Annotated in this window: 102 protein-coding genes and 3 tRNA genes (2 of these 105 only partly in view); 71 read left to right on the top strand and 34 right to left on the bottom strand. The window is 64.3% G+C overall.

Annotation, left to right across the window (positions count from 1 at the left end; genetic code table 11):
- Positions 1-1,917, top strand: partial view of a bifunctional [glutamine synthetase] adenylyltransferase/[glutamine synthetase]-adenylyl-L-tyrosine phosphorylase gene (locus tag OSH05_RS01085; RefSeq protein WP_104218805.1) — the 3' portion only. 1,071 nt of this gene lie to the left of the window's left edge; the window shows 1,917 of its 2,988 coding nt (coding positions 1,072-2,988); its start codon lies beyond the left edge, outside the window; the stop codon is at positions 1,915-1,917.
- Here the strand turns inward: OSH05_RS01085 and OSH05_RS01080 are convergent.
- Both OSH05_RS01080 and pepN read right to left on the bottom strand, forming a co-directional pair.
- Positions 1,883-4,285, bottom strand: coding sequence for an ATP-binding protein (locus tag OSH05_RS01080; protein ID WP_165801540.1), 2,403 nt, complete (start codon positions 4,283-4,285; stop codon positions 1,883-1,885). The genes OSH05_RS01085 and OSH05_RS01080 overlap by 35 nt on opposite strands.
- Positions 4,286-4,440: 155 nt before the next feature.
- Positions 4,441-7,083, bottom strand: coding sequence for an aminopeptidase N (gene pepN, locus OSH05_RS01075; protein ID WP_104218432.1), 2,643 nt, complete (start codon positions 7,081-7,083; stop codon positions 4,441-4,443).
- A gap of 217 nt (positions 7,084-7,300) precedes the next feature.
- Here pepN and OSH05_RS01070 point away from each other — a divergent pair, with 217 nt between their 5' ends.
- From OSH05_RS01070 to dhaK, 15 genes are all read left to right on the top strand, one after another.
- Positions 7,301-8,356 carry a LacI family DNA-binding transcriptional regulator gene (locus OSH05_RS01070; RefSeq protein WP_104218431.1) on the top strand — a complete coding sequence of 352 codons (1,056 nt, stop codon included), beginning with the start codon at positions 7,301-7,303 and terminating at the stop codon, positions 8,354-8,356.
- Between the two features lie 68 nt (positions 8,357-8,424).
- On the top strand, positions 8,425-9,480 hold the full coding sequence (locus OSH05_RS01065) for a sugar phosphate isomerase/epimerase family protein (RefSeq protein WP_104218430.1): 1,056 nt from the start codon (positions 8,425-8,427) through the stop codon (positions 9,478-9,480).
- 17 nt (positions 9,481-9,497) lie between these two features.
- On the top strand, positions 9,498-10,670 hold the full coding sequence (locus tag OSH05_RS01060; protein ID WP_104218429.1) for a Gfo/Idh/MocA family protein: 1,173 nt from the start codon (positions 9,498-9,500) through the stop codon (positions 10,668-10,670).
- A gap of 303 nt (positions 10,671-10,973) precedes the next feature.
- Positions 10,974-12,305, top strand: coding sequence for an ABC transporter substrate-binding protein (locus OSH05_RS01055; RefSeq protein WP_104218428.1), 1,332 nt, complete (start codon positions 10,974-10,976; stop codon positions 12,303-12,305).
- A 138-nt stretch (positions 12,306-12,443) separates the two neighbouring features.
- Positions 12,444-13,406 (top strand): carbohydrate ABC transporter permease, encoded by a 963-nt coding sequence (locus tag OSH05_RS01050; RefSeq protein ID WP_104218427.1) that lies wholly within the window; start codon positions 12,444-12,446, stop codon positions 13,404-13,406.
- A complete protein-coding gene (locus OSH05_RS01045; RefSeq protein WP_104218426.1) occupies positions 13,403-14,356 on the top strand; it encodes a carbohydrate ABC transporter permease in 954 nt (317 codons plus the stop codon). The genes OSH05_RS01050 and OSH05_RS01045 overlap by 4 nt, the downstream gene beginning before the upstream one ends.
- Positions 14,353-14,568 (top strand): hypothetical protein, encoded by a 216-nt coding sequence (locus OSH05_RS01040; protein ID WP_104218425.1) that lies wholly within the window; start codon positions 14,353-14,355, stop codon positions 14,566-14,568. The genes OSH05_RS01045 and OSH05_RS01040 overlap by 4 nt, the downstream gene beginning before the upstream one ends.
- Before the next feature lie 3 nt (positions 14,569-14,571).
- Positions 14,572-15,669: an ABC transporter ATP-binding protein gene (locus OSH05_RS01035; RefSeq protein WP_104218424.1), complete on the top strand. Its 1,098-nt coding sequence runs from the start codon at positions 14,572-14,574 to the stop codon at positions 15,667-15,669.
- Positions 15,662-16,687, top strand: coding sequence for an ABC transporter ATP-binding protein (locus tag OSH05_RS01030; RefSeq protein WP_104218423.1), 1,026 nt, complete (start codon positions 15,662-15,664; stop codon positions 16,685-16,687). Before OSH05_RS01035 ends, OSH05_RS01030 begins: the two co-directional genes overlap by 8 nt.
- The gene (gene dhaL / locus OSH05_RS01025; RefSeq protein ID WP_104218804.1) at positions 16,687-17,280 is read left to right on the top strand and encodes a dihydroxyacetone kinase subunit DhaL; all 594 of its coding nucleotides are present in this window, start codon (positions 16,687-16,689) and stop codon (positions 17,278-17,280) included. The genes OSH05_RS01030 and dhaL overlap by 1 nt, the downstream gene beginning before the upstream one ends.
- Entirely contained in the window at positions 17,277-17,693 is a 417-nt protein-coding gene (gene dhaM, locus OSH05_RS01020) for a dihydroxyacetone kinase phosphoryl donor subunit DhaM (RefSeq protein WP_104218422.1), read from the top strand. The genes dhaL and dhaM overlap by 4 nt, the downstream gene beginning before the upstream one ends.
- Before the next feature lie 53 nt (positions 17,694-17,746).
- Positions 17,747-18,070, top strand: a complete 324-nt coding sequence (locus OSH05_RS01015) for an HPr family phosphocarrier protein (protein ID WP_104218803.1) — start codon at positions 17,747-17,749, stop codon at positions 18,068-18,070.
- On the top strand, positions 18,063-19,661 hold the full coding sequence (locus OSH05_RS01010; RefSeq protein WP_104218421.1) for a phosphoenolpyruvate--protein phosphotransferase: 1,599 nt from the start codon (positions 18,063-18,065) through the stop codon (positions 19,659-19,661). Before OSH05_RS01015 ends, OSH05_RS01010 begins: the two co-directional genes overlap by 8 nt.
- Positions 19,658-20,077: a hypothetical protein gene (locus tag OSH05_RS01005; RefSeq protein WP_104218420.1), complete on the top strand. Its 420-nt coding sequence runs from the start codon at positions 19,658-19,660 to the stop codon at positions 20,075-20,077. The genes OSH05_RS01010 and OSH05_RS01005 overlap by 4 nt, the downstream gene beginning before the upstream one ends.
- Positions 20,078-20,246: 169 nt before the next feature.
- The gene (gene dhaK, locus OSH05_RS01000) at positions 20,247-21,230 is read left to right on the top strand and encodes a dihydroxyacetone kinase subunit DhaK (RefSeq protein ID WP_104218419.1); all 984 of its coding nucleotides are present in this window, start codon (positions 20,247-20,249) and stop codon (positions 21,228-21,230) included.
- A 5-nt stretch (positions 21,231-21,235) separates the two neighbouring features.
- On the opposite strand, the gene OSH05_RS00995 is transcribed toward dhaK, so the two are convergent.
- Positions 21,236-21,715, bottom strand: a complete 480-nt coding sequence (locus OSH05_RS00995; RefSeq protein ID WP_104218418.1) for a pilus assembly protein TadG-related protein — start codon at positions 21,713-21,715, stop codon at positions 21,236-21,238.
- 279 nt (positions 21,716-21,994) lie between these two features.
- On the opposite strand from OSH05_RS00995, the gene OSH05_RS00990 reads away from it, so the two are divergent.
- Complete coding sequence (locus OSH05_RS00990; RefSeq protein ID WP_104218417.1) at positions 21,995-23,941, top strand: potassium transporter Kup; 1,947 nt, start codon at positions 21,995-21,997, stop codon at positions 23,939-23,941.
- A 7-nt stretch (positions 23,942-23,948) separates the two neighbouring features.
- Here the strand turns inward: OSH05_RS00990 and OSH05_RS00985 are convergent, their stop codons facing one another.
- On the bottom strand, positions 23,949-25,172 hold the full coding sequence (locus OSH05_RS00985; protein ID WP_266352323.1) for an MFS transporter: 1,224 nt from the start codon (positions 25,170-25,172) through the stop codon (positions 23,949-23,951).
- Positions 25,173-25,177: 5 nt separating this feature from the next.
- Entirely contained in the window at positions 25,178-26,137 is a 960-nt protein-coding gene (locus OSH05_RS00980; RefSeq protein WP_123058902.1) for a hypothetical protein, read from the bottom strand.
- A gap of 279 nt (positions 26,138-26,416) precedes the next feature.
- Between OSH05_RS00980 and OSH05_RS00975 the strand changes: the two genes are divergently transcribed.
- From OSH05_RS00975 to OSH05_RS00940, 8 genes are all read left to right on the top strand, one after another.
- Positions 26,417-28,615 (top strand): putative bifunctional diguanylate cyclase/phosphodiesterase, encoded by a 2,199-nt coding sequence (locus OSH05_RS00975; RefSeq protein ID WP_165801538.1) that lies wholly within the window; start codon positions 26,417-26,419, stop codon positions 28,613-28,615.
- A 4-nt stretch (positions 28,616-28,619) separates the two neighbouring features.
- Positions 28,620-29,870, top strand: coding sequence for a winged helix-turn-helix domain-containing protein (locus tag OSH05_RS00970; protein WP_104218414.1), 1,251 nt, complete (start codon positions 28,620-28,622; stop codon positions 29,868-29,870).
- Positions 29,871-29,934: 64 nt separating this feature from the next.
- A complete protein-coding gene (locus OSH05_RS00965; RefSeq protein ID WP_133163074.1) occupies positions 29,935-32,109 on the top strand; it encodes a putative bifunctional diguanylate cyclase/phosphodiesterase in 2,175 nt (724 codons plus the stop codon).
- A gap of 67 nt (positions 32,110-32,176) precedes the next feature.
- Positions 32,177-32,761: a nitroreductase family protein gene (locus tag OSH05_RS00960; RefSeq protein WP_104218412.1), complete on the top strand. Its 585-nt coding sequence runs from the start codon at positions 32,177-32,179 to the stop codon at positions 32,759-32,761.
- A 437-nt stretch (positions 32,762-33,198) separates the two neighbouring features.
- A complete protein-coding gene (locus OSH05_RS00955; protein ID WP_104218411.1) occupies positions 33,199-34,515 on the top strand; it encodes an ABC transporter substrate-binding protein in 1,317 nt (438 codons plus the stop codon).
- Positions 34,516-34,613: 98 nt separating this feature from the next.
- Positions 34,614-35,543, top strand: a complete 930-nt coding sequence (locus tag OSH05_RS00950) for a carbohydrate ABC transporter permease (RefSeq protein ID WP_104218410.1) — start codon at positions 34,614-34,616, stop codon at positions 35,541-35,543.
- 83 nt (positions 35,544-35,626) lie between these two features.
- Positions 35,627-36,406 carry a carbohydrate ABC transporter permease gene (locus tag OSH05_RS00945; protein WP_266352321.1) on the top strand — a complete coding sequence of 260 codons (780 nt, stop codon included), beginning with the start codon at positions 35,627-35,629 and terminating at the stop codon, positions 36,404-36,406.
- Positions 36,407-36,501: 95 nt separating this feature from the next.
- The gene (locus OSH05_RS00940) at positions 36,502-38,514 is read left to right on the top strand and encodes an aldo/keto reductase (RefSeq protein ID WP_104218408.1); all 2,013 of its coding nucleotides are present in this window, start codon (positions 36,502-36,504) and stop codon (positions 38,512-38,514) included.
- 10 nt (positions 38,515-38,524) lie between these two features.
- Here the strand turns inward: OSH05_RS00940 and OSH05_RS00935 are convergent, their stop codons facing one another.
- On the bottom strand, positions 38,525-38,695 hold the full coding sequence (locus tag OSH05_RS00935) for a hypothetical protein (RefSeq protein ID WP_165801537.1): 171 nt from the start codon (positions 38,693-38,695) through the stop codon (positions 38,525-38,527).
- Positions 38,696-38,727: 32 nt separating this feature from the next.
- Entirely contained in the window at positions 38,728-38,910 is a 183-nt protein-coding gene (locus tag OSH05_RS00930; protein WP_104218407.1) for a hypothetical protein, read from the bottom strand.
- 91 nt (positions 38,911-39,001) lie between these two features.
- On the opposite strand from OSH05_RS00930, the gene OSH05_RS00925 reads away from it, so the two are divergent.
- Entirely contained in the window at positions 39,002-39,883 is an 882-nt protein-coding gene (locus OSH05_RS00925; protein ID WP_104218406.1) for a LysR substrate-binding domain-containing protein, read from the top strand.
- A 7-nt stretch (positions 39,884-39,890) separates the two neighbouring features.
- Here OSH05_RS00925 and OSH05_RS00920 read toward each other — a convergent pair whose 3' ends face one another.
- Positions 39,891-40,532 carry a ThuA domain-containing protein gene (locus OSH05_RS00920; protein WP_104218405.1) on the bottom strand — a complete coding sequence of 214 codons (642 nt, stop codon included), beginning with the start codon at positions 40,530-40,532 and terminating at the stop codon, positions 39,891-39,893.
- A 142-nt stretch (positions 40,533-40,674) separates the two neighbouring features.
- Here OSH05_RS00920 and OSH05_RS00915 point away from each other — a divergent pair, with 142 nt between their 5' ends.
- Positions 40,675-41,265: an NUDIX domain-containing protein gene (locus tag OSH05_RS00915; protein WP_104218404.1), complete on the top strand. Its 591-nt coding sequence runs from the start codon at positions 40,675-40,677 to the stop codon at positions 41,263-41,265.
- A 131-nt stretch (positions 41,266-41,396) separates the two neighbouring features.
- Positions 41,397-41,801: a hypothetical protein gene (locus OSH05_RS00910; RefSeq protein ID WP_104218403.1), complete on the top strand. Its 405-nt coding sequence runs from the start codon at positions 41,397-41,399 to the stop codon at positions 41,799-41,801.
- A 36-nt stretch (positions 41,802-41,837) separates the two neighbouring features.
- Here the strand turns inward: OSH05_RS00910 and OSH05_RS00905 are convergent, their stop codons facing one another.
- On the bottom strand, positions 41,838-42,275 hold the full coding sequence (locus OSH05_RS00905; RefSeq protein ID WP_104218402.1) for a winged helix-turn-helix transcriptional regulator: 438 nt from the start codon (positions 42,273-42,275) through the stop codon (positions 41,838-41,840).
- Between the two features lie 194 nt (positions 42,276-42,469).
- On the opposite strand from OSH05_RS00905, the gene OSH05_RS00900 reads away from it, so the two are divergent.
- A complete protein-coding gene (locus OSH05_RS00900; protein WP_266352005.1) occupies positions 42,470-43,363 on the top strand; it encodes an SDR family oxidoreductase in 894 nt (297 codons plus the stop codon).
- A 5-nt stretch (positions 43,364-43,368) separates the two neighbouring features.
- Here the strand turns inward: OSH05_RS00900 and apbC are convergent, their stop codons facing one another.
- Complete coding sequence (gene apbC, locus OSH05_RS00895; RefSeq protein ID WP_104218401.1) at positions 43,369-44,502, bottom strand: iron-sulfur cluster carrier protein ApbC; 1,134 nt, start codon at positions 44,500-44,502, stop codon at positions 43,369-43,371.
- Positions 44,503-44,881: 379 nt separating this feature from the next.
- Between apbC and OSH05_RS00890 the strand changes: the two genes are divergently transcribed.
- Together OSH05_RS00890 and recO are read left to right on the top strand one after the other, a co-directional pair.
- A complete protein-coding gene (locus tag OSH05_RS00890) occupies positions 44,882-46,189 on the top strand; it encodes a porin (protein ID WP_104218399.1) in 1,308 nt (435 codons plus the stop codon).
- A 329-nt stretch (positions 46,190-46,518) separates the two neighbouring features.
- Positions 46,519-47,301 carry a DNA repair protein RecO gene (recO, locus tag OSH05_RS00885; RefSeq protein ID WP_104218801.1) on the top strand — a complete coding sequence of 261 codons (783 nt, stop codon included), beginning with the start codon at positions 46,519-46,521 and terminating at the stop codon, positions 47,299-47,301.
- 100 nt (positions 47,302-47,401) lie between these two features.
- Here the strand turns inward: recO and OSH05_RS00880 are convergent, their stop codons facing one another.
- Both OSH05_RS00880 and OSH05_RS00875 read right to left on the bottom strand, forming a co-directional pair.
- Complete coding sequence (locus tag OSH05_RS00880; protein WP_104218398.1) at positions 47,402-47,734, bottom strand: hypothetical protein; 333 nt, start codon at positions 47,732-47,734, stop codon at positions 47,402-47,404.
- A gap of 247 nt (positions 47,735-47,981) precedes the next feature.
- Entirely contained in the window at positions 47,982-48,278 is a 297-nt protein-coding gene (locus tag OSH05_RS00875) for a hypothetical protein (RefSeq protein ID WP_104218397.1), read from the bottom strand.
- Positions 48,279-48,477: 199 nt separating this feature from the next.
- Here OSH05_RS00875 and OSH05_RS00870 point away from each other — a divergent pair, with 199 nt between their 5' ends.
- Entirely contained in the window at positions 48,478-49,170 is a 693-nt protein-coding gene (locus tag OSH05_RS00870; RefSeq protein WP_266352004.1) for a DUF1045 domain-containing protein, read from the top strand.
- 137 nt (positions 49,171-49,307) lie between these two features.
- On the top strand, positions 49,308-49,931 hold the full coding sequence (locus OSH05_RS00865) for a hypothetical protein (protein ID WP_104218396.1): 624 nt from the start codon (positions 49,308-49,310) through the stop codon (positions 49,929-49,931).
- 6 nt (positions 49,932-49,937) lie between these two features.
- Here OSH05_RS00865 and OSH05_RS00860 read toward each other — a convergent pair whose 3' ends face one another.
- The 6 genes from OSH05_RS00860 to OSH05_RS00835 all read right to left on the bottom strand — a co-directional run bounded on the left by OSH05_RS00860 (position 49,938) and on the right by OSH05_RS00835 (position 55,389).
- Positions 49,938-50,282, bottom strand: coding sequence for an acyl-CoA thioesterase (locus OSH05_RS00860; RefSeq protein WP_104218799.1), 345 nt, complete (start codon positions 50,280-50,282; stop codon positions 49,938-49,940).
- A gap of 173 nt (positions 50,283-50,455) precedes the next feature.
- Positions 50,456-51,202, bottom strand: coding sequence for a 5-formyltetrahydrofolate cyclo-ligase (locus OSH05_RS00855; RefSeq protein ID WP_104218395.1), 747 nt, complete (start codon positions 51,200-51,202; stop codon positions 50,456-50,458).
- Positions 51,203-51,251: 49 nt separating this feature from the next.
- Positions 51,252-52,799, bottom strand: coding sequence for an ABC transporter permease (locus OSH05_RS00850; RefSeq protein WP_104218394.1), 1,548 nt, complete (start codon positions 52,797-52,799; stop codon positions 51,252-51,254).
- Complete coding sequence (locus tag OSH05_RS00845) at positions 52,796-53,572, bottom strand: ABC transporter ATP-binding protein (RefSeq protein WP_104218393.1); 777 nt, start codon at positions 53,570-53,572, stop codon at positions 52,796-52,798. The genes OSH05_RS00850 and OSH05_RS00845 overlap by 4 nt, the downstream gene beginning before the upstream one ends.
- A gap of 70 nt (positions 53,573-53,642) precedes the next feature.
- Positions 53,643-54,623, bottom strand: a complete 981-nt coding sequence (locus tag OSH05_RS00840) for an ABC transporter substrate-binding protein (protein ID WP_104218392.1) — start codon at positions 54,621-54,623, stop codon at positions 53,643-53,645.
- Between the two features lie 25 nt (positions 54,624-54,648).
- Positions 54,649-55,389, bottom strand: a complete 741-nt coding sequence (locus tag OSH05_RS00835; protein ID WP_104218391.1) for a 5-formyltetrahydrofolate cyclo-ligase — start codon at positions 55,387-55,389, stop codon at positions 54,649-54,651.
- A gap of 180 nt (positions 55,390-55,569) precedes the next feature.
- On the opposite strand from OSH05_RS00835, the gene OSH05_RS00830 reads away from it, so the two are divergent.
- Positions 55,570-56,418, top strand: coding sequence for a MurR/RpiR family transcriptional regulator (locus tag OSH05_RS00830; protein ID WP_104218798.1), 849 nt, complete (start codon positions 55,570-55,572; stop codon positions 56,416-56,418).
- Positions 56,419-56,482: 64 nt separating this feature from the next.
- On the opposite strand, the gene OSH05_RS00825 is transcribed toward OSH05_RS00830, so the two are convergent.
- Positions 56,483-57,517, bottom strand: a complete 1,035-nt coding sequence (locus OSH05_RS00825; protein WP_104218390.1) for a glutamine synthetase beta-grasp domain-containing protein — start codon at positions 57,515-57,517, stop codon at positions 56,483-56,485.
- Between the two features lie 437 nt (positions 57,518-57,954).
- Between OSH05_RS00825 and OSH05_RS00820 the strand changes: the two genes are divergently transcribed.
- Positions 57,955-58,125: a DUF2735 domain-containing protein gene (locus tag OSH05_RS00820; protein WP_104218797.1), complete on the top strand. Its 171-nt coding sequence runs from the start codon at positions 57,955-57,957 to the stop codon at positions 58,123-58,125.
- A gap of 124 nt (positions 58,126-58,249) precedes the next feature.
- Here the strand turns inward: OSH05_RS00820 and OSH05_RS00815 are convergent, their stop codons facing one another.
- From OSH05_RS00815 to OSH05_RS00805, 3 genes are all read right to left on the bottom strand, one after another.
- Positions 58,250-59,296: a Gfo/Idh/MocA family protein gene (locus OSH05_RS00815; protein ID WP_104218389.1), complete on the bottom strand. Its 1,047-nt coding sequence runs from the start codon at positions 59,294-59,296 to the stop codon at positions 58,250-58,252.
- 92 nt (positions 59,297-59,388) lie between these two features.
- Complete coding sequence (gene glnA, locus OSH05_RS00810; protein WP_104218388.1) at positions 59,389-60,798, bottom strand: type I glutamate--ammonia ligase; 1,410 nt, start codon at positions 60,796-60,798, stop codon at positions 59,389-59,391.
- 119 nt (positions 60,799-60,917) lie between these two features.
- Positions 60,918-61,256, bottom strand: coding sequence for a P-II family nitrogen regulator (locus OSH05_RS00805; RefSeq protein ID WP_073051175.1), 339 nt, complete (start codon positions 61,254-61,256; stop codon positions 60,918-60,920).
- 285 nt (positions 61,257-61,541) lie between these two features.
- Between OSH05_RS00805 and OSH05_RS00800 the strand changes: the two genes are divergently transcribed.
- From OSH05_RS00800 to clpX, 5 genes are all read left to right on the top strand, one after another.
- Positions 61,542-63,011, top strand: coding sequence for an NAD(P)H-hydrate dehydratase (locus tag OSH05_RS00800; RefSeq protein ID WP_104218387.1), 1,470 nt, complete (start codon positions 61,542-61,544; stop codon positions 63,009-63,011).
- Between the two features lie 78 nt (positions 63,012-63,089).
- Positions 63,090-63,174 (top strand) — tRNA-Leu (locus OSH05_RS00795).
- Positions 63,175-63,251: 77 nt separating this feature from the next.
- The gene (gene tig, locus OSH05_RS00790; protein ID WP_104218386.1) at positions 63,252-64,604 is read left to right on the top strand and encodes a trigger factor; all 1,353 of its coding nucleotides are present in this window, start codon (positions 63,252-63,254) and stop codon (positions 64,602-64,604) included.
- A gap of 264 nt (positions 64,605-64,868) precedes the next feature.
- Positions 64,869-65,504, top strand: coding sequence for an ATP-dependent Clp protease proteolytic subunit (locus tag OSH05_RS00785; protein ID WP_104218385.1), 636 nt, complete (start codon positions 64,869-64,871; stop codon positions 65,502-65,504).
- A 234-nt stretch (positions 65,505-65,738) separates the two neighbouring features.
- Positions 65,739-67,001: an ATP-dependent Clp protease ATP-binding subunit ClpX gene (gene clpX, locus OSH05_RS00780; RefSeq protein ID WP_104218384.1), complete on the top strand. Its 1,263-nt coding sequence runs from the start codon at positions 65,739-65,741 to the stop codon at positions 66,999-67,001.
- A gap of 59 nt (positions 67,002-67,060) precedes the next feature.
- On the opposite strand, the gene OSH05_RS00775 is transcribed toward clpX, so the two are convergent.
- A complete protein-coding gene (locus tag OSH05_RS00775; RefSeq protein WP_104218383.1) occupies positions 67,061-67,999 on the bottom strand; it encodes an SDR family oxidoreductase in 939 nt (312 codons plus the stop codon).
- Between the two features lie 367 nt (positions 68,000-68,366).
- Entirely contained in the window at positions 68,367-69,461 is a 1,095-nt protein-coding gene (locus OSH05_RS00770) for a linear amide C-N hydrolase (protein WP_104218382.1), read from the bottom strand.
- Between the two features lie 304 nt (positions 69,462-69,765).
- On the opposite strand from OSH05_RS00770, the gene lon reads away from it, so the two are divergent.
- From lon to OSH05_RS00750, 4 genes are all read left to right on the top strand, one after another.
- Complete coding sequence (lon, locus tag OSH05_RS00765; RefSeq protein WP_104218381.1) at positions 69,766-72,207, top strand: endopeptidase La; 2,442 nt, start codon at positions 69,766-69,768, stop codon at positions 72,205-72,207.
- Between the two features lie 196 nt (positions 72,208-72,403).
- On the top strand, positions 72,404-72,676 hold the full coding sequence (locus OSH05_RS00760) for an HU family DNA-binding protein (RefSeq protein WP_104218380.1): 273 nt from the start codon (positions 72,404-72,406) through the stop codon (positions 72,674-72,676).
- 168 nt (positions 72,677-72,844) lie between these two features.
- A tRNA-Val gene (locus OSH05_RS00755) sits at positions 72,845-72,920 on the top strand.
- A 128-nt stretch (positions 72,921-73,048) separates the two neighbouring features.
- A tRNA-Asp gene (locus OSH05_RS00750) sits at positions 73,049-73,125 on the top strand.
- 527 nt (positions 73,126-73,652) lie between these two features.
- On the opposite strand, the gene OSH05_RS00745 is transcribed toward OSH05_RS00750, so the two are convergent.
- Complete coding sequence (locus OSH05_RS00745; RefSeq protein WP_104218378.1) at positions 73,653-74,732, bottom strand: aldo/keto reductase; 1,080 nt, start codon at positions 74,730-74,732, stop codon at positions 73,653-73,655.
- 434 nt (positions 74,733-75,166) lie between these two features.
- Between OSH05_RS00745 and OSH05_RS00740 the strand changes: the two genes are divergently transcribed.
- Both OSH05_RS00740 and OSH05_RS00735 read left to right on the top strand, forming a co-directional pair.
- Positions 75,167-77,353 (top strand): EAL domain-containing response regulator, encoded by a 2,187-nt coding sequence (locus tag OSH05_RS00740; RefSeq protein WP_266352003.1) that lies wholly within the window; start codon positions 75,167-75,169, stop codon positions 77,351-77,353.
- Positions 77,337-79,841, top strand: a complete 2,505-nt coding sequence (locus tag OSH05_RS00735) for a sensor histidine kinase (RefSeq protein ID WP_165801535.1) — start codon at positions 77,337-77,339, stop codon at positions 79,839-79,841. The genes OSH05_RS00740 and OSH05_RS00735 overlap by 17 nt, the downstream gene beginning before the upstream one ends.
- Positions 79,842-79,884: 43 nt before the next feature.
- Here OSH05_RS00735 and OSH05_RS00730 read toward each other — a convergent pair whose 3' ends face one another.
- From OSH05_RS00730 to OSH05_RS00720, 3 genes are all read right to left on the bottom strand, one after another.
- A complete protein-coding gene (locus tag OSH05_RS00730; RefSeq protein ID WP_104218376.1) occupies positions 79,885-80,838 on the bottom strand; it encodes a crotonase/enoyl-CoA hydratase family protein in 954 nt (317 codons plus the stop codon).
- 417 nt (positions 80,839-81,255) lie between these two features.
- Positions 81,256-81,891 carry a phosphoribosylanthranilate isomerase gene (locus tag OSH05_RS00725; protein WP_104218375.1) on the bottom strand — a complete coding sequence of 212 codons (636 nt, stop codon included), beginning with the start codon at positions 81,889-81,891 and terminating at the stop codon, positions 81,256-81,258.
- On the bottom strand, positions 81,872-82,963 hold the full coding sequence (locus OSH05_RS00720) for an FUSC family protein (protein WP_104218374.1): 1,092 nt from the start codon (positions 82,961-82,963) through the stop codon (positions 81,872-81,874). Before OSH05_RS00720 ends, OSH05_RS00725 begins: the two co-directional genes overlap by 20 nt.
- Before the next feature lie 584 nt (positions 82,964-83,547).
- Between OSH05_RS00720 and OSH05_RS00715 the strand changes: the two genes are divergently transcribed.
- Genes OSH05_RS00715 through OSH05_RS00625 form a run of 19 tightly spaced genes read left to right on the top strand, consistent with a single transcriptional unit; the run spans position 83,548 to position 101,750 of the window.
- Positions 83,548-83,913: an NADH-quinone oxidoreductase subunit A gene (locus OSH05_RS00715; RefSeq protein WP_104218373.1), complete on the top strand. Its 366-nt coding sequence runs from the start codon at positions 83,548-83,550 to the stop codon at positions 83,911-83,913.
- Positions 83,904-84,497: a NuoB/complex I 20 kDa subunit family protein gene (locus OSH05_RS00710; RefSeq protein ID WP_104218372.1), complete on the top strand. Its 594-nt coding sequence runs from the start codon at positions 83,904-83,906 to the stop codon at positions 84,495-84,497. Before OSH05_RS00715 ends, OSH05_RS00710 begins: the two co-directional genes overlap by 10 nt.
- 10 nt (positions 84,498-84,507) lie before the next feature.
- Positions 84,508-85,122 (top strand): NADH-quinone oxidoreductase subunit C, encoded by a 615-nt coding sequence (locus tag OSH05_RS00705; protein WP_104218795.1) that lies wholly within the window; start codon positions 84,508-84,510, stop codon positions 85,120-85,122.
- Positions 85,123-85,130: 8 nt separating this feature from the next.
- Positions 85,131-86,321, top strand: coding sequence for an NADH-quinone oxidoreductase subunit D (locus OSH05_RS00700; protein ID WP_104218371.1), 1,191 nt, complete (start codon positions 85,131-85,133; stop codon positions 86,319-86,321).
- Positions 86,321-87,238: an NADH-quinone oxidoreductase subunit NuoE gene (nuoE, locus tag OSH05_RS00695; RefSeq protein ID WP_104218370.1), complete on the top strand. Its 918-nt coding sequence runs from the start codon at positions 86,321-86,323 to the stop codon at positions 87,236-87,238. Before OSH05_RS00700 ends, nuoE begins: the two co-directional genes overlap by 1 nt.
- Positions 87,239-87,247: 9 nt before the next feature.
- Positions 87,248-88,555 (top strand): NADH-quinone oxidoreductase subunit NuoF, encoded by a 1,308-nt coding sequence (gene nuoF, locus OSH05_RS00690; protein WP_104218369.1) that lies wholly within the window; start codon positions 87,248-87,250, stop codon positions 88,553-88,555.
- 2 nt (positions 88,556-88,557) lie between these two features.
- A complete protein-coding gene (locus OSH05_RS00685) occupies positions 88,558-88,896 on the top strand; it encodes a pentapeptide repeat-containing protein (protein WP_266352002.1) in 339 nt (112 codons plus the stop codon).
- Positions 88,896-90,989: an NADH-quinone oxidoreductase subunit NuoG gene (gene nuoG / locus OSH05_RS00680; RefSeq protein WP_104218368.1), complete on the top strand. Its 2,094-nt coding sequence runs from the start codon at positions 88,896-88,898 to the stop codon at positions 90,987-90,989. The genes OSH05_RS00685 and nuoG overlap by 1 nt, the downstream gene beginning before the upstream one ends.
- A gap of 7 nt (positions 90,990-90,996) precedes the next feature.
- Complete coding sequence (gene nuoH, locus OSH05_RS00675) at positions 90,997-92,040, top strand: NADH-quinone oxidoreductase subunit NuoH (protein WP_104218367.1); 1,044 nt, start codon at positions 90,997-90,999, stop codon at positions 92,038-92,040.
- Positions 92,040-92,528: an NADH-quinone oxidoreductase subunit NuoI gene (nuoI, locus tag OSH05_RS00670; protein WP_104218366.1), complete on the top strand. Its 489-nt coding sequence runs from the start codon at positions 92,040-92,042 to the stop codon at positions 92,526-92,528. Before nuoH ends, nuoI begins: the two co-directional genes overlap by 1 nt.
- A 6-nt stretch (positions 92,529-92,534) precedes the next feature.
- Complete coding sequence (locus OSH05_RS00665) at positions 92,535-93,140, top strand: NADH-quinone oxidoreductase subunit J (protein WP_104218365.1); 606 nt, start codon at positions 92,535-92,537, stop codon at positions 93,138-93,140.
- Positions 93,141-93,161: 21 nt separating this feature from the next.
- Positions 93,162-93,470 (top strand): NADH-quinone oxidoreductase subunit NuoK, encoded by a 309-nt coding sequence (gene nuoK, locus OSH05_RS00660; protein ID WP_104218364.1) that lies wholly within the window; start codon positions 93,162-93,164, stop codon positions 93,468-93,470.
- Positions 93,471-93,478: 8 nt separating this feature from the next.
- Positions 93,479-95,566, top strand: coding sequence for an NADH-quinone oxidoreductase subunit L (nuoL, locus tag OSH05_RS00655; RefSeq protein WP_104218363.1), 2,088 nt, complete (start codon positions 93,479-93,481; stop codon positions 95,564-95,566).
- A gap of 11 nt (positions 95,567-95,577) precedes the next feature.
- On the top strand, positions 95,578-97,089 hold the full coding sequence (locus OSH05_RS00650) for an NADH-quinone oxidoreductase subunit M (protein WP_104218362.1): 1,512 nt from the start codon (positions 95,578-95,580) through the stop codon (positions 97,087-97,089).
- Positions 97,090-97,105: 16 nt separating this feature from the next.
- Positions 97,106-98,542 (top strand): NADH-quinone oxidoreductase subunit NuoN, encoded by a 1,437-nt coding sequence (nuoN, locus tag OSH05_RS00645; protein WP_104218361.1) that lies wholly within the window; start codon positions 97,106-97,108, stop codon positions 98,540-98,542.
- Between the two features lie 2 nt (positions 98,543-98,544).
- Complete coding sequence (locus tag OSH05_RS00640; RefSeq protein WP_104218360.1) at positions 98,545-99,381, top strand: biotin--[acetyl-CoA-carboxylase] ligase; 837 nt, start codon at positions 98,545-98,547, stop codon at positions 99,379-99,381.
- Positions 99,378-101,057, top strand: a complete 1,680-nt coding sequence (locus OSH05_RS00635; RefSeq protein ID WP_104218359.1) for a ribonuclease J — start codon at positions 99,378-99,380, stop codon at positions 101,055-101,057. The genes OSH05_RS00640 and OSH05_RS00635 overlap by 4 nt, the downstream gene beginning before the upstream one ends.
- A 27-nt stretch (positions 101,058-101,084) precedes the next feature.
- On the top strand, positions 101,085-101,489 hold the full coding sequence (gene mce, locus OSH05_RS00630; RefSeq protein WP_104218358.1) for a methylmalonyl-CoA epimerase: 405 nt from the start codon (positions 101,085-101,087) through the stop codon (positions 101,487-101,489).
- Positions 101,490-101,492: 3 nt separating this feature from the next.
- The gene (locus tag OSH05_RS00625) at positions 101,493-101,750 is read left to right on the top strand and encodes a DUF1467 family protein (RefSeq protein ID WP_104218357.1); all 258 of its coding nucleotides are present in this window, start codon (positions 101,493-101,495) and stop codon (positions 101,748-101,750) included.
- On the opposite strand, the gene OSH05_RS00620 is transcribed toward OSH05_RS00625, so the two are convergent.
- Positions 101,710-103,236 carry a glycosyltransferase gene (locus OSH05_RS00620; protein ID WP_104218356.1) on the bottom strand — a complete coding sequence of 509 codons (1,527 nt, stop codon included), beginning with the start codon at positions 103,234-103,236 and terminating at the stop codon, positions 101,710-101,712. The genes OSH05_RS00625 and OSH05_RS00620 overlap by 41 nt on opposite strands.
- A gap of 228 nt (positions 103,237-103,464) precedes the next feature.
- Between OSH05_RS00620 and OSH05_RS00615 the strand changes: the two genes are divergently transcribed.
- Together OSH05_RS00615 and OSH05_RS00610 are read left to right on the top strand one after the other, a co-directional pair.
- Complete coding sequence (locus tag OSH05_RS00615; protein WP_266352318.1) at positions 103,465-104,352, top strand: DUF6502 family protein; 888 nt, start codon at positions 103,465-103,467, stop codon at positions 104,350-104,352.
- Positions 104,349-105,614, top strand: coding sequence for a hypothetical protein (locus tag OSH05_RS00610; protein ID WP_104218355.1), 1,266 nt, complete (start codon positions 104,349-104,351; stop codon positions 105,612-105,614). The genes OSH05_RS00615 and OSH05_RS00610 overlap by 4 nt, the downstream gene beginning before the upstream one ends.
- A 76-nt stretch (positions 105,615-105,690) precedes the next feature.
- On the opposite strand, the gene OSH05_RS00605 is transcribed toward OSH05_RS00610, so the two are convergent.
- Positions 105,691-106,155 (bottom strand): L,D-transpeptidase, encoded by a 465-nt coding sequence (locus OSH05_RS00605; protein WP_104218354.1) that lies wholly within the window; start codon positions 106,153-106,155, stop codon positions 105,691-105,693.
- Positions 106,156-106,281: 126 nt separating this feature from the next.
- Positions 106,282-106,722: a L,D-transpeptidase gene (locus OSH05_RS00600; RefSeq protein ID WP_104218353.1), complete on the bottom strand. Its 441-nt coding sequence runs from the start codon at positions 106,720-106,722 to the stop codon at positions 106,282-106,284.
- Positions 106,723-106,975: 253 nt separating this feature from the next.
- Between OSH05_RS00600 and panB the strand changes: the two genes are divergently transcribed.
- The 4 genes from panB to OSH05_RS00580 all read left to right on the top strand — a co-directional run bounded on the left by panB (position 106,976) and on the right by OSH05_RS00580 (position 111,637).
- A complete protein-coding gene (panB, locus tag OSH05_RS00595) occupies positions 106,976-107,794 on the top strand; it encodes a 3-methyl-2-oxobutanoate hydroxymethyltransferase (RefSeq protein WP_104218352.1) in 819 nt (272 codons plus the stop codon).
- An 88-nt stretch (positions 107,795-107,882) separates the two neighbouring features.
- The gene (locus OSH05_RS00590; protein ID WP_104218351.1) at positions 107,883-108,560 is read left to right on the top strand and encodes a tetratricopeptide repeat protein; all 678 of its coding nucleotides are present in this window, start codon (positions 107,883-107,885) and stop codon (positions 108,558-108,560) included.
- Between the two features lie 135 nt (positions 108,561-108,695).
- Complete coding sequence (der, locus tag OSH05_RS00585) at positions 108,696-110,102, top strand: ribosome biogenesis GTPase Der (protein WP_104218350.1); 1,407 nt, start codon at positions 108,696-108,698, stop codon at positions 110,100-110,102.
- Positions 110,103-110,281: 179 nt separating this feature from the next.
- Entirely contained in the window at positions 110,282-111,637 is a 1,356-nt protein-coding gene (locus OSH05_RS00580; protein ID WP_104218349.1) for a glycoside hydrolase domain-containing protein, read from the top strand.
- Positions 111,638-111,666: 29 nt separating this feature from the next.
- On the opposite strand, the gene OSH05_RS00575 is transcribed toward OSH05_RS00580, so the two are convergent.
- The 3 genes in view from OSH05_RS00575 to OSH05_RS00565 are tightly spaced (at most 39 nt apart) and all read right to left on the bottom strand, a layout consistent with a single transcriptional unit that may run on beyond the window.
- On the bottom strand, positions 111,667-112,407 hold the full coding sequence (locus OSH05_RS00575) for an SDR family NAD(P)-dependent oxidoreductase (RefSeq protein WP_104218348.1): 741 nt from the start codon (positions 112,405-112,407) through the stop codon (positions 111,667-111,669).
- Between the two features lie 29 nt (positions 112,408-112,436).
- On the bottom strand, positions 112,437-113,903 hold the full coding sequence (gene purF / locus OSH05_RS00570; protein WP_104218347.1) for an amidophosphoribosyltransferase: 1,467 nt from the start codon (positions 113,901-113,903) through the stop codon (positions 112,437-112,439).
- A 39-nt stretch (positions 113,904-113,942) separates the two neighbouring features.
- Positions 113,943-114,444 carry the 3' portion of a CvpA family protein gene (locus OSH05_RS00565; protein WP_104218346.1) on the bottom strand. Its footprint extends 218 nt past the window's final position, so 502 of the gene's 720 nt are visible here — the last part of the coding sequence; its start codon lies off the right edge, out of view — the gene reads right to left on this strand; its stop codon occupies positions 113,943-113,945.

The raw sequence follows: 114,444 nt of genomic DNA, 5'->3' as shown, positions 1-114,444 counted from the left end.
ATCCGTGAGATCGAATTTTTCGTGCAGACACAGCAACTGATCGCCGGGGGGCGGGATACTGAACTTCGCGGCCGGCGCACGCTCGATATGCTGGACGCGCTTGCCGGCAAGGGCTGGATCGAGCCTGGCGCGGCTGCGGATCTTGCGGAGGCCTATCGGGCGCTGCGGCGGGTCGAACATCGCCTCCAGATGATCCGCGACGAGCAGACCCATTCGTTGCCAGAGACCGATCAGGATCTCGATGACATCGCCAGGCTCTCCGGCTTTCGCACGGTTGCGGCGTTCGCCAAGGCGCTAACGGCGACGATGGAGCAGGTGCGCGACCATTATGTCCACCTGTTCGAATCCGCGCCGTCGCTTTCCTCGTCGATTGGCAGCCTGGTCTTCACCGGCGACGACGAGGACCCCGAAACCGTGTCGACGCTGGCGGGGATTGGCTACGTCAACCCGCGCGAAGTCAGCCGGACCATTCGCGGCTGGCATTTCGGTCGCTATCCCGCGATGCGCTCTGCGGCCGCGCGCGAGCGTTTGACCGAAATCACGCCGGTCCTGCTCGAAGCTCTCGCCACCACCGACAATGCCGATGCGGCGTTCAACGCCTTTGATCGATTTCTCGCTCGTCTTCCCGCCGGTGTGCAGCTCTTCTCGCTGCTCAGCTCCAATCCCGGCCTCCTGCGATTGCTGGCCGTGATCATGGGCACGGCGCCACATCTGGCCGAAGTGGTGACCGCCCGTCCCCATGTGCTCGATGCGGTGCTCGACCCTGCCTTCTTCGGCCGCCTTCCCGATCGCAAGACCCTCACAGCCCGTCTCGATGCGACGCTCGCCGAGGCCGGCGCGATCGAGGAGGCGCTCGACCGCGTCCGCATCTTCGGCAAGGAACAAGCATTCCTGATCGGCGTCCGCGTCATCGCAGGCACGATCGGGGCGCGGGCCGCCGGCTTTGCTTATGCCGAGCTTGCCGAGATCGTCGTCGCCCGGCTTCTGGCGGAGGTGCGCCAGACATTCGAGGCGGTGCACGGCAAGATGCAGGGCGGCCGCGTCGCGCTTCTCGCCATGGGCAAGCTCGGCGGCCGTGAGATGACCGCCGCGTCCGATCTCGACCTGCTGATGCTCTATGATTTTTCCGACGATGTGGTTGGCTCCGACGGCGTTCGGCCGCTTTCGGGCAGCCAATATTACGCGCGGCTGACACAAAGGCTGATCGCGGCGATTTCGGCGCCAACGGCCGAAGGATCGCTATACGCGGTCGATTTCCGCCTTCGCCCCTCCGGCAATGCCGGGCCGCTCGCCAGCCGTCTCGATGCGTTCACAGCCTATCAGGCCAAGGATGCCTGGACATGGGAGCACATGGCGTTGACGCGGGCACGAGCGATCGCCGGTGATCGCAGCCTGATCGTCGAGGTCGAAGCCGTCATTCGGTCGGTACTCTCGGCGCCGCGCGACCCGAAAAAAATAGCGCGCGATGTCCTCGACATGCGTGCGCTTCTGCAGACGGAAAAGCCTGCCGAGGGTCCGTGGGATCTCAAACATGCGCCGGGGGGCCTCGTGGATATCGAGTTCGTGGCGCAATATCTGCAGCTCGTTCACGGTGCCGAGCATCCGGAAGTGCTGGGCGTCGAGACGGAAGCCGTTCTCGCCGCCGCCTCTCGCGCCGGGCTGCTTCCCGCGAGCGAGGCGGCGGTCCTCCTGCCGGGGCTTAGCCTTTACCAGCGGCTCACCCAGATCATCCGGCTTTGCGTCGGCGGAAGTTTCAACGTCGCCGACGCGCCGCGCGGCTTGCCGGCCTTGCTGGCGCGGGCCGGCGAGCTTCCGGACTTCGCGACGCTCGACGCCCATCTGCGTATGACGCAGGAGGAGGTGCGCGCTGCCTTCGAGCGGATTATCGGGAAGGTTCCGCCGAAGCCCCGAGCCTGAGTGCGGCCCCGGCCGAAGCGCCGGTTGGCCTCGGTTCGACGTCATGCGGCGTCAATGGCAGGCGCACCGATACGATCGTTCCCTTGCCTTCCTGGCTGCGGATGCGCATCGCGCCACCGTGCAACTGGGCGAGCGAGCGCGTGATGGCGAGCCCCAGCCCCGAGCCCTTGTGGCTCTTGGTGAACTGGTTCTGCACCTGCTCGAACGGCCGCCCGAGCTTCTTGAGCGCATCGCGCGGGATGCCGACACCATTGTCCTCGATCGTGATCGTCACGGCGCCGCCGATCCGGCGCGCGCGCACATGCACCCGGCCACCTTCCGGCGTGAACTTCACCGCGTTGGACAGCAGGTTCAGAACCATCTGCTTGACCGCGCGGCGGTCGGCGGGCAGGCGCAGCTCGGGTTCCAGATCGGTTGCGATCGCCACCTTGCGGCCATCTGCTTCGGGACCCATGACGCGGGCTGCTTCGTCGATGATTTCGTTCAACTGCAGAGGTTCAAAATCGAGGGCGAGCCTCCCGGCTTCTATCCGAGCCATGTCGAGGACATCGTTGATGACGTTCAGCAGGAAGTTGCCGCTCTGGTGGATGTCCTGGCAATATTCCCGGTATTTCGGCGAGCCCAGTGGTCCGAACAGGCCGGACTGCATGATCTCCGAAAAGCCGATAATGGCGTTGAGCGGCGTGCGCAGCTCGTGGCTGATATTGGCCAGGAATTCCGACTTCGCACGGCTGGCGTCCTCGGCGCGGTCCTTTTCCTCGGCATATTTCTGAGCCAGCTCGACATTCTCGCGAGCCTGCTGCTCGAGCTTCTGCCGCGACAGGCGAAGATCGGCGATGGTCGCCATCAGCCTCCGCTCGCCGTCGATTAGCTTCTCCTCATGCCGCTTGATCGTGGTGATGTCGGTGCCGACCGACACGAAGCCACCATCCTTCGTACGGCGCTCGTTGATCTGCAGCCAACGCCCGTCATTGAGCTGCGCCTCGAACGAGCGGGCGCCTGCTTCGGGCCCGCCATCGCCTGGAACCTGCGAGCGGACGATCGGCTGGTTTCCAGCACCGACAACCTCGGAGTAGGGCGTGCCGACTGTCAGGACCGCGTCCGGAACGCCGTGCAGCTGTTGGTATTTGGAGTTGCACATGACCAGCCGGTTCTCGGCGTCCCAGAGGACGAAGGCTTCCGAGATCGTCTCGATCGCATCATGCAGGCGCAGATCCGCGGTTCGCGAATGCTCCGCCAGCTTCATCTGCTCCGTGACGTCGACCGCGATGCCGATGAGATGCGGCTCGGACGTGTCGGCATCGACAAGCTCGACGCGAACGCGCAGCCAGACATAACCCCCGCCAGCCTTGCGCATGCGGAACATGCGGTCGACCGTCGTCTCATTGGCCTCATAGAGCGCCTCGACCAGATCCATGAGGTCGCCATCCTCAGGATGGACCAGCGCGTTCACCTCGCCAAAGCCGAGCAGCGCGTCTCTCGGCGGCATGGCGACCAGCTCGAACATCGATTTGGACCAGAACAGCCGGCCGCGTGCGAGGTCCCAGTCCCAGAGACCGCAGCGTCCCCGGCGCAGGGCCGTATCGAACCGGTCATAGGTTTCGAGATAGATCCGGTCGGCCTGCTGAGCGCGTGCCGATTGCGCGAAATAGCCATAGAGGATCACCAGCAGGATCGCGGTAATTCCGACGAAGGCGGTGACGTTGACGGAAACTTCCGATCGCCAGCCAAGGAAGACCTCGGAGAGGGGAGCGACGACCGCCAGATAGCCGGAGCGTCCCTCGAGATGGCGCACGGTGGCCAGTGCGGCGGTGCCATCCTCCAGCGTCACCGTCATCACGCCGGCCCGGTCGCCGAAGATCACCATCGGCTGCGCGCCATCGACGATGTCGTTGAAGTCGCGGCCGGCTTCGGAGGACGATCGCGGCGCGTCGGCGATGATCCGCCCGGTCGGGTCGGTGATGAAGATGCGGCGGCCGTCGTCGAGCGCGCCCTCGGGAAGCGCGTCATCCAGCATATTCTGCAACGCCGTGGCATAGCGCGCGTCAGGCAGCCCGGCTTCGGCGTCGGTAAGCGTCCTCGAGAGGAGGGCCGCCACCAGCCCCATCGTTTCGCGCGCCTGATTCTCTCGATCGATGCGGGCTTCGTAGAGATGCGATCCACGCGAGATGGCGATGACGACAAGAAACAGGATGATGATGACGGGAATGCATCGACGCAGGATCGGCTCGGCGGCGAGGAGCTTTTCGTAGGTCGGCTGTGCGATCAGGCGCGCGTGGCCGCGGATCGGATCTTTATGACGAAAGAAGATCCTGCCAATCGACAAACGTTCACTGTCGGACGCACCGGCTGTTTCTGCCCGCGCCATTCCGGCCCCCTGATGTGTGCTGTGATCGGGGATACGCCCACGCCCGAATCACCCTCATTTGAATCGACGCGAATCGCGTTGTCTAGGGCGAATTAGGGTTTCGTTAATCATATTCGTTAACGAACGGCCGGGGCCTCCGCTGATGCGGCGCGCGCTCAGGCGAGCGTGCGCGTAACGATGTCCTGCGTGTCCGGCGAGAGGCGATCGGAAGCCGCGATCCGCCGCAACTGGGCCTCGGCTAGGCCCCGTCTGACGGGTTCCAGCGCCCGCCAGGACCGGAAGGCGATCAGCAATCGCGCGGCCGTCTGTGGGTTGCGGCGATCCAGATCGAGCACGAAATCGGCCAGGAAATCGAAGCCTGCGCCGTCCGCGCGGTTGAACTGCGTCGGATTGGAGCTGGAGAAGCCCCCTACCAGAGCCCGCACCCGATTGGGGTTCGAAAGGGCAAAGGCTGGATGGACGAGCAGCGTCTTCACGCGGTCGAGCGTCTCCAGCGCCGGGACGGTCGCTTCGAGCATCAACCATTTGTCGAGCACGAGAGCGTCGCCCTGGTAGCGCTCATAGAACGCCTCCAGCATGTGGCGGCGCTCGGCCAGAGCCGAGGCGGAAACGGCCGAGAGCGCAGCGAGGCGGTCGGTCATGTTGTCCGCCGTTTCGAATTGGTGCCTCGCCGCTGCGATGGCATCGGCTGCGCCCGAAGCCACCATGAGGTCGAGCAGGACATTGCGGAGCGCCCGGCGTCCGGCGTCGGCTGCGTCGGGGCTGTAGAGGCGGTGATCGTCAAAGGCGCGATATCGGTCGGCGAGACGTGCACCAAGGCCTCTCGTCACGCCGAGCCGAAGCTGGCGGCGGGCGGTTGCGATGGCATCGGGATCGACATCCTGGCCGATCTCCCGGGCGATGTCCGATTCACCTGGAATCTGCAGCACCTGTGCGCGGAAGGCCGGCTCGAGCGTCTCGTCTTCAAGTATCTCGGCGAGCGCGGAGACGAGGGTCGGGTCGACCTGGACATGACGCCCCTGTGCCGCGTCCGATGTGCCGGCGACAAGGGCGCGCATCGCCAATGTCTGCGCCGCCTGCCATCGATTGAAGGGATCCTTGTCGGCGCGGACCTGGAACAGGAGATCGTCGGACGACAGGTCTATGGCCAGTCGCACCGGCGCCGAGAACGCCCGCATGAGCGAGGGAACCGGCCGCGCCGCCACCTCGTGGAAGACGAAGGTCTGGGCCGGTTCCGTCATGTGGATGACATCGCCCTCGACCTTGCCGCCGGAGACGGTGCTGAAGTCGAGATCCTCACCATTGGGGCCGATCAGCCCGAAGCGCACTGGAATGTGCATCGACTTCTTGACGGGCTGGCCAGGGGTCGGCGGTACGTTCTGGGCGAGCGTCAGCCGATAGGATCGCGACGCCTCGTCATAATGCCCCTTGGCGACGATCTGCGGTGTGCCGGCCTGGGAATACCAGAGCTTGAACTGCGCGAGATCCGAGCCGGTCGTTTCGGAGAAGCAGGCCAGAAAATCCTCGATCGTCGCCGCGTCGCCGTCATGGCGCTCGAAATAGAGATCCATGCCGCGACGGAAGCCCTCCGCCCCGAGGATCGTTCTCAGCATGCGGACGACCTCCGCACCCTTCTCATAAACGGTCGGCGTGTAGAAGTTGCTGATTTCGTGATAGATTTCAGGCCGAACCGGATGGGCGAGGGGGCCTCCATCCTCGGGAAACTGGCGCGCCTGCAGCGTGCGGACATCGGCGATGCGCTTCACCGGACGGGAGCGCATGTCGGATGAGAATTCCTGGTCGCGAAAGACCGTCAGGCCTTCCTTGAGGCAGAGCTGAAACCAGTCGCGGCAGGTGATCCGATTGCCGGTCCAGTTGTGGAAATATTCGTGCGCGATCACGCCCTCGACATTGGCGTAGTCGATGTCGCTCGCCGTATCGGGGTCAGCAAGGACGTATTTGTCGTTGAAAATGTTGAGACCCTTGTTCTCCATCGCCCCCATGTTGAAATCCGACACGGCGACGATGATGAAGATGTCGAGGTCGTATTCGAGTCCGAAGACGTCTTCATCCCACTTCATGGAGCGCTTCAGCGCGTCCATGGCATAGGTGCAGCGGGCCTCCTTGCCGTGCTCGCAATAAATGCGCAATTCGACTGGCTTGCCGGAACGGGTCGTAAATCTGTCGGTGAGGACGCCAAGATCGCCGGCGACGAGGGCGAAGAGGTAGGACGGTTTGGGAAACGGATCGTGCCAGATTGCATAGTGGCGGGTCGTGCCGGGAATGTCGCCGCTCTCGCCGGGATTGCCGTTGCCAAGCAGGATCGGCGCATCGGCCTTCTCGGCTTCGATGCGCGTCGTATAAACGGCGAGCACATCCGGTCGGTCGAGGAAATAGGTGATCCGTCGGAAGCCTTCCGCCTCGCACTGCGTGCAATAGTTGCCGTTGGTCCGATACAGGCCCATCAGCTTGGTGTTGGCGGAAGGGTCGATCTCGGTCTCGATCTCCAACTCGAATGGAGTGTTCGGAACGTCGCGAACAGAGAGCGATGACGGCAGCGCCGTGAACCGCGAAGCGGGCAGGGGGAGGCCGTCCAGCTTCAGGCCCTTGAGCAGGATTTCGTCGCCCACGAGTTCGAGCCGGCCGGAAGCCGCATCGGCCGTATTCGGACGGATCGACAGCCGTGCCGTGACCCGGGTTGCCGAAGGCGAAAGGCGGAAATCGAGGTCGACACGGTCGATCGTGAACGCGGGCGGGCGGTAGTCCTCCAGCCGGAACGGCGCGGATTCGCTCTTCATGGGCGGTCTCCCGGTAGCTCCGGCATTGGTTTGCCGGTTCGTTCTGTTCCTATCTATCTTCTATTGGCTCCCCCTGCCTACCGCTACTAGCGGACGACTATAGCCACAGTTCAGAATTCGTCCGGGAGAACGTCGATCGACAATCCGTCTTCCGGAGCCCGTGCTCCATGGCGGACGCCGTTCCGGCTCCCGCTTGCGTTGCCTACCTCATTTTCTGATGCTATTGCATCACGCGGGAGGAACTCTCGTGGCCAAGACGACGCTGCAAGACGTCGCGCGAGAGGCTGGCGTGAGCCTCGCGACCGTGGATCGCGTGCTGAATGGCAGGACGGGCGTTCATGTCCGTACCATCGAGCGCGTTCAAGCTGCGATCGAAAGGCTCAACTACCAGCCGGATCGCCTCGCTTCGCGGCTGGCCCGCGGGCGGGACTATCGATTCGAAATCGTTCTGCCGACCGGCGCCAACGAATTCATGCGCATGCTCGAGGCCGAATTCCGCTCGACTGCCGATCGCTATGTGCAGGAGCGCGTGCGTCTCGCCGTCACTCATGTCGACGTCTTTGACGGGGAGGCGCTGGCTGCGGCGCTCGAGCGCCTGCCGGCGGATATTGACGGCGTCGCCGTCGTCGCGCTGGATCACCCCGCCGTCAGCGAGGCGGTCAACGGGATCGTCGAGCGTGGCGTCCCTGTCGTCACGTTGGTGTCCGACCTTCCCGGAACCAAGCGCGCCCATTTCGTCGGCATCGACAATTACGCCGCCGGACGCACCGCAGCGACGCTGCTCGGCCGCTTCCTCGGCCATCGCAGCGGCAAGGTCGGCCTGATCGCCGGCTCGTTGTCGCTGCGCGACCATATCGAGCGCCAATATGGCTTCGAGCAGGTGATCGCGCGCGAATATCCCGACCTCATGCTGCTCCCTTTGCGGGAAGGGCGGGACGATGACGCGCAGGTGCACGATGTTGGGCGCGCCCTTCTCGCCGAGCATGGCGATCTCGTCGGCATTTACAATGTTGGGGCCGGAACGCCGGGCATCGTGGCGGCGCTGGAGGAATCCGGCCGGGCGCGGGAGATCGTGTTCATCGCGCATGAACTGACCCCGTTCAATCGCCGCCATCTCGTCCGCGGGACGATCGACGCGATTCTCAACCAGGACCCTGGGCATATGGCGCGCAGCGCCGCGCGCACCCTGCTTGCCCTTCGAGAGGCGGTGCCGATCGTGCCCGGCCAGGAGCGCATCCGCATCGATATCTTCGTCCGGGACAATGTCCCGTGACGACCAGGAGACACGCCGCAGAATTGCCGGCGACAAACACAAGCCATTGTTCTTGAAGGAGGAAATACATGAAGACGATCAAAGGTCCCGCCATCTTCCTCGCCCAGTTCGCGGGCGACGCGGCGCCGTTCAATTCCTTTGACGCGATCTGCGGCTGGGCCGCTTCGCTCGGCTATAAGGGCGTCCAGATTCCGACCTGGGACAGCCGCCTGATCGATCTGAACAAGGCGTCAGACTCCAAGGATTACTGCGACGAACTCGCCGGCACGGCCGCGAGCCATGGACTGGCGATCACCGAGCTTTCCTCGCATATCATCGGCCAGCTGGTCGCCGTTCATCCGGTCTATGACGAGCTGATGGACGGCTTCGCGGTGCCGGCGGTGCGCGGCAATCCGACGGCCCGCCAGGAATGGGCGGTCGACCATCTGAAGCGCTGCGCCCGGGCATCGAAGAATCTCGGCCTCAAGGCGCATCCGACCTTCTCCGGCGCGCTCGCCTGGCCATTCCTCTATCCGTTCCCGCAGCGTCCGGCCGGCCTGGTCGAGGAGGCGTTCGCTGAACTCGGCCGCCGCTGGACGCCGATCCTGGATGTGTTTGAGGAGAACGGCGTCGATGTCGCCTATGAGATCCATCCGAGCGAGGATCTCCATGACGGCATCACCTTCGAGATGTTCCTCGCCGAGGTGAAGAACCATCCGCGCGCCAATCTGCTCTACGATCCCTCGCACTTCGTGCTGCAGCAGCTCGACTATCTCGACTACATCGACATTTATCACGAGCGCATCAAGGCGTTTCATGTGAAGGACGCCGAGTTCAACCCCACCGGCCGCCAGGGCGTCTATGGCGGCTATCAGAGCTGGGTCAACCGCGCCGGCCGCTTCCGTTCGCTCGGCGACGGTCAGGTCGATTTCGGCGCGATCTTCTCCAAGCTCACCGCCTATGACTATGGCAGCTGGGCCGTGCTCGAATGGGAATGCGCGCTGAAGCATCCCGAAGATGGCGCGCGCGAGGGCGCCGAGTTCATCGCGGCGCATATCATCCGCGTCACCGAGCGGGCTTTCGACGATTTCGCCGACGCAGGCACCGACGCGGCGGCCAACCGCCGTATCCTCGGTATTGCGTGAAGAAAGGAACAGAACCGATGGCTATCGAAGGCAGCAAGGAAGAGGCGGCTGCTGGGCGGATTCGCCTCGGCATGGTCGGCGGCGGGCGGGGGGCCTTTATCGGCGCCGTCCACCGGATCGCGTCGCGCATCGACGATCAATATGAACTGGTGGCCGGCGCGCTCTCGGCCGAGCCGGAAAAGGCAAAGGCCTCGGCGGCCGATATCGGTATTGCGCCGGACCGCTCCTATGGCTCCTTCGCCGAAATGGCGAAGGCCGAGGCGGCGCGCTCCGACGGCATCGAGGCGGTGGCGATCGTGACGCCGAATCATATGCATGCCCCGGCGGCGAAGGCGTTTCTCGAAGCCGGCATCCACGTCATCTGCGACAAGCCGCTGACGACAACCGTCGCCGAGGCCGAGGAACTCGTGTCGCTGGTGAAGAAGTCCGGCAAAGTCTTTGCCGTGACTCACAATTACACCGGTTATCCGATGATCCGGCAGGCGCGGGCCATGGTCGAGGCGGGAGAGTTGGGCGAGATCCGTCTCGTCCAGGCCGAGTATCCGCAGGACTGGCTGACGGAAAAGGCCGAGGCGTCCGGCTCCAAGCAGGCCGAGTGGCGGACCGACCCGAAGCGTTCGGGCGCCGGCGGCTGCATCGGCGATATCGGCACGCACGCCTACAACCTCGCCTGCTTCGTATCGGGGCTCGAACTCGACCAGCTTCTCGCCCAGCTCACGACCTTCGTTCCCGGGCGCTTGCTCGACGATGACGTGCAGATCCTGCTGCGCTGGAAGGGCGGCGCTCGCGGGATGATTTGGGCGAGCCAGGTCGCGGTCGGCAACGAGAACGGCCTGAAGCTGCGTGTCTATGGCACCAAGGGCGGGCTGGAATGGACGCAGGCCGACCCGAACTATCTCTGGTTCACCAAATTCGGCGAACCGAAGCAGTTGCTGACCCGCGGCGGTGCCGGCGCCTGGCCGGAGGCGGCCCGCGTCACGCGGGTTCCGGGCGGTCACCCGGAGGGCTATCTCGAAGGCTTCGCCAACATCTACACGGAAGCGGCACGAGCGATCGTCGCCGCCCGTTCCGGCAAGGCCGTGGATGCCGACGTGATTTTCCCGACGGTCGAGGACGGGCTCAAGGGCATGCGGTTCATCGATGCCGCGGTGAAATCCTCCGAGGGGGGGAACGTCTGGACCAAGGCCTGAACATAGGCGTCTGCCGATGCCGAAAGGCTTTGCCAAAAGGAAAGGGGCGCTTCGGCGCCCTTTTTGCTGCGCACAAAATTTAGTGAAATGACCATCGCACTGCAGCACAAAATGGCAGAAATAGGCCATTGCTTTGTTTAGTAAAATGGCTATCACTAAACATAATCACTAAACAGACGCCGGAATGAACCGGCGCCGGAGGGATTTTCCATTCACCTGCCCAGGATTGCCGGAGGAGGCGATTCACGCGGACGCGCGGTCCTTTGCGCGATGTCTCGGCATGGGCATTTCCGGGAGGGACTCATGAGGAAGCTTCTGACGATCGCCGCCGCGCTCGGCGCCGCAGCTATTGCGGCCGGAGCGCCGGTTGGCGCCGCCCATGCGGCGGACAAGTCGCTCACACTTTGCTGGGCGGCCTGGGATCCGGCCAATGCATTGGTTGAGCTGTCGAAGGATTTCACCAAGGAATCCGGCATCGACATGAAGTTCGAGTTCGTCCCGTGGACGAGCTATGCGGACCGCTTCCTCAACGAGCTCAACTCGAAGGGCAAACTGTGCGATCTGATCATCGGCGACAGCCAGTGGATCGGCGGCGCGGCGGAGAATGGTCACTACGTCAAGCTGAACGACTTCTTCGAGAAGAACAACATCTCGATGGATGACTTCCTGCCGGCCACCGTGGTCGGCTATGCCGAATGGCCGAAGAACACGCCGAATTACTGGGCGCTGCCGGCGATGGGCGATGTCGTCGGCTGGACCTATCGCAAGGACTGGTTCTCGAAGCCGGAACTGCAGAAGGAATTCAAGGAGAAATACGGCTGGGATCTCGACGCGCCCAAGACCTACGACCAGCTGAAGCAGATTGCCGAGTTCTTCCAGGGCCGCGAGATCGACGGCAAGAAGGTTTACGGCGCCGCCATCTATACCGAGCGCGGCTCGGAAGGCATCACGATGGGCGTCACCAACGTCCTCTATGACTGGGGCTTCGAATACCAGAACCCCGACAAGCCCTACGACATGCAGGGCTTCGTGAATTCGCCCGAGGCAGCGAAAGGTCTGGAGTTCTACAAGAGCCTCTATAATTGCTGCACGCCTCCCGGCGCCTCGAACTGGTACATGGCCGAGGATGCCGACGCCTTCAAGTCGGGCCAGGTGGCGATGCAGATGAACTTCGCCTTTACCTGGCCGGGGCTCTACAAGGACCCGAATGTCGGTGGCGACAAGATCGGCTTCTTTACCAATCCGGCCGAGAAGAAGCACTTCGCCCAGCTCGGCGGCCAGGGTATCTCCGTCGTGTCCTATTCGGACAAGCGGGACGACGCGCTCTCCTACATCAAGTGGTTCGTGAAACCCGAGGTGCAGGCGAAATGGTGGTCGCTTGGCGGCTATTCCTGCGCCAAGTCCGTGCTGGAAGCGCCAGACTTCGTGAAGAGCGCGCCCTATGCATCGACCTTCCTCGAATCCATGGCCATCGTGAAGGATTTCTGGGCGGAGCCGGTCTACGCCCAGCTGCTCCAGGCCATGCAGAAGCGCGTCTCCGACTACGTCATCGCCGATCAGGGCACGGCTCAGGAGGCGCTCGACAAGCTCGTCGCCGACTGGACGCAGGTCTTCGAGGACGAAGGCAAACTGTAGAAGCCGGCGCGACTGGCGCCATGCTCCGGGGGGCTTGCCTCCCGGAGACTTCGGAAGAGGGGGCCTCCCCCAGGCGGCATGGTCCGCTAGGACGGCCCCGCCTGCAGCCGCGGACTGACGATGCCGGATCCCCATTCGATGAGCGAAGCCTCGACCTCTCTGAAGCTGGCCGACCGGGCCGCGCGAGTGACGCCGGATGGCGTGGCGAAGCCGATCCGGGGCCTGTCGGATCGGGCCATCGCCTGGTTCTTCATCGGACCGACCATCCTGCTGCTCCTCGCCATCAATATCTTCCCGCTGATCTGGACGATCTACCTTTCCTTCACGAACTACCGCGCCAACAAGCCGAATGCGGACGTGAAGATGGTCGGTCTGCAATGGTATCAAAAGATACTGACGGACAGCGACGTCTGGCTCGCGATGCAGACGACAGCCCATTTCGTCGTCTGGACGATCGTCGTCGAAACGGTGCTCGGCTTCGGCCTGGCCTGGCTCATCGACAAGAAGTTCCGCGGCCATGGAATCTGGACGACGGTGATCCTGATCCCGATGATGCTGTCGCCCGCCGTCATCGGCAATTTCTGGACGTTTCTCTACCAGCCGCAGAGTGGCCTGTTCAATTACGGCGTCTCGTTCCTGACCGGCATTGATCCGTCGTCCTTCCAGATGCTCGGCTCCGTCACGCTGTCGCCCTGGGCGATCGTGATCGTCGATGCCTGGATGTGGACGCCCTACGTCATGCTGATCTGCCTCGCCGGGCTGCGCTCGATCCCCGATTACATCTACGAGGCAGCCGAGGTCGACCGCGCCTCGCCCTGGCGCCAGTTCTGGTCGATCACGGTGCCGATGGCGCTGCCCTTCATCATGCTCGCCGTGCTCTTTCGCGGCATCGAGAACTTCAAGATGTTCGACATGGTCAATCTCCTGACCGGCGGCGGACCCGGCTCGACCACCGAGGTCGTGTCGATCACGCTGAAGCGACAGGCCTTCGAAAGCTGGCGCACCGGCTATTCCTCGGCGCTCGCCATCATCCTCTTCGTGACCGTCTTCGGCCTCGCCAACATCTATGTGAAGGCGCTCAACCGGGTGAAACAGAGATGAGCGACCTGGCCCAAGCCCATTCCGTCGTCGCGCCCTCCACGACGACGCGCCGCATCGCCGGCGCGCTGGTGATCACCTATGCGCTGATCACCATGATCCCGCTGCTCTGGATCGTCGCGACGAGCTTCAAGACGCCGCCAGATTCCATCGCCTATCCGCCGAAGATCGTCTTCACGCCGTCGCTGGAAGGCTACGTCAATCTGTTCACGACGCGCACACGCCAGTCGCCGGAAGTTCTCGCAACGCTGCCGCCGCCGACCGCCTGGTATGACAAGCTGGTGCGCTCGCGCAATATGGTCATCGCCGGGCCGTCCAACGTCATTCCTCGCTTCGTCAACTCGATCATCATCGCTTTCGGCTCGACCTTCCTCGCGGTCTTTCTCGGAACGCTTTCGGCTTACGGCTTTTCGCGCTTCCGCGTGCCGCTCAAGGACGATCTGCTGTTCTTCATCCTGTCGACGCGGATGATGCCGCCGATCGCCGTCGCGATCCCGATCTATCTCATGTATCGCGAGCTTGGCCTGACCGACACCAAGCTCGGCATGATCCTGCTCTATACGGCCGTAAACGTTTCGCTCGCCGTGTGGCTGCTCAAGGGCTTCATCGACGAGATCCCGCGCGAATATGAGGAAGCGGCCATGATCGACGGCTATACGCGGCTGCAGGCCTTCCGCAAGGCCGTGCTGCCGCAGGCGGCGACCGGCATCGCCGCGACCGCGATCTTCTGCCTGATCTTCGCCTGGAACGAATATGCCTTCGCGGTGCTGCTGACCTCCGGCAATGCGCAGACCATGCCGCCCTTCATCCCCTTCATCATCGGCGAGGGCGGGCAGGATTGGCCGGCCGTCGCGGCGGCGACGACCCTGTTCGTGATCCCGATCCTCGTCTTCACCATCCTGCTTCGGAAGCACCTGCTGCGCGGCATCACCTTTGGAGCGGTGCGGAAATGAGCGAACAGATCGAAGCGGTTCCGCGTGCCTCACTTCTTTCCCGGTTCCTGCGCCTTCGCCGGGGGCCGTGGGAGAATCTGGCGACCGTCCTGATCGGCCTTGGCGTCGTCATGCTGATGCAACCCTTCTCGGCGATCGCCTATGCCTATTCCTTCGTCACGATCCTGGCGGGCACCTTGCTGTTCGCGATCGTCAGCCATTTTCCGGAGTAGAGCATGGCCGAGATCCGGGTCGAGAACGTCCAGAAGAGCTTCGGCGCCTTTACCGCGGTAAAGGGGTCGACCTTTACCATCGAGGACGGCGAGTTCTTCGTCATGCTCGGGCCGTCGGGTTGCGGCAAGACAACGACGCTCAGGATGATCGCGGGGCTCGAATTGCCGACTTCCGGCAAGATCTTGCTCGGCGGCGAGGATGTCACCTTCAACCGCGCGGCGGCGCGCGATATCGCCTTCGTCTTCCAGCTTTTCGCGCTCTATCCGCATATGAATGTGCGGCAGAACATCGGCTTTCCGCTAAAGTGCCAGGGCATGCCGGGCGCAGAGATCCGCAAGGCGGTGGACGAAGCGGCGCGACTGCTCAGGATCGACCATCTGCTGAATCGCTCTGTCTCGGGCCTCGCCGGCGGTGATCGCCAGCGCGTCGCGCTCGGCCGGTGCATCGTCCGCCGTCCCAAGGCCTTCCTGATGGACGAGCCGCTCGGCACGCTCGACACCGAGTTCCGCGACCTCATGGTCCGGGAACTGCGGGAACTGCATAACCGCATCGGCGCCACCACCGTCTATGTGACGCATGACCAGCTCGAGGCTATGGCGATGGCGGACAAGATCGCCGTGATGAACCACGGCGTCATCGAGCAGTTCGGCCGGCCGCAGGAAATCTACGATCGCCCGGCAACGATGTTCGTCGCCGATTTCCTCGGCTCGCCGCCGATGAATTTCCTCACCTTTGAAGGTGCTGTGGCGACCGGCCAGCAGGCCGTTCGGATCAACGGCGCCGATATCGCGCTTCCCGAACTGCGCGAGGATCGCGCCGCGGGCGAACTGGCGCTAGGCGTCCGGCCCGAACATATACGCTTCGACGACGCGTCGGCCTTGCGGGGCCAGGTATTCGGCGCCGAATATCTCGGTACCACGCAGATCGTTGCGGTCGAGACCGCCCATGGCCCGATCAAGGCCAGGCTCCCGGCCGACCGGGTCGTGAGAACCGGGGAGACGGTCGGCCTCGCCTTTCGCTCGCAGAACCTCTCGCTGTTCGACCGGAAGTCCGGACGGGCGATCCGTTCCGCTTTGCTGGAGGGGAGCCGTCATGGCTGATGTCACCATCGAGAGCGTCACCAAGTGTTTCGGCACGACGACGGCGCTCGCCAATCTTCACCTGGAGATCGCCAATGGCGAATTCGTCGTGCTGCTCGGGCCGACCGGCGCCGGCAAGACGACGACGCTCCGTCTCGTCGCCGGTCTGGAACGCCCGGACGAAGGCACGATCCGGATAGACGGGCGCGATGTTACCAAGCTCGAACCATCGGCGCGCGATGTCACCTTCGTCTTCCAGCAATATTCCCTCTACCCGCATCTGTCCGTCTACGACAACCTTGCCTTTCCGTTGCGCTCGCCGCAGCGCCGGGTGGCGGAGGAGGAGATCCGCCGCCGCGTCGAGGAGGTGGCAGGGCTGCTGCGCATTGCTCACAAGCTTCAGAACCGCGCGACCAAACTATCCGGCGGCGAGATGCAACGCGTCGCGATCGGCAGGGCCCTGGTGCGGCGGCCGACGATCTATCTGATGGACGAGCCGCTCTCCTCGCTCGACGCCAAATTAAGGTCGGATCTGCGGCTGGAGCTGAAGCGCATCCAGCAGCAACTGGGCGCCACCGTCCTCTATGTGACGCACGACCAGATCGAGGCGATGACGTTGGCGAGCCGGATCGGCGTGCTCGATCGGGGAACATTGGTCCAGATCGGCACGCCGCGCGAGATTTATGAGCGGCCCGCCAATACCTATGTTGCGGCCCGGCTCGGCCAGCCGGCAATCAACCTATTTCCCGAAGGACTGGTGCCAGCCGGGACGACACCGGCAGGCGCCAAGACGGTCGGCGCGAGGACGGAGCATTTCCGCATCGAGAAGGCGCAGGCTTCGGCGGCCAATGCGCAGGTCGAATGGATTGAGCATCTCGGCGACCAGAATCATCTGCATGTGCGGATTGGCGAGAAGAAGCTGACCACGCTGGTGGACCCGGAAAGCGAGCTTGTCGCCGGCGACGCGGTTGCGCTCTCCCTGGTCGATCCGCTCTATTTCGATGCAACAGGGAATCGGATCGAGGGCCGGGCGGCATGATCGACGAAACGAAGAGACGGGCGCTGATCATAGCGATGGCGAAATCCATGACGGATCACGCCGAGGAGTTGACCGCACTCGACCAGGCGATCGGCGACGGCGACCACGGCCTCAACATGAAGCGCGGCTTCGACGCCGTGCAGGCCGACAAGGACGTCATCGCGGGCAAGGCGTTGCCGGATGCGCTGAAGGCGCTCGGCACAACGCTGGTGATGAAGGTCGGCGGCGCTTCCGGGCCGCTCTACGGCACGCTGGCCATGGCGCTCGGCAAGGAATTGTCCGCCGACCCGTCCAGGGCCGATCTCGCCCGCGCCCTGCGTTCCGCGATCGTGGCCGTGAAGGCGCGCGGCAAGTCGGAGAGCGGGCAGAAGACGATGCTCGACGTGCTGGAGCCGGTGGCGGCGGCGCTCGAGACCGGTGCCGATCCGGTGGCGGCCGCCGACGCAGCTGCCGAGGCAACCGTGCCGATGAAGGCGATCCGCGGCCGGGCCTCCTTCCTCGGCGACCGGTCGATCGGCCATATGGACCCCGGCGCGCGGTCGAGCGCTTTGCTTGTCGCCGCCATCAGCAAGGCTTTGGACACAACAGCATGAGCGGCCAGAACAAGCGTGAGCCGAACGGCAATGTCGGCATCGTCATCGTTTCCCATTCGCCCGACGTGGCCAAGGGAACGGCGGAGATGGTGCGGCAGATGGTCGGCGAGGAAGTGCCGCTCGCCTTTTGCGGCGGCAATCCCGATGGCGGCCTCGGGACTAGTGTCGAGGCGATCCTCGCCGCGATCGACCGCGCCTGGTCGGATGCGGGGGTCGCGATCCTGGTCGATCTCGGCGGCGCCGAGACCAATAGCGAGATGGCGATCGAGATGCAGCCGGAAGAGCGCGCCGGCAAAATCGTTGTCTGCAATGCACCGATTGTCGAGGGTGCCGTCATCGCGGCGACAGAGGCCTCTGGCGGCGCATCGCTCGATACGGTACGGCGCACAGCCGAAGAACTGTCGCCTGCCTGAGGTCCGGCGACCCGGCGGACAAGTGGAAGGAAATCGTGATGACGGACCGAGATATGGCGGGCGGCGACATTTCGGGCGGCAAGGCGATCGCGGGCAGCGTCCTGCTCACCCATGAGGTCGGGCTGCATGCGCGACCCTCGGTGAAGCTGACCAAGCTCGCCAAGACCTTCGGCGCCGCGATCCAACTCGGTACCAGCGCCGACGGTCCGTGGATCGACGCCAAGAGCATCGTCAAGGTCATGGCCGCCAAGGCGCCACAGGGAACGACGCTGCATTTTCGCGCGGCGGGTCTGGATGCGGACGAGGCTGTGGCGGCACTGGTCGCTCTCGTCGAGCGCGATTTTGACGAGGCGGGCACGCAGGCTGGCCATGGTTGAGCGCTTCGGTCGCGCCGCCGCTCCCGGGCTCGCTCGCGGGCCGGTCCATCGCATCGTCGATCGGACCGAGATCGCGCGGCATGGCGGCACCCCCGCCGAAGAACGTTCGGCGCTGGAAGCAGCGATCGCCGTGGCCTCGGCCGACCTCGTAAGCCTGATGGGGACCTCCGAGGAGGATGGCGCGGCGATGCTGGAATTCCAGCTTGCCATGCTGGAAGATGACGCCTTGCGCGAGCCGGCGCTATCCGCCATCGCCGCCGGGTCAGATGCCGCCACCGGCTGGAAGGATGCGCTGGGCATCCAGATCGACGACTATCGCGCCTCCGGCGATGCCTATTTTGCTGCGCGCGCTACCGACCTCGAAGATCTGCGCGACCGCGTGCTCGGCCATCTCGTCGAGGATGGCGCGGGCGAGACGATAGCACCGGGTTCGATCCTCATCGGCCGCGACCTGACGCCGAGCCGCTTCCTGGGACTGGAATGGTCCAAGGGCGGCGGCATCGCGCTTACCGAAGGCAGCCCGTCGAGCCATGTCGCCATGCTGGCGCGCTCGCGCGGCGTGCCCATGGTCGTGGACCTATCCGACCTGCCGGGCGAGGCGTTCGCGGATGCGATCGTCGATGGCGATCGTGGCCGGCTGGTGCTCGATCCGCCGCCCGAGGAACTTGACCGCTTTGCCGGGTCGCAGGCCGAGGCGGCCGAGCGGGTCGGGCAGGAGGACGCCGTGCTGCGGCTTCCGGCGCATATTGCATCGGGCGAGAGCATCGCCGTCCTGATCAATGTCGCGGAGCCGGCGGAACTCGCCGCGATTGACCCGGCCATCTGCGACGGCATCGGCCTGGTACGCACCGAGTTCCTGTTTCATGGCCCGGCCGGACTGCCGGACGAGGAGACGCAGTATCGCGCCTATCGCACCATCCTCGAATGGGCCGGCGACCGGCCGGTCACCATCCGCACCGTCGATGCCGGCGGCGACAAGCCGGTGCCCGGATTTACGATCGATGGCGAATCGAACCCCTTCCTCGGCACGCGCGGCGTGCGGTTGTCGCTGGCTAAACCGGACATCTTCCGCCTGCAGCTGCGCGCGCTGGCGAGAGCGGCGGAGCATGGCAATCTGAAGATCATGCTGCCCATGGTGACGGTGCCGGCCGAGATCGACCGCTCGGCGGCGCTGCTCGATGCGGCCATCGCCGAGCTTCGGGCCGAAGGCATCCCCTGCCGGCGGCCGCCGCTTGGCATCATGGTCGAGGTCCCGGCCGTTGCCGTTGTGCCGGAAATCTTCGGCGCCGCCGCCTTCTTCTCCATCGGCTCCAACGATCTGACGCAATATACGACTGCCGCCGCCCGCGACATCGCGGCCGTGGCCGAACTGGGTGATGCCGGCCATCCGGCGGTGATTGCGCTGATCCGCAATGTCGTCACCGGCGCCGCCAAGCTCGGCATCGACGTTAGCCTCTGCGGCGACATGGGCGGCGACCCGCGCCTGCTGCCGGCGCTGATCGCGGCAGGGCTGCGCTCCGTCTCGGTCGCGCCGCCGCTGGTCGGCCGCGTCAAGCTGGCGTTGGCCAGGATCAGCGGGGAGGGGACATGACGCCGCCTGCGGAAACCGCGAGCGCCACGGGTGATTCCGTCGCGGCCTACAAGGCGGTGTTGCAGCGCGTGCTCGACAACCGCCCTTCCGGAACGCGCGGCCGCCTCGCTCAGGCCCTCGGCAAGAACCGTTCCTTCGTCAGCCATATCGCCAGCCCGGCCTATGCCACGCCCATACCGGCGCAGCACATCGAGACCATTTTCGAGATCTGCCATTTCTCGCCGGAGGATCGGCGCCTCTTCCTCGACGCCTATGGCGCCGCCCACCCGCGCCGCGTCCCGGCGCTGAAGGAAGTGCGCCGCATGCGGCCGCATGTGATCTATCTCCCCGATCTCGGCGATGCCGAGCGCAATCAGGACATGGACCGCCTGGTCGGCGAATTCGTGCAGCGGCTGGCGAAGCTGGTGGAGGGGTAGGGCAGCAAGACCCTCACCCCAGCCCTCTCCCGCAAGCGGGCGAGGGGGCGCCAACGATCGGCCGCGAGGATTGGGAAGGCACAAGCAGAACCCCCTCGCCCGCGAAGCGGGAGAGGGCTGGGGTGAGGGTCTTCCTTCCTTGCTCCAGAACGAAAGCAGCGGAGGAACCATGAAGAAGCTCATCAATTCGCCCGAAACCGTCCTCGCCGAGAGCCTCGATGGTTTCGCGGCCGCCCATGCCGACATCGTCATCCTGGGCGAGGAACGGAAATTCGTCCGCCGCAAGGTCCTGACCCAAGGCAAGGCGGCGATCGTCTCGGGTGGCGGCTCCGGGCATGAGCCGCTGCATGCCGGCTTTGTCGGCTTCGGCATGCTCGACGCCGCCTGTCCCGGACAGGTCTTCACCTCGCCGACACCGGACCAGATGCTGGCAGCGATCGAAGCCGTCGATACCGGCGGCGGCGCGCTGTTCATCGTCAAGAATTATGAAGGCGACCGCATGAACTTCGAGATGGCCGCCGAAATGGCTGGCAGCGAGGTTCTGACGGTCATCACCGATGACGACGTCGCTGTCGAGACATCGACCTATTCGATCGGCCGTCGCGGCGTCGCCGGCACCATGATCGTCGAGAAGATCGTCGGCGCGGCGGCCGAAGCCGGCATGCCGCTTGCCGGGCTCAAGGCGCTTGGCGACCGCGTCAATGCGCGGACGCGCTCGATGGGCGTCGCGCTAACGAGTTGCACAGTACCCGCCGCTGGGACGCCGACCTTCACACTCAGTGAGAACGAGATGGAAATGGGCGTCGGCATTCATGGCGAGCCCGGCCGTCGCCGCGTGCCGCTGGAGCCGGCGGGCCAGATCACCGAGGAAATGATCGCAGCGATTGCCGGCGACCTTGAAGGGCGGGGCGACGCGATCCTGCTCGTCAACGGCTTCGGCGGTACGCCGCAGATGGAACTCTATCTCATGTTCCACGCCGCGAAGGCGCAGATGGAGAAGCACGGCTTCCGCCTCGCCCGCTCGTTGGTCGGCAACTATGTGACGTCGCTGGAAATGGCGGGTTGCTCGATCACCCTGTCGCTTCTCGACGACGAGATCGCGCGGCATTGGGATGCGCCGGTGCACACGGCGGGGCTGCGCTGGGGGATGTGATCCTGCTACGGCACGGGCATGGCATCGCTCGGCCCCGGTCCGACCGGCTTCGGTCTGCTGGGCGACGCCATGGCCTCGCCGGCTGCGGAGACGGCGACGGACTTGATGCCGAGAAGGCTCGATAAGGTGGCCGGAACGTCGGCAGTGGCGGTGCCCTTCAGGCCGTCGGTGGCGGTCTCGAAGCGGCTCTCGATCTTGGTGATCGAGCCCGTGCTGTTGGTGTCGAAGGAGTCTTCCGCAGCTGCGATTCTCGCTTCCGGCGGTGTCTGCATGGCAGCGGCGAGGGCGGAATCGAGACGGCGTTGCAGTTCGGCTCGCCCGAGCGAGACGCGCGAGAAATCGATCGCGATGCCGGTGACGCCGACCAGCAGGATAGAAACGATGGCGAAGATGACGGCGACGTTGCCGCCCTCGGCGCGCAGAAAGTGCGCCGCGGATCGAGAATGGCGCGTCGCAGGCGCGTCGGTCGGGCGAGCCCGCGGCATGGTGGGGAAGCTCTCTGTCGGGGACGCAGGTTACGAAATTCGGTAAAACTTGAAACAGATGCGCTTTAATCCTTGCTTGCGCCGACCAGCGAGAAAGTCTCAATTTCCGTTAACGATGATCCAGGGTTCGGCGTTGCTGCCTCGCCTTCACCCTGGCGTCGGACGGGGCCAGATCCGAGCTTGTGCCGGCCCGACATTCCGCTATCGTTGTGCAGCGCACCCCATCTGCTATAAGCACCCGCTGCCGCCGGTGGGCGCGGTGAACCGGATGAGAGGCTGATGTCTCTGAATGCGCAGGGCGCGGGCACGCCTGGAGAACAGGCAGCGGTTCCTTCGGGCGCCCCGCAAAACGAGCACGGCACGGCGACGACCGCCGGCTTCTGGACGCTTGCGCTTGGCTCCGTCGGCGTCGTCTATGGCGATATCGGCACGAGCGTCATCTACGCCTTCCGCGAAGCGCTGCACGCCGCCGAGACGGCCCATGGCGAAATCGTCCGAGAGGATGTCGTCAGCATCATCTCCCTGATCCTCTGGACCCTGACGATCATCGTGACGCTGAAATATGTCGTCATTCTGCTCAGGGCCGACAACAATGGCGAGGGCGGCACGCTTTCGCTGATGGCGCTCGCAAGCCGGACGATGGGCAAGTCCGCGCCGATCGTTTTTCTGCTGGGCGTGGCCGGCGCGGCGCTGTTCTATGGCGATGCGGTGATCACACCGGCCATATCCGTACTGTCGGCCGTGGAAGGCCTGAAGCTCGTCACGCCTTCGCTGGACCGCTACGTCATCCCGATTACGATCGCGATCATCACGGCACTCTTCCTGGTGCAGCGCTATGGCACAGCCCGCGTAGCCTCGCTGTTCGGGCCGATCACCGCGGTCTGGTTCGTGGTCATGACCATTGGCGGCTTCACCCATATCGCCGACGATCCCGGCATCTTCGCCGCGCTCAATCCCTACCATGCCGTGCGCTATATCGTGACCAACGGCTATACAGGGCTCATCGTTATCGGCGCCGTGTTCCTGTCGGTGACGGGCGCCGAGGCGCTTTATGCCGATCTCGGCCATTTCGGCCGCAAGCCGATTCAGGCAGCCTGGCTCGCCTTCGTCTTTCCCGCGCTTGCCGCCAATTATCTGGGGCAGGGCGCGCTGGTGCTGGCCCATCCCGAGGCGCTCGCCAACCCGTTCTTCCTGCTGTTTCCTGAATGGGCGGTCCTGCCCATTGTCATCCTCGCCACCATGGCGACCGTGATCGCCTCGCAGGCTGTGATCACCGGCGCCTTCTCGATGACGCGACAGGCGATCCAGTTGAAGCTGCTGCCGCGCATGGAGATCGAGCACACGTCCGAGCACCATGCCGGCCAGATCTACATGCCGCAGGTGAACTCGCTGCTGATGATCGCGGTGCTGATGCTCGTCGTGCTGTTCGGCTCGTCGTCGAAGCTTGCCACCGCCTATGGCATCTCGGTCACCGGCGAGATGGTGATCACCGCCTGCCTCGCCTTCATCGTCGTCTGGCGCTTCTGGCGCTGGCCGATCTGGGTCGCGGCGCTGTTGATCGCGCCTTTCCTGGTGATCGACCTCGTCTTCCTCGGCGCCAATCTGATCAAGATAACCGAGGGCGGCTGGGTGCCGCTGCTCTTCGCCTTCTCGATCATGGTGATCATGCGCTCCTGGGTGCGCGGCACGAAGATCCTGTTCGACAAGAGCCGCCGCAACGACGTGCCGCTGGTCGAACTGGTCAAGAACCTCGAGAAGAGTTCCGTCGTCCGCGTCCCCGGTACCGCCGTTTTCCTGACGTCGGATCCCGAGACGGCGCCATCCTCGCTGCTGCACAGCCTGAAGCACTATCGCGTGCTGCATCAGAAGAACGTGCTCCTGACCGTCATCTCGGCCAATGTGCCGCACATCGACGATTCCGAGCGCGTTCGTATCGAGCCGGTCAATGACAGCTTCACCCGCGTGTTCATGTCGTTCGGCTATATGGAAACGCCGAACGTCCCGCGCGCGCTCGGCCTTTGCCGCAAGCAGGGCTGGAAATACGACATCATGTCGACGTCGTTCTTCCTCTCCCGCCGCTCGATCAAGCCGGCGAACGAGCGCATCTTCTCGCGCCTGCAGGACAAGCTGTTCATCAAGCTCGCCATCAACGCGAGCGACGCGACGGAGTATTTCCACATCCCGACGGGCCGCGTGGTCGAGATCGGCACGCAGATGACGATCTGAGGCGACGTCAGCTGCCGTCCGGATCTCGTCGGCCGGGGCGGGCGATGAGCAGCGCCAGCATCAGGAAGCTGCCGGCTACCGCGATCGGCAGTGCCTCGACGCCGGCAAGATCGATCATGTAGCCGATCGGCGTCGCGCCGATCACCGACCCGGCCGAATAGGCCATGCCGAAGGCCGTCGACACCATCGCCAGTCTCTGGCCGCGGAAATCTTGGCCGATCAGCACGATGCCGAGCGTATAGACGCCGGCGACGGTTCCTCCCGACAGGAACAGCGCCGCCTGCAGCAAGGCGACATGGCCGATGGCGAGCGGCAGAGCCGCCGTCGACAGCGCCGCCACAAGCGTCGCCACGACCAGCACGAGACGGCGGCCATAGCGGTCGGCCGACCAGCCGAGCGCGATGACAAGCACCGCCTCGCCGAGCGCGAAGGTCGCGACCAAGCCGGAGGCGGCGGCATCGCCAAGCCCATGTGCCAGTCCATAGAGCGGCAGCAGACTCTGCATCGCCGTCTCGCCGACGCCCGAGACGAAGGCGGTGAACAGGATCGGCCCGGCCAGCACCACGGCGAGCCGCCAGGAGACCGCCGGCTCCGCCTCCTCCAGCCCGGGGGTCGGGCCGCCGCGGTCCGACAGAAGGGCGGCGACAAGCGCGCCTACTGCCAGCGGCACCATGGCGACCAGAAGCGGGAGCGATCCGGCCGCGCCGGAAAACCCGAGCAGGACCGGGCCAACGAACTGGCAGGCGGCGTAGAGCGTTCCGGAAGCGGCGATGATGCGGCCGCGCCGACGGTCATCGAGTTCACCGTTCAGCCAGATTTCCGTCGTCGTCCACAGCGCCGAGAAGCAGGTTCCCATGATGAAGCGCGCCGCGAACCAGGTGAAAGTGTCGCCACGGAGCAGGATTGCCGCGAAGGAGAGGAAGGGGATGGCGAAGAGCAGCGCCACGAGCCGCCCGATGCCGATCCGGTCGATCACCCTCGGCAGGAACGGCCCGAAGAACAGGATGCCCACACCGGCTAGCGACGCGTTGAGCCCGATCAGCCAGTTGGAGAGCCCCTGCTTCTCCAGGGCGAGCGAGAAGAAGGGGTAGCTGAAGCCATAGAGCAGGGCCTCGGTGCCGATCAGAAACAGGATGCCGGCGATGCGGAGGCCCCGTCCGCGCAGGGCGAGGGATGGCGTTCCGACCCGGCTCTCAGCTTGGACGGTCGGTAGGGTCCCGGGCTTCGGCACGACGGTCAAGGCTGGAAAGCGGCGGCGATGTCTTCGGCCGAAACATAGATGCCGCCGGACTGGCCGTCGCGCCCAGGCACAAAATCGGCGTCCTCGTAGAGGGCCGCGATCCACTTTCGGCACAGCCGATCAGCATAAACCACCGGCATCTCGTGACTATGCGTCTGTTTCTCCATCTCCGCGAAGACGGGGTCATTGTGCGGCGCGGTCCACCAGCGACGATCCTCCGACAGCGTGACCGCGCGCTCGGGAACGGCCGAGACGCGATTATAGCTCAGGATCGTGTTAGCCGACATGTTCTGCCAGGCCACGGCACATTTGTGCAGCAGCCTTTCGAAGTCGGCGCGATTGCCGATCTCATGGGGCGCGCAGTGGAAATGCCGATCGGAAAGATCGCGCACCAGCATACCGAACGCGAAGGCGTCGGAGGTCGTGTTGATCGCCAGAAACGGAGAACTCAACGACGGATCATAGAGCGGATCGGTGAGCGAAGCCGCATGGCGGCAGAACGCGACCGGGAAGAACTCATAGACCGTGTCGATTCCCGTTACCGGGCAGCGCACGTCGATCGGCACGGCGATGGTTTGGCCATGGATGAGCGCGCCGGCGCTTTCGGCGAGGCCCGCCTCGACCATGATTTCGCCCATCCGGCGCAGTTCGCCGACAGAATCGGAGAAATCGGTGGCAAGGCTCGGCACGATGGCGAGGAATCCCGTCTTCTCATGCGCGACGACACCGGCCTGGAAGCGTTCGAAAGCTTGGAGGAACTGGTAGCCGTTGCGAACATGCTCGACCAGATAGCGGCCGAGCTGGAATTCACGCTTGCCAGCGGAGCAACGGACCTCGCTGTCGCGCCATCGCTCGAAGTCCGAGCCGGATACAAATCCGCGCCCGTGGTCGACAGGGCATCGGCCCTCCCGCGCACGAGCCGAAACCGGCTCGCCGTCTTCATGATCCCGCCGCATCGCCCGCACCCGCTACGCACTAACGAACCCCGCGGGTCGCTGGCCGGCAACCTGCGCGCGAAGTTTACTGTTAGTTAACCATAGCGGTTCGTCGTGACGGCTTCAAGAATGGCCCCGGGGAAAATATTGGTCTGGCTGATCATCGCAATTCTAGCCGATTGGTACCCAATCCGGCCTTTGTCGTCATTTAGCGCCAGAAAGCGCCGAAAATCGCCAATTGTCTTAAGCCTATGTCAAATCTTCGCCGCCACAATGGGTAGGAACGGAGCCCTCCGCCTGATGCCGATCTCGATTGCCGGCCGCATAACGCTCAATCTTGTCGCAGCGATCGTCGTCACGATTCTCACCGTTGCGATCGCCGTGTGGTGGATGGCTCAGGCGCAGAACGAGCAGGCGCAGATCAACACGCGCACCATGGTCACGGGCGGAATCGTGGCCATGGAGGACAACGTCAAAGCCTTCGCCAATGACTATGCGTGGTGGGAGGCCGGCTACAACGCCTATGTGGCGCATGACGAAGCCTGGGTGGATGCCAACTTCGGCTCGGGCATCAAGGACACCCAGATCTCCGATATCCTGGTGATCATCTCGCCGGAGGGCGAGATTCCCTATGCCTGGGCCATAGACAATGATCGCGGAGCGCCGCGCGACATCTTTTCCCCTGAGATTCGCGCGAAGATCAAGCTGCTTGCCGTGGGCATGCCGGTCGAGAACGAGGCTGCCAGAGCCGCCTATTTCCGCGTCGGCGACAGTATCCTGCTGATCGCGGTCGCCCGTATCGCGCCCGTCTCGCGGGCCTCCGAGGTCGATCCGGCGACGCTGCCGTTCCTCGTGCAGGGCGTCTATCTCAACCACAGCCGGCTGCATGAACTTGGCCGCCAGTTCCTGATCGAGGACCTGTCGCTGAACCTCGAAGCGACCGATCATGCGATCCAGTCCGGATTTCCACCAATCAAGGACTTCGATGGCAACCTGATCGGCGCCTTCGTGTGGTCGCCGCCGACGCCGGGATATGCGGTGCTTCGCAGCGTGTTCCTGCCAATCGCCCTCGGCGTGCTGGTGTTCTGCATTATCGCGATGGCGACCGTGTTGCGCGCCCGCCGCTTGGCTCTGTCGCAGGGAAAGAGCGAGAAACTGGCGATCAACGCGGCCCGCCGCGACAGTCTGACGGATCTGATCAACCGCTTCGGATTCAACGAGTTCAGCGAAGCCCGCGCCTTTGCAGACGCCTGTAGCCGCGGTGAAGCGGCGATCATCTATCTCGATGTCAACGGTTTCAAGTCGGTGAACGATTCGATCGGGCACCAAGGCGGCGACGAACTGGTGAAGCGGCTCGCCGAACGACTCGCGATCGTCATGCCGCCGGATGCGACCTTTGCCCGCGTCGGTGGCGATGAATTCGCCGTCGCTCTGGTCGGCAGCACGGCTTCTCAGGCCGCCGCCGGCATCGCCTCGGCCATGGTGCACATGCTCGACCAGTCTTTCGGGGTCGGCGGCTTCCAGTTCCAGGTCACCGCGGCGGTCGGCTATGCCGTCTCGGACGGCCCGGAAGCGTCGCCGGCCGAACTGCTGCGCCGCGCCGATCTCGCCATGTATCATGCCAAGAATTCCGCCGAGCGCGATGCGGTCCAGTATCATCCCGGCATGGAGACGGGTGCGCTGCACAAGAAGCGGCTGAGCGTCGCCCTGCGTTCGGCGCTGGAGTCGGGTGAACTCTCCGTCGTCTATCAGCCGATCGCGCGCGCCAACGATCTCGCCATCGTCTCCGTCGAGGCGCTTGTGCGCTGGGATTCGCACGAATTCGGGCGGGTTTCGCCGGCGGATTTCATTCCCGTAGCCGAGGAAACGGGCCTCATCCACGACATCGGCAAGTTCGTCTTTCAGCGCGCCTGCGAGGACATGGCCGATTGGCCCGGCATCAAGGTGTCGATCAACGTCTCGCCGGCCCAGCTTCGCGAGCCCAATTTCGCCAACGATCTTGCCGCCATCGCGCGCCGGCATGCAGTGGTGCCGAACCGCTTCAAGCTCGAATTGACCGAAGGTCTGCTGGTACGCAATCCGACCATCGCCAAGCGCAAGCTGGCGCGGCTGAAATCCATGGGCTTTGGTCTGTCGCTCGACGATTTCGGCACGGGCTTTTCGTCGATCGGCTATGTGCGCCAGTTCCCTTTCGACTGGCTCAAGATCGACAAGTCCTTCGTTGCCGAACTCGGCACCAATCCGACCGCCAATGCTCTGATCCAGTCGATGATCGCGCTGGGCGACGCGCTCGACATCGCCGTTGTGGCCGAAGGGATCGAGACGGCCGAACAGCTGAAGCTCCTGCGCCTGCTCCAGTGCGAATACGTCCAGGGCTTCTATCTCTCCAAGCCGATCGCCGCGGCCGAGGTGACGGCCCTGTTCGACCGACTCGGCGAGGGGCGGCGGATCCAGACGGCCATGGCCGAAACGGCCCGCACCGCCGAACGGATGTCGTGATCCCGTGACGAAGGCCGGCTCAGGAGTACGGGCGGAGTTCTCGGCTTCGGAGGCCCGCCGGATCGCGCTGTCGGCCCAAGGTTTCGGTGTCCGTCGCTCGGAGGCGCCTTCGCGCTGGCCGCAGGTCGAGGCTGCCATCCGTCAGATGGGCTTTCTGCAGCTCGATTCCGTCAATGTCCTGGTCCGGTCGCACTATCTCCCGATCTATAGCCGTCTGGGCTTCTATCCTGCTTCAAGCCTGGACGCCCGCGCCTTCGCGGCCGGTTCGAAGCGGGTTTTCTTCGAATATTGGGCACATGAAGCTTCGCTGCTGCCGATCGAACTGCAACCTTTGTTCCGCTGGCGCATGCAGCGCGCCCAAGATGGGCTTGGCATCTATGGCGGCGTCCATCGCTTTGCCAGCGAGAATCCGGCCTATGTCGCCGCGACCTTGGCGGAAATCGAACGAAACGGCGCTCGCTCCGCCTCTGAACTTGACGATCCGGGGAAACGCAACGGGCCCTGGTGGGGCTGGCACAAGGGCAAGATTGCGCTGGAATATCTGTTCTGGACCGGCAAGGTCACGACAGCGTTCCGCCGCGGGTTCGAGCGCGTCTACGATCTCCCGGAGCGGGTATTGCCGGCTGAGGTGCTGCAGCGCCCGACCCCGTCCGCCGCCGACGGGGCGCGCGAACTAGCCCGCCTAGGCGCCAAGGCCCACGGCATCGCAACCGAGGCCGAGATCCGCGACTATTTCCGCCTGCCGGTCGCCGAAACCCGCCAGGCGCTGACCGAACTCGTCGAAGCGGGCCGCCTGGCTCAGGTCACCGTCGAAGGCTGGCGTCAGCCGGCCTATTTCGATCCGGAGCAGCCGGTGCCGGCCCGCCTTCTGCCGACCGCGCTGCTCTCGCCCTTCGATCCACTGATCTCCTATCGCGAGCGGACGGAGCGGATCTTCGATTTTCACTATCGGCTCGAGTTCTACACACCCGGCCACAAACGCAATTTCGGTTATTTCGTCATGCCGTTTCTGCATCGCGGGCGTATCGAAGCGCGCGTCGATCTGAAGGCCGACCGGAAGACCGGTCGGCTGCTCGTTCTCGGGGTCTTCCCGGAAGAAGGGGTGCGCCAAATCGGGCCGATGCTGGAGGCGCTCGCCGAAGAATTGCGCCATCTCGCCGCCTGGCTTTCGATTCCCGCCATCGCCGTTACGCCCGGCACGGTCGCGGCGGATGCGTTGAGCGCCGTGCTGGGCGATCTCGGAGGGTCGACATAAACTTCATCCGATCTTAAAGCGGGCAGGATTGGATGGAGAGAAAGTCGGGCGCAGCGGGGGATTCGTGGCGCGATTTCTGAGATCCACATGGGGCTTCAGCCTCAAGGTCGCCATACCCTCTGCTTTGCTGCTGGCCGTCGCCATCGGCGCTGCCTCGCTGGTCCTGAGCGACATGGCTGCCCAGGTCGACCGGATCGAGACGACGGGCCGCGAGAAATCCTCGCAAGCGGCGTTGAATTCCTTCCTGACACATCTCCGCGAGACCCATGGCGACTACGCGGTCTGGAACGATGCCGTCACCAATCTCTACGGGACGGTGAACTACGATTTCGTCCGCACCAATATCCAGGATTCGACGCGCGCGGGTGTGCTCTATGATCAGGTATTTCTCCTCGATGAGTCCGGTCGCGATGTCTTCGGTTATCGCAATGGCCAGCCCGCACTGAGATCTGTGCGTGAGGAATTCGGCCCGGCGATCGATCTGATGATCGAGGCCGTACGTCGCGAGCCGTACCGTACGGCAGCCCAGACGGCATTCTTGAAGGATCATGTGGGCGAGATCGCCGCCGTGGCGATTGGTTCGGTCTTGCCGTCCAACGGCGAAGTGCGCCTGCCTACCGGCAGAACGCGCCTCCTCGTGATGGCGCGCCATCTCGAGCAGACGGCGATACAGCGGCTGAGCCGAGACTTTGTCCTCGACGAGCTGACGCTCGTCAAGGATGCGAGTGGATTGGCGCAGGTGCTACCCATTCTGGATCCGCTCGGCCACCAGATCGGCGCACTGAGCTGGGGCCCGTCGAGTCGTGGCACGGAGGCGCTTACCCGCGTGGCGCCTACGGCCGTGCTCGCGATGACGCTCATCTGCGCGACGATGGCGTTTCTCCTTGTCATCAGCTTCCGCAATCAGGTTGAGTTGCAGCGCCGCGAGCAGGAGGCCCAGCGCGCGGCCGGCCAGGACGGGCTGACCGGTCTGCCGAACCGCCGCACGCTCGGCCGCGCCCTCGGCGATGCCGTCCAGACGGGTCGCGACGGGCGGTTGGCCGTCATCTATCTCGACCTCGACGGTTTCAAAGAGGTCAACGACACCTATGGCCACGAGATCGGTGACCGCCTGCTCGTCAAGGTCGCGGCGGCGTTCGCACGGATCTGCGAGGGGCGTGGCATGCTTTCGCGCGTCGGCGGCGATGAATTTGCCGTCGTGATGCATGGTGCCAATGCGGCCAATGCGGCCGGCGTCGTGGCGGAGACGATGGTGCGCGCCTGCGACGAGCCGTTCGACCTCGACGGCAGGCAGGTCCAGATCAGCACCAGCGCCGGCGTCGCGGCGACATGGGGCGAACCCATCTCGGCCGATGAACTCACGCGCCGCGCCGACGTCGCCATGTATCTCGCCAAGGAGTTCGGCCGCAACCGCGTCGCCTTCTATGACCCGTCGATCGATGCGGCGAAGGCCGAGCGGGTGCGTCTCGCAGAGGATCTGCGGAACGCCATCCGGCAGGACAATCTCGCCGTCGTCTACCAGCCGATCTTCGATGCCCGCACCATGCGGCCTTCCGGCGTCGAGGCGCTGCTGCGCTGGCTCCACCCGGAGCTGGGTCTGGTGCCTCCCGACAAGTTCGTGCCGATCGCGGAGGAAAGCGGACTGATCGAGCCGATCGGCGAATGGGTTCTTCGCCGGGCCTGCCGCGATGCGCTCGCCTGGCCCGACGTCAAGCTGTCGGTCAACGTATCGCCGGTCCAGTTCCGCAATCCGGGCTTCGATACGCTGCTTGCCAAGGTTCTCGCCGACACCGGCTTTCCGCCGCGCCGCCTCGAGATCGAGATGACCGAAACTCACCTCGTCGCCAATCCCGACCGCGCCCAAGCGATTATCGCCAGCCTTCGCGCCCTGGGCGTCACGATCTCGCTGGACGATTTCGGCACCGGCTATTCATCGATCGGCTACCTGCGCCGCTTCACCTTCGACAAGGTGAAGATCGACCGGTCGCTTGTCGTCGGCGTGACCGGCAACGGCTCCGGCCGCGAATTATGCGAAGCAACCATCGCGCTCGCCCGCGCGCTCGACCTCTCTGTCACCGCCGAGGGCGTCGAGACGGAGCAGGAGGCCGAGATCCTGACCAAGGCCGGATGCGACGATCTGCAAGGCTATGCTTTTGCGCGTCCGATGAGCGCTGATGTCGTCGGCAGTTTCCTGGTGGCGACGCTGAGCCGGCCGCTTGTGGTGCCCTGGATCGTCTGACGCATTGTTCCTGCCTTCCGCAGTGGCCTAGATAGGGGAGACCAATCCTGCCCGATGAGGAGCCCCTGTGAAGAAGACCGCCCAGACCGACCATCCGATCCTTGATGTCATCGCCGAGCGCTGGAGCCCGCGCGCCTTCGATCCGGAGCGGGTATTGAGCGAGGTCGATGTCGCGCCGCTGTTCGAGGCGGCTCGTTGGTCGGCCTCGTCGAACAACAGCCAGCCCTGGCGCTTCGTCTATGCATTCCGCGGCGAGCCGGCCTTCGAGGCGCTGATGGCGGCGGCCGTCGAGGGCAATCAGCGCTGGATCCAGCGCGCCTCGGTCCTTGCCTATTCGGTGGCGAAACTCCAGGCCGAGGACGGCAGCCATCTCTGGCACAATCGCCACGACACGGGCATGGCGCTCGCCCATCTGCTGCTGCAGGCGACGGCGGCGGGCTATGCAGTCCATCCCTTTGGCGGTTTCGACAGCGACAAGGTGATTGCGGCTGCCGGTATACCGGACGGCTTCGAGCCGTGCACGGGTGTCGCCATCGGCTATCCCGGCGATCCGACCCTGCTGGGCGAGCGTGGCGCGCTGCGGGAACTGGCCGAGCGCTCCCGCCGCCCCGTGGCCGAATTCGCCTTTCACGGGCATTGGCCCGCTAGCTGAGCCGCGTCGGCCGGCATCGGCGCGCAAACCTCTCCCCGCATTCGAACGTTCCCGCCCGCCGCGTCATCGCTGCGGGCGGTTCCATATCGAGGGTTTCCGGTATTGTTTGATATACTTCCGGTATCGTAATGCGATTATAATGTTCCCTAACTCTGGATGCGGTGCACAATATCAATATAGTGTATCAAGTTCGGTCAAAATCCATCTACATCTAGATTTTCAGCGTGTTTCTGGCGGGCATAGCCGAACAGTCTCCCTCTATGCTTGACAGGAGAAGCGGAGGTTGGCCTAATGATACCGGAATTGGAGCGGAGGAAGATCAGGTCGCTGCAGGGGGTGGGGGGAGGCGGAGACACATCCGCGCCGCCCTCGAAGCGGTTCGACGCTCCAAGTTCATGCCGAGTGTCGCAAGCCGAGACTCTACTGGGAGGAGAGACATGAAGACGACAATCGAACGCCGTCCGCGCGCCGGATGGAGCCTTGCCGCCGCCCTGCTCGCGGGATCCATGCTGTTCAGTGGCGCGGCCCGTGCGGCTGACGACGTTTCCGGCGATATCACGGTCTGGAGCTGGAACGTCGCCGCGGCGGCGCTGCAGGCCGTGGTGCCGGCCTTCAACAAGGAATATCCGAACGTCAAGGTCACGGTGCAGGACCTCGGCAACCAACCGGTCTATGACCGCGGCCTCGCCGGCTGCGCCGCTGGCGGCACCGACATGCCCGACGTCTATTCGGTCGAGAATGGCGAGGCCGAAGTGTTCTGGAACCGCTTTCCGGAATGCTTCAGCGATTTGAAGACCATGTCGCCCGATGAGGGCGCGTTGCTCGCCAAGTTCCCGGCCTTCAAGCTCACCGAGCTCACTGTCGGCGACAAGGTCTATGCGCTGCCGTGGGATTCGGGTCCCGCCGTCGTCTTCTATCGCCGCGACCTCTATGAGGCGGCCGGCGTCGATCCCACGACGATCGCGACCTGGGACGATTTCATCGAGGCTGGCAAGAAGGTGATCGCCAAGGCCGGCGGCAACACCAAGTTTGTCTCGACCAATGGCGATACGAGCTGGTTCCGCATGCTCGCGAACCAGGCCGGCTGTGCCTATTTCGACGAGAAGGGCGAGAGCATCACGATCGGCCAGCCGGGCTGCGTCCAGGCGCTGGAGACGATCAAGAAGATCAACGATGCCGGCCTGTTCATGAGCGGCAACTGGGACGAGACGCTGACGGCGATCAAGGCCAATGCGCTCGCCAGCGCCGTCTATGGCGGCTGGTATGAAGGCTCGATCCGCGGCAACGCCCCGGACCAGAGCGGCAAATGGGGCGTCTTCAAGCTCCCGGCCTTCGAGAAGGGCGGCAACCAGACGGCCAATATCGGCGGTTCGGCGCTCGCCATCCCCGCTTCGTCGAAGAACCCGAAGGCCGCGCTCGCCTTCGTCAACTTCGCGAATGGCCGTCCCGACAGCCAGATCACGCAGCTGAAGGCCTCCGGCCTTGTGCCGACCCTGCCCGAGGCGGTGAACGACCCATTCGTGAAGGAAGAGCAGCCCTATTGGGGCGGCCAGAAGGTCTGGGAAGTTGTGCTCGGCACGCTCCCCGACATCAAGCCGTCGCGCGGCACGCAGTATTTCGCCGAGGCCGACAGCCTGGTGAGTGCCGCCTATGTCAACTTCCTGAAGGGCGAGGGTGGTTCGGCGCAGGCTGTGCTGGACGAAGCTGCCAATCAGATCGCCAGCGCCACCGGCCTGCCGATCGCAGCCAAGTAGTGTAACGCGCGAAAACCGGCCGCTCGTTTCGGCCGTTCGCGTCCCGGAGACCAGCCTTTTCCCTCGGGCTGGTCTCCGAACCCCTGGCAGGCTTCCCCATGGTGGCGACGATTTCCGCAAGCGCGACGACGAGCCGGCAGGCACGGGCCCGGCGCGGCAAGCCGATCGACCGGCAATGGTCGGTGCCGTATCGCTTCCTGCTGCCTTATCTGATCGTCTTTTCGATCTTCTGGTTCTGGCCGCTGATCTATTCCTTCCTGCTTTCGTTCCAGAATACCCGCGTCAATCCGTGGACGATCGACGTCGCGGTAAACTGGCGTCGCCTCTGGGTCGATCAGGCCTTCCATGCGGCGCTGCGCAACACGCTGATCGTTCTGGTGCTGCAGGTGCCGATCATGCTGGCGCTGGCGACCGCCATCGCGCTGGCGCTGGATTCGCCGAAGCTCGCCGCCCGGCCGCTGTTCCGCTTCGCCTTCTTCGCGCCGATCGTCGTTTCGGACGTCGCCTATTCGGTCATCTTCCGCCTGCTGTTCAACGGCCAGTATGGCGCGGTCAACCAGGCGCTCACGGCCATCGGACTGCCGGCGCTCGACTGGCTGCATGACCCGACCTGGATGATGGCGACGATCATTATCGCGGTGACCTGGCGCTGGACCGGCTACAACGCCATCATCATCCTCGCCGGCCTGCAGACGATCCCGAAGGACCTCTACGAGGCCGCGGCGATCGATGGGGCAGGGGCCTGGCGGCGCTTCCGCCACATCACGCTGCCGCTGCTGAAGCCCGTCATCGTCTTCGCTCTCGTTCTCTCTGTCATCGGCACGATGCAGCTCTTCACCGAGCCGTGGCTGATCACCGACGCGCAGTCGAGCGGCGTCTCGATCGAGATGCTCGGCACCTATCTCTTCAAGCAGGGCTTCCGCAATCTGAACTTCGGCTATGCCTCGGCGATCGCTTATACGATCGCGGCGATGGCGGCGGCGATGGCGGCGTTCAACCTGCTGCTGTCGCGGAGATCCTCGTCATGACGGCGCCAACTCCTCCGCATTTGGCTTGGTCGCGGCCGGCCGGGAGTTCGCCGCGCCGAACGTCGATCCTCTTGACTGCCATCATGACGCCGTTGGCGCTCCTCTGGCTGGCGCCGCTCGCTTTGATGGTCCTGTTCGCGACCTTGCCCGACAATTCGATTTTCTCGCCGACCCTGCCGCCGCCCGGCAGCGAGTTCTTCAACAATGTCGCCGCGCTGGCCGGCTCGGCGAATTTCCTGCGCGCGCTCGGCAATTCGGTGATGATCGGCCTGATCTATGCCGTGCTGTCGGTGCTGCTCACTTCGATGGCCGGCTACGCCTTCGCCAGGTTCGAATTCGTCGGCAAGAACGTTCTGTTCGGCCTTCTGGTCGCGACGTTAACCGTGCCTTATGCCGTCGTCGTCATCCCCCAATATATCCTGATCGCCCGCGAACTCGGCCTTTCCAACACCTGGGTGGCGCTGATCGTGCCGCCGCTGTTCAATTCGCTCGGTGTCCTGTTCATGCGCCAGAGCTTCTCCTCGCTGCCGCAAGAATTGCTGGATGCAGCGCGCGTCGACGGGGCGGGCGAATGGCGTATCTTCTTCACCATCGCGATGCCTCTGGTCCGCCCGGCGATCGCGGCGCTGTCGATCATCCTCTTCCTGGCCTCGTGGAACTCCTATCTCTGGCCGCTGCTCGTCGGCACGTCACCCGGCGCGCGCACCGCGCCGGTCGCGCTTGGCAGCCTGATCGGCCTCAACGTCGTGCCCTGGGGCCCGCTGATGGCCGGCGCGACGCTGATGACGCTGCCGATGGTTGTCGTGTTCATTTTCCTGCAGCGCTACTTCGTTGCCGGTATAACCGCCGGCGCCGTCAAATGAGACGGCCCGCAGCCCGCCCTTCTCCAAGCTCCGCGCATTCCCGCGGTGCGCCGCTTACGCTTTCATCCTGACTTTGCAAGAAAAGAGGACTTCCTATGGCCGAAAGCCAGAACCCCGTTCGCTGGGGCATTGTCGGACCGGGCGCCATCGCCAAGGATTTCCGCCGCGGCGTGCTCGATTCCCGTCTCAGTAAGCTCGAAGCGATCGCCACCCGCAATCCGGGCAAGGCAGGTCTTGCCGAGGACTTCCCCGAAGCTCGCATCCTCGATGGTTATGACGCCATCCTGAGGGATCCGAATGTCGACGCGATTTATATCGCGACGCCGCATGTCGGCCATGCCGAATGGGCGATCAAGGCGGCCGAGGCCGGCAAGCATGTTCTTGTCGAGAAGCCCTTCGCGCTCAGCGCCTTCGAGGCCGATGCCGTCTTCCACGCCCATCGCAAGGCAGGCACCTTCGCGGCCGAAGCCTTCATGTATCGCCTGCATCCGCAGACCAAGGCTATCTATGATCTCGTCGCCTCCGGCACCATAGGCGAAGTGCGGTCCATCAAATCGAGCTTCGGCTTCCAGATGCCGGGCTTCATGCCGGATCATCGCCTCTTCGCCAGCGCGCTGGCCGGCGGCGGTATCCTCGATGTCGGCGGCTATCCGGTGTCGATGAGCCGCTTCATCGCCGGCGCCACGGCCGGCAAGCCGTTCCTCGATCCCGTAAAGGTTTCGGGCATGGCCAAGCTCAACGCCGAAGGCACCGATGATTGGGCCTCGGCCCTGCTGCAGTTCGAGAACGGCATCATCGCTGAGGTGAGCTGCGCGGTTATGATCAATCTCGACAATGTCCTGCGCATCATCGGCACCGAAGGCCGCATCGAGGTTCCGGATTTCTGGTTCGCCGACGGTGATCGCAGCGGCGGCGACGGCCGCATCGACATCATCAAGAAAGGCGAGACGCAGACCGTCCGGACCGGCAAGCAGCGCCACCTCTATTCCTTCGAGGCCGATGCCGCCGCGGAAGCGATCTTCGCCGGCAAGCAGCAGCTCGATTCGCCCGGCATGAGCTGGGCCGATACGCTCGGCAATCTGCGCGTCCTCGACAAATGGCGCGCCGATGCCGGCATTGAATACAGCGTCGAGAAGCCGGCCCATCGCAAGCAGACGCTTTCGGGCCGGCCGCTGAAATCCGGCGGGACCACCGTGCCGCGGCGCAAACTGGCGGGCATTGGCAAGGAAATCTCAATCGTCGCGCTCGGCTTCGAGGATTTCCGGACTTTTGCGTCGGGGTCGATCCTGCTCGATGCCTTCTACGAGGCGGGCGGCAATCTCTTCGATACGGGCTGGGTCTATGGCAGCGGCTATACGGAAAGGCTGCTCGGCGAATGGCTCACCAATCGTGGGGTGCGCGAGCAGTCCGTCGTCATCGGCAAGGGCGCGCATAGCCCGCTCTGCTATCCCGACGTGATCGGCAAGCAGCTGACCCAGACCCTCGACCGCCTGCAGACCGATTATCTCGACGTCTATTTCATGCATCGCGACAACCCGGACGTTCCGGTCGGCGAATTCGTCGATGCCATGGACGCCGAGGCCAAGGCCGGCCGCATTCGCGGCATTTTCGGCGGCTCCAACTGGACGCGCGAGCGGTTCGACGCGGCCGTGGCCTATGCCGAGAAGAACGGCAAGCAGAAGCCGGGGGCGCTTTCCAACAATTTTGCGCTTGCCGAAATGCAGGACGTGATCTGGCCCGGCTGCGTCTCGTCCTCGGACGATGAATGGAAGGCCTGGTTCCGTGATCGCCAGGTGCCGAACTTCGCCTGGTCCAGCCAGGGCCGCGGCTTCTTCACCGATCGTGCCGGCCGCGACAAGCGCGACAATGAGGAGTTGGTTCGCGTCTGGTACAATGAGAAGAATTTCGATCGGCGCGATCGCGCGATCGAACTGGCGAAGCAGCTCGGCCGCAGCCCGATCCACATCGCGCTGGCCTTCGTCCTCGCCCAGCCCTTCCCGGTGGTGCCGCTGATCGGGCCGCGCACGCTGGACGAACTGGAAGACAGCCTCTCTGCCCTGGACATCCGCCTCACGCCGGAACAGGTGGCCTGGCTCGACCGGGGCTGAGGGCGCGCCCTCAGTCCATCGCCGAATCGCCGCCGCAGGGCTCGGGACGCTCGCGGCGGCCTTCTGGGCGGGCATGCATCAGCGCTGCCTGAAGGTGGCGGTTCAGGACCTTGTAGTGGTCCTGCAGCCGCTCGTCGCGGGAGGTCTGGGCGCTTCGGACGCCGTTCTGGGCGATGGACATGGAATTTCTCCTCTCAAGCTGTGCCGCTGCGCTCAGGCGCAGCGGTCTCGTCGTTCCGATTCGAAGGCGGAAGGTTCGTCGATCGGTTCATGTCCGATCGGCAGGTCCGCGAGGTCGCGGGCGCTCAGGCTCCAGAGCTCGTTCTCATTGTCATGCGTGAGCATCGGACGTGAGGCCCATTCGATGAAGGCGCGATAGAGGCCGGTGATGGTCATGTTGCTTCTCCTTGGCTTGCGCCTTCGAAGATGGGCATAGGGGAGAACGGAAGCCATCGACATGATCTCGGTCACACTTTAGAAAAACTGAATGGCGAACCCATTCAAAGTCCCGTTGAACGCCCTTCGGGCCATAGAAATTGTCGCGAGAGGCGGCCATCTCGGCGCGGCGGCCGATGAGCTCGGCGTAACGCCAGGCGCTGTAAGTCAACATCTGAAGCGGGCTGAAGAGCGGCTCGGGTTTGTCCTTTTTGAGAGAACGGCGCAGGGAATGCGGCCAACTGAGGCGCTCGCCGCGGCGCTGCCACATCTCTCAACGGGCTTTAACGCCTTGATCGACGCGGTCGCCGTGCTGGATCAGGCGCAGCGGTGCCTGCTGACGATCTCAGTGGCGCCGGCCTTCGCGGCGCGCTGGCTGGTGCCGCGCCTCGGCCGCTTCACGCGCGAAAATCCGGCCATGGAGATTCGCTTCGCGGCCAGCGCCCAGTTTGCCGACCTCCACCACAGCGACATCGACTGCGCGATACGCCTGGGTCGCGGCGACTGGCCGGGCGTCGAGCTGGAGCGGCTGCTGCCGCAGCCCTTCTTCCCGGTCGCGGCGCCGGAATGGCTGGATCGCCTCAAGACCCCCGCCGATCTCGGCCAGGTTCCGGTCCTTCATGACGAGGGCACGATGGTGGGCTGGGCCGACTGGTTCGCCGTGGTCGGTGAGCCGATGCCGAACCTCACCGGTCCACGATTCTCCGACCCGATCCTCGCGCTGGAGGCGGCGGTGGCCGGCCAGGGCGTCATGCTCGGCTGGGACATGGTGGTCGCCGACGCACTGGCGAGCGGCCGCCTCGTCCACCCGTTCGAGGGCAAGGTCTGCAGCGATCTCTTCTACTGGTTCGTCACGAGCGAACGCACGACCCGCAAACGTCCGGTTCGGATCTTCCGCGACTGGCTGAAGCGGGAACTGGCCATTCAGACGTGAACGAAACTCAGCGCGCCGCCCAGTTGAGCCCGCGTTCGAGGATCGTGCGCATCTGGGGAACGGCGAATTCCGAGGCGACGTGGCCGAGCGCGGAATAGAATACGCGGCCCTTGCCATAGCGCTTCTTCCAGACGACCGGCATGACGGCGCCGTCGATCCACGCGGCGTGATCGCCCGAGAACGTCGTCGTCGCCAGCACCTCGTTGGCCGGGTCGACATGCATGTAATATTGCTCGGAGCGATAGGCGAAGCTGGCGATGCCGGCCATCACCGGATCGTCCGGCCGTGTGACGTCGACGCGGTAGTCGATGATATCGCCGGGATGAGCGACCCACTGGCCGCCGACCATGAACTGATAGAGCGGCTCGTTCCGGAACGAATCGCCCATGCCGCCATGATAGCCGCCGAGCCCGACGCCGCCCTTCACCGCCTCGGAGAGGTTGGCGAGTTCTTCCTTGGCGATGGTCGACATGGTCACGATCGGTACGATCAGGCTCAGATCATGGATGGCCGGATCGGCGAAGGCCGCTGTCGTATTTTCGGTGCGGACATGAAAGCCGGAGGCTTCCAGCATGGCCCCAACCACTTCCGCGCCCTGGCGCGGCTCGTGTCCCTCCCAACCGCCCCAGACGATCAGCGCCTCGCGCATCCGCTCTCTCCCGTTCGAATTGCCTCGGCCGATCCTCGTTCGGCCCAACGGTCAAACGCTTGATCGCATGCGCTGTCAAGCCGCTGCCATCCGGATCGGTGATCGGCTAGAACCGAGGGCGACGAGCGCCGAGGAGCCGGGAATGGACGACTGGAACGACCGAATTCGACCGATTGAATCGGTCCTGCTTTCCGAAAACTGGGGCAAGCTGCATCGGAACGTCTTCGACTATCGCCGCTCCGATGGCACCTGGCAGCGACAGATCCGCGAGACCTATGATCGCGGCGATGGCGCGGCGGTGCTGGCCTATGATCCGGACCGCAACACGGTCCTGCTCATCCGCCAGTTCCGTTATCCTGCCTGGAAGCGCGGCCATGCCGAGCCGCTGATCGAGGTCTGCGCCGGCCTGCTGGACGCCGACGATCCCGTGACCTGCATCCGCAAGGAGGCGGAGGAGGAGATGGGCGTCACGATCGAGACGCCAGAGCGAGTCTTTGTCTCGTTCATGTCGCCAGGCAGCGTCGTCGAACAACTCCATCTCTTCGTCGCGCGCTATTCGCCGGCCGATCGCGGCGGCGATGGCGGCGGGCACGAATCGGAAGGCGAGGACATCGAGGTCCTCGAGCTTCCATTCCCCGAGGCGCTTGCCATGATCGACGACGGCCGCATCTGCGACGCCAAGACCATCATGCTGCTGCAGCATGCGGCGCTGAAGGGCCTTGTGAAGCCATAAGCGCTTCGCCCGTGAGCCCAAGGCGTGGCGCTCCGGGCACAGCCGTGAAGACGTATCGGCGATACTATCGATTTCAGCGCGGCGCCGTGTTTGACTGCGCACCGCCCCTTTCAGGATCCGGAACCTCCGACATGACCCGTCTCCCGTCGATTCTCGCCGCACTCGTCCTGGTGGCGTCCCCGCTCGCCACCGGTAGCGCCGCTTTTGCCAAGAACGCCGCGCCCGTCGCCAGGGACCCCGCCTGCAAGGCGTCGAAATGGACCCTCGCGCTTCCAGCCGGGTCGAGCGACGAATCCGCGACCATCGTTGAGACGCCGGAGAACAAGACCTGGCGCGTCGGCGTCGGCGGCCTGCCGCCCAGCGTCATGCTGGTTATCGAATACAAGAGCACCGTCGGCACCAAGGGCGAACTCGTGCTGCAATCGGGCGCCGCGCAATTCGTCGAGGGCGCGAGCGTCACGATGCATCTGCGCCGCGTCGGCGGCGAAGGTGGCAAGGCCGTCGCGGTCGCTGGCACCTATCAGGTGAAGTGCTGAAGCGGCAGCCGGAATGAAGGCCGCGGGTGGCATGGCCTAAGCCGCCCCCGCGTCATACTCCGCGCGGGCCTGGCGCACCGAGGCGTGGTGGTCGCTGGCCCAGCGCGTCAGTTCCGCCATCGGTCGCACGAGCGTGAAACCGAGCTGCGTCAGGCTGTATTCGACCTGCGGCGGGGTCGTCGGAAAGACCTTGCGGTTGACGAGGCCGTCGCGCTCGAGGCTGCGCAGCGTCACCGTCAGCATACGCTGCGATACACCGCCCACGGCTCGCTTCAGGGCATTGAATCGCATCGGCGCGGGCGCCAGCCGCAGGACCACCAGAAAACTCCACGCATCGCCGAGCCTATCCAGCACGTCGCGCACCGGACAATCGGACGCGGCAGGCAGTTCGCCCTGCGGCGTCAGGAATGCTTCCACGGAAAGCGCGCTGTCGGCGGGCATTCCGCCGTCGATCCGGCCGATCTGCTCGTTCATTCGCCCTCCGTTTCGCGGCCCCCGGATCGCGGCCTCACATTTTCAGCCCATCCGTGAGCGAGTGGTTCCGCCCATGTGCCTTGCGCCCCTTGAAATGCGTCCTTCACAGCCTCGAGTCAAGCGCCTAGTTACTATTCGTAACCATGGTGCCGGCGCTCGCTGGCTATGGGCGGACGCATCTAAGGAGATAAGAATTGAGTGACAACAAGGCGCTGTTGGTAACGGGCGCGAGCGGCCAGCTCGGTCGTCAGGTGATCGAGGCCCTGCTGGAAGCCAAGGCCGGGCCGATCATCGCCACCACCCGGGATCCCTCGAAGCTGGCTGATTTCGCCGCGCGCGGCGTCGACGTCCGTGTTGGTGACTTCAACGACCCCTCGACGCTGGCCGCGGCCTTTGCCGGTGCGGGGCGCCTGCTGCTCATCAGCACGGATGAACTCGCGACGCCCGGTCGCCGCCTCGCCCAGCATCGGGCCGCCGTCGCCGCGGCGGAAGCCGCGGGTGTTCAGCACGTCGTCTACCTCTCCGCGCCCGCGCCCTATCCGACGGCCGAATCAAGCCTGATCGGCGACCACTATTGGACCGAGCAGGCGCTGGCGGCCTCGTCGCTCGGCTGGAGCTTCCTGCGCGACCATCTCTATACGGATCTGCTGCTCATGAGCCTGCCGCACGCGGTTCAGACCGGGCAGCTCTTTTCCGCCACCGGCCAGGCTGGACGCAATTTCGTGACCCGCGCCGACTGCGCGCGAACGGCCGCCGCGGTACTCGCCTCCGATTTCGGCGGAAGGCAGATCCTCGACGTTACCGGCCCGGCGCCGCTGACCTTCAACGACCTCGCCACTCTGGCCGGCGAAATTGCCGGCAAGCCGGTCCAGCATATTGCAGTGCCGGCCGAGGGCCTGCGGCAGGGGCTAATCGGCGCCGGACTGCCGCCCTTCATGGCGGATGCGCTGGTGGCCTTCGATGTCGATGCCTCGAAGGGCTACCACGCCATCACCACCTCGGTGGTGAAGGACTGGACCGGCCGCGATCCGGTCTCGGTCCGCGACTTCCTGGAGGCCAATCGTGCCGCGCTGGTTACGGCGGCCTGATCGCGTCACTCGATGACGATGCGGGGCGGGGGGCGGACCCCCGTCCCGCCGGAAATCGCCGCCGCGATGCGCGTGGCGATGGCGCGGTAGGTTGCCGTGTGCGGGCCGTTCGGGTCGGCGGCGACGATCGGCGTTCCCGCATCGGAGGTTTCCCGGATCGCCAGTTCGAGTGGGATCTCGCCGAGGAACGATACACCAAGCCGTTCGGCCTCGTGCCGCGCGCCGCCATGGCCGAATATGTCGGACCGGGTCCCGCAATGCGGGCAGACGAAATAGCTCATGTTCTCGACGATGCCGAGGATCGGTACGTCGACCTTGCGGAACATGGCGAGCCCCTTGCGCGCGTCGATCAAGGCCAGGTCCTGCGGCGTCGAGACGATCACCGCGCCGGCGAGCGGCACCTGCTGGGCCATGGTCAGCTGTGCGTCGCCGGTTCCCGGCGGCATGTCGACGACCAGCACGTCGAGTGGCGCCCACGCCACCTCGCGCAGCATCTGGGTCAGGGCCGACATCACCATCGGCCCGCGCCAGATCATCGGCGTCTCCTCCTCGACGAGGAAGCCCATCGACATCGCCTTGATCCCGTAAGCCTCCATCGGCTTCAGCGTCCGCCCGTCCACCGTCTGCGGCTTGCCGGAAAGGCCGAGCAGCCGCGGCACCGAGGGGCCATAGATGTCGGCATCGAGCAGGCCGACTTTCAGTCCGTTCGCGGCGAGCGCCAGTGCGAGGTTGACGGCGGTGGTCGACTTGCCGACGCCACCCTTGCCCGATGCGACGGCGATGATGGCCTCGACGCCGGGAACGCCCGGCTTGCCGCTGGCGGAGGCTGCGGGGCGCGCCGTTGAACGGGGCGGGGGCGGGGCGGCAGCCGCGGAAGCGCTTCCGCCCTTCTTTTCCGCGGTCAGGATCACCAGCACGCTCTCGACGCCGGGAACCGCGCGCACGGCGGCGGCCGCCTGCTCGCGCAGCGGCTCCAATTCTCGGGCGCGCGCCGCGTCGACGGTGATCGAGAACATGACCTTGCCGCCATTGATCAGGATGTCCGAGACCAGCCCGAGCGACACCAGATCGCCCGCGCCATCCGGCCCGGGGACATTGCTGAGTCGCGAAAGGATCGATTCGCGGTCGAAAGAAGCCATGGGAAGCGCCTCGGGATCGGTGATGATGGGTGGTGAGACCGATTTGGGCCGCTGGAAGGCGGCGGAAAACGGCAGGAAACGGCTAGATGCCAACCTCTTACCGAAACCTTACCGGCAAAGCGACGATGATCCGGTGCTGTGTTGCATTTCCGTCATAGCGCCCGGAAGGGCATTCGCTATGATCGCCATTACGGAATCGAACTCAGCGGTTCCGGTTGCTTTACCGGCACCCAGGGGTGGGGGCCAAATAGGTAGTGCAGCTGAACGGGGATTTGACGGACTTCAAACGGGCCACATACAGGAACTCCTTTTCAAGGCATTCCTGAGGCGACGAGAAGAAAGAAATAGTCTCCTGGTTTAACCTTTTGGAGGTCAGGACATGAACTTCAAGACCCTTCTCCTCGGCTCTGCGGCTGCGATGATCGTTGCCGGCGGCGCTCAGGCGGCGGATCTCACGGTCGCCGAACCGGTCGACTACGTGAAGGTCTGCGACGCTTTCGGCGCCGGTTTCTACTACTCGCCCGGCACCGACACCTGCATCAAGGTCGGCGGCTACGTGAAGTTCGGTACGTCGGTTGGCAACACCGACTACGGCAACTACGTCGGCGCTTATCCGTCGTCGAACTGGTCGAACTTCTACACCGAAGTGTCGATCCAGCTGACGGCCTCGTCGGTCACCGAATTCGGTAACCTGACCGGCTTCATCGACATGCGCGCTCAGACCGGCAACACCGGCGGCTTCAACCAGTCGCTGACCCAGGCCGTGAACGCCACGACCAAGTCGGCTTACGTTGACAGCGCCTACCTGCAGCTCGGACCGTTGAAGGCTGGTTACTTCACCTCGCTCTTCGACTTCGGCCGTGGTTACACGGACACCGGCGTCTGGGGTTCGGATACCACTGCCGACCAGATCCAGCTGAACTACCAGGTCAACGGTTTCGGTCTCGCCCTCTCGGTCGAAGACCAGCGTGATCGCGGCGCTTCGGGCAACCTCGGTGGCCTGTCGTCCGCCACGTCCGTTTCCTACGCCTATGACTCGGGCACCGGCCAGTATTATCCGGTCCTGTCGACGGTCTACGCGAATGGCGGCGGCGAGAACATCCCGACCGTTATCGGCGCTGTCTCGTATGCTTCGGGCATCTTCTCGACGAAGGTCGCTGCGGCTTACACCGACATCGCTCTCGACCGTTCGGGCACGGGCACGGCTCTCGACCCCTATGATTACTCGACCCAGCAGGGTTGGGCTATCGGCGGCAACATCGAGTTCGCTCTCGACAGCTTCTCGGCTGGCGATAAGTTCACCGTCTTCGGTGCTTATGGCGACAACGCCAACTCCTTCACCGGTATCTCGGGTGGTACCTCGGTCGCTGGCCTCGCTGGCTTCGACGAGATCGGCCTCGCCGGTGTGGCTCCGGGCTCCAGCTGGAGCGCGGGTGCTTCGTACAAGCATGTTTGGACCCCCTCGGTCTGGTCGGCGATCTCGGGTGGCTACGCCTCCTATGACGGCGACGGCTACTACGACAACTCGGGCCTCGACGCCTGGCGCGTTGTTGCTTCGACCGGCTGGTCGCCCGTCAAGGGCCTGGACGTCATGCTTGACGGCCAGTACAGCAGCGTCGACGGCACGGGCTCCATCGACGATGGCGACGCCTGGGCGGTTAACCTCTGGCTGAAGCGCTCCTGGTAATTCCAGGTCCGCATCGGACGAAAAAGACCCGGCGGAGCAATCCGCCGGGTTTTTCTTTGTGTGCGGGGCAACGGCCCCTTGGCTTGCCGCGGCTTGGGCGGTGACCGGGAGAGACCCGGATCCCGCCGAGACGTCGCTCCACAGAGGGTTCGATCGAAATCGCCCGTCGATCGGTAAGGCAGGGAAGTGCGGAGCCCCTGTATTCGCACCAGTCTCCGAAGCAATCTTGCGTTCCACCCTTTTGAGGCGCCCGATCGCGGATGATCGTGTCGCGGCGGGACGTCGGTAGCCCTTGCATTCTCCCCGGTCTTGCCGGCAGGTTCGCCGCCATGGAATGGTCCGACGATGCGATCATATTGGCGAGCCGACGGCGGGGGGATTCGAGCGTCGTCCTGGAGGTGCTGACGCGTTCGCATGGCCGCCACCAGGGCCTTGTGCGCGGCGCGCGATCGCGCAGCCTCGCGGCCGTCATCCAGCCCGGCAACCGGGTCACCGCGACCTGGCGGGCGCGCCTCGACGAGCATCTGGGCCAGTTCACGATCGAGCCGCAGCGAATGCGGGCGGCGAATCTGATCGATGTTGCCGAGGTCCTGTTCACGCTGCAGGTGATGACCGGCCATATGCATCTCCTCGCCGAACGCCAGGTGCATGCCGGGCTCTTCGATGCGATGGAGACGGCGCTTGATGTGCTGGCCGGGGAAACGCGCCCGACCGTCGACGAACTCTGCGCCTTTCTGGCGCGCTTCGAACTGGCGCTTCTGGATGAACTGGGCTTCGGGCTGGATCTGGCGCGTTGCGCGCGGACGGGTTCGCGGGAAGGTCTCGCCTATGTGTCGCCGCGCACCGGACGCGCCGTCAGCCGTGAGGCCGCTATCGGCTACGAGGACCGCCTGCTGACGCTGCCGCCATTTCTCAGCGGCGGCGCGTCAAACCGTGGGCCGGAAGAACTCCTGGAAGGGCTTCGCCTGACCGCGCATTTTCTGCAGCGCGATCTCTATGGCCCGCGAGGCAGCAAGATGCCGAGCGCCCGCGATGAATTGATCGCCCGCCTCTCCGGGCGCGGCGATCGAGCCGGTGCGCGGAAGACGGGCGATCTTTCGTCTGCGACATGACGCCGGTCCGAATCAAGCGCTTGGCAAAACAACCGAAGCGTGATGGCGCGACCGGCGCCGCGTTCCCGCTGCGAAGCTGGGTGAGCCTCGCGGCGGCGCTTTAGTTCATCTTCAGAACCTGCTCACAGAAGGTCCGGACCGCGCCCGAGTAGCGCGTCGGCTCGGTGTTGACCTTCTCGTTGCACGTATTCTTGGCGACCACGAGCTGCTCGGCGGTTGGCTGCGTGGCGCCGGAGATGTCAAAGCCGAACACGTCCTCGTCCTTCACCTGCGCCTCCGCGCCGGACGTGGGGCCGCTCAGCGTCGGGGTCGTCGTCGTTGCGGCCGGCGTATTGGCGGGAGCGGGAGTGTCCTGTGCCATCAGCGGCGAGGCGGACATGGCGATCATCGCCGTTCCGAAAATCATTGCAGCAAGTCGGTTCGATTTCATCATGATTGTCCTCCGGTCAAATCGAGAACAGTGCGTAGAGATACAGCAACTGTACGATCTGGGTTGCGGCGCGAATGCCGGTGTACTGTCACCGAACTCGATATATTTCGCGCTCCGGAACCTAAACGGCTCGAAGCCGAAACTGTTCCGCAATCATTGGAGAATTATCAATCACAAAAATGGAGCGGGCTGCGAACCCATAGTCGCATCCACAGCGATAGGCCGGAGACGGAACGAAGCTGACGTCGACTCAGCGGCCGAAGCAGAAGCGCCGAACCTTCGACGAATAGCGCCAGGGCTGGACGATGATGTCCTGTGAACAGCGGTTGTTCACGGCCAGCTGCGTGCGCGGATCGAGCGATGCCTTGAACGCCATCAGCGAGGGAACATCATTGGGAATCGACGTCAGGTCGAAGCCGAAGACCTGCCAGTCGGGCAGCAGCTGCGAGTAGCCGTCATAGGTGCTACCCCCACGGGCGGATGCCGCGCTGGCCCCCATCGCGACGAGGGCGGTAACAGCCAGAAGCTTGAGCAGCGAAGATTTCATGACACATTCCTCGGAACGATCGTCCAGCCCGCTATAGCGAATCCAGTGTCGCCTGTCTTGTGTAAATGAAAGGCTCAACATCGGCACGCGCCCGCGCCGATCCGGAATCCCGAGCGTCCGTCGCGAAGATGCAACCTTGCTCCCGCATTGCTATGGTCCGCCGCGGCGGCGCCGGAATGCGGCTTCATCAGGGAAGGGAATGATCTTGCGCTATGCGATCTACTGGGCTCCGGGCGGCGAGGATGCGCTTGGACGGACGGCGACCCGCTGGATCGGCCGCGATGCGGCAACGGGTACGAGGCTTCGGCTACCGGTGGTCGATGGCGTCGAACCGGAGGCGATGGCGGCCTATCTCGCCGATCCAGCGCGCTATGGCTTCCACGCGACGCTGAAGGCGCCGTTCCGCCTGGCCACGCGTCGCAGCGAATCGGAGCTCATCGAGCATTTCGACGATTTCGCCCGCCGTTCGGCGCCGATCGCCATTCCCGAGCTGGTCATCCGCAGGCTTGGCCGTTTCTTCGCCTTCGTGCCGAACGAGCCGGTCGCCGAGCTGGATCGCTGGGCCGGCGAGATCGTTGAAGCCTTCGAGCCGTTCCGCGCCCCGCTTACCGACGGCGAACTGGCGCGCCGGCGCGCTTCCGGCTTGACGCTCGGCGAGGACGCCCATCTCGTGCGCTGGGGCTATCCCTATGTTTTCGATGCGTTCCGCTTCCACATGTCGCTCACCGGCAAGGTGCCGCGCGAGGACGCCGAAGCGGTCGACGCGGCCGCGAGACGGCATTTCGCCGATTTTGACGCGAGGCCCTATCGCCTCGACAATCTGGCGATCTTCGTCGAGCCAGAACCCGGCGCTCCCTTTGCCATGCTTCGCAGTGCGCCGCTCGGCGGCTGAGCGATCAGAGCGCGTTTGATAATGGACGGTTAGGCGGCGTTGCCTTACGATTTCGGAGAGGCCGCAACGCGGGTTCCCTCGTCCTACGGGTATGGGGTTCGGCAAGCTGGGCGGCAGTTCGTCTTGGGGGATTGGCTATGAAATCGATCGTGCTCGCAGGCGCAGTGGCTCTGGCTCTGCTGCCGTGTGCCGCGATGGCGGATGGTGGACGGCTCACGGGCTTGCCCGCCGTGCTCCTTGGCGGCGCGGCGGCCGAAGGCACACAGCATATTCTGCCGCAGCCGCCGGTGACGGCGGTCTCTGCCGGCGGCACATCCGTCGTGCTCGGCCAGACGCCGCTTCAGGATGTCGCCACGGCGCTGGGCGGCACGATCGCGAGCGCCAGCGACGGCAGCGAGCAGGCGGCTTGGCTCTGCTACACCGCCAAGATTGGCGGGCAGCCGAGCTATATCTGGTTCGTCGCCAACGGAACGACCGCTGCGAACGGCAAGGTCAATCTGGTCGGCGGCAATTTCGTCAGCGCCGGCAAGGGCGAGCAGCCCTGCGGCACGCCGAAATCGAGCCTCGATTCGATCGATTTCTCCGTTCCGGGCCTCGGCGCCAGCGAAGCGGATCTCCAGGGCCGCTTCGGCACCGTCTCGGCTCGCTATGGCTATGTCGCCTATACGAACCAGGACGGCTCGTCCCTCGACAACCTCAACTACCTGATCCAGAACGGCGTCGTTACGGGGATTGCCGCGACGCGCATCGGCGCCCCCTGACCGGCCTCAACCCGCATCCTCCGCCGGCAGGGGCCGCGGTCGCCTTTCCCCGTCGATCGCGACGAAGGTGAAGGTCGCATGCGTGACCTTATCGATCGCGTCGCTGACGCGGTTGCGCCGCCAGGCCTCGACATAGACCCGCATCGATGAGCGACCGGAGGAGACGATCTTGCCATAGATCGTCACCTCGTCGCCCACGGATACCGGGCTCAGAAACGACATGCCGTCGACCGCCGCGGTCACGGTGCGGCCGCGTGCCCGCCGCGTCGCGATGGTCGAGGCGCCAAGGTCCATCTGCGACATCAGCCAGCCGCCGAAAATATCGCCGGCCGGGTTGGTGTCATGCGGCATGGCGATGGTGCGGATCACCGGCACGGTGGTGTGGTCGGGGTTGAGCTCAGGCGCAGGGATTTTGTCGCTGTCGGATGTCACGTTGGCTTCCTGATGAGGATCGGGCGACGTGACTATACCGCGCCGCGCGGCGCGCGCACGACCTGCCCGCGCAAAGGAGCCGTCCCCGCTCGTCAGAGCTCGGCCGGCAGGCCCTTGCGAAGGCGCAATTGCTGCAGCGGCGGGATCGTCTCATACATGTGGCGGTCCAGCCGGTCCCAAAGTATGCCGCATTCAGGCTTGTGCGGCGCGGCCACGGGGATCGTCCGCGTCGGCGTGAAGATGACGTCGGCGACGCTGTCGAAGATCTCGGGCGTCAGCTTTTCGTCCAGAACCTGGCAATCATGCACGACGGCCGCGACCGGCGAGGTTCTGTCGATACGGGCGAGTTCATGCAGCATGCCCCATTCGGCATCGAAGAAGCCGTGCCCCTTGCCGAAGCGGACGCCCTCATGGTTGATTGCGCCGGTGCCGGTAACGAGATAGTCCACCCGCGGCAGCGCCGCGACGGCTTCGATGTCGAGCGGCTTCGCCACCCGCTCCATGCCGTCCAGCGTCGCGGCATAAAGATAGAGATCGGCCGGGATAGCGGCCGGATCGAGCAGCCAGAAGCCGCGGCGGATACCATAGGTCGTCATCAGCACGCGCTTGCCGTCGAGCATCGCCTGGTGGCGGAGCCGCTCGATGCAATTGTCCGGCGCGATGAAGAGCAGTTCGGCGCGGCGGTAGAATTCATGGTCGGTCAGCCGCTGACAGGCCGCCTCGCCGCCATCGAAATCCGCGATGAACTCGCCGAAATCATAATGGAAGCGGCTGTCGGCGACCGCGACTTTCATCAGCTCGGTCCAGACGCGTTCGCGCACCGATTGCTTCTCATCCATGGCGGTTCTCCTGCTTTTCTTGGATTCGGGTTGGCGGAGGAGGGCGGCGTCAGCCCATGCCCATCCGCTTGAGGGTGATGTCCTCGACCAGCGAGACGACGATGTAGAAGAAGATGGCGACCAGCACCGAGACGACGGCGACCGACCAGATCATGCCGTAGTCGAGATAGCCGCGGGATTGGTTGAGCAGGTTGCCGAGCCCGGTTCCGGTCGCCAGCCATTCGGCGATCATGACGCCCAGCAAGGCGCGCGGCGCGGAGAGCCGGGCGGCGGCGAAGAGATAAGGCAGGGCGGCGATGGCGCCGACGAGACGGATCTCGCTCCACCAATTGCCGCCATAGGCGCGTGCGACGTCGAGCGCGCTCTTCGGCACGAGGGCGAGGCCCTGCGCGATCGTGACGAAGGCCGGGAAGAAGGTCACGGAGACCGTGATGACGATCATCACGCCTGTTCCGCGCCCGAACAGCAGCACGAGCAGCGGCGTCAGCGCCACCAGCGGCATGGTTTGCGTGACGAGCGCGATCGGCAGCAGGATGCGGCGGACGGCGGCGAAGGATTGCGACAACACGGCGAGGATGAAGGCGAAGGCGATGCCGGCCGCCATGCCGACCAGCGCCACGGGTATCGTCTCCCAGAGCGCGGCGCCGAGCTTCGCGCGGGCGAGCGGCGCGGTCTCGGCCGTGAAGAGATAGGCGAGGATCGCGGCCGGTGTCTTAGCGATCATCTCCGGCAGTCCGGCGACCAGCCACCACCAGAGCGCCAGAGGCAGCAACGCGGCGAGGGCGATCATCGCGGCGCGCGGCCAGCCACGGTCGAATACGCCCGGCGCGCCGATATTGGGCATGGCCGAGGCGGGCATGGTCACGGATCGCGCTTCGCCGGTCGCCCGTAGCGCCAGGAAGGCGAAGGCGGCATAGGCGAGCGCCGCGATCGCGGTCGCGGTGAGGCCGATGCCCCAAAGGCGGGCGGGGTCGGCGCGGCCGAGCGAGCCGAGCAGATAGGCGCCGAGACCCCAGCGTCCGCCGCCGCCGAATTCGGCCAGGATGGCGCCGAGCACGGCGCCGGGCGCGGCGATCCGGAGGCCGCCGAGAATGGCGGGGAGGGCGCTGCGAAGCTGCACGAGCTTCAATATATCGAGCCGGGTGCCGCCATAGGCGCGCACGACGTCGACGGCGCGGGCGTCGATCCGCGTCAGGCCGAGCACGGTCGCGGTCATCGTGGGGAAATAGCAGGCCAGCGCCGCGAGCAGGATGCGCGCCGTCGTTCCATCCAGCGTCACGACCAGGAGCGGTACCACCGCGATCGGCGGCATGGCGAAGAGCGTGATGTTGATGCCGCGTGCCAGCAGCGAGGACGCCGGCACCATGACGAAGAAAATACCGGCGGCGAGCGCGACCAAATTGCCGATGATGAAGCCGATCGATGCGGTCGAGAGCGTCGCCGCCACGTGATGCGGATAATCATGGAAATCCGCGATGAAGCGGACCGCGATCTCGCTCGGTGCCGGTAGCGCGCCATGGGCGACCAACTTGAATCGGCCAAGGATCTCCCAGACGGCGAGCAGGATGGCGATGTCGATGGCAGCGCGCCGACTCATGGGGCGCCTCCGCTCATCAGCTTGCCGGCGATCACGTCGGCGAGCGCGTGGAAGTGCGGATCGGAGAAGATCTCGGGCGTGCGCGGACGCTCCAACGGGATGTCGATAATCGAGACGATCCGCCCCGGCCGGCTCGCCATCACCACGACGCGGTCGGCCAGGAAGACCGCCTCGTCGATGCCATGCGTGACCAGCAGCGTCGTCGAGCGCGATTCGAGCCATATGCGCTGAAGCTCGATGTTCATCTGGCGGCGGAGGATCTGGTCGAGCGCGCCGAAGGGTTCGTCGAGGAACAGCACCGACGGATCGGTGACGAGGGCGCGAGCAATGGCGACGCGCTGGCGCATGCCGCCCGAAAGCTGCGCCGGCAGCGCCGTCTCGAATCCCTTGAGGCCGACGAGGTCGATTAGCGCGGCGATGCGCGGCGCCGCCTGTTTGCGCGAGCGACGCAGCACGTCGAGGGGCAGGGCGATATTATCGCTCACGGAGCGCCAGGGGAGGAGCGCCGCGTCCTGGAAGGCGACGCCGGTAATGCCGCGTCGCACGGCGTCGGAAGGCGGGGCTCCGCCGATCGTGACGTCACCGCTGTCGGCCATATCGAGACCAAGCGCGAGGCGGAGCAGCGTCGACTTTCCGCAGCCCGACGGACCGATGATCGCCGTGAACGAGCCGGGCGGACAATCGAGCGACACGCCATCCAGCGCCACGAAGGCCTCGCCCTTGAGGCCGAAGCTCTTGCGCACGTCGGCAAGGCGGATGTCGCTCGATGTCATGACGGGATTCCGTGGGAGGTAAAGAAGGGCGACCGCCCCAAGACGGCCGCCATCCGGCTATGTCGCTGGATCAGATCTCTGCCAGCAGCGAGGCGTCGAAAGCGTCCTTGGTCGCCTTGATGCCGACCGCCTGCAGGGCAGCGACATTCTTCTCGATGCCGTCCTCGGTCAGCGCGAAGATGCCTGCCGGCGTCTCGATCAGCGGCTTCTGCGCGGTGTTGAAGAAAATCTCGTTCTCGATCGTGCGGCCGGTGCCGGCGAACCAGGTCTTCTCGAACTGCGGCGGATAGAGAGCCGGGTCCTTGAGGTTCTCCACCCAGCCCTTGCGACTGGCGCGCAGCCAGGCGACCAGTTCCTTGCGCTTGGTTTTCAGCGTCTCTTCGGTGACGACGACGGTGTCGTTGTAGATGGTGAAGCCGAAATCATAGAGCAGGAAGGAATGCGCCTCCTCACCCTTCAGCTTGATCGTGTAGGGGACGTTGGTGGTGAAATCGAGCGAGGCGTCGATCTCGCCGGCCAGAAGCGGCGTCGGATCATATTCGTAAGGGACGATCTTCACCTTCGATCGGTCGATGCCCGAGATCTTGAGCGCCGCCTCGACCGAGATGACATTGACCGGCGGGACCGCCAGCGTCTTGCCTTCGAGGTCGGCCAGCGTCTTGACCGGGTTCTTGGCCAGCGAGACGATGCCGATCGGGTTCTTCTGGTACTGCGCGCCGATGATCTTGAACTTGGCGCCCTGCTCGGTGATCGCCTTGATCGTCGTGTCGGGCGTCGTCAGCGCGATATCGGCCTTGCCGGCGATGAGCGAGCTTTCCGGGATCACGTCCGGGCCGCCGGAGAGATAATTGAGCTCCAGCCCCTCGTCCTTGTAATAGCCCTTGTCGATCGCGACGAAATAGCCGGTGAATTCGGCGTCGTTGATCCACGAGGCCTGGAAGTTGAGCGGCGAGGCCGCCGAAGCGCTGCGTGAGCTGGCGGAAAGGAAGCCCGCCGCGGCGGTGGCGCCGGTGAGCGCCAGGAAGCGGCGCCGGTTCATCGAGATTGACATGTCATCCCTCCGTTGATCATCGGCTTCAGCGGACCAGCCCGCGGAAGCGTTGCAGTTCCTTCAGTGGTGGTATGGCTTCGATCCGGTCCGGATCGAGCGTGTCGAAGCGAATGCCGCGCGGCCTCGGGGGTCGGTTCGGAATGTCGACGCTGCGAGTGGGCGTCACGATCGTATCGACCAGCACATCCTCGGGCGATGGATAGAGCCGCTCCTCGACGAGCTGGACATCATGAACGAGCGCTACCACTGGCGTCGCGTCGTCGACGACGCCGATCTCGCTGAAAAGGCCCCATTCGATGGCGAAATAGACATGCCCGCGGCCGAAGCGGATACCCTCGGCCGAGATCGCCGAGGCGCCGGTCAGGAAGACGTCGAAGCGCCCGCGCTCGGCGATTTCCTCAAGTCCGATCGGCCGGCCGAAGGCCTCCAGCCCGTCGAGATGGGCGGCGAAGGCGATAGCGGCGGCCGGAACACTGCCGCCCTCGATCAGGCGGAAGCCGCGATGGATATTGTAGGTCGGCACGATCAGCGTGACCCCGGCGGCGATCAGCCGGCGGCGGGCCTCGATCAGCGAATTGTCTGGCGTCGCGAACACGAGCCGCGCCGAAGCGACGGCTTCCAGCGCGAAGAGCCGGTCGGTCGCCGCGTCCGAGCCCTCGAAATCGGGAATGAACTCCGAGAAATCAAAATGGAAACGGCTGTCGGCCCGCGCCACTTCGGCGAGGCGCGACCAGATCTTCTGGCGGACGATCCTGGTTCTCGACATGGCCGGCTCCGAAATCCCGCCACTTGACGGCAGTGAAGCGATGAAACAATTGTTTCAGGAAACTGAAACAATTGTCACGCGCAATTTCGCGCCACGCCTGCCCGGAGTTTCAGCAGCGGCGATATGGACGCCGCGGCGGGCCATCGGCATGCTGCCGGCGCACTACCGATTGATGGAACCATGTCGACCCGTCTGGCCCTGCGCATTCAGGAGCGTTTCGAAAAGCTCTCCCCCAGCGAAAGGAAGCTTGCCGCCTTGCTGCTGGAGCGGCAGGACGACGTGCTGACCTATTCAGCCACCGAAATGGCCGAACTCGCCGGCACCTCCAAGGCGACGGCGGCGCGGCTGTTCCGCTCGCTCGGCTACAGCGATTTCAACGAGGTACGCCTGCAGGCGCGCGAGGAGCGCAATCGTACCGCTCCCTTTGAGCAGCGTCGCGCGGTGACGCCCGAGCCGGCGGGCTCGCGCTCGATCAGCAATCATCTCCAGGCCGAGATGACAGCGCTGACGCGGACCTTCGAGGCGCTGCGCTCCGATCGGCTGGCGCTGGCGGCGCGGCTCGTCGCCGAGGCGCCGCGCGTCTGGCTGCTCGCTTTCGGGCTCGACGAGGGGTTGGCGCGCTCGGCTCGGCTTCAATTTGCCCGCCTGCGGCCGGATGTGCAGCTTCTGGCGCTCCAGCCCGGCAATTGGGGCGAGGACCTTGCCATGACCGGGCCGCGCGACGCGCTGCTGCTGTTTCTCTCCGGCGAGCGGCCGCGCGTGCTGAAGCCGATGCTGGACTATGCCCGCACCACGCGCATGCAGGTGGTCGCCGTCAGTGACCAGGCGCTGGCGGCCTTCGCCGCGCGCTATGCCGCTGTGGTGCTGCCCTGCCACGCCGCCTCGCCTGCGTCTGGTGCCGCCAGCGCGACCATGGCCAGCATGACTCGCCTACTCGCCGCCGCCGTCGAAGAGCGGATCGGCGCCGCGGCAACCCAGCGCTCGGACCTTATCGCCGAGATCGACGAAGAACTCGATCACCTGGAATAGGCCCCAACGAAAAGAGGCCGCGCGATGCGCGGCCTCTCGTTTTCCCTGGAAGGTGTTTTTTGGCTTAGGCCGCGGCGGAAACCGCCAGCGGAACCTCGGAGATCGTCTTCAGGATCTGCGAAGCGATCTGGTAGGGGTCGCCTTGCGAGTTCGGGCGGCGATCCTCAAGATAGCCCTTGTAGTCGTTCTTGATGAACGAATGGGGCACACGGATCGAGGCGCCGCGGTCTGCCACGCCGTAGCTGAACTTGTTCCACGGCGCCGTCTCGTGCTTGCCGGTCAGGCGCTTGTCGTTGTCGGGACCGTAGACCGCGATGTGGTCCATCAGGTTCTTGTCGAACGCGGCCATCAGCTTCTCGAAATAGTCCTTGCCGCCGATTTCGCGCATGTACTTGGTCGAGAAATTGGCATGCATGCCCGAGCCGTTCCAATCCGTGTCGCCGAGCGGCTTGCAGTGGAACTCGATGTCGACGCCATACTTCTCGGTGAGGCGGAGCAGCAGGTACCGGGCCATCCAGACTTCGTCGGCGGCCTTCTTGGAGCCCTTGCCGAAAATCTGGAATTCCCACTGGCCCTTCGCCACTTCGGCGTTGATGCCTTCGTGGTTGATGCCGGCTTCGAGGCAAAGGTCGAGATGCTCCTCGACGATCTCACGGGCGACATCGCCGACATTGCTGTAGCCGACGCCCGTGTAATACGGACCCTGCGGAGCCGGATAGCCGGCCGTGGGGAAGCCGAGCGGACGGCCGTCCTTGTAGAAGAAATATTCCTGCTCGAAACCGAACCAGGCGCCCTCGTCGTCGAGGATGGTAGCGCGCTTGTTGGACGGATGCGGCGTGACGCCATCGGGCATCATGACTTCGCACATGACCAGGGCGCCATTGGTGCGCGCGGGGTCGGGATAGATCGCGACCGGTTTCAGCACGCAATCCGAGCTGCGGCCTTCGGCCTGCATCGTGGAGCTTCCATCAAAGCCCCAGAGCGGCAGTTCGGCGAGCGTCGGGAACGTTTCGAATTCCTTGATCTGGGTCTTGCCACGCAGGCTGGGAACCGGCGTGTAGCCGTCGAGCCAGATATACTCGAGCTTGAATTTCGTCATCTAGATCTCTCAAAGCTGGGGACGCGGCAGGTAGCAACGTTCCGAACTGTCCGGCGCGCGAAAGGGGCTACCTGTCGCGACTGCACCTAGCTTAGCATTTTGCATGCCATGCAGGCGTGCTTCGGCCGGCGACGCGACGGACGCGTCGTCGCACCCCTTCGTAGCGATGCCCGGCGCGGGCTGAAATCCGCCCACCGCCTTTTGGACGGGCAGGGCACCGATCCGTTCAATTGGCCCGGCCGGCGATGGCCTTTTTCAGCAAACTGGCGACGCGCCGGGCGGCTGCGTGCTGATACAGCGCATGGCAGGGGCCAAATTTGCGGAAATTGTAGGCATTTGCACATTTATTGGATAGCGCGGGGTCGAATTGGGTGTGTCGCGTGTTATATGTATGTCGAACGCCGCGCGTCGCGTGGCCGACGAATGGAGTGACCAACGTGAACAGGACAGAGCAGAGGGAGTCGGCAACGATCATCCCGTTCCCCGTCCGGACGCGTGCGGACGCCTCGCGCCAGCCTTACATCGTCGAAGACCTGCCGGTCGTCGATTCTGCGTCCTGGTATCACGAGGCCGCCATGCGCGAAGACGAAGGCGCCACCCCACACTGAGCGTGGGTTGCCTTTCGACTTCCGGTCGGCCGGGTCGCCCCGAATACGGGGCCCGGACATCATCACAAGGGGCCGGCACGGCGACGTGTCGGCCCTCTTTGTTTTGTCCCTGCGCCTCCGTCAATCACGGGTTTGCGGGGGCTGCCCCCAATTCAGGTGGCGGCGCGGCGTCAAAGCTCCCCGTTTCGATTGTCACGCGCGTGCCGCTTCGGAACGATCGGATTGCTGCCTCGGCGATCATCAACGCCCGGCGGCCGGCTCGAGCATGCACCGGCGGCGGCGAGCCGGCCCGCAAAGCGGCAATCACCGCGCCCATATGGTGATCGAAAGTCTGGTAGAAGCTGCGGTCGCGGTCGTTGAAATAGCCGGCCTGCCAGACTTCGGCCGTCTCGCTCCCATGCGGATTGAAGGTGTAGCGGCGTACCGTGTCCTCGATCACCAGCCGGCCCGTGGTCCCGCTGACCTCGACCCGGTGCGTATCGGGATACGCATAGGATGTGTCGTAGGAGCCGATGAGGCTGCCGACGGCACCGTCACGGAAATGCAGCGCCAGCGCCATCGACCGGAACGTGCCGGGGGCCGTCATGTCGGTCAGTTCGGCCATCACGGAATCGATCGGCCCGCACAGGAATTCGAGCATGTCGAAGCCGTGGCACTGCGTCTCGATCAGATTGTTGAACGCGTGGCTGAGGCCGCCTTCGCCGCCGAAGCGCCAGCTGGCAAAAACGATCCGGCCGAGCCGTCCGGAGGCGATCGCCTGCTTGGCCATCACGGCCGGGCGCGCATAGCGATGGTTGAAGTTGATGGCGAAGAAGACGCCGCGCCGTTCGGCCTCCGCGATCAGCCGGTCGGCCTCGTCGCTGACGAAGACAAGCGGCTTTTCGACGAAGAGCGGTACACCGGCCTCGATAATCTCCATCGTGGCGGCAAAATGCGCTTCGTTCGGCAGGGAAACGCAGACAAGATCGGGCGCTTCGGCGGCGATCATCGCCGCAATGCTCGTATAGCCCCGAACCCCGAATGCAGCCGCTCGCGCAGCCACCTTCTCCGCCGAGCGCCCCACGACGGAGGTGAATTCCACGTCGTCTCGGGCGGCGAGCACGCGCGCGTGCTGCAGCCCCCAATTGCCGGCGCCGACGACCGACACCCGGATCCGCCTGTCCTCTGCCATTCGGCTCCCCTCCCAAGAAGCTGGATCGCATAAAAAAGCCCGGATGAGGCAGTGCCAGCATCCGGGCTTCTTCTTTATACTACGGCTTCGAACTAGACCGAATAGTACATCTCGAACTCGATCGGGTGCGGCGTCATTTCATACGCCATCAGCTCTTCCCACTTGAGCTCAATATAGCTCTCGATGAAGTCCTTCGAGAACACGTCGCCGGCCGTCAGGAATGCGCTGTCCTTGCGGAGGCTCTCGAGCGCTTCGCGCAGCGAGCCACAGACCGTCGGGATCTTCTTCAGTTCCTTCGGCGGCAGGTCGTAGAGGTTCTTGTCCATCGCCTCGCCGGGATGGATCTTGTTCTTGATGCCGTCGAGTCCGGCCATCAGCATCGCCGCGAAGGCGAGATACGGATTGGCGGTCGGGTCGGGGAAGCGGACCTCAAGGCGCTTGGCCTTGGGCGAGGTCGTGTAGGGGATGCGCACCGAAGCCGAGCGGTTGCGCGCCGAATAGGCGAGCAGCACCGGCGCCTCATAACCCGGGACCAGACGCTTGTAGGAGTTGGTCGACGGGTTGGTGAAGGCGTTGAGCGCCTTGGCGTGCTTCAGGATGCCGCCGATATAATAGAGGCAGGTCTCGGAGAGGTCGGCGTACTGGTTGCCGGCGAAGACCGGCTTGCCGTCCTTCCAGATCGACTGGTGGCAATGCATGCCCGAGCCATTGTCGCCGAACACCGGCTTCGGCATGAACGTGGCCGTCTTGCCATAGGCCTGCGCGACATTGTGGATCGCGTATTTGTAGATCTGCAGATGGTCGGCGACCTTGGTCAGCGGCGCGAACTTGATGCCGAGTTCGTGCTGGGCCGAAGCGACCTCGTGATGATGCTTCTCGACGGCGACGCCCATCGCGGCCATCTGGGCGAGCATTTCGCCGCGCAGATCCTGCTGGCTGTCGATCGGCGGGACGGGGAAATAGCCGCCCTTCTTCTTCACGTGATGGCCGAGATTGCCGCCATCATAATCCGTGTCGGTATTGGTGGGCAGTTCGGGATCGTCGATCCTGAAGCCGGTATTGTACGGATCGACCTTGTACTTGACGTCCGAGAAGATGAAGAACTCGGCTTCCGGTCCGAAATAGACCGTATCGCCGATGCCCAGCTGCTTCATATAGGCTTCGGACTTCTTCGCGATCGCGCGCGGATCGCGGTTGTAGCTCTCGCCGGAGATCGGGTCGATGATGTCGCCGACGAGAACGAGTGTGGTCTGCGCGAAGAAGGGGTCAATGAAGGCGCTGTCCGGGTCGGGAATCAGCGTCATGTCCGACTCGTTGATCGCCTTCCATCCGGCGATCGAGGAGCCGTCGAAGGCAGTGCCTTCGGCGAACATCTCCTCGTCGACCATGCCGACGTCGAACGTGACATGCTGCCACTTGCCGCGCGGATCGGTGAAGCGCAGGTCGACATACTTCACGTCCTGATCCTTGATCAGTTTCAGGACGTCCTTGGCCGTCTTCATAACGCGTTTCCTTCCATCAGATGGCTCGTGCCGTAGCCGGCATCAAGGCTGAAGATGGCAGCCGTCAGCACGAAAGGAAAGGCGCACCAACGCTGCAAGCGCCGGTGATAATCAAGGAACTAGATCGCGTCCAGCCCGCTTTCGCCGGTACGGATTCGCACGGCCTCCTCGATATTGGAGACGAAGATCTTTCCGTCGCCGATCCTGCCCGTCTGCGCCGCCTTGCGGATGGCGTCGACGGCCCGCTCGACGAGGTCGTCGCCCAGGACGATCTCGACCTTCACCTTGGGGAGGAAATCCACGACATATTCCGCGCCGCGATAGAGCTCGGTGTGGCCCTTCTGGCGCCCGAAGCCCTTGGCTTCCGTGACCGTGATACCCTGGAGGCCGACTTCCTGCAGCGCTTCCTTCACTTCATCGAGCTTGAACGGCTTGATGATCGCTTCGATCTTTTTCATTGCCTCCGCATCTCCGAATGCTTGCCTGAGGGCCGAGCGGCCGGCCTTCCGCCACGCTTGCTTGCAGGCTCCGTGCCACTATGGAGCCGTGTACCTACCTGCGCCGAAACGCCGGAAAATTGGGCTATCGTCTGTCTGGATCTGTTCCAGCGCCACTGAAGCGCGAGGAACGCGGAGCAATCAATAGGCAAATGCACAAAAGATCGACAAATCTCCAAGCTACGTCGCCGCATGGTTGCGGCATGGGCTATGCTCCGATGTGCTTTCCTCAAGCTTGAGCCAGCCATGGAATTGTTGACGCCCGACGAAATGGCCGAAGCCGACCGTCGCACCATCGCCGGCGGAATGGCGGGCTATGAACTGATGAAGACGGCCGGACGGGCCGTCGCCGACGTCGTCGCCCGCGCCCCGCTCGGCACCCGCGTCGCGATTGCCTGCGGGCCGGGAAACAATGGTGGTGACGGCTTCGTCGCAGCCCGCATCCTCGCGGCGCGCGGCTATCGCGTCGAGCTCGGCCTGCTTGGTGCGCGGGAGCGGCTCAAAGGCGATGCGGCGCTCGCCGCCGCTGACTGGACGGGTCCCGTCCTGCCGCTTGGCGATCTCGATCTTGTGAACGCCGGCATCATCGTCGATGCGCTTTTTGGCGCGGGCCTTGACCGCGATCTGGAAGGCGAGGCGGCGCGGACGGTGGGGGCGATCAACGCCGCGCCCGCCCCTGTCATTGCCGTCGACCTGCCGAGCGGCATTCACGGTCGCACCGGCGCAGTGCTGGGCATCGCCGTCCGTGCCGACGAAACGGTCACCTTCTTCCGGCCCAAGCCAGGTCACCGGCTGATACCGGGCAGAGCCCATTGCGGCCGGCTGACGATCGCTCAGATCGGAATTGAGGACAGCGTGCTCGATTGGATACGGCCCCGCGCCGCCGAGAACCGCAAGGAGGCTTGGCTGCCGGCCTTTCCCGTTGCTCGCACAGACGGCCATAAATATGACCGCGGCCATCTCGTCGTGGTCTCCGGCGGCATGCTCCACACCGGCGCCGCGCGCATGGCCGCCCGTGCCGGCCTCAGGGTGGGTGCCGGCCTCGTCACGATCGCCTCGCCGCCCGACGCGCTTGCCGTCAACGCGGCCCATCTCACCGCGATCATGCTGCGGCGGATCGAGGGTGCCGCCGGCCTGCGCGACCTGCTCGCCGACAAGCGCTTCAACGTCGTCGTTGCCGGCCCGGCGCTGGGGACGGGCGAGCCCACCGTGGAACTGATCGAAGCCGCGCTGGCGACCGAGGCGGCGCTGGTGCTCGACGCTGACGCGCTCACGGCCTTCCGCGACACTCCCGATCGGCTCTTCCGTGCCATCCAGGCGCGTTCGGCGCCGGTGGTGCTGACGCCGCATGACGGCGAGTTCGCCCGTCTCTTCCCCGATCTCGCCGGCGAGCCGGGCAAGCTCGATCGCGCCCGCGCCGCGGCCGGGCGATCGGGCGCCATCCTTCTTCTCAAGGGCGCCGATACAGTGGTCGCCCATCCGGATGGCAGGGCAACCATAGCCGACAACGCGCCCCCCTTTCTCGCCACCGCCGGCTCGGGCGATGTCCTTGCCGGCATGATCGGCGGGCTCATGGCGCAGCACATGCCCGCCTTCGAGGCAGCCAGCGCCGCTGTCTTCCTGCATGGCGAGGCGGGCAATATGCGGGGTAGGGGACTCATCGCCGAGGACCTGCCCGAAGCGTTGCCCGAAGTCCTCCGTCGGCTTTTCGATTGACCGCGCGGGCTTGGATGCTATAGAGGCGGCGCCTTGGACAGAGTCCGGCCACAAGGCCTGTTCCGGCGGTCGGCGGTCGCGGGCGTGGTGGAACTGGTAGACACGCTGGATTTAGGTTCCAGTGGCTCGCGCCATGGGGGTTCAAGTCCCTCCGCCCGCACCAGCGCCCGCGTAAGAAGAGAACGACGGCGCCGGCTAGACGCCAACCAACAAACGGACCGATACGAGAAAGCGCTGAAAATGCAGGTGACCGAGACCCTCAACGAGGGCCTGAAACGTGAAATCCAGATCGTGGTCCCCGCGACCGAGCTCGACAGCCGTCTCTCTGCTCGTCTTGAGGAGATGAGGGGCCAGGTGAAGCTCAACGGCTTCCGTCCCGGCAAGGTCCCGACGGCCCATCTGCGGCGCCTCTACGGCAAGTCGGCCATGGCCGAGATCGTCCAGGACGTTCTGAACGAGAACGCCCGCAAGACGCTTGAGGAGCGCGGCGAGCGCGCCGCCATGCAGCCGAGCTTCGAGCTGCCCGAGAGCGAGGACGAGACCGTCGAGATCCTCTCCGGCAAGCGCGATCTTGCCTACAAGATGACGTATGAGATTCTGCCGGCGTTCACGCTGGGCGAATTGAGCGGCATCAAGATCGACCGTCCGGTCGCCGGGGTGACGGATGAGGAAGTCGACACCGAGGTCAACAAGCTGGCCCGCGATTCGAGCGAGTACAGCCCGAAGGAAGGCGCCGCCGAGACGGGCGACCGCCTGACCATCTCCTATGTCGGCAAGATAGACGGCGAGCCCTTCGAGGGCGGCGCCGACGAAAACGGCATGGTTCAGATCGGATCGGGCCGTTTCATTCCCGGCTTCGAAGACCAGCTGATCGGCGCCAAGGTCGGCGATGAGCGCGTGCTGAACGTGACCTTCCCCGAGGATTACGGTTCCAAGACGCTCGCCGGCAAGGCCGCGACCTTCGACGTCGTCGTCAAGGAAGTCTCTTCGCCGGTGGCTGTCACGGTCGATGACGAATGGGCGAAGAAGTTCGGCATCGAATCGCTGGAAAAGCTCCGCGAGACGATCCGCGAGCAGATGCAGGGCCAGCTCAACGTGGCGACGCGCACCAAGATCAAGCGCCAGCTGCTCGACCAGCTCGACGAGCGCCACACCTTCGAGCTGCCGCCGACCATGGTCGAGCAGGAATTCCAGAACGTCTGGAACCAGGTGACGCAGGACCTCGAGCGTTCGGGACGCAGCTTCGCCGACGAGGAAACGACGGAAGACGCAGCCAAGGCGGATTATCGCAAGATCGCCGAGCGCCGCGTCCGCCTCGGTCTGGTGCTCTCCGAGATCGGCGAGAAGAACCAGATCCAGGTGACCGACGAGGAAGTCCAGAAGGCGCTTGTCGACCGGATCCGCCAGTATCCGGGCCAGGAGAAGCAGGTCTACGACTTCTACAAGGAAAATCCCGAGGCGCTCGCCAGCCTGCGCGCCCCGATCTTCGAGGAGAAGGTCGTCGACCATCTCCTGACCCTTGCCGACATCACCGACCGCACTGTCTCGCGCGAGGAGCTGTTCAAGGACGACGAGGAAGACGCCAAGGTCTGAGCCGCGGCTCGTTCTACCTGATACAGCATGGCCGCGCTCGTCGCGGCCATGCTCGTTTCAAAGCTCCGCTGCGGAACGTTTTACGCCGGCTATGCGGCGCTTGGGAGGGTTCACCCTGTTACTCGGGATACCCACCCCTTTCGAAGCCGGTCGACCTACCATATGTATGGCTCTGCAATGCCCCGGGAATCGGTCATTCCGAGTGAGGTCGGCCGGGGCGATGACATTAGACCTGTGGCAAGCTGACGTCGCCGAAGGAAGATCATGAAAGACCCAGTCGACCTCTATATGAACACGCTCGTGCCGATGGTGGTCGAGCAGACCAATCGCGGCGAGCGCGCTTACGACATCTATTCGCGCCTGCTCAAAGAGCGCATCATTTTCATCACGGGTCCTGTCGAAGATTATATGTCGACGCTCGTATGCGCGCAGCTCCTCTTCCTCGAGGCCGAGAACCCGAAGAAAGAGATCGCGATCTATATCAATTCGCCGGGCGGCGTAGTGACGTCGGGCCTCGCGATCTACGATACGATGCAGTTCATCAAGCCTGCCGTGTCGACCTTGTGCATCGGCCAGGCCGCCTCGATGGGCTCGCTGCTGCTCACCGCCGGCGCCAAGGGCATGCGCTTTGCCCTGCCGAATGCGCGGATCATGGTGCACCAGCCTTCCGGCGGCTATCAGGGCCAGGTGACGGACATCCTGATCCACGCCAAGGAAGTCGAAAGCCTGAAGCGGCGTCTGAACGAGATCTATGTTCATCACACCGGCAACGACTACAAGACGATCGAGCATGCGCTGGAGCGCGACAATTTCCTCGTCGCCGAGGCCGCTGTGAAGTTCGGCCTGATCGATCAGGTGATGACGTCCCGCGAGGCTCTCGACGAGCTCAAGAAAGATTGACCCGGCTAAGCCCCGAAATCGCCCGGCGGCGCGGCCTCGTCAAGGCGGGCTGCGTCGTTAAGTATATCTTGATCGAGTCGCCGCTAGCGTGATTGGATCAATCTCAGCCGATTGCGTCCGTCGGCAGGGGCTCTAGGGTCGGGGTTTTCGCTGACCGGTTCGATTGAGCGCGAACCGGTTGATACACGAATAGGTCGTTCCGCCCGGAGGGCCGGACGACAGCGAGGTAGACGGATGAGCAAAGTCAGCGGCAGCGACACCAAGAACACGCTCTACTGCTCGTTTTGCGGCAAGAGCCAGCACGAGGTGCGCAAGCTGATTGCTGGGCCGACGGTTTTCATCTGCGATGAATGCGTCGAGCTCTGCATGGACATCATTCGCGAGGAATCGAAGTCCTCGCTGGTGAAGTCGCGCGACGGCGTTCCAACGCCGCAGGAGATTTGTGCCGTCCTCGACGATTATGTGATCGGCCAGCGCCACGCCAAGCGCGTGCTCTCGGTCGCGGTGCATAATCATTACAAGCGGCTCAATCACGCGGCGAAGAACAACGACGTCGAACTGGCCAAGTCAAACATCCTGCTGATCGGGCCGACCGGTTGCGGCAAGACGCTGCTCGCGCAGACGCTCGCCCGCATCCTCGACGTGCCGTTCACCATGGCGGATGCCACGACGCTGACCGAGGCCGGCTATGTCGGCGAGGATGTCGAGAACATCATCCTGAAGCTGCTGCAATCCGCCGATTACAATGTCGAGCGGGCACAGCGCGGCATCGTCTATATCGACGAGGTCGACAAGATCAGCCGCAAGTCCGACAACCCGTCGATCACGCGCGATGTGTCGGGCGAGGGCGTGCAGCAGGCGCTGCTGAAGATCATGGAAGGCACTGTCGCCTCCGTGCCGCCGCAGGGCGGGCGCAAGCATCCCCAGCAGGAATTCCTGCAGGTCGATACGACCAACATCCTGTTCATCTGCGGCGGCGCCTTTGCCGGCCTGGAGCGGATCATTTCCGATCGCGGTCGCTCGACCTCGATCGGCTTCGGCGCCCGCGTCGCGGGTCCGGAGGATCGTCGTACTGGCGAATTGTTCCGTCATGTCGAGCCGGAAGACCTGCTGAAGTTCGGCCTGATCCCCGAATTCGTCGGCCGGCTGCCGGTTCTGGCGACGCTGGAGGATCTCGACGAGGGCGCGCTGATTACCATCCTGACCGAGCCGAAGAACGCGCTCGTCAAGCAGTATCAGCGCCTGTTCGAGATGGAGAATGTCGAGCTGGCGTTCCATCCCGACGCCCTGATCGCGATCGCCAAGCGCGCCATCGAGCGCAAGACCGGCGCCCGCGGCCTGCGGTCGATCATGGAGCAGATCCTGCTTGAGACCATGTTCGACCTGCCCGGCCTCGACGGCGTGCAGGAAGTCGTGATCTCGGCCGAAGTGGTCGAGGGCAAGGCCCGCCCGCTCTATATCTACGCCGAGCGCCAGGACGAGGCGGCCAACGCCTGATCCGGCTGCGGCTAAAGACATAGGAGGCCCGGCGGAGCGATCCGCCGGGCCTTTTCATTTCACCCGGCGGCTCGCTCGGGATGCACCGGCGCCAGAAAATCCTGACGATGGCGCCGGACCCAGGCCTCAATCGAACTGGGCTCGAAGCCGGCGAGCGCGCCCGACGCTTCGAAGGCAACGGACAGCATCGCGTCGGCCTCGCGCTTCTGCCCGGCGAAGAAATGGAATTTCGACGCGACTCGCCGCCCCATGCCTTGCCCCATCACCGCGTCGATCTCCGATTCGAATTCGGTGAGCGGTTGCGCGCGGTAGACGACCGGGCGCCCGAGTCCGGTTGAGATCCGGGCGGCCAGTTCGTCGCCGGTGACGCTTTCCGGCCCGGCGATGAGGTGGTCGCCACCATCGACACCGCGGTCCAGCAAGGCCATGGCTGCCGCCGCGCAATCATCGGCGGATGTCCAAGCGATCCGCTGGGATGCGTCGATCGGCGGTGAGAACACGCCGTCTCCGACAATATCGGCGCGGGCGGATGGCTTCAGCAAATTGTCCAGATACAGGGTCGGCCGGACCACGGCGAAGGGCGGGCCTTCGCTACGAACCAGATGCTCGATCTGCGCATTGGCAATGAAGCTGGGCTCGGCGCATGGCGCCGGCCGGCTGGCGCTCGCCAGCTTCAAGGCAATGGACCGGAGGCCGGCCGCGCGCGATGCCGTCACCGCATTGGCTGCCATTGTCAGCATCTGATCGGCCGGACCAATGGGAACCTGAAGCACGGCATGCCCGACGCCGGCGCTGGCAGCCAGCAGCGCCGTGGGATCGCGCAGGTCGCCTTCGACGAGTTCGACGTCTCGTGCCGCCAGCGCGTGGCTGCCTCCGCGGTCGCGCACGAGGGCCCGGACCTTGAACCCGCTGCAAAGCGCAGCCCGAACGACCGCTCCGCCTTGCACGCCATTGGCGAGATAGACGAGAACAGAACGGGATGAATCGACGACCGACATGAACGGCTCCTTGATGAGCGGGTCGGTCGAAGCAGGCAGTTCGAACCGGCTACCAGACAGACCCGGGACGCGCCGAGGCGCGGGGGACTGTCGGGGGATCACACGCCAAGCGTGGACCAGAGCTTCTCCGCCAGGGAGAAGGGCTTGGGCCTACCGAGACCAAGCCAGCCATTTTCGACGACAGCGACTTACTGCGGGCGCGCCGAGCCTGTCAACCGGCCGCTGTCATCGTCGTGCAGGGGCAGCGCCTTGCGCGGCCCCTCGTTTCGAGGCGTATGAACGCCGTTGGCAGACCCGGCTGGCGCTGTCCGATAAGGGCAGGAGCAAGCGACGGCCGACGCACAGGGCCTGCGCATGAGAGTGGACGCTATTGCGTCGGCACCACTTCCATGAACGTGAACGGCTTCGTCTCGACGAACTTGTCCGCCGCATTTCCTGCGAAGACCTTCCCGCCCGTTATGTCGAGCATCATCACCGGCGCGCCTTCTTTCAGGTCGAGATCGGCGAGCGGCACCCAGAAAGTGTTGGGGCTGGTGGAGGAATCGAAGAAATAGACCTTGTTCTTCTGGTCAGCGACCGTCCGCCAGATGGTCGAGGAGATGTTCGGCTGGCCCGGCGTCGTGATGCCGAGCGGCACCGAGACCGAGCGCATGACGCCCATGACGCTCGCCACCGCCTGATTGTCGAAGCTCTGGTTCGGGACGGCGCTGATATAGGTCGGCGCGATCTTGGTCGGAATGGCGTGGATCAGGAAATCGGCGCGGGCGAAGCGATCGGCGGCCCGGTTCGTGCCGGGCAGGAAGGTGAGCCCGCCGATCTCCTGCCAATAGCTGTTGAGCGCCAATTGCTGGTCATAGGTCGGCGAGTTGGTCATCACGCGATACTGCTCGCCGTGATAGATCACCAGCTTCCCGCCGATATATTGGAAGATCGCCGAGTCACCGGTCGCGTCGGAAATCGACAGGTGCAGTTGCGCGGCTTTGCCGTTCGGCAGCTTGGCCGTCTGGACACGGAACGGCTCCTTCTCCAAGGCCGTGACGGCGTCAGCCACGGTGGCGAAATTGTCGAGCACATACTGCGCCCAAAGCGCCATCGAGAGCGGCGGCTTGCCATGGGTTGAGCCGTAGTCGGATTCGGTCAGGTAGAGCAGGTTCGCTACCAGTCCGGCCTCGTTCATGCCGTCGGCCGTGCCGATGTCATAGCCGGAAGCGACGATGCTGCCATATTTTGACGTCCAGACCGGCGAGCCCGGCCCCGCGGCGCCGTCGCGCTTTATGCCGCGCGGGAACGCCCAGAGCCTCGTATGCATGTCTTCAAGCCAGTCCATCGAGCGACCCGTGATCACGGTATTGTCCGAGCCGATATAGACGGCCCGGGTACAGGCGTCGGCCGGCGCGAGGCTGGTCGCGAGAAGGGCGAGGGTCGCGGTTGCGGCGGCGATCGTCGAGCGGATGCGTGGCATGGGAGTCCTCCGGGGGTGCTCTGGTCGAGACGGCATATTAGACTCCGGCACGCCATACATTATGACCTGGGGCAACCAGCCTTCGCGGCTGTGCTGGCAGGGTTTGTGCATTGGTCCTGCAAACATGACCGTTCGGTAAAGGAGCAGTGCTTGACACCCCTAGGCGGCAACGCCACCTAATGAGCAACGCGTCGCCAGACGCACGAACCGACGAGTCGAGTTGCGGCTTCCTCCCAAGAGCCGTTGCTCGACTTCCAGGCCGAACGGTGCCTTCGGGGCCGTACCGGTTGTGAAAGGAACCAGAATGACAACCGAACCCAAGCGTTCGCTCGGCCTTCCCATGGGCGACGAACTCTATCCGGTCCTGCCCCTGCGCGACATCGTGGTGTTCCCGCACATGATCGTGCCGCTCTTCGTCGGCCGCGAGAAGTCGATCCGCGCGCTTGAGGAGGTCATGCGCGCCGACAAGCACATCCTGCTCGCGACGCAGCAGAATCCAGGCGACGATGATCCGCTCCCCGATGCGATCTATCCGATCGGCACGCTGGCGAGCGTCCTGCAGCTGCTGAAGTTGCCCGACGGCACGGTCAAGGTTCTGGTCGAGGGCATCTCGCGTGCCGAGGTCCAGCGCTACACCGACCACGAGACCTATTATGAGGCTTACGCCCATCCCTTGCCGGACGCCGAAGGCGACAAGGTCGAGGTCGAGGCGCTGGCTCGCTCGGTCGTGTCCGAGTTCGAGAACTATGTGAAGCTCAACAAGAAGGTCTCGCCCGAGGTCGTCGGCGCGGTGACGCAGATCGAGGACTACTCGAAGCTCGCCGATACCGTTGCCTCTCATCTGGCGATCAAGATCCCGGAGAAGCAGCAGATCCTGGCGCTCGGAACGGTCGGCGAGCGGCTGGAACGCGTGCTCGGCCTCATGGAGAGCGAGATCTCCGTTCTGCAGGTGGAAAAGCGCATCCGCTCGCGCGTAAAGCGCCAGATGGAGAAGACGCAGCGCGAGTACTATCTGAACGAGCAGATGAAGGCGATCCAGAAGGAGCTGGGCGACCAGGAGGACGGCAAGGACGAACTCGCCGAACTCGAGGAGCGCATCGCCAAGACCAAGCTCTCGAAAGAAGCGCGCGAAAAGGCGCAGGGCGAATTGAAGAAGCTTCGCCAGATGTCGCCGATGTCGGCGGAAGCGACCGTCGTGCGCAATTATCTCGATTGGCTGCTCGGCATTCCGTGGGGCAAGAAGTCCAAGGTCAAGAACGACCTGCGCTATGCGCAGGAGATTCTCGACGCGGACCACTATGGCCTCGACAAGGTCAAGGACCGCATCGTCGAGTACCTGGCCGTGCAGAGCCGCGCCAACACGCTGAAGGGGCCGATCCTGTGCCTCGTCGGCCCGCCTGGCGTCGGCAAGACCTCGCTCGCCAAGTCGATCGCCAAGGCGACGGGACGTGAATATGTCCGCATGTCGCTCGGCGGCGTTCGTGACGAGGCCGAGATCCGCGGCCATCGGCGCACCTATATCGGTTCGATGCCCGGCAAGGTCATCCAGTCGATGAAGAAAGCCAAGAAGTCCAATCCGCTCTTCCTGCTCGATGAGATCGACAAGATGGGCCAGGACTTTCGCGGCGATCCGTCCTCGGCGCTGCTGGAGGTGCTGGATCCGGAGCAGAACGGCACGTTCAACGACCATTACCTCGAGGTCGATTATGACCTGTCGAACGTGATGTTCGTGACGACGGCGAACACGCTGAACATCCCCGGCCCGCTGATGGACCGGATGGAGATCATCCGTATCGCCGGCTATACCGAGGACGAGAAGCTCGAGATCGCGCACAAGCATCTCATGCCGAAAGTCATGAAGAACCATGGCCTTTCCGACAAGGAGTTCTCGGTCGAGAACGAGGCGCTGCGCTTTGTCATCCGTCGCTACACGAGGGAGGCGGGCGTCCGCAGCCTGGAGCGCGAGATCGCGACTTTGGCCCGCAAGGCGGTCAAGGAACTGATCCTGTCGGACAAGAAGTCGATCAAAGTCGACGAGGCGGTCGTCGAGGAATATCTCGGCGTTCCTCGCTATCGGTATGGCGAGGTCGAGCTTGAGGATCAGGTCGGTGTCGTCACCGGCCTTGCCTGGACGGAAGTCGGCGGCGAGATCCTGACGATCGAAGGCGTCATGATGCCCGGCAAGGGCCGCATGACGGTCACCGGCAATCTGCGTGACGTGATGAAGGAATCGATCTCGGCGGCGGCTTCCTATGTCCGCTCGAGGGCCGTCGATTTCGGCATCGAGCCGCCGCTCTTCGACCGTCGCGACATCCATGTGCACGTGCCGGAAGGCGCGACGCCCAAGGATGGACCCTCGGCCGGCATTGCGATGGTGACGGCGATCGTCTCGACCATGACCGGCATTCCGGTTCGCAAGGATGTCGCCATGACCGGCGAGATCACCTTGCGGGGCCGTGTTCTGCCGATCGGCGGTCTGAAGGAGAAGCTGCTTGCGGCGCTGCGTGCCGGGATCAAGAAGGTCATGATCCCGGAGGACAATGCCAAGGATCTCACCGAGATCCCGGACAATGTGAAGAACGGTCTGGAGATCATCCCGGTGGCCCGGATGGACGACGTCCTGGCGCATGCGCTGGTCCGAAAGCCGGAGCCGATCGTCTGGGATGAAAGCAAGGTTGATCCCAAGGCAGACGCCAAGGCGGCCATCGCCGCGGAGGAGGATGGGTCGGCGCTGACCGCGCACTGACCCCTTGACAAGTCGATAAATGAGAGCGCCCGCCTTTCCGGCGGGCGTTTTCGTGTGAAGAATTGCCGAATTCTCTAGCAAAGTCGCGGAATTCAGCCATTTTCCCTTGCCAGAGCCATCTTTTTCGGAGATTGCTCGCGCCACGGATGAGGTCGAAGGAGTCGATCTCAGCCATGAGACCAGGGAAAGGATCATCATGAACAAGAACGATCTCATCGCCGCTGTTGCCGAGCGCACCAAGTCCTCGAAGGCCGCCGCTGCGGAAGCCGTCGATGCCACGTTCGAGGCGATCACCGATGCCCTGAAGTCCGGCGATGAAGTCAAGATCATCGGATTCGGCAATTTCTCGGTTGCTACCCGCGCCGCGAGCGAGGGCCGCAATCCGCGCACTGGCGAGACGATCGCGATCGCCGCTTCCAAGACGCCGAAGTTCAAGGCCGGTAAGGGCCTCAAGGACGCCGTCAACTAAGACAGCTTTCTGTGCCATAGCGGTACCGGCCTTGCGCCTTGCGGCGCGAGGTCGTTTCCGTTGAACCTCGCAAAAGCGAGATGAAATGGCGAGAAGGGTTGAAAGGCGATCCGAAAATCGCCTAAAGCTCTCTTCGCATCGAGGCGGCAAGCGCCTCGTGGCCCGTGGGGGCGGTTAGCTCAGTTGGTAGAGCGCCTCGTTTACACCGAGGATGTCGGGAGTTCGAGTCTCTCACCGCCCACCAGTTTTCCACATGGCTTTGGGATGAAGCTGCCAACGTGACGAGGCAGCTTGACTTGGCGGAAGGGGTGCCGTACTTCACCGCCCACACGACGCGGCAACGCAGCGTCGGCCTCGAAAGAGGACCCCAGCGGGGGTGTAGCTCAGTTGGTTAGAGCGCCGGCCTGTCACGCCGGAGGTCGCGGGTTCGAGCCCCGTCACTCCCGCCACTTTTCAAGCACTTAGCTTCAGGCCTTGATCCTTCGGGATCGAGACGCTGGCCGGTGGGTTCAGCCTTCCTGAGCCTGATCCGTCCTCTCCGCAGTCGCGTTCGCGCCGTTTCCGCGGAACTCTGTGCCTTAGCCGACGCAACGATGCACTGATCGGGAAACGAGCCTTTCGAACGGGGCTTTCGCCACACCGAGCGCGTCGCGCCTGGCGATGCCGATCCATGTTCGCTCTGCGCCAAAGGCGTTCGATCCGGCCGACGAATCACCCGATACCGGGCCGCTGCCATTGATCGTCGCCGTCGATGTGGGGGTAGCGATTCGGACCGCCTTGCCGGGCGCCCGCTGGCCTTGGCCACTCGTGGCGCGCTGGCTCACGGGCGGCATGCGGGGCCGAGATTCTTTGCCGGGAGCGGAGGGCGACCCATCGGCTGGATCGCGGGATCGGCCCTCCGAGGCTAGCTGTCGCCGTCGCACGTTTGTGCGACGGCATATGGCGCGGCTGGCACCGACGGCGGGATGCCGCGGCCCTATTTGCTAAGATCGACGGCCCTTCCACGTCCGAGGTAGGGCCGGATGAGGCTGAGCTCGGGCGCGCCCAGACGCTTCGCGGCGCTGTCGCGCTGGTGCCAGTAGGGATAGATCAGGCGCTGCAGGCTCACCTCGTCGAGTTGCTGGCGCTCCTCGGCGGAGAGAACGAGCTCGGCGGCACCCAGATTGCGGCGGAGCTGGTCTTCCGTCCGCGAGCCGAAGATCACGGACGTGACGCCCGGACGTCCGAGCAGCCAGGCGAGTGCAATCTGCGCCGGAGCGACCCCACGCGTCTCCGCGATCGAAATCAGTATCTCCACAGTGTCATAGAGGCGCTCCTGGTCGGAGATCGGGGGCTCGTGCCAATCATTGAGATGGCGTCCACCTTCCTCGGGCGTCTTGCCGCGCCGGTACTTGCCGGAGAGAAGACCGCCCGCCAGCGGGCTCCAGACGAGCACGCCGAGACCCTGGTCGATTGTCACGGGGATCAGTTCATATTCGGCGTCGCGTGATTCCAGCGAATAGTAGATCTGCTGGCTGATCAGAGGAACGAACCGGTTGGAACGCGCCGTTTCCATCGCCTTCATCAGCTGCCAGCCCGAAAAATTCGAAGCGCCGACATACCGGACCTTGCCGGAACGCACGAGCGTATCGAGCGCTTCCATCGTCTCTTCCAGCGGGGTCAGCCCGTCCCACTCATGCAGCTGGTAGAGGTCGATATAATCCGTCCGCAGCCGCCGGAGGCTGGCCTCGCACTCGGCGATGATGTGATGGCGGGAAAGCCCTTCGTCATTGGGGCCCGAGCCCATGGGGAAGCGGACCTTTGTCGCTACGACGAGATCCTTGCGGCGGCCCTCGATCGCCACGCCCAGGATCTCTTCCGCCCGGCCATTCGAATAGGCATTGGCGGTATCGACGGTGTTGATTCCCGCGTCGATACAGATGTCGAGGAGGCGCCGGGCCTCCTGATCGTCGGTTGCCCCCCATTTCGACAGTGCCCCGACGCCGCCGAAAGTCGCTGTCCCGAAGGCCATAGAGGAGACCTTGAGACCCGAGCGCCCCAGTTGACGGTATTCCATGCGTGCGTTCCTCTTATTCGGCTCGATTTCTTGGATGGATGATGGCTCGATACGGGATGATGCCGAATGGGCCTGATACCCACCCCGTGGCTGACACCGGGAACCGGCCCTACGAAGGCGCGGCCAGCCATCCGGAATTTTAGCGCAGAACCGCGGCGATATCGATAGTTGCACGGGACGGCATCGCCGACGCCCGAACGAACCCACGGCGCTTCCAGCCTTGGCACGGAGGACCCTGGCGATGCATCGGCGCAATATTTAAGTTGGGATCAAATTGTTCCGGCCGGTCGAGCCGCCGCTACCTCTTGCCCAGCCACGAGCGTATACGCATAGATCAAGGTGGAACGCACTTTACAGCCGCTTGCAAGGCAACCCATTGCCGGTCGTCGCCCTTCGCATTGCTAACGCTACCGTAAGAGGTTCGCCCTGTGTCCATGGCGCCGGAACTGATGCACACGATCGTCATTGTCGACGACAGCTCGACCAATCAGCGCATCTATTCGAAGCTGGCGAGGCAGATCGGATCCGAGCTTGAGATCCGGACCTTCGGAAATCCGCGCAAGGCGCTCGACTGGCTGGCTGAGAACACTGCCGATCTGATCATTACCGATTACAAGATGCCGTTGATGTCCGGTGCCGAGCTGACCGCCGCCGTCCGGGACAATTTCTCCAATCGGGACGTCCCGGTTATCGTCATAACGGCCTACGACGATCAGCAATTCAGGGTCGCCGCGCTGGAGGCGGGAGCGACGGACTTCCTGCTGAGCCCGGTGGACCACGTCGAATTCCTCGCCCGGGCCAGGAATCTCCTGAAGCTCAGGACCCAGCAGTTGCTCCTCGCGAAGCGGGCCGACTTGCTGGAGATCAGCCTGAACGCCAAGGAACAGTTGCTGCGGGAGAGCCGCGAGGCGCTCGCGCAGGTTATCGACACCGTCCCGGCCATGATCAACGCAACCGATCGCAACGGTCGCTGCGTCTTCGTCAACGCCCATCAGGCCGCCTTCTACGGCAAGGAGCCGGAGGATCTGGTCGGCCAACCGATCGAGACGCTGCTGGGCGAGGAGAGGGCCCATATCAGCCGCCGGCTCGACCAGCTGGTGCTCAAGAGCGGCCGCTCTATATCGTCCCGGCAGGAGGACGTGCTGGCGCCGAATGGCGAGCCGCGGATTTTTCTCACCAGCAAGGCCCCGCTCTATGACGGGATGGGCGAGATCGCGAGCGTCCTTTCGACATCGATCGACATCACCGACCAGCGCCAGGCCGAGCGCCGACTGCTGCACATCGCCAACCATGACTTGCTGACCGGCCTGCCGAACCGCTTGCTACTGCGGGATCATCTGCGGCGCGAACTCGCGCGCGGCCGTCGGGGCGATCAGAATTTCGCCCTGCATTTCATCGATCTCGACCGCTTCAAGGCCGTCAATGATGCGCATGGCCATCATTGGGGCGATGAACTGCTTCAGCGTGTCGCTGAAGCCCTCTCGGAACTTGTCGGCGAGAGCCATACCGTGGCGCGTCTTGGCGGCGACGAGTTCGCCGTTCTGCAACCTGACATTAATGGCCCTGATGACGCGGGAAGGCTGGCCCAGTCGGTCCTCGACCTGCTTAACAGCGAATCGGACAGTCGGCTGTCGCTCAATATCGGCGCCAGTATCGGCGTCACCCTGGCCCCCCTCGATGGGACGGACCCGGACGAACTCCTCAAGAACTCGGACCAGGCGATGTACCTCGCCAAGTCGCTCGGCGGCGGCACATGGCGCTTCTTCGCCCCCGACATGCGCCCGCGAGCCAACCAGACGGTGCAGATGGAGGCCGAATTGCGCGGTGCGCTGTCGCGCCGGGAATTCACGCTCCACTATCAGCCGCAGATCGATCTGCGCGGCGACAGGGTCGTAGGGGTCGAAGCGCTGTTGCGCTGGCAGCATCCGCAGCGCGGCCTGCTGTCCCCCGGCTCGTTCCTGAGCCTAGCGGAAGAAACGGGCTTGATTCTCCCCATCAATGAATGGGTCCTGAACGAGGCCTGTCGCCAGGGCGCGGCGTGGGAAGCGTCCGGACTGGGTGATCTCCGCGTCGCCGTCAACATGTCGCCGATCCAGTTCAAGCGCCAGGGCGTGGAAACGCTGGTCAAGGACGCTCTCGCAGCCAGCGGTATGCGGCCGACATCGCTGGAGCTGGAACTGACGGAGGGCATCCTGCTCGGCAATGACGAGCAGATCGTCAAGCAGATGCACATCCTGCGGTCGCTGGGCGTAACCCTGTCGGTCGACGATTTCGGCACCGGCTATTCCTCGCTGAGTTATCTCCGCAGCTTTCCGCTGCACCGGCTGAAGATCGACCGTTCTTTCGTCCAGGATCTCGGGAGCGATCCCAGCGCACTGGCGATCGTGCGTACCATCATCGACCTCGGCCATATCCTGCATCTCCAGGTGCTGGCTGAAGGCGTCGAGACGGAGTCCCAACTCCAGCTCCTGCGTTCGGAGGGCTGTGACGAGGGGCAGGGTTATTATTTCAGCCGACCAGTTCCGGCGGATGAATTTGCCGGCTGGATGGCGCAGTACGCTAAGGTGGGCACCGAGCGCCGGCAGGCCTCGATGGAGAATGAGCATGCCCGCACCGTCTAGGGTGCTCCGGCCATTGACCACGCTGCTTCACTGGATGGCCGAACGACTCCGGGACCGGCCCGATAGCGAACATGAGATGAGCTTCAACCGGCTCATCTTCGCCATCATCATCGTCATCGTTCTGGTGATGTCGCCATCCGGTGACGATACGGCCCCCGCTCTGAACGTGATGGTGCTCTACATCGCCCTCGCGCTGGGGGTGCTGGGGCATATCCTGTTTTTTCCAGGGCGTTCGCGCGGCCGGCGCCTCTTTGCCCTGCTGATGGATTGCGGCTTCCTTTCCTGGCAGTTGCATCTGGGCGGCGAGGTCGCCTCGCTATTCTTCCCCATCTACCTCTGGATCATTTTCGGCAACGGCTTCCGTTTCGGTCTGGTTTCGCTGGCCGTCGCTATTCCGGTTGCGACGGCGTGCTTTGGCATCGTGGTCTTGACGACGCCCTTCTGGTTCCATCGCTGGCATCTCTCGGCGGGGCTGCTTGGCGGGCTCGTCATCCTGCCAGCCTATGCCGGCACGCTTATTCGCAAGCTCTCGCAGGCCACGGAGGCCGCCGAGGAGGCGAGCCAGGCGAAGAGCCTCTTCCTCGCCAGCGTCAGCCATGAATTGCGCACCCCGCTGACCGCGATTGTCGGCATGACCGGATTGTTGCGGGTCAGCCCGCTCGCCGCCGACCAGCGCGACATGGTCGAGACCGTCGATGTCGCCACCCGTTCGCTTCAGTCGCTGATCAACAGCCTGCTCGATCTCTCGCGGATCGAGGCCGGGCGCATGCCGGTCTCGAAGGAGCCGATCGACCTCGTCGCGCTGCTCGTGGACGCGCGCCGGCTGGTTGAAAGTCAGGTGCGCGAACGGGGATTGAGCTTCGACATTCACATCACCGCGCGCACGCCGCTAAGGCTGCTTGGCAGCCGCCAGCACTTGCACGAGATCCTGGTCAATCTGGTTGGCAATGCCGTGAAGTTCACCCGCGATGGCGGCGTGACGATCGCGGTGGACGGCGAGCCGCAGGAGGATGGCGGTGTCCGGTTGACGCTGGAAATCACCGATACGGGCATCGGCATTGCGCCGAAGGACCAGGAGCGGATCTTCGAGGATTTCACGCAGGCCAATCCCAGCATCATGAACCGCTTCGGCGGCACGGGGCTGGGCCTCGCCATCGCGCGGCGGCTGGTGGAACTGCTGGGAGGCTCGATTTCCGTCGAAAGCTCCCTGGGCGAAGGCAGTACCTTCCGTTTCGACATCCTCACCTTGGCGCTGCCGGACGAGGGCCTCACAACCGAAGAGCCCTGGCGTGAACGCGGCGTCGTCCTCGTCTGCCGCGATGCGGCCCCGCTGGCGGAGTTGGTCGCCATGCTTGGCGCGCTGGGGGCGGCGCCTATGATCGCCGATCCGAGCCGCGGGCCGGCGCGCATGTTCCCGCCGCAGGCCGCCAATGCCGTTCGCCTACTCTTCGACCCGGACACCGTCAATCTGCCGCTCATGTCGACGAGCGCGGCGGGACCCGCGCCGAAGGTCGTCCTGATCCGACCGGACGCCCTGCCGACATTGCCGGCGATGGCGATCCGGCAGCGCAGCGCCTGCCTTCTTTCGCAGCATCCGACGGCGGCCGAGCTGCGCCGTGCGTTGACGATCGCTTGCCGTCTGGCGGCCCCGGCGCCATCGGCGGAGCAAGCTGCGACGCCAGACGAGGTTCCGCCGCGCCGGCCCCGTCGCATCTTGCTGGCGGACGATAATCGCATCAACCAGCGCGTCTTCTCCCGCATCCTCGAAGCCGCCGGCCATTCCGTGCGGTTGGCGGAGACGGGCGACCAGGCGCTCGACCTGCTGGAGGAGCGGGCGGATCAATTCGATATCGTGCTGATGGACTTCAACATGCCCGACACCGACGGGCTGGAGGCCACGAAGCTGTTTCGGATGATGGCCACGGGTGGGCGGCGGCTCCCCATCGTGGGCCTGACCGCCGACGCGACCGCTCTGATGGGCAATCGCTGGCGCGAGGCGGGCATGGACGATTGTCTCATCAAGCCGGTTGAGCCCTCCGTGCTGCTGGCACTCGTCGACCGACTGGCTCGGGACGGCCCCGAGAGGCCCGTACCCGGCGAGGCTCGGCCTGCCTTGGTTCGACCGGCTGTTCTGCCGAGCCTGGACGAGGTGGTGATCGAGCGGCTGCAGAAGCTGGGAAGCGCGGAATTCGTGATCGAATTGATGGAGGATTATCTCTCGGACGCCGAGATCCTGCTGGAGCGGCTGGCCAAGAGCGCCGCCAAGGGCGATCTCGAGACCTTCCGCAGCGATGACCACGCCCTGCAGAGCAGCTCGGCGAATATTGGCGCTCTGGCCCTCGGCCGGATCTGCGCATCCTGGCGAGACCTGCGGAGTGATGAATTGCGGGCGCGCGCCGAGGATTTCACGCGGCAGGCCAGGGCGGAACTGAAGCGCACGCAGAAAGCCATGCGCGCCTATTCGGCGCGCGAAGCGGGCCTCGGCTGAAGGCGGCAGGCGATGCGCCCGGCGGGCGCATCGCCGAGCGACCTCATTCGGCGGCCACCAGAACGGGCATGCTGGAATGGAGTGTCGCCAGCCTGCGGTCCTGCGCCGCGCAGAGCCGGTCCATTTTGCGAAGATCGGCTTCCGTCAGGTTCAATGCCGCTTCGGCCCAGATATCGACAACGTCGATCAACTCGTCGAGGGTCACAGGATTGACGCGCCGCCGTGCCCGATAGAGCGACTGGTGGGCGTTGTGCTTGCGGTTGTGGCGCGCAATATAGTCCTGCACGGCTGACTGGCCCTGACCGTCTTCCGCCAGCACATCCACGACGCCCATATCGTACAGCTCTTCAGCCGTGTGGATACGGCCCGACAGGATGAGCGCCTCCGCCTTATCACGGGTCATGCGCCGCGACAGGAAGCTGTAGGCGCCCATGCCGGGGAACATGTTGAACAGGATCTCGGGCAGGCCCATCTTCGCGCTGCGCTCGGCGACGATCAGGTCGAAGGAGAGGGCGTGCTCGAAACCGCCGCCCAACGCATCGCCCTGAACCAGCGCCATCGTCACCACCGGCGCGTCGAAAGCGACGGCATTGCGGTGGATGGCCTCGACGGCGACATGGCCGTAGTGCCGCATCGCTGACAGGTCGCGGCTGCGGATGCGCTGCGCGAAGTGTCCGAGGTCGCCGCCCAGATTGTAGATCCCCGGCACGGCCGAGGCCATGACGAACCAGGAGAAGGGCGCTTCGGCCGGGCTAGAGAGGTTCGCGAAGCTCTGCGTGATCGCCGTCTGCATCCGGCTGATGTCGTGCATCAAGCCGTGCGTGTAGGAGGGCTTGCCCACCGGATCCATGAGGCACCAGCACGTCGCATTCAGCGTATCGATGTCGACATGCAAATTGTCATAGCCGATATCGCGGATCGCCTTGGCGGCCTCAGCCTTCGCGAGCTTGCCGGGGTCCGACGTCGCCCGATTCAGTACAACGAAATCGTTGTTCATTCGAATTGTATTCAATTCCTTGTTCCTTCTGTGTATAAAACGTTAAGAAGGTCGCATGGGAGGATGCGACCAAAGGACTGACGCAAACATACTATCCACTAGACATGCGACGAGAAGTAGAAAGCGACAAGCCTTGGAGGCTTGTTGACGCGCAGGAACGAGTGCCCGAGCCGGGGGTCGACCGTCGATTCGGATCGATCCCGAAAGGTCAGCGGTCCCGCGCTTCTCTCGCCGCGCCGGCCCGGGTACGCACGCTGCATGAACCTTGCCACCGCTTCCGGCCTGTCATGCCGGGTGTCGTGGGCTTGAGTGCCACGACTCTCGCCCGCTTATCGATATTGGCTGTGGATTCTTTGCCGGACGACTAACGCGGCCTACGCGCATGGCTCGACCAGAACCGAACCGTCGGCAAGCGGCTCAGGCGCCGTAGACGGCTACGCAGACGCGTTCGCACTGATCGAGGTCGAGCCAGTCGTCGCGGCGGATCCGCGTCTCCATATCGATCCAGTAGGGGCCATCCGCCGCGATGGCTGCGACGATCTGGCCGGCATTGTCGGGCCCGATACCGCCCGCATAGCCTGCCAGACGGCCGGGGTGAGGCGGCCAGTGAGCGGTCTCGCGGCCCCGGCCGCCGGAAAGATCATGCAGCCAGTCGACGGCGTTGCTCTCGGGAAAGCGGTCGCCGCCGCAGGGGAGGATGCAGCGCCGTCCGATCCTGCGGCCGAATCGAGCCGCCTCGGCGACGGACACCTTGTGGCTGTTGATCTGGATGCGCCCGAACCGGGAAAGGTCGAACGACGCTCTGGCAAGTTCCCCGTTCCGGACCCCATCGGCATGGTTGCCGCAAAGGTGCCCGGCGAGGCGGAGCTCGCTCGTCAGGATGTCGGCCAGCGCCTCGGTACTCGGAAAACGCGGATCTTTCCCCTGGCGCCCCGGATCCATCAGCACGCCCCATTCGATCGGATAGCGCGCCGAGAGTTCGGTCAGTCTGCCGAGGGACGTGCGCTCGTCGATCCCGGTGAAAGTGATGAAGTCAGGCGACGCCCTGGTCATGATCATCGTTCCGTCTGGCGCCGTCATCCGGCGCGGCGAGCGCGAAAAGGCGCCGAAGCACAGGAAAAGCGAGAAGCCCGAACCCGGCCGCCACGGCGCCGATCAGCGTGTCGTAGAAACGCTCATGCAGCAGCATATCCGCCTGACTGCCATCCGGTGTGACGAGTTCCACCATCAGCAGCACAAACACGGTGAGGCAGAAGACGCCGAGCGCGTTGTGGACCTGCTGCGCCGGCCAGCGGACGAAGGCCGCCAGCGCCATGACGAGCAGCATCACGGACTCCGAGCCGTTATGGGCGACGAGCACCGCGATGATGACGCCAGCGAGCGTTCCCACCACGCGCTCGACCGAAAGGCGAAGGCTGCTCGCGACCTCAGACCGCATCACCATCAGGATCGTCAGGCAGGCCCAGGAGGGCCGCGTGGCGCCGGTCCAGTGCGTGGTCGCCAACGCAAGGCCGACGGCGATCGCGACGGAGGCGCCGAACGCCCAGCGCTCCCGCGATCGCAGCGCCAGGCCGGGCCACATCGCAATGAAGGGCGGTACGGTGAGGGCCTGCCAGGATCGGCGCGGCAGATCGAAGGCCAGCGATACCAGCCAGGAGTAGGCGAGCATCACCAGGATCGCGAGATAGTCGATCGGAGCCGGGGGGAAGACGAGCCCGGCCAGCACGATGCCAAAGGCGAAGAAGCGCGCCGCGAGCAGGAGATGGGGATGCGACGTCTCGACGACGCCATAGAACAGACCCGCGGTCATGGAGAGCGCGATAACGAAGAGCGGATGAGCGAGCGAGATCGAGCCGAGCAGCAGCCCGATGCAAAGTGCCAGCGGACCGGTCGCCATCCACAGGAGCCGCGCGCCCGGCCGGCCACCGGCGTCGCCCGCAAACGCGACGATGCCCGCGACCATGGCGAAGACCAGCCAGTTCTGCATGCCGAAGGCCTGCGTGACGGCAATGGGCGTCATAACCGTGATCGAGAAGCGGAGAGACCGCTCAAGCAGCATCCAGTCGATTCGCGAAGCCGGCGCGGTGCCGCCTTCACCGGTCCTCGGGGCAGGGCTCGCTGTCATTCTGATCCTTTGCCGTCGCTCTGGCGCATCGCGTCGACCTCCCCGGGGAAGATGCCCGCGGGGCTCGGTGTCGACAAGCGGGGAGGCGCATCGCCGCCATGCGCGCCGCGCCTTCCTCGTCGCGCGGGTTCGCGCGGAACGGGCTCAGGGTTCGTTTTCGACGCGGCCACTCGTGCTTCCCATTCCATGCTGCGCTGCAGCGGATAAGTCACGCCAACCGTTTTTGTTCGTGGACCCAAAAAAGCTGTCGATACCCGTCGGGAGCTGCATCGCGACCCTGACGCGGTGACAGGTCGGGACATTTCGCCGCGCGCATTGATGTTTTCATTGTTCCAGTTCTAACGTCACGCCTAATTCCGGCCCAGCAAAGGTGCTTCTGCCTCAGCTTCGGCCGCTTGGCGCCGTGGTGCGGGGCTTGCCACGTTCTCCCGGCTCCGCTAAGCCTCGCCTCATGTTTTCCCCCGACCAGACGTCGGCTGGCCCGCGATGCGCCGCTGTCCGATAGCCTAGTCGAGTGAAGTGCTTGGCGGACTTATTGCGCCGCATCATCGGAAACCCCTCCGATGGAGCCCGGGAGCCGGACGATGAGTGACCTCTTACGCGAATATCTGCCGATCGTGGTCTTTCTGGGCATTGCCCTGGTCATCGGCCTCGCGCTCCTCGTTTCATCCTTCCTGGTCGCGTATCGCAATCCAGATCCGGAAAAGCTCTCTGCCTACGAGTGCGGCTTCAATGCATTCGATGATGCGCGCATGCAGTTCGATGTGCGCTTCTATCTCGTGGCCATCCTCTTCATCATTTTCGATCTTGAGGCCGCCTTCCTGTTTCCGTGGGCCGTGGTATTCGGCGATCTCGGCTGGTTCGGCTTCTGGTCGATGATGGTCTTCCTTGCCGTTCTGACCATCGGCTTCATCTATGAGTGGAAGAAGGGAGCGCTCGAATGGGATTGAGCTCGTCCTCCAACGCCCCCGCATCCGGTACGCTGGTCGCCCAGCAGCCGCGCGGCCTCGTCGATCCGTCGGGCAAGCCGATTGGGCATGACGACCGCTTCTTCATGGAAGTGAACAACGAACTCGCCGACAAGGGCTTCTTCGTCGCGGCGACTCAAGACCTGATCACCTGGGCGCGCACCGGCTCGCTGATGTGGATGCAGTTCGGCCTCGCCTGCTGCGCCGTGGAGATGATGCAAGCGTCGATGCCGCGCTACGACATGGAGCGCTGGGGCGCGGCACCGCGCGGCTCGCCGCGCCAGTCCGACGTGATGATCGTCGCCGGCACGCTGACCAACAAGATGGCGCCGGCTCTGCGCAAGGTCTACGACCAGATGCCGGAGCCCCGCTACGTCATCTCGATGGGCTCGTGCGCCAATGGCGGCGGCTATTATCACTTCTCCTATGCGGTCGTTCGCGGCTGCGACCGCGTCGTTCCCGTCGACATCTATGTTCCGGGCTGCCCGCCGACGGCCGAGGCGCTTCTCTACGGAATTCTTCTCCTGCAGAAGAAGATCCGCCGCACCGGCACGATCGAGCGCTGAGGTCGACATGGTGGACGAAATCCTCAACGAACTCGGCGCCTACATCGCGGATAGCCGCGGCGAAGCCATCCTCGGCTACGATATTGCCTATGGCGAATTGAATGTCGGCGTCGCGCATGATGCGATCGCCGATGTCGTCGCCTGGCTCGTCGACGACCCCAAATATCGCTTCCTCTCGATCATCGATGTGTGCGGAGCTGATTATCCGGAGCGCGAGAAGCGCTTCGATGTCGTCTATCATCTGCTTTCGCCGAGCCGAAATCTCCGCCTGCGCCTGACGGTCCAGGCCGACGAGACCACCATGGTCCCCTCGATCACGCCGATCCTGCCGGGCGCCAACTGGTTCGAGCGCGAGGCCTATGACCTCTACGGCATCCTGTTCGTCGGCCATCCGGATCTCCGCCGCATTCTGACGGATTATGGTTTTGACGGGCATCCGCTGCGGAAGGACTTTCCGCTGACCGGCTATGTCGAGGTGCGCTACGACGACGAGATGAAGCGCGTCGTCTACGAACCGGTGCGCCTACCGCAGGAATTCCGCGATTTTGACTTTTTGTCACCCTGGGAGGGCACGGACTACGTGCTGCCGGGCGACGAGAAGGCAGCAGACAAGAAGCCGAGCTGAGGCGATCGATGGCACAGGCTGAGGTTCGCACCTTCAATATCAATTTCGGGCCGGAACATCCCTCGGCCCACGGCGTGTTGCGCCTCGTGCTGGAGCTCAACGGCGAGGTTGTCGAGCGGGTCGATCCGCATATCGGCCTTCTGCACCGCGGCACCGAGAAGCTGATCGAGCAGAAGACCTATCTGCAGGCCGTGCCCTATTTCGACCGGCTCGATTATGTCGCGCCGATGAACCAGGAGCATGCCTACGCGCTCGCGGTCGAAAAGCTGCTCGGCATCGAGGTGCCGAAGCGCGGCCAGCTGATCCGCGTGCTCTATTCCGAGATCGGTCGCCTGCTTTCGCACATCCTCAATGTCACGACCTGGGCGCTCGACGTCGGCGCGCTCACTCCGCCGGTCTGGGGCTTCGAGGAACGCGAGAAGCTCATGATCTTCTATGAGCGCGCATCCGGCTCGCGCATGCATGCGGCCTATTTCCGCCCCGGCGGCGTCCATCAGGACATCCCGCAGAAGCTGGTCGAGGATATCGGCGATTTCTGCGATGGCTGCGTGCGCCAGCTCGACGATCTCGATCGCCTCGTCACCGGCAACCGAATCTTCAAGCAGCGCAATGTCGATATCGGCGTGATCTCGCTGGAAGAGTCCTGGAAATGGGGCTTCTCGGGCGTGATGGTGCGCAGCGCCGGCGCCGCCTGGGACCTGCGTCGCTCGCAGCCCTATGAGTGCTACTCCGAACTCGACTTCGACATTCCGGTCGGCACGCATGGCGATTGCTATGACCGCTATCTCGTCCGCATGGCCGAGATGCGCGAATCGATCAAGATCATGCGCCAGGTGGTCAAGCGGCTGTTGACGACGGAGGCCTCCGGCCCGGTCTCCTCGGCCGATGGCAAGGTCGTGCCGCCTAAGCGCGGCGAGATGAAGCGCTCGATGGAGGCGCTCATCCATCACTTCAAGCTTTACACCGAGGGCTATCACGTCCCCGCCGGCGAGGTTTACGCCGCGGTCGAGGCGCCCAAGGGAGAATTCGGCGTGTATCTCGTCGCGAACGGCACCAACAGGCCCTATCGCTGCAAGATCCGTGCGCCGGGCTTTGCCCATCTTCAGGCCATGGATCATCTCTGTCGCGGCCACATGCTGGCTGACGTATCCGCCATCCTGGGTTCGATCGACATCGTGTTCGGAGAGGTAGACCGCTGATGTCCGTTCGTCGTCTCGCCGCCGAGCAGCCCGCCGACTTTGCCCTTTCGGCCGAGAATCTGGCTTGGGCGCAGGAGCAGGTCCAGAAATTCCCCGCCGGCAAGCAGGCTTCGGCGGTCATCCAGATATTGTGGCGCGTCCAGCAGCAGGAAGGCTGGGTGTCGGAGCCAGCGATCCGCTTCGTCGCGGACTTCCTCGACATGGCCTATATTCGCGTGCTCGAGGTCGCGACCTTCTACACGATGTTCCTGCTCGCGCCGGTCGGCAGGAAAGCCCATATCCAGGTCTGCGGCACGACGCCCTGCATGCTGCGTGGCGCCGGCGAACTGATCGAGGTTTGCCGCAACCGCATCCATCACGATCCGTTCCACGTTTCGGCGAATGGCGATCTGTCGTGGGAAGAGGTCGAGTGCCTCGGCGCCTGCGTCAATGCGCCGATGATCCAGATCGTCCCGGACACTTATGAGGATCTGACACGCGAAAGCCTTGGCCGGCTGATCGACGATATCGAGGCTGGCCGGCCGCTGAAGCCGGGTCCGCAGATCGATCGTTTCCAGTCGATGCCGGAAGGCGGAGCCAGGGTTCTGGTGAGCCCCGAACTCTATGACGGCTCGATGGTGGGGCAGGGGGCCGGCCTCGCCGCCGCCCGCGAGGCCATTGCGGCGCGCGCCGCAGCGGAAGAGGCCAAGGCTGCCGAAGCCGCCGCGGCCGCGAAGGCCGCTGCCGATCCCGCGCCGGCCAAGCATCCCGTCGATCCGGCGGTCAAGGTGCAGGCCGAGGCCGACAAGGAGAAGGTTCCGAACCAGGTCGACCAGTCGAAGCCGGCATCCGACCCGGCGGTACGGCCAGACAAGGGCACGGTCGAAGTGTCTCAAGCCGGCACGGTTGATCCGTCTCCGGCAGGCAAGAAAGAGTGAGGGCGGACCATGCTGGCTGACAAGGACCGCATCTTCACCAACATCTACGGTGCCAAGGACTGGGGTCTGCAAGGCGCGCTGAAGCGCGGCTCCTGGGATGGCACCGCCACGATTCTGCAGGCTGGACGCGACTGGATCATCGACCAGATGAAGGCCTCGGGACTGCGCGGCCGCGGCGGCGCCGGCTTCTCGACCGGCCTCAAATGGTCGTTCATGCCCAAGGTCAACGATGGCCGCCCGCACTACCTGGTCGTCAATGCCGACGAATCGGAGCCCGGCACCTGCAAGGATCGCGAGATCCTGCGCCACGATCCGCATCACCTTGTCGAAGGCTGCCTGATCGCCGGCTTCGCGATGGGCGCCCATGTCGCCTACATCTATGTGCGCGGCGAGTTCATCCGCGAGCGTGAGCATCTTCAGGCCGCAATCGACCAAGCCTATGAGGCGCGGCTTATCGGCAAGAACAATGTCCATGATTGGGACATGGACATCTATGTCGCCCATGGTGCCGGCGCCTATATTTGTGGCGAGGAAACGGCTCTGCTCGAGAGCCTGGAAGGCAAGAAGGGCCAGCCGCGCCTGAAGCCGCCATTCCCGGCCAATGTTGGCCTCTATGGCTGCCCGACGACCGTCAACAACGTCGAATCGATCGCGGTGGCGCCGACCATCCTGCGTCGCGGCGCGACCTGGTTCTCGTCGATCGGGCGGCCCAATAATGTCGGCACCAAGCTGTTCGGCATTTCCGGCCATGTGAACACGCCCTGCATCGTCGAAGAGGCGATGGGCATTCCGTTCAAGGAATTGATCGAGAAGCATGGCGGCGGCGTGCGTGGCGGCTGGGACAATCTGCTGGCGATCATTCCCGGTGGCGCATCCTGCCCGATCATCCCGGCCAAGGACTGCGAAGAGCTGATCATGGATTTCGACGGCACCCGCGCCGTGAAGTCCTCCTTCGGCACGGCCGGCGTCCTCGTCATGGACAAGTCGACCGATGTGATCAAAGCGATCGCCCGCATCGCGGCCTTCTTCAAGCATGAGAGCTGCGGCCAGTGCACGCCCTGCCGCGAGGGCACGGGCTGGATGTGGCGCGTGATGCAGCGCATGGCACGCGGCGAGGCTCAGAAGCGCGAGATCGACATGCTGCTGCAGGTGACGACCCAGATTGAAGGTCACACGATCTGCGCGCTGGGCGACGCCGCAGCTTGGCCGATCCAGGGCCTCATCCGTCATTTCCGCCCGCTGATCGAGGAGCGGATCGATCTCTATTCAGCCAATCCGCGCCCGGTCGAGCGCGAGATGATGGAAGCGGCGGAGTAGGGATGATGAAGCTGCAGGGCGTTGTCGAGATATTGGAGGTCAACAAGGCGACCCTTTCGGGTTCGACCTTCGTCGACGTCAATCTTTCGGGCGCCCGCTTCGACGACGTGAACATGTCCGGCTGGACAGCGAAAAACGTCAATCTGGCTGGTCTCTCCGTTGAAGATGCGAATATCTCGGGAGCGCGCATCACCGACGTGAACCTGTCGGGCGCGAGGCTGTCCAAGGTCAATCTGATGGGCGTTTCGATCGAAAATTGCCTTGTCGAAGGCGTGACGGTCGACGGTGTCCTCCTATCCGAATTGCAGGCCGCCTATCGTGCGGCGCAAGAGGCGAAGTAATGGCCAAGATCATCGTTGACGGCATCGAAGTCGACGTCCCGCCGGACTACACGCTGCTGCAGGCGGCGGAAGCGGCCGGGGCCGAGGTTCCGCGCTTCTGCTTCCACGAGCGGCTGTCGATCGCCGGCAATTGCCGCATGTGCCTGGTCGAGGTGAAGGGCGGCCCGCCCAAGCCGCAGGCATCCTGCGCCATGAATGTCCGCGACCTGCGCCCGGGCCCGAACGGCGAGCCGCCGGTCATGTTCACCAAGTCGCCCATGGTGAAGAAGGCGCGCGAAGGCGTGATGGAGTTCCTGCTGATCAACCATCCGCTCGATTGCCCGATCTGCGATCAGGGCGGCGAGTGCGACCTGCAGGACCAGGCCATGGCGTATGGCGTGGACAAGAACCGCTTTGCCGAGAACAAGCGCGCGGTTGAGGACAAATATATCGGCGCTCTGGTGAAGACGTCGATGAACCGCTGCATTCATTGCACGCGCTGCGTCCGCTTCACCACTGAAGTCGCTGGCATTTCCGAGATGGGCCTGATCGGTCGCGGCGAAGATGCCGAGATCACGACCTATCTCGAGAAGGCGCTGACCTCGGAACTGCAGGGCAATGTCATCGACCTCTGCCCGGTCGGCGCGCTGACCTCGAAGCCCTATGCCTTCCAGGCCCGTCCGTGGGAACTGGTGAAGACCGAATCGATCGACGTCATGGACGCGGTCGGCTCGAACATCCGCGTCGATGCGCGCGGCCGCGAGGTTATGCGCATCCTTCCTCGCCTCAACGAGGCGGTGAACGAGGAATGGATCTCGGACAAGACCCGCTTCGTCTGGGACGGGCTCAAGACCCAGCGCCTCGACAAGCCCTATGTTCGCGTCGGCGGCAAGCTGCGTCCGGTCTCGTGGTCGGAGGCCTTCTCGGCCGTCGCGGCGAAGATCAAGGCCACGAGCGGCGACAAGATCGGTGCGATCGGCGGTGACCTTGCGTCGGTCGAGGATCTTTATGCGCTGAAGGGCCTCGTCACGGCGCTCGGCTCGAAGAACATCGACATCCGCCAGGATGGCGCCGCGCTCGACCCCGCCAAGGGTCGTGCCGGCTACCTCTTCAATCCGACGATTGCCGGGATCGAGCAGGCCGATGTGATCCTCATCATCGGCGCCAATCCGCGTCTGGAGGCCTCGGTGCTGAACGCGCGGCTGCGCAAGCGCTGGCGCGCCGGCGGCCTCAAGATCGGTCTCATCGGCCAGCCGGTCGATCTCACCTACACCTATGAGCATCTCGGCGCCGGTTCGCAGACACTGGCAGACATCGCCGCCGGCAATGGCAGCTTCGGTGCCGCGCTCGCGAGCGCCAAGCGGCCGATCGTCATCGTCGGGCAGTCGGCGCTGGCAGGCCCGGAAGGGGCGGCCGTGCTCGGCGCGGCTGCGAAGATCGCGGCGGGCGAGGGTCGTGATGAGGGCTGGAACGGCCTCGCCGTGCTCCACAATGCCGCCTCGCGCGTCGGCGGTCTCGACATCGGCTTCGTGCCTGCCAATGGCGGCCTCGGAGCGAAGGAAATGGTTGCCGCGGCGGGCTCCGGCCAGCTCGATATTCTCTTCCTGCTCGGAGCCGACGAGATCGACATGGAGGCGCTGGGTTCGGCCTTCGTCATCTATGTTGGCACGCATGGCGATGCTGGCGCCCACCGCGCCGATGTGATCCTGCCGGCGGCGACCTATACCGAGAAGTCCGGCACCTATGTGAACACCGAAGGGCGAGTCCAGCTCGCGAACCGCGCCACGTTCCCGCCGGGCGAGGCCCGAGAGGACTGGGCGATCTTCCGCGCGCTTTCGGACGTCGTCGGCAAGCGCCTGCCGTTCGATTCGCTGGCAGCGCTGCGCCGGGCTCTCTACGCCGCGTTCCCGCATCTGTCCGCCATCGACGGCATCCAGCCGTCCGATATTGCCGATGTCCGGGCGCTCGCGACCGGCGCTCCGGCGCTCGGCAGCGCGACCTTCGGCAGCGCGGTCATCGATTTCTACCTGACCAACCCGATCGCCCGTGCCTCGGCCGTAATGGCCGAGTGTTCGGCACTGGCGGCCGGCCGCCTCGCAGCGGCAGCGGAGTGACGCGGACATGAACTTCGTCGATGGCTATCTGATCCCCGGCGTGATCATGGTGCTGCAGAGCCTTCTGCTGCTTGTGCTTCTGCTCGTCTCGATCGCCTTCATCCTGCTGGCCGATCGCAAGATCTGGGCGGCGGTGCAGATGCGCCGCGGGCCGAACGTGGTCGGTGCCTTCGGCTTGTTGCAGTCCTTCGCGGATCTGCTGAAATTCATCCTGAAAGAACCGATTATCCCGTCGAGCGCCAACAAGGGCATCTTCCTGCTGGCGCCGCTGGTTACCGTGACGCTGGCGCTCGCCGGATGGGCCGTGATCCCCTTCGCGCCCGGCTGGGTCATCAGCAATATCAATGTCGGCATCCTCTACCTTCTCGCGATCTCCTCGCTCGGCGTCTATGGCATCATCATGGGCGGCTGGGCTTCGAACTCGAAATATCCGTTCCTCTCCTCGCTGCGCGCCGCCGCGCAGATGGTGTCCTACGAGGTCTCGATCGGTTTCGTGCTTGTCGCGGTGCTGCTTTGCGTCGGTTCGCTCAACATTTCCGACGTGGTGATTTCGCAGCAGAGCGGCCTCGGCACCAAGCTCGGCCTGCCGGGCAGCTTCCTCGACTGGTACTGGCTGCCGCTGTTCCCGCTCTTCATCATCTTCTTCATCTCGGCGCTGGCCGAGACCAACCGCCCGCCTTTCGATCTCGTCGAGGCGGAGTCGGAACTCGTCGCCGGCTTCATGTCGGAATATGGCTCGACGCCATACATGATGTTCATGCTCGGCGAATATGCGTCGATCTGCCTGATGTGCGCGCTGACGACGATCCTGTTCCTCGGGGGATGGCTGCCTCCGGTCAACGTCGCACCCTTCACCTGGATACCGGGCGTTATCTGGTTCGTGCTGAAGGCCTGTGCGGTGTTCTTCATGTTCTCGATGGTCAAGGCCTTCGTTCCTCGCTATCGCTACGACCAGCTGATGCGTCTCGGCTGGAAGGTGTTTCTGCCGATCTCGCTCTTCATGGTCGTCGCAGTCGCCACCGTTCTCCAGATTACGGGATGGGCCCCCTGATGCGCCTCGATCAGACCGCGAAATCGATCTTCCTGGCGGAATTCGTCTCGGCGTTTTTCTTGACGATGCGCTATTTCTTCTCGCCGAAGAAGACGGTGAACTATCCCTTCGAGAAGGGGGCTCTGAGTTCGCGGTTCCGGGGCGAGCATGCCCTGCGTCGCTATCCGAACGGCGAGGAACGCTGCATCGCCTGCAAGCTCTGCGAGGCGATCTGCCCCGCCCAGGCGATCACGATCGAAGCCGGCCCGCGCCGCAATGACGGCACGCGCCGCACGACCCGTTACGACATCGACATGGTGAAGTGCATTTATTGCGGCTTCTGCCAGGAAGCGTGCCCGGTCGATGCCATCGTCGAGGGACCGAACTACGAGTTCGCGACCGAGACGCGCGAGGAGCTTTACTACGACAAGGAAAAGCTGCTCGCGAATGGCGATCGCTGGGAGCGTGAGATCGCCCAGAACATCAGCCTCGACGCGCCTTATCGGTGAGGGATCATGATACTGCAGACCCTCTTCTTCTACCTGTTCTCGGCGATCACCATCGGCTCGGCGCTGATGGTCATTTCGGCGCGCAATCCGGTCCTTTCCGTCCTCTTCCTGATCCTCGCCTTCTTCAACGCCGCCGCGCTGTTCGTGATGCTGGGCGCCGAGTTCCTGGCGATGCTGCTGGTCGTGGTCTATGTCGGCGCGGTCGCGGTGCTCTTCCTGTTCGTTGTGATGATGCTTGACGTCGATTTCGTCGAGCTGCGACAGGGCTTCCAGCAATATCTGCCGGTTGGCCTGCTCGTCGGCTTCGTTCTCATCGCCGAGCTTGTGATCGCGATTTCGGGGTGGGCGTTTGCGCCGACCGCGCTCGGCGGCGCTTCGCCGACGCCGGACATGGCCCAGATTTCCAATACGGCGGCGATCGGGCAACTGCTCTACACGAAGTACATCTTTTTCTTCCAGATCGCCGGCTTCGTCCTGCTTGTCGCCATGATCGGTGCCATCGTCCTGACGCTGCGTCACAAGCCGGGCGTCAAGCGGCAGGTGATCGCCGATCAGGTGGCACGCTCGCAGATCGTCGAGCTCCACAAGGTCGAACCAGGCCAGGGCCTCTAGAGAGGGACGGGGAGCAAAATCATGCAGATCGGCCTCTCGCACTATCTGACCGTCGCGGCGATCCTCTTCACGATCGGCATCTTCGGCATCTTCATCAACCGCAAGAACGTCATCGTCATCCTGATGTCGGTCGAGCTCATCCTGCTCGCCGTCAATTTGAACCTCGTCGCGTTCTCTTCGTTCCTGGGCGACCTCGTCGGCCAGATCTTCGCGCTGCTCGTGCTGACCGTCGCCGCCGCGGAGGCCGCGATCGGCCTCGCCATTCTCGTCGTCTACTATCGCAATCGTGGGTCGATCGCGGTGGAAGACATCAATCTGATGAAAGGCTGAGGCCTTAAATGTATTCGGCGATCGTCTTTCTCCCGCTTATCGGCGCCATCCTCGCCGGCCTGGTCACGCTGCTTGGCCGATATCGCATCGCCATGGTCGGCGCTCCGAAGGAGAGTCTCGCTGCCGCCGCGGCAGGGCATGGCCACGACGCGCACGGGCATGACGATCATGCGCATGATGACTACGGCCATGACGATCACGGCCACGGCCATGACGACCATGCTCCGGCGGCGCCGGGTTCGCGGCCGGTCGAGATCATCACCACCGGCTTCCTGTTCGTTTCGGCCATCCTTTCCTGGATCGCTTTCCTGACCATCGGCGCGCCGACCGGCGAGCAGGTCCATGTCAAGGTCCTGCCCTGGGTCGCCTCGGGCACACTCTCCTTCGACTGGGCCTTCCGCGTCGACACGCTGACGGCGGTGATGCTGGTCGTAGTGACGACGGTCTCCTCGCTCGTCCACCTCTACTCGATCGGCTATATGAGCCACGACGAGCACCGGCCGCGCTTCTTCTCCTATCTGTCGCTCTTCACCTTCGCCATGCTGATGCTGGTGACGTCGGACAACCTCGTCCAGATGTTCTTCGGCTGGGAAGGCGTCGGTCTCGCCTCGTATCTGCTCATCGGCTTCTGGTTCAAGAAGCCGTCCGCCAATGCCGCGGCGATCAAGGCGTTCGTGGTCAATCGCGTCGGCGATTTCGGCTTCGCGCTGGGCATCTTCGGCGTGTTCGTGCTGTTCAACTCGGTCGAGTTCGACACGATCTTCGCCAATGCCGGCAGCGCCGTCGGCACCAAGATCCATTTCCTGTCGTGGGATTTCGATGCGCTGACCACGGTCTGCATCCTTCTCTTCATCGGGGCGATGGGCAAGTCGGCGCAGTTCCTGCTTCATACATGGCTGCCCGACGCGATGGAGGGCCCGACCCCGGTCTCCGCGCTCATTCATGCCGCCACGATGGTGACGGCCGGCGTGTTTATGGTCGCGCGCATGTCGCCGCTGTTCGATCTGTCGCCGACGGCGCTCACCGTCGTGACCTTCTTCGGCGCGACGACGGCTTTCTTCGCGGCCACGATCGGCCTCGTCCAGAACGACATCAAGCGCGTCATCGCCTATTCGACCTGCTCGCAGCTCGGCTACATGTTCGTGGCGCTCGGCGTCGGCGCATTCGGGGCGGGCGTGTTCCATCTCTTCACCCATGCCTTCTTCAAGGCGCTCTTGTTCCTCTGCGCCGGCTCGGTGATCCACGCCGTCTCGGGCGAGCAGGACATGCGCAAGATGGGTGGCCTTCGGAAGAAGATCCCGCTCACCTATGTGACGATGCTGATCGGGACGCTGGCGCTCACGGGCTTCCCGTTCACTGCCGGCTATTTCTCCAAGGACGCGATCATCGAGAGCGCCTATGTCGGCACCAATCCGCTGGCGGGCTATGGCTTCTTCATGACCGTGGTCGCGGCGCTGCTCACCTCGTTCTATTCATGGCGCCTAGTGTTCCTGACCTTCCACGGCAAGCCGAGGGCGTCGGACGAGGTCATGAGCCATGCTCATGAATCGCCCTATGTCATGACGATCCCGCTCATGGTGTTGTCGGTGGGCGCGCTCCTGGCGGGCATCGTCTTCTCCGGCCATTTCATCGGCGAAGGCTACGCCGAGTTCTGGAAGGGTGCCTTGTTCACCGCGCCCGACAACCATGTGCTGCATGAAGCCGAGGAAGTCTCGTCGCTGGTCAAGTTCGCGCCAACCGTGATGATGGTCGTCGGCTTCCTAGTGGCGTTCTGGTTCTACATTCTGGCGCCGCAGACGCCGAAGCGCCTCGCCGAGGAGCAGCCGCTCGCCTACCGCTTCCTACTCAACAAGTGGTATTTCGACGAACTCTACGACTTCCTGTTCGTCCGTCCGATCAAGTGGCTCGGCCGCTTCCTGTGGAAGAAGGGCGATGGCTGGCTCATTGACGGCTTTGGCCCGGATGGGATCTCGGCCCGCGTCGTCGACGTGACCCAGCGCGTCGTCCGCCTGCAGACGGGATATGTCTACCACTACGCCTTTGCCATGCTGATCGGCGTCGCTGCGCTGGTCACGTGGATGATGTTTGCCCGCTGAGGATTTGACGGATGACTAACTGGCCGATCCTCTCGACGATCACGTTCCTGCCGCTGGTGGGCGCGCTGCTGCTGTTCCTGATCCGCGGCGACGATGCCTATGCGCGGCGCAACATCTATTGGCTGTCCCTCTGGACGACGATCGTCACCTTTTTGGTGTCGCTGTTGATCTGGCGGGATTTTGACGCCGCCAATCCGGGCTTCCAGTTCGTCGAGCGGGCGAACTGGCTCGGCGGCTCGATCGGCTATTCGATGGGCGTCGACGGCATTTCGATGCTGTTCGTCATCCTCACCACCTTCCTGATGCCAATCTGCATCATCGCGTCGAAGTTCTCGGTCCAGAAGCGCTTCCGCGAATATATGATCGCCTTCCTCGTGCTCGAAACGCTGATGATCGGCGTCTTCTGCGCGACGGACCTGGTGCTGTTCTACGTCTTCTTCGAGGCCGGCCTGATCCCGATGTTCCTGATCATCGGCATCTGGGGCGGACCGCGCCGCGTCTACGCGGCCTTCAAGTTCTTCCTCTACACGCTGGCCGGCTCGGTGCTGATGCTGCTCGCCATCATGGTGATGTATTGGCAGGCCGGCACGACCGACATCCCGACGCTGCTGAACCACTCTTTCCCGGCCGGCATGCAGACCTGGCTCTGGCTCGCCTTCTTCGCCTCCTTCGCGGTGAAGATGCCGATGTGGCCGGTTCACACATGGCTGCCCGACGCCCACGTCGAGGCGCCGACGGCGGGCTCCGTCATTCTGGCGGGCGTGCTGCTGAAGATGGGCGGCTACGGCTTCCTGCGCTTCTCGATCCCGATGTTCCCGCTCGCCTCGGCCGATTTCGCGCCCTTGATCTATACGCTCTCCGTCGTTGCGATCATCTACACCTCGCTGGTCGCGCTGATGCAGGAGGACATGAAGAAGCTGATCGCCTACTCGTCCGTCGCCCATATGGGCTATGTGACGATGGGTATCTTCGCGATGAACCCGCAGGGCGTCGAAGGCGCGATCTTCCAGATGCTCTCGCACGGCATCGTCGCCAGCGCGCTCTTCCTCTGCGTCGGCGTCATCTACGACCGCATGCACACCCGCGAGATCAAGGCCTATGGCGGCCTCGTCAACCGGATGCCGTTCTATGCAGTCGCCTTTTTGATTTTCACGATGGCGAATGTCGGCTTACCGGGCACCTCCAGCTTTGTCGGTGAATTCCTGACGCTGCTGGGTGCCTTCCGCGCTAACACCTGGGTCGCCTTCTTCGCGACGACCGGTGTGATCCTCTCGGCCTCCTACGGTCTGTGGCTCTATCGCCGCGTCGTGCTCGGGCCGCTGGACAAGCCGTCGCTGAAGGGGATCTTCGATCTCTCCGGCCGTGAACTGGTCCTTTTGGTCCCGATGATCCTGCTGACGATCTTCTTCGGCATCTATCCGACTCCGGTCTTCCACGTCACGTCGGCCTCGGTCGACACCCTGATCACCAACTACCAGGCGGCGCTCTCTGCCGCTGGCAAGCTCGCCGTCGCGGCGCAGTAAGCGGGAACGGTTACCCATGGATATCGCAACGCTCCCGACGCTCGCGCCCTTCCTGCCGGAGCTCGTGCTGGCCATCGGTGCGCTCGCCTTGCTGATGATCGGCGTTTTCCGCGGCGAACGCTCGGCGCCGCTGGTCTCGACGCTGGCCATCCTGGTCGTGATCGTCGCCGGGCTCGCGCTGCTGTTCCGGGCCGAGGACGGGGTCACGTTCGGCGGCGCCTTCGTGCTCGATCCCTTCGCCCGCTTCATGAAAGTGCTGGCGCTGATCGGCTCGGGCTTCGCCATTGTCATGTCGGCCGGCTTCGCCAAGCGCGAGAAGTTCGACCATTTCGAATATCCAGTGCTGATCCTGCTCGCGACCCTCGGCATGATGCTGATGATCTCGGCGAACGATCTGATCGCGCTCTATCTCGGCCTCGAATTGCAGTCGCTGGCGCTCTATGTCGTCGCTGCCATCAATCGCGACTCCGTCAAATCCACGGAAGCCGGCCTCAAATATTTCGTTCTTGGAGCGCTTTCCTCGGGCATGCTGCTCTACGGCGCCTCCATGATCTATGGCTTCACCGGCCATACCCAATTCCCGGAAATCGCCGCAGCGCTGTCGCAGGGCCCCGCCTCAGTCGGCGTCATTTTCGGCATCGTCTTCTTCATCACCGGTATCGCCTTCAAGGTCTCGGCGGTTCCGTTCCACATGTGGACGCCCGACGTCTATGAGGGCGCACCGACGCCGGTAACGGCCTTCTTCGCGGCGGCACCGAAGGCCGCCGCCATGGCGATCTTCGTGCGCGCCCTCGTCGAGGGCTTCGGCCCGGCGAGCGGCGAATGGCAGCAGGTCATCGCCTTCATCTCGATCGCCTCAATGGTGCTTGGCGCTTTCGCCGCGATCGGGCAGAAGAACATCAAGCGACTGATGGCCTATTCGTCGATCGGTCACATGGGCTTCGCGTTGGTCGGCCTCGCCGCCGGCAATGAGGCCGGTGTCCAGGGCGTCATTCTCTACATGGCGATCTATGTGGCGATGACGCTCGGCGTCTTTGCCGTGATCCTCGCCATGCGCCGCAATGGGCATATGGTCGAGGAGATCGGGGATCTCGCTGGGCTGTCGCGCACGCATCCGGTGATGGCGTTCATCTTCGCGGCGCTGCTCTTCTCGCTCGCCGGCATCCCGCCGCTCGCCGGGTTCTTCGCGAAGTTCTACGTCTTCCTGGCAGCGATCGACGCGCATCTCTATGCGCTCTCGGTGATCGGCGTGCTCTCGAGCGTCGTCGGCGCCTACTATTATCTTCGCCTCGTCAAGATCATGTATTTCGATGAGCCAGCAGAGGCGTTCGAGCCGATGTCGGGCGGGCTACGGCTGGTGCTTGGCCTCTCCGGCGCGTTCGTCCTCCTCTACGTGGTCTTCGCCGGCCCCTTCGGTGCCGCTGCGGGTGTCGCCGCCAAGACGTTCTTCTGACAGTGGAATTTAACCTCGGTTCAGGAGCGGCGAGGAGCGGCTACCGTCTCGTCGCCTTTCCGTCGATCGGCTCCACCAATCAGGAAGCCATCGTCGCGGCGCGCAACGGTGATCCCGGCCGTTGCTGGTTCGTGACCGCACGTCAGACGGCCGGCCGCGGCCGGCGCGGCCGCAACTGGGAGACGCCGGAAGGCAATCTCGCGGCCAGCCTGCTGCTCGTCGTTCCGCATGATCCGATGAAGGCGGCAACGCTCGGCTTCGTCGCCGGTCTCTCGCTCGACGAGGCACTTCGCGCCGTTGCGCCTGATTTGGCCGTGTCGATCGGCCTTGATGGTTTCGAAGGCACGGGCTCGGCCGGGCGGCGGGACCGCCTTCGCCTCAAATGGCCAAACGACGTCCTGCTCGATGGCGGCAAGCTGGCGGGAATCCTTCTGGAGGCCGAGCCGCTCGCCTCCGGTGGCTTTGCGGTCTCCATCGGCATAGGCGTCAACATCGTGGCGGCCCCGGAGGGGTTGCCCTATCCGGCGTCCGCGCTGTCGGCGCTGGGCTATGCGATCGATGCGGCCCGGCTGTTCTCGGCGCTGTCCGATGCCTTTGCCAATGTCCTCAGGGTGTGGGACGAGGGCAGGGGATTTGCGAATGTGCGAAGACTTTGGCTCGACCGGGCGGCCGGACTGGGCGAAGATGTGGCAGTAAGAATCGGAGATCGGGTCGTCTCGGGCACATTCGAGACGATTGACGATGAGGGCAGGCTCGTCATCCGGTCGTCCGCAGGGTTAGTCAGGACGGTCGCCGCCGGCGAGGTCCATTTCGGTGCGGTGGCGTCGGCCAAAGTATGAATCCTTCTCGCAACGTACCGGACGAATTCGTCTTCCTGCCCATCGGCGGTGTCGGCGAAATCGGGATGAATCTCGCCCTCTATGGCATGGGTCCGTCAAAGGCCCGGCAGTGGATCGCCGTCGATTTCGGCGTCAGCTTCGCCGGTCCCGATCTGCCTGGCGTGGACCTGGTGCTGCCGGATATTCGCTATCTGGAAGAGCAGAAGGAGCGCCTCCTCGGCATCGTCATCACGCATGCCCATGAGGATCATTTCGGCGCCCTGCTCGATCTGTGGCCGCGGTTGCGCGTGCCGGTCTATGCGAGCGCCTTCACGGCAGGATTGCTGCAGGCGAAGCGGGCTAGCTATCCTGGGTCTCCTCCTATCCCGATTCAGATCGTCACGGCCGGAGACCGCATCAATCTCGGTCCCTTCGAGGTCGAGTTCGTCGCGGTGGCGCATTCGATCCTGGAGCCGATGGCGCTGGCGATCCGGACGTCGCTCGGCACGGTCGTTCACACCGGTGACTGGAAGCTCGATCCCGAGCCGGTCCTCGGCTGGACGACGGACGCCCAGCGATTTGCCGCGATCGGCGACGAGGGCGTGCTGGCGCTGGTCTGCGATTCGACCAATGCCATGCGCGAAGGCCGCAGTCCGAGCGAGAGCGACGTCGCGCGCGAGCTTGAGGCGCTGGTGGGCGAGGCGACAGGCCGCGTGGCCTTCACGTCGTTTGCCTCCAATGTCGCGCGTATCCGCTCCATCGCAATGGCGGCCCAGGCCCATGACCGGCAGGTGGTGATCGTTGGTCGGGCGCTGCGGCGGGCGATCGAGGTTGCGACCGAACTTGGCTATATGGAGGGTGTTCCGCCGTTCCTGGACGAAGAGGCCTATGGCTACCTGCCGCGATCCAAGGTCGTCGCGATCTTTACCGGCAGCCAGGGCGAATCGCGCGCTGCGCTTGCCCGCATCGCCGAGGATGAGCACAAGTTCATCGGTCTTTCGCCGGGCGATATCGTCGTGTTTTCGGCCCGGGCTATCCCGGGCAATGAGAAGGCGATCGGCGCCATCATCAACGCGCTCGTCGATCAGGGCGTGCAGGTAATTACCGACCGAGACCGTCTCGTCCATGTGTCGGGCCATCCAAGGCGCGATGAACTCGCCGAAATGTATGGCTGGGTTCGGCCGGAGATCGCGATCCCCGTTCATGGCGAGCCGATGCATCTGGTGGCCCATGCCGCCCTGGCGCGCGAAATGGGCGTCGGGCAGGTGCTGGATGTCGAGGACGGAGCGCTGATACGCCTTGCTCCCGGTCCGGCTCAGGAGATCGACGAGGTCCTGTGCGATCGCCTCTACAAGGACGGCATCATCGTTGCCGATCTGGAGGGCGTCGGCGTCCCGGAGCGTCGCAAGCTCTCCTTTGCCGGCCATGTGGCCGTCTCGGTCATTCTCGACGGCAATGGCAGCCTCATGCTCGATCCGGACATAGCGCTGACCGGCCTGCCGCTTCAGGGCGTCTCGTGGCATCCGTTCGAGGAGACCGTGATGAGCGCGGTGCTCGGTACGATCGAGAGCATTCCGCGAGCCAGACGGCGCGATTCCGAATTGCTCCGCGAGGCCATCCGCCGCGCGGTCCGCGCCGCCGTGCGCGAGGCCTGGGGCAAGAAACCGCTTTGCACGGTCTTCGTCGCGGTCGTATGACGGCGGGGTGGAAACCCGGCGGGTCGTATGATCGGTAGATTGAATCACGTGGCGATAGCGGTGCCGGACCTCGATGCCGCCATGCGCGTCTATCGCGATCAGCTCGGCGCCGATGTTTCGGCTCCCGTCGATCTGCCAGAGCATGGCGTGACCACGGTGTTCGTCACGCTGCCCAATACCAAGATCGAGCTTCTGGGCTGCTTCGGGCCGGAATCGCCGATCGGCTCTTTTCTGGAGCGCAATCCCGCGGGCGGCATCCATCACCTCTGCTATGAGGTCGCCGACCTCGTAGCAGAGGTCGACAAATTGCGGGGGGAGGGCGCCCGTATTCTCGGCGATGGTCGTCCAAAGATCGGGGCGCATGGCAAGCCGGTCGTCTTTCTGCACCCCAAGGATTTCCTCGGGACGCTCGTCGAACTCGAGGAGGCTTGAGCGATGCGTATCTACAGTCTCATCGCCATCTATTTTATCATCTGGTGGCTGGTCATTTTCATGATCCTGCCCTTCGGCATCCGTACCCAGTCGGATGAAGGCAGCGTAACGCTCGGCACCGCGCCGAGCGCTCCAATCCGGCCGATGCTTCTGCGCAAGGCGATCATCACCTCGATCATCAGCGCCGTGATCCTGTTCGCCTTCTGGTACGCTTATGACGTCAAGGGCTGGACGCCGGAAGTCCTGAGCCGGCTGCTCTGACCGGCCATCTTCCAAGGCGGTGTTTGCCGAACGACATGCCCTTGAGCCTCTGGCGCTCCGCATGGATGGGGGCGCTCGAGCCTGCCGTGTGTTCCGGCCGGCTTGCAGGACTCTCCGCGATAGAGGGTTCAAGCGGGGCCTCCGCCTGGACGAGGGAGAGAAGACGCATCGCGAAGGCACTTTCGTCAATGGGCCGATAGTCGCGGCGAATCCGGTCGCGCAAGGCGTCGCCCCAGCAGGGGTCGGTGGCAGCCTTGCGCACTTCCGTGCGCCAGGCTTCCATATCGGATACCGGGCACACCGGCATAAGGCCCTGTGTTGCCTCGCCGAGGGACGGCGTATCGGAGACGATGATCGGGAGGCCGAAGTCGAGGCTCTCCGCCGCGCCAAGGCCCCAGCCTTCCGCGAGGGAGGGGTAGAGCCCGAAGCTGGCGGAGCGATAGAGCCAGGCGAGCTGGGCGTCGCTCATGTCGCTCAGGATGACGACGTGCTCAGCCAATTGGGGATGGCTTGCCAGATAGGCCTTCACCTCGTCATACATCCAGCCCCAGCGCCCGCAGAACACGAGCTTCGGCAGCCGGTCGCCCAGTTCCGGCAGGAGGCTCGCCCACAGCTTCAGCAGCAGGATATGATTCTTGCGGATTTCGATCGTCGAGCAGTAGAGCGCGAAATTCCTGCCGAAGAGCGACGGCACCGGCTCCAATTCGCGGCCCTGCATCGAGGCCTTGAGGAAGGAACCGAGCTGAGAGACCGCGATGCGGGGATTCTGCTCAAGGCCGAGACCCTCGGCATGAAGGCTCGCCTGCTGCGCCGTGTAGTTTGAGACGCCAATGATCTGGCGGCAATGGTTGAACATCCATTCCACGTCGCGGGCGAAGTTTCTCGCGTGACTTCGGTCGGTCAGGTGCGGCTTTTCGATCGGGATGAGATCGTGCAGGACCGTCGAGATACTCGCCGATAGGGGAGTGGAACGCTTGCTGGATGCGAGATAGTGCAGTCCGGCCGTCGAGAGGAAGCAACGCGCGCCCGGTTCCGAGAGCGGATCTCGGGTCTCGCGCGAACCGCTGCGGCCGAGGCCGGTAAGCTTGAGGCCTCGGATCAGCGCCTTCGATGCCTGGTAGGACAGTCCCCGGCGGTCGGTGCGGCCGCTGAGATAGCTGGCGGACACGCGGTCGAATTCCTTTCCGGAAGCGGCAGCGCCATCGCGTATCGCCCGTGCGACGGTGCCGAGCCGATCCAGGAAGGGCTGCTCGGCCGCGTCTTCGATATTGCGAAGGCGTCCTTCGACCAGATCGACGAGATAGTGCATCTCGCGGGAATCGAGCAGCCGCGCCTCACCCGATCGCTCGACCTTGAAGAACGCCGCCTTGCCGCTCTTCTCACGAAGTGCCTGTCGGACAATCGCGAATTCGACCCGTGGTATGCCGACCACCGGATGGGGGCCCCAGCGCAGCGGCACGGTCGCGTCAACAAAGAAACTATTCAAGCCAAGCACTCCATCGGTCTGACCCGGCGCCGGGGACGAGCCAACCCGCTCGGCTCCCGGGTGGATTCCGGGAGCCGATGAACTGGCTCTGCGCCTTCAACGATTGCCGCCAATCCGTAGATTTCGACTGCGGCGAAATTATGTGGGAAATTTACCCACAAAATATGGAATGTGGCTAGAGGGAAAAAATGGGATTGTGTCCCACGCGGAGTGAGCTATGTGTCACTCATGACAGAAAGTGATCGGTCACCACTTGATGCTTCTAAGCTACAGACGCCGTTGGCGCGGCTGCTGCGCCCGCTCGTGCGTCTGGCGATCCGAAGCGGCGTGACCTTTCCGGCCCTCGCCGATCTGTTGCGGGAACTTTACGTCAACGTCGCCGAGCACGAGTTCGCGCTGCCCTCGAAAAATCAGACCGACAGTCGCGTCAGCCTGTTGACTGGAATTCACCGCAAGGAAGTGAGCCGCCTGCGGGGAGCCGGCGCTCCCGTCAACGTGGTCCCAGTCTCGGTCTCCCGCACCAGCCGAATTCTGGCGCGCTGGTTGGCGGACAGCGAGTTCGCCGATTCTCAAGGGCGGCCTCGGCCCCTGCCGCGATCAGCTGACGGGAACGCGCCGTCATTCGACCGGCTCGTCGAATCGGTGACGCGCGACGTACGCCCGCGCGTCGTGCTGGACGAATGGATAGACCGTGGCCTGGTGACTCGGGACGACGCGGATCGCATCGTTCTGGCCGAATCGGCCTTTGTGCCGGACCGGGGCAGCGACCAGCAGCTCTATTATCTCGGCCGCAACCTGCACGACCACATCGCGGCGGCGGTTACCAATGTCGAGAGCCCCCAACCACGCTTTCTTGAGCGCGCCGTCCATTATGACGGACTATCGCAGCCGATCGCGGAGGCGCTCGAAAAGCGCTCTCGCGAAATCGCCGTCGAGGCACTGCAGACCGCCAATCGCGAGGCGCATGCGACAGCGCCGCCGGACGCATCCGGCGACTGGCGATGGATCTTTGGTGTCTACGTCTATTCGGAGCGCGTTGCCCCGGAGCCCACATCCGGCGTAGGACAGGTGTCGCCATCTCCGGGCGAGCCCGACAACGGGAGCGAAGGCAGATGATCGGCCCGATCTCGCGTAGGCGCCTCCTGTCCTGGATGGTTCTGGCTTCGAGCGTGGCCGCTTCGAGGGCGGGCGCCGAAGAGGAGAAGCCGTCCGATCGCGGCATTGGCGGGACGGGCATTTCCTCCGAGCCTGACGGGAACCGGCTGAGTTCCATCGGCTTCATGGGCACGATCCAGCGTTTTGGCAGTATCTACGTCAACGACGCGCGCATCACCTATCCGAAGGATGTCGCCGTCTGGGTCGATGGACGCCGCCGTGACGCCTCCGCCCTATCGATCGGCAGCGTTGTGCGCAGCATTGCGCATGAAGAGAAGGGTAAGCTGGTCACCGACCGGATCGATATGATCAGCGAAGTCATCGGACCGATTGCGTCCTACTCGGACAGCGAACTCGTCGTCCTGGGGCAGCGGGTGCTGCTCACGGGCACCGAACGACCGTCGTGGTGGCAGCCCGGCGCGCGCGCAGCCGTTTGCGGCCTGCGCACCGCCGAAGGAGCGATTGTCGGAACCGAGATTTCGCCAGCCGGAGATCGGCCCAACCAGATCGTCGGCGTTCCGACGCTGCAGGGCTGGAACCTTCGCATCGGCGATATGCCGCTGCTTGGCATCGCCGAGCGCTATGCGGGCTGGCGGGTCATCGTGCGCGGCACGCCGACCGAGAATGGTCTTCGCGTTCGCGATGTCGATGTCGATGCCCCATTCGAGGGCAAGGACGTCGATCGCCTCTCCATCGAAACCTATGTGGCGCGCAGCGGTAGCGGTTTCCGCTCAGGCGCTGGTATCGAGTTCCGCGATGCCCAGTTGAACCGCTTCGTTGGCCCGGACCGCGAGGCGCGCGCGGTTATGGATGTCGTCGTCAACTCGGGCGGCAACGTCAGCATTCAGCGGCTGCGACTGGAGGGTGGTGGTGGGGGATCGCCGGGGATTCCCGGCCCCTCTCCCGGAGATCGCGATTGGCCGAGCTTCTCCGGGCCCGCTGGACGCTTTTCGGGTGGGACGATCGTGAGCAATGGTATGGACGGGAGCCCGGCGACCATACCGGGTGACTCGATCGGCAATGTCGACGGCGGGCTACGCGGCTCGGTCGGCCTCGGGGGCGGGCCGTCGGCTACCGTCGGCTCCTCCACCTTCAGTCCGCCTTCGGCGCCGTCGTTGGGCGGAAGCTGGGGCCCACGGAACAATGTCCGGGGCAATTTCGGCGGCGACGGTTTCGGCCAGGGCGGCGCTATCGGCGGTCCGGGTCGTGGGCGAAACGACTGATCCATAGTCACGAAGAGAAAAGGCGCCGCCCTGGCCGGACGGCGCCTTGATGATCACCAATGCAGGTGAAGCGGTATTACTGCTCGACGATGATCGCGGTGCGCATCATGCCGACATCGGCGACAGCGCGGAAGAATACCTCCGCATTGGCGGCGTCGAGCCGCACGCAGCCATGCGAAGCCGGCCGACCGAGGTGGTTTACTTCCGTGGTCGCATGGACCGCAATTCCGTCGTTGAAGAACACCGAATAAGGCATCGGCGCGTTCTCATATTTTGTCGAGTGGTGCATCTCGTCGAGATAGTCGGGGCGGAAGCGTCCGGGCGGGGTTTCAAAGCCCTTGCGGCCGGTCGATACCTTCCAGCTGTATCGCTCTTCTTTGCCATTGCCGCGATTGATCACGACATCCATGCTCTGGCCGGACAGAGAGACCTTGGCGAAGACGCCAGCGGGCGCGGGGAAAAGTGTATTGGCTGAAGCCGGCTGGGAAAAGCCGATTGCCACGGCGGCGAGTGCGACAAGGGCAATGAGACGAGCGATCATGGTCAGGTTCCGGATAGTCTGAAGATGCATGCCGGACGGCGGCAGCCGTTTGGGCTTGCTGTTAGGTGACGCTTCCTGCTGGGGAAGTCAGTGATGGTCTTCACACGGTGCCGAAAGGGGCTCCCCTCAGCGCGTGATGATGATGCGGGCATTCTCCATCCCGGAACTCTTGACCAGGCTGTAAAGCGTCCTGGCGTTGTTCGGGTCCAGGCGCACGCATCCATGGGAAGCGGGGCGGCCAAGCGAGCGAATATGCTGCGTACCGTGGACGGCATAGCCGCCGTGGAAGAATATCGAACTCGGCATCGGCGCGTTGTCGTATTTTTTCGAATACCACATCGTGTGCATCCGCGTCGGTCGGAAGCTTCCGACGGGGGTGCGATAGCCTGCCCGTGCGGTCGACACCGCCCAGCCATAGCGGGCGACACCGTCCACATAGACTACCATTTCCTGCGCCGACAGGCTGATCCGCGCCACGACGTCCGCTCTTGCGGGCGCTGGCAGCGATCCGACCACAAGCGCGGTCAGGGCAAGTGCGGCAAAGCGAATCCACCGTGCATTCAGCATGGACAACGAGCCTCGATCGATTGGAAACGACTATGTCACTTTGCCACGGAGAACTGAACAAGGCGTAAGTAGGGCAGGCGAAACTTATCCCGACCGTAGCGTCCGGAACACAATTGCTGTCGGGATGCTTGGCTGCCATGCGTCGACGATGGTCGAACCGCCCAGCGAATAGTGCTAGGGACAGCACCGGAGCGGCCCGTTTCTCGAAGGCCGCCGGGAGAAGACGGGACGCGATGTCCCTGGGAGAGTGCCGATGTCCGTTGAGGTTCAGTCCCGCCGGCTGACGGCGACCGATATTGCCGCGCGCAAGGGCGGCGAGCCGATCGTCTCGCTGACGTCCTACCATGCTCATACTGCCGCAATCATTGATCCATTCGTCGACTTCATCCTTGTGGGCGATTCGCTTGGTATGGTGATGCATGGTCTCGAATCGACCATTCCGGTCACCGTCGAGATGATGGTTCTGCAGGGCCGGGCCGTGATGCGCGGCTCGAAGCATGCCCTCGTCGTCGTTGATCTGCCATTCGGCTCCTATGAAGAGAGCCCGGCGGCGGCGTTCCGGACCGCGTCTCGCGTATTGAAGGAAACCGGCTGCGGCGCGGTCAAGCTGGAGGGCGGTCGCCGCATGGCCGAGACCATCCGCTTCCTGGCGGAGCGCGGCGTGCCTGTAATGGGCCATATCGGTTTGACGCCGCAGTCGGTCAACACCATGGGCGGCTTCAAGGTTCAGGGTAAGACCGAGGAGAGCGCCGCGGCCGTGCTGGCCGATGCTCTCGCTGTCGACGAGGCCGGCGCCTTCGCCATGGTCGTCGAGGGTGTGGTCGAGACGCTCGGGCGCCAAATCACGGAAAAGGTTGCCTGTCCGACGATAGGCATCGGCGCCTCGCCGGCCTGCGATGGCCAGATTCTAGTCCTGGAGGACATGCTGGGGCTTTCGCCGCGCGTGCCGAAATTCGTCAAGCGCTATGGTAGCCTTGCTGGGCTGATCGAGGAGGCGGTTTCGGCCTATGCGGGCGATGTTCGGGCTCGCGCCTTTCCAACGGCCGAGAACGTCTACAAGGCCAAGGTGTGAACCTCCTCGAAACAGGGATACGGCCATTTGCCAGCGCAGAAGCGCTTCGATATGGTGCGCGCCGCTGATGAGGGCCCGGAAGGACTAGATGACCGACATCTTTCACGAAGTCGAAGATGATCTTCGCAAGGAGAAGGCGGCGAAGCTGTGGCGCCGCTTCGGGCCCTATCTCCTGGCTGCCGCCGTCCTCGTCGTACTGGCGACCGCCGCCTGGCGCGGCTGGGTCTATTGGCGCGCGCTCGAAGCCGCCGCGACCGGAGACCGCTTTGTAGCGGCGTTGCAACTGGCCGATGACGGCAAGCATGACGACGCCATGAAGGCACTCGCCGACCTCTCGACGACCGGGACCGGCGGCTATCCGATTCTCGCCCAGCTGCGTTCCGCTTCGGAACTCGCCGGCGCCGGCAAGACCGATGAGGCCGTGAAGGCTTTTGACGACCTCGCTGCCTCTCCCTCGACGCCGCCCCTGCTGAAGGCGCTTTCGCGCCTTCGCGCGGCGCTGCTCCTGGTCGACAGCGCCGATCTCGCGGCCATGAAGACCCGCATCGGCGATCTGGCTTCCACCGGCGGGCCCTGGCGCAATGCGTCGCGCGAGATCCTCGGGCTCACGGCCTGGCGGGCAGGGGATGTCGAGGCCGCGCGTGGCTACTTTAACGATATCGCCGGCGACCCGACGGCATCGGATGCGATGAAGAATCGGGTCCAGCTGATGCTGGAGCTGATCAAGAGCAAGGCCGGCGAGCCGGCACCCGCGGCGAAAAGCTGACGCAGCGCCCAAAAGGCGGAGCTGACAAGCCCGGGCAGGTCCCGGGCTTTGATTTTTGCGGCCCTGCCGCGCATCTTGTGGGTCGGGGCTCGGCGTAGCGCCCAGTCACCGGCTCGACGGATCGGAAACGACATCATGAGCTTTACCGCGGCGATCATTGGCCGCCCCAATGTTGGCAAATCGACCCTCTTCAACCGCCTTGTCGGCTCGAAGATTGCCCTTGTCGACGATACGCCCGGTGTCACGCGCGATCGTCGGCCAGGCGAGGCCAAGATCGGTGATCTCTACTTCACCATCATCGACACCGCGGGTCTCGAAGAGGCGGATCCCGCCTCGCTTGAGGGCCGGATGCAGATGCAGACGGACGCGGCGATCGCCGAAGCCGACGTCGCCTTGTTCGTGATCGATGCGCGCGCCGGCATCACGCCGGTCGACGAGCATTTCGCCGAGGTCCTTCGCCGCGTCGGCAAGCCGGTGGTGCTGATCGCCAACAAAGCCGAAGGCAAGGTCGGGGAGGCGGGCGTCTTCGAGGCCTATAGCCTCGGCTTTGGCGAGCCGGTCGCCATCTCGGCCGAGCATGGCGAAGGCATGGCGGATCTCTTCGCCGCGCTGCTGCCCTTCGAGCGGATCGAGCCGGAGACCGAAGAGGAAGAGGCTGCGGAATCCGCCGAGATCGTGTTCAGCGACGATGACGAAGCCGAAGTCCCGATCGATCCGACCAAGCCGATCCGTGTCGCGGTGGTCGGACGGCCCAATGCAGGTAAGTCGACCCTGATCAACACCATGCTCGGCGAGGAGCGGCTGCTGACAGGGCCGGAAGCCGGCATCACGCGCGATTCGATCTCGGTCGACTGGGTCTGGCGCGATCGCTCGATCAAGCTCTTCGACACGGCCGGCATGCGCAAGAAGGCGCGTGTGGAGACCAAGCTCGAAAAGCTTTCGGTCGGCGATACGCTAAGGGCCATCCGCTTCGCCGAGGTTGTCGTGCTCATGCTCGACGCCACCATGCCCTTCGAGAAGCAGGACCTGCAGATCGCTGATCTCGTCGCGCGCGAGGGCAGGGCGCTCGTCATTGCGCTGAATAAATGGGACCTGATCGAGGACCGCCAGAAGACCATGGCGGCGATCCGCGAGATGGCCGAACGGCTGTTGCCGCAGGTGCGCGGCGTGCCGCTGGTGCCTCTCTCCGGGCTGACTGGCTCTGGTATCGACAAGCTGATGGCCGAGCTGCTTCGGGTCTACGGCCTGTGGAATCGCCGTGTTCCGACGGCGGCGATCAATCGCTGGCTCGCCGCGACGCTGGAGCACCATCCGCCGCCAGCCGTTTCCGGCCGACGCGTCAAGCTGCGCTACATGACGCAACCCAAGGCCCGGCCGCCGACCTTCGTCGCCTTCTGCTCCCGGCCGGAAGCGCTGCCGGAATCCTACACGCGCTATCTGCTGAATGGCCTGCGCGAGGCCTTCGATCTCCAGGCCGTCCCGCTGCGCCTGACTTTGCGCAAGGGCGAGAACCCCTATGAGAACAAGGCGAAGAAGCGGTAGTCAGCAAGATCTGCGTTATGCCTCCCGATCGCAGCCGGCGAGTTCGCGAGCGGAACTGCAGCCCATGATTATAGAAATAAAAAACTCGTGTTAAAGTAGTTCCCGTCGCCAACTGCCTGTCCAGGGGTCTGATACGGACGAACCTGGCGGGAAGAAGTTTGGCGCAGCGGGAGGTACGCATGACGTCAATCATTGATGCATCCCAGAACTGTGGGGCCAAGGCAACGGCATTGGCCGCATCGGGTATCAGGACTGTCTTTCGGTATTATTCGCGAGATACCGTGAGCTCATCGAAGCGTTTGACTCGGGTCGAGGCAGGGCAACTGGTGAGCGCCGGCCTGCGCATCGGGGTGGTGCATGAAGCGCGCTTTGGCAATCGCGCGGAGGCCTTCGACGCGGCCTCCGGCCTGGCGGACGGGCAATATGCGCGGACTTATGGTGCTTCGACGATCGGCCAACCCGGAGGCTCCACGATCTATTTCGGGGTGGATTTTGACGCCAGCGCCAGCGAAATTCGCCAGCGCATTCTGCCCTTCTTCCGTGGCGTTGCCGATGCGCTTTGTCGGCGCACGGGTGAGCCCGACTACGTGGTCGGCGTCTATGGCAGCGGCGCGACATGCGCAGCGGTGCTCGACGCGGGACTGGCGCAGCGCGCCTGGCTCTCCCAGTCGACCGGATGGAGAGGCCACGCGGCCTTCCTAGCCTCGGGTCGATGGACGCTTGATCAGGCGATGCCGGATTCGATTGCCGGTGTCGATTGTGATCCCGACAGGGCTGCGGACGGACATGAGGTTGGCGACTTCGTTGTTCTATCCCTTGCTTCGACCGATAGGGCGAATCCGCCGGCCCTCCATGTAAATGCGCGTTCTGGACTCCGTCTTCGTGCCGGTCCCGGCGTCGAGTTCGACAGCGCCCGCACACTGGCAATTGGCACGACCGTCTTTCCACTTCGGCAGGTCGGGGGCTGGACGCAGGTCGACCTCGAAGGCGACGGGGTCGCCGACGGCTTCGTCAGCAGCGCCTTTCTGATTGAGCGTGCCACGACTGGTGCCACGTCCGGCTTGGCGGTCGCGGTACCGCATATCCATGCAGCCGGCATCGTCGACGCTGCCAATGTGCCGGAACTCATTCGTCAAGGCAGTACCGCCGATGGCCTCAAGGCGGCCAGGAAGGCCGCCGCCGCGAGCCTTCCTGGCTACCCTACCAATGGCTGTGCGGTGCATCTCAGCGCCTTGCTCCATCAGGCCGGCATCGATGTGCCGATGATCTGGGGTGCAGGGAAGCTGGCCCAGGTATTGAAAGATCGGGGCTGGAGCCAGATTGCCGTCGGTAAGCAAATCCCGGGCGATGTCGGGGTCTGTTTTGACAATGATCCGACTCCAGCGGGCGCAGATCACGTCTACCTAGTCGTCGGAACGACCGGCCCCGACGAGATGATGATTGCGGATAATCAGCGGACAACCGATGCGCCACATGCTCGCTTTGCCACCGGCCACGGCAAGACGCCAACCGAGTATTTCCTGCGAGCACTCTGACGCCGGGCCGGCGCCCGGCAAGCCGCGCCTCAGTCCAGAAACCGCGTCAACGTCCCGCTCGCAAATTCGAAGCGGGTGCCGTTGTCGGTGAAGTCCGGCGCGAGCATGCGGACGATGTCGGCGGCGACTTCGCGCGGATGCGGCAGGCTCATCGGATCCTCGCCGGGCGCGGCCTTGGCCCGCATCTGCGTGCGCAGCTTGCCCGGGTCGAGCAGGTTGGCGCGGACATTCGTCGAGGCGATCTCGGCCGCATAGGTGCGCACGAGCGCATCGAGCGCGGCCTTCGAGGCCGAATAGACCCCCCAGAACGGGCGGCAGCGCTCAGTGGCGCCCGAGGTAAGGAAGAGCGCGCGCCCGGCGTCGGAGCGCTGCAGCAGCGGATCGAGCGAGCGGATCAGGCGGTAGTTCGACGTCACGTTGAGCGCGAAGACGTCGTTCCATTCCTTCGGCTCAAGATGGGTGACAGGCGTGATGAGGCCGAGCAGCCCAGCATTGCCCAGCAGTCCGTCGAGCTTGCCCCAGCGCTCATAGATCGAGAGGCCCAGCCGGTCGATCGCGTCATGATCCTTCAGATCCAGCGGCACCAGCGTCGCGCTGCTGCCGCCCTTGGCGCGGATCGCGTCGTCGAGTTCCTCCAGCGCGCCGACCGTGCGGGCGATGGCGATGACATGCGCGCCAGCGGCGCCGAGCGCCACCGCGGCGTTCCAGCCAATGCCGCGCGACGCGCCGGTGACGACGACGACGCGGCCGGAAAGATCGGGTTGAGACAAGGTGGGATTCCGTTCGGGACGGGAAGGGGTCAGCTCGCCTCGGCGAGGCGCGGCAGGACCTGGACCTTGCCGCGTTCCTCATAGTCGGTCAGGCGGGTCGGGTATTCTCCGGTAAAGCAGGCATCGCAGAACTGGGGCGCCGATCCATCGCGCTTCGCTTCGCCGACGGCGCGGTAGAGACCGTCGATCGAGATGAAGGCAAGACTGTCGGCGCGAATATAGTTGGCGATCTCGGCGACGCTCATCTGCGAGGCGATCAGCTTGGATTTCTCCGGCGTGTCGACGCCGTAGAAGCAGGAATCAGTCGTCGGCGGGCTGGCGATCCGCATATGGACCTCGGCTGCGCCCGCCTCGCGCACCATCTGCACGATCTTCATCGAGGTGGTGCCGCGCACGATCGAATCATCCACTAGGATGACCCGCTTGCCCCTGAGAATCGCCGAATTGGCATTGTGCTTGAGCTTCACGCCCATATGGCGGATCGCGTCGGTCGGCTCGATGAAGGTCCGGCCGACATAGTGATTGCGGATGATGCCGAGGTCGAATGGGATACCGGAGGCTTCGGCATAGCCGATCGCGGCGGGAACACCCGAATCGGGTACGGGAACGACAATGTCGGCGTCAATTCCGCTCTCGCGGGCGAGTTCGACGCCGATCTTCTTGCGCACGGCATAGACGCCGCGCCCGTCAACCGCCGAATCCGGCCGCGCAAAATAGACATATTCGAAGATGCAGAAGCGCGAGCGGGTCTGTTCGAACGGGAAGATGCTCTCGATTCCGTCCTCGTTGATCAGGACGACTTCGCCCGGCTTGATGTCGCGGACATAGCTTGCGCCGATGATGTCGAGCGCGCAGGTCTCCGAGGCGAGGATATGAGCGCCGTCGAGCAGGCCGAGCACCAGCGGCCGGACGCCGAGCGGATCGCGGCAGCCGATCATCTTCTTCTCGGAGAGCGCGACCAGCGAATAGGCACCCTCGATGCGGCGGATCGCGTCGATGAAGCGGTCGAGCAGTCGACCGTGATTGCTGGTTGCGATCAGGTGGATGATCGTCTCGGTGTCCGAGGTCGACTGGAATAGTGAGCCGCGCCGCTGCAATTCACGCTTCAGCGTCGCTGCGTTGGTCAGATTGCCATTGTGGGCGACCGCGAAGCCGCCGCCTGCGAATTCCGCGAACAAAGGCTGCACATTGCGCAGTCCCGCGCCGCCGGTCGTCGAGTAGCGATTATGGCCGATGGCACGCTCGCCGGGTAACCGGTCGATCACTGCCTTGCGGGTAAAGGCGTCGCCGACGAGGCCAATATGGCGCTCGATCGCAAACTGGCGGCCATCATGAGCGGCGATGCCAGCTGCCTCCTGGCCGCGATGCTGCAGGGCGTGCAGGCCCAGTGCCGCCAGAGCGGCGGCATCCGGATGGCCGAACACACCGAACACCCCACACTCCTCATGAAGGTGGTCGTCATCGGCCGTGAAGGGCAGCATCGAGAAGTCGTCCATCATGTTCCTCGGCGGAGGGTCGCCTGACCGGCGATCACCTCAAGGGTTGGGCTGGCTCCCGTTCGTTCCCTGCTGCGGCGCGTCGTCCGGCTCTTCGGCTGGTGCATCGCCATTGTCGATCAGACTGTCGAGACCCTTGCGTTCGGCCCCACCATAGTTCGGAGCCTGCGGTACGGTGCCCGGCGCGGGCGCCGGGAGCGTCGTGGCATTGTCGGGCGAATCGGCAGCCGGCGGGGCCGCCTCATCGCTGCCGCCGTGCAGACGGTCCTGAATCGTCTTTTCGATGTCTTCGGGCAGCGCGGCGACAAGCCGATCCCCGAGACGCTTCAATATAGGTGCGCTCTGGGCGTTCGCCACCCAGCTCGGCTGATGGTCGGAGAGAATCCACGACAGAAAGGCAAAGGCGATGACGACGATCAGCACACCGCGCGCAAGGCCGAAGACGAAACCGAGCGTGCGGTCGAGCAGGCCGATTCGGCTGTCGACGACGAAGTCGGAGATCTTCATCGCGATGTAGCTGGCAATCACAAGGGTCACGAAG

The organism is Kaistia algarum, from assembly GCF_026343945.1.
In the GTDB taxonomy this organism is placed as follows: domain Bacteria; phylum Pseudomonadota; class Alphaproteobacteria; order Rhizobiales; family Kaistiaceae; genus Kaistia; species Kaistia algarum.
This window is presented reverse-complemented; position numbering and strand designations above follow the sequence as displayed.

Excerpts from the sequence above, each read along its gene's own strand:
- OSH05_RS01040 (WP_104218425.1), top strand. The coding sequence starts at position 14,353 with ATGAGCGAACAGATCGAAGCGGTTCCGCGTGCCTCACTTCTTTCCCGG.
- OSH05_RS00710 (WP_104218372.1), top strand. The coding sequence starts at position 83,904 with ATGGGATTGAGCTCGTCCTCCAACGCCCCCGCATCCGGTACGCTGGTC.
- recO (WP_104218801.1), top strand. The coding sequence starts at position 46,519 with ATGGAATGGTCCGACGATGCGATCATATTGGCGAGCCGACGGCGGGGG.
- OSH05_RS00915 (WP_104218404.1), top strand. The coding sequence starts at position 40,675 with ATGGACGACTGGAACGACCGAATTCGACCGATTGAATCGGTCCTGCTT.
- OSH05_RS01045 (WP_104218426.1), top strand. The coding sequence starts at position 13,403 with ATGAGCGACCTGGCCCAAGCCCATTCCGTCGTCGCGCCCTCCACGACG.
- OSH05_RS01050 (WP_104218427.1), top strand. The coding sequence starts at position 12,444 with ATGAGCGAAGCCTCGACCTCTCTGAAGCTGGCCGACCGGGCCGCGCGA.
- OSH05_RS00740 (WP_266352003.1), top strand. The coding sequence starts at position 75,167 with ATGGCGCCGGAACTGATGCACACGATCGTCATTGTCGACGACAGCTCG.
- pepN (WP_104218432.1), bottom strand. The coding sequence starts at position 7,083 with ATGAAGAGCGAATCCGCGCCGTTCCGGCTGGAGGACTACCGCCCGCCC.
- OSH05_RS00665 (WP_104218365.1), top strand. The coding sequence starts at position 92,535 with ATGATACTGCAGACCCTCTTCTTCTACCTGTTCTCGGCGATCACCATC.
- OSH05_RS00610 (WP_104218355.1), top strand. The coding sequence starts at position 104,349 with ATGATCGGCCCGATCTCGCGTAGGCGCCTCCTGTCCTGGATGGTTCTG.
- OSH05_RS00720 (WP_104218374.1), bottom strand. The coding sequence starts at position 82,963 with ATGACAGCGAGCCCTGCCCCGAGGACCGGTGAAGGCGGCACCGCGCCG.
- OSH05_RS00860 (WP_104218799.1), bottom strand. The coding sequence starts at position 50,282 with ATGCCGCATGACACCAACCCGGCCGGCGATATTTTCGGCGGCTGGCTG.
- OSH05_RS00870 (WP_266352004.1), top strand. The coding sequence starts at position 48,478 with ATGATCTTGCGCTATGCGATCTACTGGGCTCCGGGCGGCGAGGATGCG.
- nuoF (WP_104218369.1), top strand. The coding sequence starts at position 87,248 with ATGCTGGCTGACAAGGACCGCATCTTCACCAACATCTACGGTGCCAAG.
- OSH05_RS01065 (WP_104218430.1), top strand. The coding sequence starts at position 8,425 with ATGAAGACGATCAAAGGTCCCGCCATCTTCCTCGCCCAGTTCGCGGGC.
- OSH05_RS01015 (WP_104218803.1), top strand. The coding sequence starts at position 17,747 with ATGGCGGGCGGCGACATTTCGGGCGGCAAGGCGATCGCGGGCAGCGTC.
- nuoK (WP_104218364.1), top strand. The coding sequence starts at position 93,162 with ATGCAGATCGGCCTCTCGCACTATCTGACCGTCGCGGCGATCCTCTTC.
- OSH05_RS00615 (WP_266352318.1), top strand. The coding sequence starts at position 103,465 with ATGACAGAAAGTGATCGGTCACCACTTGATGCTTCTAAGCTACAGACG.
- OSH05_RS00760 (WP_104218380.1), top strand. The coding sequence starts at position 72,404 with ATGAACAAGAACGATCTCATCGCCGCTGTTGCCGAGCGCACCAAGTCC.
- glnA (WP_104218388.1), bottom strand. The coding sequence starts at position 60,798 with ATGAAGACGGCCAAGGACGTCCTGAAACTGATCAAGGATCAGGACGTG.
- OSH05_RS00715 (WP_104218373.1), top strand. The coding sequence starts at position 83,548 with ATGAGTGACCTCTTACGCGAATATCTGCCGATCGTGGTCTTTCTGGGC.
- OSH05_RS01060 (WP_104218429.1), top strand. The coding sequence starts at position 9,498 with ATGGCTATCGAAGGCAGCAAGGAAGAGGCGGCTGCTGGGCGGATTCGC.
- OSH05_RS00930 (WP_104218407.1), bottom strand. The coding sequence starts at position 38,910 with ATGACCATCACCGGCCTCTATCGCGCCTTCATCGAATGGGCCTCACGT.
- mce (WP_104218358.1), top strand. The coding sequence starts at position 101,085 with ATGATCGGTAGATTGAATCACGTGGCGATAGCGGTGCCGGACCTCGAT.
- OSH05_RS01070 (WP_104218431.1), top strand. The coding sequence starts at position 7,301 with ATGCTATTGCATCACGCGGGAGGAACTCTCGTGGCCAAGACGACGCTG.
- OSH05_RS00925 (WP_104218406.1), top strand. The coding sequence starts at position 39,002 with ATGGCGAACCCATTCAAAGTCCCGTTGAACGCCCTTCGGGCCATAGAA.
- OSH05_RS00650 (WP_104218362.1), top strand. The coding sequence starts at position 95,578 with ATGACTAACTGGCCGATCCTCTCGACGATCACGTTCCTGCCGCTGGTG.
- OSH05_RS00995 (WP_104218418.1), bottom strand. The coding sequence starts at position 21,715 with ATGCCGCGGGCTCGCCCGACCGACGCGCCTGCGACGCGCCATTCTCGA.
- OSH05_RS00590 (WP_104218351.1), top strand. The coding sequence starts at position 107,883 with ATGACCGACATCTTTCACGAAGTCGAAGATGATCTTCGCAAGGAGAAG.
- OSH05_RS00855 (WP_104218395.1), bottom strand. The coding sequence starts at position 51,202 with ATGGATGAGAAGCAATCGGTGCGCGAACGCGTCTGGACCGAGCTGATG.
- OSH05_RS00580 (WP_104218349.1), top strand. The coding sequence starts at position 110,282 with ATGACGTCAATCATTGATGCATCCCAGAACTGTGGGGCCAAGGCAACG.
- der (WP_104218350.1), top strand. The coding sequence starts at position 108,696 with ATGAGCTTTACCGCGGCGATCATTGGCCGCCCCAATGTTGGCAAATCG.
- OSH05_RS00625 (WP_104218357.1), top strand. The coding sequence starts at position 101,493 with ATGCGTATCTACAGTCTCATCGCCATCTATTTTATCATCTGGTGGCTG.
- OSH05_RS00730 (WP_104218376.1), bottom strand. The coding sequence starts at position 80,838 with ATGAACAACGATTTCGTTGTACTGAATCGGGCGACGTCGGACCCCGGC.
- OSH05_RS01030 (WP_104218423.1), top strand. The coding sequence starts at position 15,662 with ATGGCTGATGTCACCATCGAGAGCGTCACCAAGTGTTTCGGCACGACG.
- OSH05_RS00605 (WP_104218354.1), bottom strand. The coding sequence starts at position 106,155 with ATGATCGCTCGTCTCATTGCCCTTGTCGCACTCGCCGCCGTGGCAATC.
- nuoI (WP_104218366.1), top strand. The coding sequence starts at position 92,040 with ATGCGCCTCGATCAGACCGCGAAATCGATCTTCCTGGCGGAATTCGTC.
- OSH05_RS00835 (WP_104218391.1), bottom strand. The coding sequence starts at position 55,389 with ATGTCGAGAACCAGGATCGTCCGCCAGAAGATCTGGTCGCGCCTCGCC.
- clpX (WP_104218384.1), top strand. The coding sequence starts at position 65,739 with ATGAGCAAAGTCAGCGGCAGCGACACCAAGAACACGCTCTACTGCTCG.
- OSH05_RS01080 (WP_165801540.1), bottom strand. The coding sequence starts at position 4,285 with ATGGCGCGGGCAGAAACAGCCGGTGCGTCCGACAGTGAACGTTTGTCG.
- OSH05_RS00990 (WP_104218417.1), top strand. The coding sequence starts at position 21,995 with ATGTCTCTGAATGCGCAGGGCGCGGGCACGCCTGGAGAACAGGCAGCG.
- OSH05_RS00920 (WP_104218405.1), bottom strand. The coding sequence starts at position 40,532 with ATGCGCGAGGCGCTGATCGTCTGGGGCGGTTGGGAGGGACACGAGCCG.
- nuoN (WP_104218361.1), top strand. The coding sequence starts at position 97,106 with ATGGATATCGCAACGCTCCCGACGCTCGCGCCCTTCCTGCCGGAGCTC.
- OSH05_RS01035 (WP_104218424.1), top strand. The coding sequence starts at position 14,572 with ATGGCCGAGATCCGGGTCGAGAACGTCCAGAAGAGCTTCGGCGCCTTT.
- tig (WP_104218386.1), top strand. The coding sequence starts at position 63,252 with ATGCAGGTGACCGAGACCCTCAACGAGGGCCTGAAACGTGAAATCCAG.
- OSH05_RS00685 (WP_266352002.1), top strand. The coding sequence starts at position 88,558 with ATGATGAAGCTGCAGGGCGTTGTCGAGATATTGGAGGTCAACAAGGCG.
- OSH05_RS00850 (WP_104218394.1), bottom strand. The coding sequence starts at position 52,799 with ATGAGTCGGCGCGCTGCCATCGACATCGCCATCCTGCTCGCCGTCTGG.
- OSH05_RS00880 (WP_104218398.1), bottom strand. The coding sequence starts at position 47,734 with ATGATGAAATCGAACCGACTTGCTGCAATGATTTTCGGAACGGCGATG.
- OSH05_RS00950 (WP_104218410.1), top strand. The coding sequence starts at position 34,614 with ATGGTGGCGACGATTTCCGCAAGCGCGACGACGAGCCGGCAGGCACGG.
- OSH05_RS01010 (WP_104218421.1), top strand. The coding sequence starts at position 18,063 with ATGGTTGAGCGCTTCGGTCGCGCCGCCGCTCCCGGGCTCGCTCGCGGG.
- OSH05_RS00830 (WP_104218798.1), top strand. The coding sequence starts at position 55,570 with ATGTCGACCCGTCTGGCCCTGCGCATTCAGGAGCGTTTCGAAAAGCTC.
- OSH05_RS00845 (WP_104218393.1), bottom strand. The coding sequence starts at position 53,572 with ATGACATCGAGCGACATCCGCCTTGCCGACGTGCGCAAGAGCTTCGGC.
- OSH05_RS00890 (WP_104218399.1), top strand. The coding sequence starts at position 44,882 with ATGAACTTCAAGACCCTTCTCCTCGGCTCTGCGGCTGCGATGATCGTT.
- OSH05_RS00955 (WP_104218411.1), top strand. The coding sequence starts at position 33,199 with ATGAAGACGACAATCGAACGCCGTCCGCGCGCCGGATGGAGCCTTGCC.
- nuoE (WP_104218370.1), top strand. The coding sequence starts at position 86,321 with ATGTCCGTTCGTCGTCTCGCCGCCGAGCAGCCCGCCGACTTTGCCCTT.
- OSH05_RS00770 (WP_104218382.1), bottom strand. The coding sequence starts at position 69,461 with ATGCCACGCATCCGCTCGACGATCGCCGCCGCAACCGCGACCCTCGCC.
- dhaM (WP_104218422.1), top strand. The coding sequence starts at position 17,277 with ATGAGCGGCCAGAACAAGCGTGAGCCGAACGGCAATGTCGGCATCGTC.
- nuoH (WP_104218367.1), top strand. The coding sequence starts at position 90,997 with ATGAACTTCGTCGATGGCTATCTGATCCCCGGCGTGATCATGGTGCTG.
- OSH05_RS00775 (WP_104218383.1), bottom strand. The coding sequence starts at position 67,999 with ATGTCGGTCGTCGATTCATCCCGTTCTGTTCTCGTCTATCTCGCCAAT.
- OSH05_RS00865 (WP_104218396.1), top strand. The coding sequence starts at position 49,308 with ATGAAATCGATCGTGCTCGCAGGCGCAGTGGCTCTGGCTCTGCTGCCG.
- panB (WP_104218352.1), top strand. The coding sequence starts at position 106,976 with ATGTCCGTTGAGGTTCAGTCCCGCCGGCTGACGGCGACCGATATTGCC.
- OSH05_RS00840 (WP_104218392.1), bottom strand. The coding sequence starts at position 54,623 with ATGTCAATCTCGATGAACCGGCGCCGCTTCCTGGCGCTCACCGGCGCC.
- OSH05_RS00800 (WP_104218387.1), top strand. The coding sequence starts at position 61,542 with ATGGAATTGTTGACGCCCGACGAAATGGCCGAAGCCGACCGTCGCACC.
- OSH05_RS00940 (WP_104218408.1), top strand. The coding sequence starts at position 36,502 with ATGGCCGAAAGCCAGAACCCCGTTCGCTGGGGCATTGTCGGACCGGGC.
- OSH05_RS00600 (WP_104218353.1), bottom strand. The coding sequence starts at position 106,722 with ATGCTGAATGCACGGTGGATTCGCTTTGCCGCACTTGCCCTGACCGCG.
- OSH05_RS00980 (WP_123058902.1), bottom strand. The coding sequence starts at position 26,137 with ATGCGGCGGGATCATGAAGACGGCGAGCCGGTTTCGGCTCGTGCGCGG.
- OSH05_RS00735 (WP_165801535.1), top strand. The coding sequence starts at position 77,337 with ATGCCCGCACCGTCTAGGGTGCTCCGGCCATTGACCACGCTGCTTCAC.
- nuoL (WP_104218363.1), top strand. The coding sequence starts at position 93,479 with ATGTATTCGGCGATCGTCTTTCTCCCGCTTATCGGCGCCATCCTCGCC.
- OSH05_RS00805 (WP_073051175.1), bottom strand. The coding sequence starts at position 61,256 with ATGAAAAAGATCGAAGCGATCATCAAGCCGTTCAAGCTCGATGAAGTG.
- apbC (WP_104218401.1), bottom strand. The coding sequence starts at position 44,502 with ATGGCTTCTTTCGACCGCGAATCGATCCTTTCGCGACTCAGCAATGTC.
- OSH05_RS01005 (WP_104218420.1), top strand. The coding sequence starts at position 19,658 with ATGACGCCGCCTGCGGAAACCGCGAGCGCCACGGGTGATTCCGTCGCG.
- purF (WP_104218347.1), bottom strand. The coding sequence starts at position 113,903 with ATGGACGACTTCTCGATGCTGCCCTTCACGGCCGATGACGACCACCTT.
- OSH05_RS00815 (WP_104218389.1), bottom strand. The coding sequence starts at position 59,296 with ATGGCAGAGGACAGGCGGATCCGGGTGTCGGTCGTCGGCGCCGGCAAT.
- OSH05_RS00745 (WP_104218378.1), bottom strand. The coding sequence starts at position 74,732 with ATGGAATACCGTCAACTGGGGCGCTCGGGTCTCAAGGTCTCCTCTATG.
- OSH05_RS00785 (WP_104218385.1), top strand. The coding sequence starts at position 64,869 with ATGAAAGACCCAGTCGACCTCTATATGAACACGCTCGTGCCGATGGTG.
- OSH05_RS00725 (WP_104218375.1), bottom strand. The coding sequence starts at position 81,891 with ATGACCAGGGCGTCGCCTGACTTCATCACTTTCACCGGGATCGACGAG.
- OSH05_RS00875 (WP_104218397.1), bottom strand. The coding sequence starts at position 48,278 with ATGAAATCTTCGCTGCTCAAGCTTCTGGCTGTTACCGCCCTCGTCGCG.
- dhaK (WP_104218419.1), top strand. The coding sequence starts at position 20,247 with ATGAAGAAGCTCATCAATTCGCCCGAAACCGTCCTCGCCGAGAGCCTC.
- OSH05_RS00975 (WP_165801538.1), top strand. The coding sequence starts at position 26,417 with ATGCCGATCTCGATTGCCGGCCGCATAACGCTCAATCTTGTCGCAGCG.
- OSH05_RS00905 (WP_104218402.1), bottom strand. The coding sequence starts at position 42,275 with ATGAACGAGCAGATCGGCCGGATCGACGGCGGAATGCCCGCCGACAGC.
- OSH05_RS00700 (WP_104218371.1), top strand. The coding sequence starts at position 85,131 with ATGGCACAGGCTGAGGTTCGCACCTTCAATATCAATTTCGGGCCGGAA.
- OSH05_RS00635 (WP_104218359.1), top strand. The coding sequence starts at position 99,378 with ATGAATCCTTCTCGCAACGTACCGGACGAATTCGTCTTCCTGCCCATC.
- OSH05_RS01055 (WP_104218428.1), top strand. The coding sequence starts at position 10,974 with ATGAGGAAGCTTCTGACGATCGCCGCCGCGCTCGGCGCCGCAGCTATT.
- nuoG (WP_104218368.1), top strand. The coding sequence starts at position 88,896 with ATGGCCAAGATCATCGTTGACGGCATCGAAGTCGACGTCCCGCCGGAC.
- lon (WP_104218381.1), top strand. The coding sequence starts at position 69,766 with ATGACAACCGAACCCAAGCGTTCGCTCGGCCTTCCCATGGGCGACGAA.
- OSH05_RS00935 (WP_165801537.1), bottom strand. The coding sequence starts at position 38,695 with ATGTCCATCGCCCAGAACGGCGTCCGAAGCGCCCAGACCTCCCGCGAC.
- OSH05_RS00825 (WP_104218390.1), bottom strand. The coding sequence starts at position 57,517 with ATGACGAAATTCAAGCTCGAGTATATCTGGCTCGACGGCTACACGCCG.
- OSH05_RS00945 (WP_266352321.1), top strand. The coding sequence starts at position 35,627 with ATGACGCCGTTGGCGCTCCTCTGGCTGGCGCCGCTCGCTTTGATGGTC.
- OSH05_RS00910 (WP_104218403.1), top strand. The coding sequence starts at position 41,397 with ATGACCCGTCTCCCGTCGATTCTCGCCGCACTCGTCCTGGTGGCGTCC.